This is a genomic window from Sphaerisporangium fuscum, from assembly GCF_018531465.1.
In the GTDB taxonomy this organism is placed as follows: domain Bacteria; phylum Actinomycetota; class Actinomycetes; order Streptosporangiales; family Streptosporangiaceae; genus Sphaerisporangium; species Sphaerisporangium fuscum.
In genome coordinates this window covers 57,352-167,818 of the sequence record NZ_JAHDTF010000017.1, presented here as the reverse complement: position 1 = coordinate 167,818, position 110,467 = coordinate 57,352, and the positions used below count along the sequence as shown (strand labels likewise).

The following is a 110,467-nucleotide window of genomic DNA, read 5'->3' as shown; positions in this document are numbered from 1 at the left end:
GGCGGCCTGCTGGGCCTCGTCGGAGAGCGTGCCGCAGAACGCCTCGTAGTCGATCAGCTCGGTGATCGTGGGGTTCTTGCCGCACAGCGGGCACTCGGGGTCCTTGCGGACCTTGACGTCGCGGTACTTCATCTCGAGCGCGTCGTAGATCATCAGGCGGCCGACCAGCGGCTCGCCGATGCCCGTGATCAGCTTGATGGCCTCGTTGACCTGGATCGAGCCGATGGACGCGCACAGGACACCGAGGACACCGCCCTCGGCGCAGGAGGGCACCATGCCCGGCGGCGGCGGCTCGGGGTACAGGCAGCGGTAGCAGGGGCCGTACTCCGACCAGAACACGCTGGCCTGGCCGTCGAAGCGGTAGATGGAACCCCAGATGTAGGGCTTGCCGAGCAGCACCGCCGCGTCGTTGACCATGTAGCGCGTGGCGAAGTTGTCGGTGCCGTCGACGATGAGGTCGTATCCGGCGAAGATGTCCATCACGTTGTCGGTCGTGAGGGCCACGTTGTGGATGACGACGTTGACGTAGGGGTTGATCTCGCGGACGCTCGCGGCGGCGCTCTCGGCCTTCAGCCGGCCGACATCCGACTGGCCGTGGATGATCTGCCGCTGAAGGTTGGACTCGTCGACGACGTCGAAGTCGATGATGCCGAGCGTGCCGACACCGGCTGCGGCAAGATACATCAGGGCCGGGGAACCGAGGCCGCCGGCGCCCACACAGAGCACCTTGGCGTTCTTCAGCCGCTTCTGCCCGGCCATCCCGACGTCGGGGATGATCAGGTGGCGAGAGTAGCGGCGCACCTCGTCAACGGTCAGCTCGTCGGCCGGCTCTACCAGCGGTGGCAACGACACAGTTCTACGCTCCCGTTTCGGGGGATCTTCAATTGGCGGCTCGCCCGTCAGCGTACGCGCCCCGCCGTCAGTCACAACCTAACCCGGTCGCCCCCGCATTCCCGAATCGGGTGATCTTACCTGACGGACGCGGCGCCCTCGGCGTCCTGAGCGCTCCATGCGCGCCGCGCGGCGTCCTGGAACAGGGCGCGCACGTGGCGGGCGACCAGTGCGGGGTACTCCATCTGGGCGACGTGCGCGGCGTGCGGGAGGAGCACGAGCCGCACGTCGGGGAAGGTGCGCCCGGCCCGCGCGGCCATGCGCGGGTCGACCAGCCGGTCGTGCCGCCCGTGGACCACGAGCGTGGGCGCCTCCACCTGGGCGGCCTGCCGCCAGAGGTTCTCCTCACCCCGGCGGAAGTATTCGTTCACCAGGGCGCGGGCGCAGCGCACCAGGGCTGACCCGGCGTGCGGCAGCCCGTCGCGGCGGCGCAGCTCGTCGACGGCGTCGCGCAGGCGCTCAGGATGGACCCGGCCCGTGTCGGCGTAGCACAGGGCCATGGTGGCGCGGATGCGCCGCTCGGCCGGCAGGGAGCGCAGCCGGGTGACCGCCCACTCGCCGATGCCGGGGGTGGCCGACATGGCGACGCGGGCCGGACCGTACCTCGGAAGCAGGTCGGGCAGGGCCGGCGAGACGAGCGTGAGCGAACGCACCAGGTGGGGGTGGGTGGCGGCGACCCGCACCGAGACGGCGCCGCCGAGGGAGTTGCCGAGCAGGTGCACGGGGCCGCCGAGGTGCTCGATCAGCGCCGTGACCGCGGCGGCGTGCGCGGCGATCGAATAGTCGCCGTTCGCGGGCGCCGGGGAGTAACCGGCCCCGGGCAGGTCGACGGCGTACCCTCTGACGTCGTCGCGCAGCTCGGCCATCAGGTCGGTCCAGTTGGTCGCGGACCCGGCGAGCCCGTGGACGTACACGGCCTTCTCTTCGGGCCCGGCGGGCGTGGACCGCACGTGGACGCTCACCTCGCCGAGGCCGACCAGCTCTCCGGGCCAGTGCGGTATCGGTTCCTCCACCCGTCTCTCCCCCTCCGGTTCACCTTCCGTTCCGAAGATAACCCGCCGTCGTCCACCTCAGGCCGATGCACGCGGGGCGGGCCACGCGGGACGGGGCACCCCCTAGGGGGTGGAGGGGCCGCTCGATCCTGGGAAATTTCGGACATATAAGGAAATATCGAACTGAAAGACATAAGGAGAGGTTAAGGAGCGACCAAAAGGCTGCGATCCCCGTTTGTCGTAAGGGAGCCCAGGAAAACAAGACAAGTGGGAAGACTCCCAACCGAGTCACCCCAGCATTTCGCTCAAACGGGGGAAATGCATCCGCTGGGCAACCCGATGCGTCAAGGGGGAAAACGCAATGCCCGACGTCAAGAAATACGCCGCGATGTTCACGGTGACCGCGGCACTCACCGGTGGCATGATCGGCCTCGGAGCCACCACCGCCACTTCGGCCAGCGCCTCGGCCGCCGTCACCGCCGACGGCTTCGGCTTCGGTGACCTGGGCGGCTTCGGCGGCTTCGACGGCGGCGGCTTCGGCGGCCAGCAGTGCCACCACGGCGACGACTTCGACGGCGGCCACCACCACGGCCACCACGGTGGCACGTGGGGCGACGACGACGATGACGACTGGGGCGGCGGCCACGGCAAGGGCTTCAAGAAGCACCGCCGGCACTGGAACAGCGGCGGCGGCCACCACCGCAACTGCTTCTTCAAGGTCGTCGAGGCCCGCTTCTTCCGGGCCATCATCAGCAACAACAACCACCACCGCGGCCACCACAACTGGTTCCGTGACGACAGGCGCCACCACTGGTTCCCGCAGCACCACGAGCACCACCACGGCAAGCACCACAACAACAAGTGGGACCGCTGATCAACAAATGACCCTGGGTGGTCTTCCCGGCCGGAGTTCCGGCGGGAAGTAGTGCGGACCGCCTGGTGACGACATCAAGGCCCCGGAGCGATTCCCGCTCCGGGGCCGTTCACCGCGTCCTCGGAATCATTCGGAAATGCGCCGAATTTTTCCGACGACATTCGCCGCCGTCCACAGCCGCCCCGCCTCACCTCTGCCGCGGCCATTTCCGAATTCACACCGACGAAAAGCAGCATCCCTCACGCGGTCTTGCGGGCGCGGCGCTTGGGCGCCTGCTTCTTGTCTTCCTTGTCGGCCTTCTCGTCCGCCCGGCCCCCGCCGCCGGACGCGGCCTTCTTCTTCTCGGCGCGGGCGGGCTCCTTGGCGCCGGCCCCCTCGCGCTCGCGCTTGGCCGCCTCGACGCTGGCCCGCAACGCGGCCATGAGGTCGACCGCCGGGCCCGCCTCCTCCGCCGCCTCGGGCCGCACGAGCTCCTTGCCCTCGATCTTGGCCTCGATCACCTGCTGCAGGGCCTCGCGGTAGGCGTCGTGGTACTCCGACGGGTCGAACTCCCCCGCCATCGTCTGGATGAGCGACTCCGCCATCTGCAACTCCTGCGGGCGGACCTCGACGTCCTCGTCCTTGAACGCGAACCCCGCCTCGCGGACCTCGTCCGGCCACAGCATGGTCTCCAGCACGAAGACGCCGTCACGCACCCGCAGCGCCGCGAGCGACTCCCGCTGGCGCAGCGCGACCTTCACCACGGCCACCTGCCCGGTGCGCTCGAGCGCGTCCCGCAGCAGGACGTACGGCTTCACCCCCGTGGCCTCGGGCTCCAGGTAGTACGACTTGTTGAACAGGATGGGGTCGATCTGGTCCGACGGCGTGAACTGCAGCACGTCGATGCGGCGCGAGGTGCTCAAGGGGAGATCGGCGAAATCCTCGTCGGTGAGCACGACCACCTCGCCGCCGGGCAGCTCATAGCCCTTGGCGATGTCGGAGTACGGCACCTCTTCACCGTCGATGCTGCACACCCGCTTGTACTTGATGCGCCCGGCGTCCTCGCGGTGCACCTGGTGGAACGACACGTCCTTCTGCTCGGTGGCGGAGTAGAGCTTCACCGGGATCGTGACGAGCCCGAACGAGATGGCACCCTTCCAGATGCTACGCATGACCTCTCCTCACCTAACCCCACTATCGAACTCACGTTCGTTAGCGGCAAGGGCGCAAAGCAGTATCCAAATGGGCAGATACCCAGTGTTGAATGCGGTATCCGGTCAAGCCACTTCCTGGTGTGATCGGGACGTCACGAGAGCACGGGAAAAGAAACCTCAGGGAAGTGGTGAGCGTGCCGCAGAAGGTCCGGGTCAGGGTCGACCACCGGGAACTGACGCTCAGCAACCTCGACAAGGTGCTGTATCCCGACGCCGGGTTCACCAAGGCCGAGGTGATCGACTACTACAGCCGCGTCGCCCCCGTCATGCTGCCGCACGTCCAGGGCAGGCCGATCACCGTCAAGAGGTACCCGGAAGGGGTCGACGGGGCGTTCTTCTTCGAGAAGAACCGGCCGCCGCACACCCCCAAGTGGGTCCGCACTGCCGTCCTGCCGGCCCCCGGCAGCACCAAGAACCGCGAGACCATCGAGTACGCGATCATCGATGACCTGCCCACGCTGGTGTACTTCGCCGGGCTGGCCGCCCTGGAGTTCCACGCGCCGATGTGGGGGGTCGACGACCAGGGCCGCCCACAGGAACCCGACATCATGGTCTTCGACCTCGACCCCGGCGCCCCGGCGACGATCGTCGAGTGCTGCCGGGTCGCGCTGCTGCTGCGCGCGGCACTGCAGGAGGACGGCCTCGAAGGCTGCCCGAAGACGAGCGGCAACAAGGGGATGCAGATCCACGTCCCCTTCGCCGGCCGGCCGGAAAACCCCTCCCAGTACGCCAAGGCCCTCGCCCAGCGGCTCGAGAAGGAACGGCCGGGCGAGATCGTCAGCCAGATGGCCAAGAAACTGCGCCCCGGCAAGGTCTTCATCGACTGGAGCCAGAACAACCCCGCCAAGACCACCGTCGCCCCGTATTCGCTGCGCGCCAACCGGATACCGACCGTCTCCACGCCGATCACCTGGGAGGAGGTCGAGGACTGCACCGGCCCGGAGCAGCTCGTGTTCACCGCCGACGAGGTGCTCGACCGGGTGCAGGAATTCGGCGATCTGATGGTGCCGCCGGAACAGAGCCGGAACGGGGACGGGCCTTAGTCTGGACGCATCGGGGTATGGTCCCGCGAGCCGAGCACCGCCGATGGAAGGACCGAAGATGTCGGAGATGGACGTGAGCCGCGAGGAGATCCCGGTCGACGCACTCGAACCTCTCGACGACGTGGCGGACGAACTCCAGACCGAGGTGCCGGAGGCGGACGCCATCGAGCAGCATCTCACCATTCGGAACGACCGGCGCGAATGGCCCCTGGAGATTCCCTACGACGCGGACCCCGCGGACGCGGCCGACCAGGAGCGCGTCGTCGAACTGGACGACGACGACTATCGCTGACCTGGTTACCCACGCGTAGGATGTGAAGCCCGAGACCGGATCATACGGGAGCGAGGGGCAGGCGAGCGCCTGACACATCCGATCGACCAACTCGTTCCCGAACGCGTCGGTGCCCGATCCCCGATCGCGGCGACGCGTCCACCGTCCCCAAGGAGAATCCCGTGACCGCTACCCCGGACGCCAAGCCCCGGGGCACCCGGCTGCCCCGGATGGCCCGTCGCCGACAGTTGCTCAACGCGGCGCAAGAGGTCTTCGTGGAGAACGGTTACCACGCGGCCGCGATGGACGAGATCGCCGAGCGGGCCGGAGTCAGCAAGCCCGTGCTCTACCAGCACTTCCCGGGCAAGCTCGAGCTCTACCTCGCACTGCTCGACCTCCACGTCGACGACATGGCCAACCGCTGCCGCGAGGCCCTCGCCTCCACCACCGACAACAAGCAGCGGGTGCAGGCGGCCATCGGAGCCTTCTTCGACTTCGTCTCCAGCCAGGGTGAGGCCTTCCGCCTGGTCTTCGAGTCCGACCTGCGCAACGTCGCGCCGGTGCGCCAGCGCATGGAGCGCTCGCTGCGCGAGAGCGCCGAGATGATCAGCCAGGTCATCCAGGAGGACACCGGCTGCTCCAGCGACGAAGCCCACCTGCTCGGCGTCGGCCTGGTCGGCATGGCCGAGGTCAGCGCCCGCTACTGGCTCGCCAGCCACGGTTCGATCCCCAAGGACGTCGCGACGCAGCTCATGGCCCGTCTCGCCTGGAGGGGCATCGGCGGCTTCCCCCGCACCACCTAGGTCTGTTGTTCGCTTGACGCGATCAATGGGGGCCACCGGGCCTCTGACGAGTCACGATGGAGCCGACAGTTCCCGCTGACGTCGAAAGGGAGCCCGATGGAAGTGAAGATCGGCGTGCGGTCGGTGCACCGCGAGATCATCGTCGAGACCGATCTGTCCGCCGACGAGGTCGAACAGGAGCTGCGCAACTCGCTCGCCGCCGATCGGGGAGTCTTCTCGATCACCGATAACAAGGGCAAGCGCGTCGTGGTCCCCGTGGCCGCCCTCGGTTTCGTCGAGATCGGCGAAGACGAGTCGCGCGTGGTCGGCTTCGGCGGCACTCTCTGAGCCCGGCGCTTTGGGGGGCCCTGCTCCCCAAAGCGCCCGGCCGCGAGCGTACAGCCCGGCATGTCGGGCTCGTCTGGAGAACAGCGCTAGATGCCGGTGCACTCCTCACGTGTGGCGAGCGAGCAGCCGCAGGGGCGGCGCGTCCTCCTGACTTCGTCACGTTTGTGATTGATCGCCGGACAGTCCGTGCTCCCTCTTCGTAGCACAGGCCGCGAGGTCCAGAGATTCGGTCCACATCGCATCAAGGAACTGCCGTAGCGGCGCGAGGCCCTCATGTCTCGCACGCTACAACCGCGAGGCCCCTTCGCGCCGCTCGATCACCGGACCGTATTAGATTGCCTCGCTCCGCTCGGCCGCTGGGGGCGCCTTTGAGGCGGCGGTCTTCGTCGTCGTCCGGGTTCGTTCCTCACCCGCCCTCCTCCTCAGACCACCGCCGCGCCCGTGCCTGATTGCCTCGCTCCGCTCGGCCGCTGGGGGCGCCCCTGAGGGGGCGGTCATGGGCCGGGGACCAGGCCGAGGGCCGCCATGCGCTTGCCGTGCTCCTCGGTGAGCCGGGCGAACAGCCGGCCGATCTCCACCAGGTCCTCGCCCGTGCCCGCCTCGGACGTCCCGGCCTCCTGGGGTGCCATCGAGACGAGCAGGAGGGCCAGTTCGGGGCGGGCCGCCGCGAGCCGGTGCCCCTGGCTGAGCGCCTCACCCACCATGCGCCGCGCCCACAGCGCGAGACGTCCCGAGAGCTTGGGGTTCTCGGCCAGCCCCGCCCGGACGCGCTCCACCACGAACTCCGACCGGCTCTCCTCGGCCAGCACCTCGTCGACGAGCTTGCGCGTCTCCGGATCCACGTGCCGGGCGGCCTCGCGGTAGAAGTCACCGGCGATGCCGGTGCCGACGTACGCCTTGACCAGGGCCTCCAGCCAGTCTCCGGGCCGCGTCTGGGCGTGCCAGTCGTCCAGGGCCGCCACGAACGGCGCCATCGCCTCCTCCGGGTCCACGCCGAGCCACGTCAGGCGGTCGCGCAGGAGACGGAAGTGGGCGTACTCGGCCGCGGCGAGATCGCTGAGCGCGGCGCGGTCGGTGAGCGAGGGGGCGAAGGCGGCGGCGTCCTCGGCGAGCCTGAGGAACGCGGTCAGCTCCGCGTAGGCGAGGACGCCGAGCAGGTCGACGACCCCGGCAGGGGAATCACTCATGGATGCAGCGTACGAGTTCCAGCCTCCCTCGCTCATCCCCCGGCCCCCGCCAGGCCGGCTCCGGGGCGCGCGACACGCGGGAGATGGGCGCAGGCCGCCGAAAACACGCGACTTCCATGCGGAACACGAAGAAATCGGCTCGGTGTTGTGGTATCGAGTACACTGCCCTGTAAGAGTGCGACCGCAGTATGTTATTCAGGGCGTTCCCGCCTGATAGCCCCCACGCGCGCGCAGCGCGCCGCGGCGGTCGCCGAGAAGAGATGAGGGTTGGCATATCCGCGCGGACCCGGCACGACGATCCTTCGGCCGCCGGTCCCGGAAGCCCGCCTTCGCAGGAGACCTAGGCAGGCCGAGCTGACCACGTTCCGAGACCTTGGAGTCATACCCGAGATCGCCGATGCCCTCGAGACCGAGGGCATCACCTCACCGTTCCCCATTCAGGAGATGGCCCTTCCGCTCGCGATCAGCGGGCAGGACGTCATCGGCCAGGCGCGCACCGGCACCGGCAAGACCTACGCCTTCGGCGTGGCCATGCTGCAGCGCGTCGGCAAGCCCCGCAAGAACCGCAAGAAGCCCCGCGGCCTCGTCGTCGTCCCGACGCGGGAGCTCGCCCTGCAGGTCACCGAGGACCTCGTGGTGGCCGGCGGCAAGCTGGGCTCGCGCATCCTCACCGTCTACGGCGGGCGGGCGTACGAGCCGCAGATCGAGGCGCTGAAGCAGGGCGTCGACGTGATCGTCGGCACGCCCGGGCGTCTGCTCGACCTGGTGAACCAGAAGCACCTCGACCTCGGTCAGGTGACCATGCTGGTCCTCGACGAGGCCGACCGCATGCTCGACCTGGGCTTCCTGCCCGACATCGAGCGCATCATCAAGCTGATCCCGACCGAGCGGCAGACCCTGCTGTTCTCGGCCACCCTGCCGGGCGAGATCGTCCAGCTCTCGCGCCGTTACCTGACGCGCCCGACCCACGTGCGCGCGGAGAACCCCGACGCCGGCGGCGACGACGTCTCCAAGACGGCGCAGTTCGTCTGGCGCACGCACCGCATGGACAAGATCGAGATCGTCGGCCGCCTGCTGCAGTGCGAGGGCCGCGGGCTCACGATGGTGTTCTGCGAGACCAAGCGCGCCTGCGACATGGTGTCCGAGCAGCTGAAGGAGCGCGGCTTCGCGGCCGCTGCCGTCCACGGCGACCTCGGCCAGGGCCAGCGCGAGCAGGCCCTGCGCGCGTTCCGCAACGGCAAGATCGACGTCCTGGTGGCCACGGATGTGGCGGCGCGCGGCATCGACATCGACGACGTGACCCACGTCGTCAACTACGACTGCCCGCAGGACGAGAAGACCTACGTCCACCGCATCGGCCGCACCGGCCGGGCGGGGCGCACGGGTGTCGCGGTGACCTTCGTCGAGTGGGAGGAGCTCACTCGCTGGAAGGTCATCAACAACGCCCTCGGCCTGGAGTTCGCCGAGCCGGTGGAGACCTACTCCACCTCTCCGCACATCTACGCAGACCTCGGCATCCCCGAGGGCACCAAGGGCGTGCTGCCGCGTGCCCAGCGGTCCCGCGCGGGTCTCGACGCCGAGCAGATCGAGGACCTCGGCGAGACCGGGCGGCACCGCTCGCGCCGTGAGCGTGAGCGTGAGCGTGACCGCGACCGCGACCGTGATCGCGACCGTGATCGCGAGGAGCGCCGCGAGCGTCCGGCCCGCAACCGCCAGCGCCGCCGCACCCGCGGCGGGCAGCTGATGGACGCGGCCACCGCGGCCGAGCAGGCGGAGCCGGTCGAGCAGCTCGCGCCGGCCGACCTCGACGTCGAGGGCGACATCCTCGCCCCCGAGCCCCCCGCCACCGCCACCCGCAGGCGTACGCGCGGCGCGGCGGCCGCGGCCGTGGAGGCCGAGCCCGCCGTCAGCGTCGAGCCCGCCGTCAGCGTCGAGCCCGCCGTCAGCGCCGAGCCCGCCGTCAGCGCCGAGCCGACCGCGACCGCCGAGCCTGACGTCGTTCCCGAGGTGCCGGCGCCGAGGCGCGCGCGCCGGGGCGCGAACAAGGCCGCGCTGTCCGAGGCGCTCGCCGAGGTGGCCCCTGTGACGTCGACGGACGGCGGCGCGGTCGCGCCCGCCGCCCAGGAGGCGCTGATCGGCGCCGACGAGTTCGAAGCGGCGGAGCCCTCCTCGCCCGCCGTGCCCGAGGCGCCCGCCGCCCGCCCCGAGCCGGAGCGGATAATCCCGTCCTCTCCGTTCTCGATCATCTTCCGCGCGCCCGACCTGGCGCCGGACGACGATTACGAGGATTACGTGGCTCCCTCCGCGGCCTCCGAGCGCGCACAGCGCCGGCGGCCGTCCCAGCAGCGGTCCAGGAGGGGCTGAGAAAGGCGGCGGTGAACGACCACGGCCCGAGCGCGTGGGGCGCCGGGCTGCCCTCAGGGCGGCCCGGCGCTCCGTGCGCCACGCCCCTGCCGTGGTGAGACGCCATCCGACCAGGTGAGAATGTGGAAAGCCGACTACGCTACCGCCGTAGCGCACTTGACGGTGTCGCAGACATCGATCTTCAGTATCGTGGTGCCACGTGAGTACGCCGCGCTTCCTGACCCTGCCCCCCGGTGTCCGTGAGGAGCAGATCGAGACGCCCGTGGGCACGTTCGCGGCGCTCGAGGCACTGCCGGTCAGCGGCGTCCCCGAGCGCCTGCCCGCGCTGCTGGTCCCCGGGTTCAGCGGCAGCAAGGAAGACTTCATCGCCGTCCTCCAGACGCTGGCCCAGTCGGGACGCCGCGTCGTCGCCATCGACATGCGCGGCCAGTACGAGACCAAGGGCCCCGACGACCCCTCGGCCTACACGTGCGAGGCGCTCGGCGACGACATCGACCACGTCGCGGCCGCCGTCGGCGACGGTGAGCCCGTCCACCTGGTGGGCCACTCCTTCGGCGGCCTGGTCACCCGCGAGGCGGTGATCGGCGGGGCCGCGAAGCTCGCGTCGTACACCCTGATGAGCTCCGGCCCGGCCGGCATCACGGGCCCGCGCGAGAAGGCCGCCCGCGGCCTGCTGAGTGAGCTGCCCGAGGTCGGCCTCGAACACCTGTGGACCCACCGCCTGGAGCCGGAGGCCATCGTCGCGGGCGTGCCCGACGACATCCTGGAGTTCCTGCGCAGGCGTCTTTTCGCCAACTCCCTCACCGGCCTGCTCGCCATGGCCGAGCAGGTGCTGTCGGCCCGCGACCGGGTCGACGACCTCAAGCAGGCCGGTGTGCCGACGCTGGTGCTGTACGGCGAGCACGACGACGGCTGGTCGCCCGCGAGCCAGGCCGAGATGGCGGCCCGCCTCGCGGCCGAGTGCGTCGTGGTGCCCGGCGCCCTGCACTCCCCGGCGGTCGAGGCCCCGGAGACCACGGCCCACGCCCTCACCCGCTTCTGGCACCAGGCCGAACACCGCCTGCTCCAGAGCAGCTGAACCCCGGCCCCTCCTGCCTCGGCCACCTGGGGGAGGGCATGTAATCATCTACCTACTATGACCGGGATCGGCGAGATCGTCGTTCAGCCCCCTCACACGGTCACCTGGCTGGTCCACATCGACCGGACGATGTGGGTGGGAGGGGTGCGGGGGCTGATGCTGCAGGCGTTGCACCCGCTCGCCATGCGCGGGGTGTGGCAGAACTCCACCTTCCAGGAGGATCCGTTCGGGCGCCTGCGCCGTACGGCCGACTTCGTCGGGCGGGTGACGTTCGGCAGCCCCGAGGAGGCCGACGAGATAGGCCGCCGCGTCCGGGGCATCCACCGGGCGTTGCGCATCCGCGACCCCGGCACCGGCGCGACGCACCGCGTGGACGACCCCGAGCTGCTGCTGTGGGTGCACTGCGCGGAGGTGTCGTCGTATCTCTCGGCGGCGAGACGGGCGGGGCTGCGGCTCACCGACGGCCAGGCCGACCGCTACCTACGTGAACAGCGCCGCAGCGCCACCTACGTCGGCCTGCACGAGGAGGACGTGCCGGGCTCGCTGGCCGAGATGCGCGACTACTTCGCCAGCATGCGGCCGCGGCTCGCGGTCACCCCCGAGGCGGTCGCCGCCGTGCGCTTCCTGCTGTGGCCGAAGCTGCCCGAGGACCTGCGCTTCCTCGCCCCCGGCAAACCGGCGTACTTCCCCTTCGGCGCCCTGTGCTACTACACCCTGCCCGCGTGGGCCCGCCGGATGTACGGCGTGCTGCCCGAGGTCCCGCAGGTGAGCGTGACCGCGGCGCTGCGCGTGTTCCGGCTCGCCATGAACACCCTGCCGGAGCCCGTGCACGACCACGCCTTCATGCCGGGCACCCGCGAGATGCTGGCCCGGTCGCGGCAGCGGCTCGGGGCAGCCGGCTACGACGTCGGCAAGGGGCTCAAGGGCCTGACCGACCCCCGCCGCTGGCCCTCCCCGACCGGCTGACAGGACGCCGGTAGACCAACGGCTCGTCGCCGGCCGGCGCGGCGGCGGTGAGCCGCTGGACCAGGTGGTGGTCCGGGGACAGGGAACAGGCGGGATCGGTACGGCCGGCGTGGCCGGTCAGCGCGTACGCCTGGCACCGGCACCCGCCGAAGTCGGTCTCCCGGCGGGGGCAGCCCGCGCAGGGCTCGTCCATCCACGCCGTCCCCCGGTAGGCGTTGAAGGCCGGCGAACGCTCCCAGATCCACCGAAGCCCGTCCTCGCGCACACTCGGGAAGGTGAGGCCGGGCAGGACGTACGCCCCCGGGCAGGGCAGCACGGCGCCGTCCGGCGCGACGGTCAGGGAGACCGCGCCCCACCCGCCCATGCACGGCTTCGGGATGCCCTCGAAGTAGTCGGGGACCACCCACACCAGCCGCACCCGGTCCTCCAGGCGCTCCCGCCAGGCTTTCACCTTCTCCTCCGCCCGGCTGAGCTGATCGCGGGTGGGCAGCAGCGCTCCCCGGTTGCGCAGCGCCCACCCGTAGAACTGGGTGTTGGCCAGCTCGACCCGCTCGGCGCCCCAGGAGACGGCGACGGCGATGATCTCGTGGATCGAGTCCAGGTTGTGCCGGTGGAGCACGACGTTGACCCCCAGGGGCAGGCCCGATTCCCGGACCAGCCCGGCCGCGCGCTCCTTGGCGGCGAACGACCGGGTTCCGGCCAGGCGGTCGGACGTCTCGGCCGTGGCGTCCTGCACCGACAACTGGACGCTGCGCAGGCCGGCGGCGGCAAGCTCCGCGAGGCGCGCACGGTGCAGGCCGGCCCCGCTGGTCACGAGCTGGGTGTAGATCCCGGCGCCGTCGGCCGCCGCGACGATCGCCGTCAGGTCGCGCCGCAGCAGCGGCTCGCCGCCCGACAGGTGGGCGTGCACGACGCCGAGCTCGGCCGCCTCCGCCATGACCCGCGCCCATTCCTCGGTGGCCAGCTCACGCGAGCGCGCGATCAGCTCCAGCGGGTTCGAGCAGTACGGGCAGCGCAGGGGACAGGCGTGGGTGAGCTCGGCCAGCATCGCCCAGGGAGCGGGGATCTCGGGCCGGATCACCGCAGCCAGCCCTCCTGCCGTACCCGATGGAGGAACTCGTGGACGTCGTCCGCGACCGGCGCACCCGGGTACTCGGCGCTCAGCTCCTCGATGATGCGCGAGACCGTACGGCTGCCGTCGCACAACCGGAGCACGGCGGCCGCGGCGCCCCGGAGGACGACGATCCGCTCGGGCATCAGCAGCAGGTCGGTGTCACGGACGGCGTCGTGGCGCAGTTCGAGTGCCCACCCCAGGGAGGGCCGCCAGTCCGCGGTCATCGGTAGGCCCCGTCGACCGCGTCCAGGAGCGACCACAGCACGTCGCACTTGTACGCCAGCGCGGCGACCGCCTCCTCCTGGGCGGACCGGTCGCGGCCCCAGTCGAGCACCAGCCGGAGCGCCTCGCCGCTGTCCTGCGCGCCCTGCGGGATCCGGGTCCGGAAGTACTTCAGCCCGGCGGGCTCGATCCAGTCGTAGTGACGCTCGAAGGCCTCGATCCGGGTACGCATCAGGTCGGGGGCGAACAGCTCGGTCAGCGAGGCGGCCACGGCCGCGAGCGGCGAGCCGAGGCGGCACAGGTTGACGTACCCGTCCACCGCGAGCCGGACGCCGGGCAGCACGCCCTCGCCGGAGAGCAGCAGGTCACGGCCGAGACCGGCGGCCTCGCCCAGGCGCAGCCAGCGCTCGATGCCTCCCTCGCCCGCCTGCGTGCCGTCGTGATCGTGGATGCGGCGGATCCACAGGCGGCGCAGTTCGCTGGAAGGGAGCTTGGCGAGGATCAGGGCGTCCTTGACCGGGATGTGCCGCTGGTAGTGGAAGCGGTTGAGGATCCAGCCCCGGATCTCCTCCCGGCGCAGCTCGCCGGCGTGCATCCGCAGGTTGAAGGGGTGACGGTGGTGGTAGCGGGCGGCGGGCACCTCGCGGAGCCGGGCCTCGAACTCCTCGGCCGTCCAGGCTTTCACAGGGACCTCCTCGCGCGGACCGGTCAAAGCTCGATCACCGTGCCCTCCGCGGCGACCTCGACGCCGAGCCGGGCCAGCGTCGCGTGCTGCGGGGCGTCCGGGCCGACCAGCGGGTTGGTGTTGTTGAGGTGGGTGTACAGCACGCGTCCGGGGAGCCGGGCGAGCCGTTCGGCGGTCGCCTCGATCGGGAGGTGGCCCATCTGCGTGGCCGTCCGCTCGGAGATGCCCGCGCGGCGGGGCTCCTCGTCGTCCCAGAACGTGCCGTCGACGATCACGCAGTCGGCGCCGGCCAGGGCGGTGTCGAGCTCGGAGGGCCAGACGCCCATCGCCGGCGCGTACACCAGGACCTTGCCGGTCACCCGGTCGGCGAGCCGGAGCGCCACCACCCAACCGCGACCGGCGTCCCCCACCTCCACCGGCACGGAGCCGAACCCCCTGCCCTCCTCGAAGCCCGGACCACTCCCCGCACCGGCCACGGAGTACGGACCGCTCCCCTCACTGGGCTCGGAACCAGGCCCCCTCCCGGCGCCCGCCTCGCAGCTCGGACCTCTCGCCGCGCCGGGCGTGGCGCCGGCGTACCTCGGGCGCTTCCCCGAAAGCGGGACGGCGTCCACCTCGACTCCGCCGCCGAGCGGGCGGGCGTCCGGCGACGATGGCAGGTCGTGCCAGGTCAGGCCGGTGTACGGCGCGAGCACCTCGCCGAGCCGCAGCCGGCCGGTGAGGGCCCCGCACACGGCCGGCGTGGCCCACAGCTCCAGCTTGTCCGCCTCGCGCAGGCGGGCGATCCCCAGCGTGTGGTCCAGCTCGGCGTCGGTGAGGATCACCCCGGCGAGCGGCGTCTCCCTGCGGCCGGGGCCCGGGAGCAACCAGTCACACGCCTCGATCTGGTCGCCGATGTCGGGGGTGGCGTTGACGACGTAGGACCGTGCCGTCTCCACCTGGACGGCCAGGGAGGCGTGCCGGCGCCGGCGGCCCGGGTGGGCGCGTGCCCCGGCGCATCCGGAGCACGCGCAGTTCCACTGCGGGACGCCGCCGCCCGCGGCGGTACCGAGAAGCTGCACACGCATCGCATACCTCGCTGTGCTTGATCGCCTCGCTCCGCTCGGCGGGCCCGTTCCTGTTCGCCTCGCTGCGCTCGGCGGCGAGGGGCGCTCCTCAGACCACCGCCGCGCCCGTACCCATGGCCTCGCTCCGCTCGGCAGGCGAGGGGCGCTCCTTGAGGCGGCGGGCTTCGTCGTCGTCCGGGCTCGTACCTCACCCTCCCTCCTCCTCAGACCACCGCCGCGCCCCTCGCGGGCGGCGTCACCTGTTGAGGAAGTAGGCCGACATCTCCATTGACGCCTCGACGATCTGGTAGTCGGGCTTGTGCCAGGTCTTCTCCTCGTCTCTGGGCTTCCTGCGCTTGCCGTGGATCCGCGGTGGCTGTCGCTTGCCCTGGTCCTTCGACTCCGCCATGAGCGGGCACCTGCCTTCCGTCGCTGGAGGGTTACACACGTTATGACGGGAGCCTCTGGCGATTGTCAAGAACTTTGCCCATAACACATCCGACCTATATCGCCCTATGCCGCAAAGTTGGCGAAGCCGGAACCAGACTGTCGGCTTGTCATCGGATGTCTGCCTCAGCCCTCCTGAGCGGCGAAGATGGCCTTGAAGCGTGCCGCACCCTCGCGTTCCAGCCAGGTGGCGAAGTCCATCAGGCCGGGGTGGAGTTCGCGCAGGGCGGGGATGTCGGCCTGCCATCCGCCGAAGGAGCGGGCTCGCCGTACGTTGCCGAGGTCCACCCCCTGCTCGGACAGAAGTTCTTCGGAGATCGGCCCCCGGGGAAGGGGCCGGTCGGCCGCCTGGCTGATGGCGTCCACGAGCCGCTCGACGGTGAGCTCGTCACCGGCGATCTCCAGGGCCTCGCCGACGTATCGTCCGGGGTCGGCGAAGGCGAGACCGGCGAAGGCGCCGATGTCGGTGACCGCGATGAGCTGCACCGTCGTACCCGGCTGCATCATGTTGATCAGCGGGGTCGGGCCGAGCACCCCGAACTGGGGACTGGCGTGGTTCTCCATGAACATCACCGGCCGCAGGATCGTCGCGGGCAGGCCGAGCCGCGCGATGTGCTGCTCGATCTCCCACTTGCTCTCCCAGTGGCTGATGCCGCTCCTCCGCTCGGCTCCGCCGACCGAGGCGTACACCAGGTGCCGCACGCCCGCGGCGTGGGCGGCGTCGGCGACGTTGACGCCGAGGCGCACCTCCCCCTCGGCGAAGTGGGGCGCGTCCTGGGCGGGCTGGACGCTGAAGACGCCGTACGCGCCCTCGGCCGCCGCGTCGAGGGAGGCCCGGTCGCCCATGTCCCCCTTGACGAGCTCGGCGCCGGCCTCGGCCAGGGCCCGCGCGGCCGGAGTGGACGGGTCGCGCACCAGAGCCCGGACGCGCCAGCCGTCCGCCAGGAGCCGCCGCGCCGTCGCGCCGCCCTGCTGACCGGTCGCACCGGTGACGAGCACGATCTTCTCCGTCGTCGCCATGTTCTCTCCCGCTGTTAGTGTGTGACGTCGGGACCGGAGCACCGCTCCCGACATGGGTGAAAGCGTTTCGGAGCACTGCTCCGAGATAATCGGAGCACCGCTCCGAATATACGGAGCAGTGCTCCGCCCTGTCAACGACGGGAGACGACCACGCATGACCGAAGCAGTGCGCGCGGACGCGCGACGCAACTACGAGCTACTGCTCTCCGTCGCCCGGGAGGCCTTCGCCGAGCACGGCACCGACGCCTCGCTCCGCGACGTCGCCCGGCGCGCGGGAGTGGGCATCGGCACGCTCTACCGGCACTTCCCGACCCGCGAGGCCCTGCTGGAGGCGCTGTTCCGCACCAGGTTCGACGACCTCCGGCTGCGGGCGGAAGATCTGCTCTCCTCGCAGTCCCCCCGCGAGGCGCTGGTCGCCTGGCTGAAGGAGCTCGCCATCGGCTCGACCACCTACCGCGGTCTGCCGGAGTCGGTGATGGCCGCCGTGCGGGACCCCGACTCGGAGCTGCACGCCTCCTGCATGAGGATGCGCGGCGCGGGAGCCGCGCTGCTCGACCGCGCGCAGCGGTCCGGTGACGTGCGCTCGGATGTGACCATCGAGGAGTTGATGGCCCTGGCCGCGGGCGTCGCGTGGGTGAGCTCGGAGTCCACCGGCGGCGCGGACCTCGTCGACCGGCTGATGATCCTGGTCACGACGGGCCTCGCCACCGCCTGAACGATCGACCGGCGGAGACGGGCGGCGGGGATCAGGAGGCGTCGGCCAGGCCGTCCCAGGGCTGCCGGGCCGCCCCCGCCGCCTGGCCCTCGGCACAGTGACGCCGGAAGTCGCACCACGAGCAGATGGGCCCCGGCCTCGCCGGGAACCGCTCGTCGACCTCGGGAGACACCCTCACCGGCCCCCCGGGCGCGGTCTCGGCGCGCCGGTCGCGGTAGAACTCGTCGGCCTCGGACGCCTCGAGCGCGACATCCTCGGCGCGTCCGATGTGACGGCGCAGCGACTCCTCGGTGTGCTCCCACTGCACGATCGAACCGGTCGGTACGTGGTGGAGCTCGACCCTGCGGCAGGACCGGTGCAGCACCCGCGAGGACGCCACGGCGTAGATCGCCAGGGCGAGCGAGGACCGCGCGTCGTCCTCGGTCAGCGGGCGCCGGCCGGTCTTGTAGTCGACGATCACCAGCTCGTCGCCCCGCCTGTCGATGCGGTCGACCCGGCCCGAGACCGCGATCACGGACGTGCGGGTGGCGACGGTGCGCTCGACGCCCACCGGCTCGGCGGCGGGGTCGAGGGTGCTGCTGTAGCCCATGACCATGGCCCGTGCCCGGTCACGCCACTCCAGCGACTGCTCCTGGTCGCGGAAGCCCTCGGTGATCCACCCCTTGGTGAGGAGGATGCCGGCCATGGCGGGCGTGCGGCGGTCGTACGGCTCACGCCACCACCCGGCCAGGGCGTTGTGCACCGAGGCGCCCACGCTGTTGTGGGCCCACGGCGGCCCCTTGGGCGGAGCCGGGCGGTCGAGGTAGGTGAAGCGGTAGCGCCGAGGGCAGTCGAGCCAGGTGTTCAACCGGGACGGCGTGCACGTGTAGAGCCGTCTGGGCATGCCTTCCAGACCGAGTTGCCCCACGCCGAACTCTCCCCTCGCCCCGGCGGGCGCCCGGCCCGCCGATCTCGTCCACCGGCCCTCATGATCGCCGTCGCCGGGGAACGGTCACCCGGCGACGGAGGTCACTCGTCGTCGAGGTTGAGCTTGATGCCCGAGACTCGGGTGCCGTCGGCCGGCAGGCCCTCGGCGGGAGCCTCGGAGGAGTCGCCGCCGCCGGTGAGCTTGCCGGTGAGCCAGTCGTCGAAGTGGGGCTCCTGCTCGCCGACCGTGGTCTCCTCGCCGTGGGCGGGCAGCACGCGCGTGTCGGTCGGCAGCGTGAAGAGCCGCTCGCCGATGGCGGTCAGCTGGTCGGCCAGCGCGGGGTACTCCCCGCCGAGCTTGCCCGGTCCGTCCGCCTGCAGCGTCTTGCCGGTGAAGACCGCGCCCAGCGCCTCGCAGTACAGCGAGCAGCCGCCCTGGGTGACACCGGGAGTGGCGATGACCTCCAGCTCGACGTCGGCGACGCCGAAGACGCCCTCGTCCTCCATGTCGATGTCGGGGTAGGTCTCCGACCAGGTCTCGCGCCAGAGCTGGCGGTCCTTGCGGTTGAGGGCGACGACCGCCTCGTCGCGCGCCGCCACCTCGATCGCGCCGCCCACGTGGTCGGGCAGGCCGTGGGTGCACACGACGGCGAGCACCTCGCGCTCACCGACCGCGGAAAGGATCGCCTCCGCGTCGCGCGCGGGGTCGATGACGATGACTTCCTCGTCGTCACCTACGATCCAGGTGTTGTTCTCGACCTTGTGCTCGGCGCCGTCGATCGTCACGACGCCCTCGGTCACCACTCGCTCGATACGCGCTGTCACGGCACGACCTTACCGAACACTTGAGCCGGTCCGCCGCTCCCACCGGAACAGTCTTCGGGCAGGAGCCCCCGGGACCCCCCACAATCCCACCAAGGCGGATGATAAGGGCGAACACGATCAATCGGGTGATCAGTAATATGCTTTCCGGTCGATGCGATGGAAAGCGACGTCTCGCACCCCTGACTCCCACATTCGCGCCGCTCTGGCCGCCGTCCTGGCGGTCGCCTGCGCGCTTCTCCTCGGCGCGAGCAGCGTGATGACGGGCGCCCCGGAACGGGCCGCCGCCGGTACCGCCCCGGCGGCCGGGCCGGCGCCGAGCCATCCGCTTCTCGCCCGGCCCAGACTGTCCGACCCCACCGAACCCGGGCCGAGGCAGCCCGTGGCCCAGGACCCGGTCGAGCAGGAGCACCCGGTAGGCGTCCCGCGCAAGGCGGGAGGGCGGTATTCGGTCGTCGAGGGCACCGACGCGCCCCCCGCGGGGAGCAGGGGGAAGGTGGTCCGCTACCTGGTGGAGGTCGAGAAGGGGCTTCCGTTCGACGGGGAGGAGTTCGCCGCCGCCGTCCACCACATCCTGAACGATCCGCGCAGCTGGGGAGGCGGCGGCCGGATGCGGTTCGAGCGCGTCGACCACGGCCCCGTACGGTTCCGGGTCGCCCTGTCCAGCCCGGCCATGACGATCGTGCAGTGCCTGCCCCTGCGGACCCTCGGCAAGCTCTCGTGCTGGAACGGGCACCGGTCGGTGATCAACGCCAGACGCTGGGCCACGGCGATCCCCGGATACCGGGGCGACTACACCTCCTACCACGCCTATGTGATCAATCACGAGGTCGGCCACGCGCTCGGCCACGACCACGAGCACTGCCCGGGCCACGGCAGGCGTGCCCCGGTGATGCTCCAGCAGACCAAGGGTCTGGACGGCTGCCGTCCCAACCCGTGGCCCTTCCCCGATCGGGAACCACCCGAGGACAAGCGCTGAGGGTCAGGCGGTGGGGAGCAGGCGGCGCAGGGCCCGGGCGGAGGCGGTGCCCGGGTCGGCGGTGATGAACACGACCTGCTGGTCGTCGTCGGGGACGGTGAGCACGTCGCAGTTCAGGCGCAGCCGGCCCGCTTCCGGGTGCGTGACGACCTTGGTCCGGTGGCCGGGGGCGTGCACCGGGTTTTCATCCCAGATTTGGACGAACTCCTCACTTCCGGCACGCAGTTCGGCCAGCAGGCGCCCGAGGGCCTCGTCGCGGGGGTAGCGGTCGGCGCCGCGGCGCAGCCGCGAGACCACGATGTGGCCGAACTCCTCGGCGCTGGAGCTCTCGTAGGCGCGGCCGGCGCCCAGGAACCGCCGGCGGGCGAGGTTCGGCCGCGTCCCGAGGTCGCCCAGCAGGGCCTCCGCGAGCGGGTTCCAGGCGATGACGTCGTAGGCGGCGTCGGTGACGATGGCCGCGGTGCCGGGGATGCGGCGCAGCAGCTCCGCCACGTGCGGACGCACCCGGCGCGCCGGGCCGGGCGGCGGCGTGGGGCTCGTGCCGGCCAGCTGGAACAGGTGGGTCCGCTCGGCAGGGGTGAGCCGGAGCGCGCCGGTGAGGGCGTCCAGGATCCGCGGTGACGGACGCGGGCCGCGAGCCTGTTCGAGACGGGCGTAGTAGTCGACCGACATGTGCGCCAGGTCGGCGACCTCCTCCCGGCGCAGTCCAGGGGTCCGCCGGCGCCGGTCGGCGGGCATGCCGACGTCCGAGGGACGCAGCGTCTCCCTCCGGTCGCGCAGGAAACGCGCCAGCTCCTGTCTCGCCACTGGTGCCTCCCTCCGGCTGCCAGGGATCGGTCGTCCCTGGATGGACCCACCCGGCCGCGGAATCGTCGACGTCATGAACGACTCCCGAGCACTGAACAATTCCACGGCGCTGGTCACCGGGGCCAACAAGGGCATCGGCAAGGAGATCGCGCGGCAACTCGCCGCGGCCGGCCTGACCGTCTACGTGGGCTCGCGCGACGCCGGGCGGGGCGAGAAGGCCGTCGAGGAGATCGGCGGGGACGCCCGGCCGCTGGTCCTCGACGTCGCCGACGGCAGGAGCGTCGCCCAGGCGGCCCGGCAGGTCGAGAGCCTGGACATCCTGGTCAACAACGCCGGCATCATGGTCGACGGCGGCACGGCGCCCGAGGCCGACGTCGAGAGCTTCCGCCGCACGTACGAGACGAACCTCTTCGGGGTCCTCGCCGTCACCAACGCGTTCCTGCCGGCCCTGCGCCGCTCCGCCGGCCCCCGCATCGTGAACGTCTCCAGCGGCACCGGATCGCTCACCTGGAGCGCCGACCCGGAGCGGGTGTTCGCCCTCTCGAACGGCTCCGGCGCGGCCTACCGATCGTCCAAGGCGGCTCTCAACGCGCTGACGCTCTTCTACGCCCAGGCGCTCGCCGCCGAGGGGTTCAAGGTGAACGCGCTGGCCCCCGGCCTGCGCAGGACCGACCTCAACGAACGCGCCGCCACCAGCGACGGGGACCCCGCCGAGGCCGCGGCCGGCGCCGTCCGGCTGGCCCTGCTCCCCGACGACGGCCCCACCGGCGGGTTCTTCTCCTGGGACGGGACCCCGGTGCCCTGGTGAGGCTACGGGGTGCCCTCCAGGCGGGGTGAGAAGGCGCCGAAGGGGAGGTCGAGCTCCTGGTCGTGCTCTCGGAGGTCGCGGAAGGACAGGTTGGTGAGCGCGACCAGGCAGCCGGACTCGGCCGGCCAGCCGACCACCCAGAGCCAGTTGCCCATCGCCTCGCCGACGTAGACCGCCCGGTCGGGCGAGCCCCCCTCCACCCACCACAACGCCGTCGGGTGCCCCAGGGTGTCGACCTTGGCGTTCGGCGGCCCGTCGTCGAACCCGGGACCGGGGTCGGGGCCGTCGAGCCCGGCGAAGGCGGCCCCGAGCCCCATGCCGGGCTCCTCGGCCACGATGACGAGGTCGGCGGGTCCCAGGGTCACCGAGGGGCCCGACAGGGCGACGACCCCCGCGCGGATGCCCGTACGCTCGTCGCCGGCGTCGCCGAAGCCGGTGACCAGCCATCCCGGCGGCAGCGGCCAGGGGACCCAGAAGGGCACCCGGGAGTCCTTGCGGATCACCTCGAGCGCCTGGTCGGAGGGGCGTCTGGGCTGGAAGGGCAGTACGGCGCCGTGCACGCCACAACGCCAAGCGCTGCTCCATGCGCTGGGTGGGCGCAGCGTGCCGAAACACCGAGGGCAGGTGGGCGCGGCTCTCACAGTTACCCACGGTGCTTCCGTCGACGCGGTCAAGTCAAGGGGCTGTCCGTTATCCCGGCGTAATCTTGGCATATGCGCGTGCGGTGCGTCGGCGGGATCGTGATCGACGGGGCGGGACGGCTGCTCCTGGTGCGCCGCGGGCGGCCGCCGGGCGAGGGCCTCTGGTCGCTGCCCGGTGGCCGGGTCGAGGCGGGCGAGTCCGACGCCGAGGCGCTGCGGCGGGAGCTGGCCGAGGAGACCGGTCTGGCGGTCACGGTGGGCGTCCTGGCCGGCAGCGTCGAGCGTCCGGGCCTCGACGGCGTGGTGTACGAGATCCACGACTACTTCGCGACACCCGCGCCCGGCACCCCGCGCGCCGGGGACGACGCCGCCGCCGTCGGCTGGTTCGCCCCCGGTGAGCTCCCCGGGCTGCCCCTCACCTCCGGGCTCCTCGCCGTCCTCGCCGGCTGGCGCGTCTTCGACGGCGGCGTGGTCAGCGGCTGAAGGTGGTGCGCCAGAGCGTGAGGTGGTCGGAGGTGTAGGTGGTCGAACGGCCGACGGCCACCACCCTGTCGCCGAGGACGGCGATCGCGCCGAGCCACTGGGCGCCCTCGCCCGTCATGCCGTCGCCGGTCAGCGTGTGACGCTGCCACTCGCGGCCGTCCGGGGACGTCCACACCGCGCTGTCGCCGGTCGTGGGCGGCCCGTAGGAGCCGACGGCGACCAGGCCGGACTTCGAGCCCGCCATGTCGAGCACGGTCGCCGCCGCGTCCGCCGGGAGCCAGGAGTACTGCCAGGTGACCCCGTCGTCGCCGGACACGGCCGCGAACGGCTGCTCGACCCCCTTGTCGGTGGTCGCGCCGCCCACCGCCACCACCTGGCCGTCGTGCACGGCAACCCTGCGCAGGGTGGCCGAGCGCGCGCCCTCCGGGATGACGCGCTTGCGGGCGGTCCAGTTGAGCCCGTCGCGCGACACCCACACGACGCCCGAGGTACGGCCGGTCGTGCCCGACCCGCCGACCGCTAGGTAGCCACCGGAGGTGGCGACGACGTCCTCGATGCGCACGTCCGCCCCTCCCGCCGGCAGGCTCTGCGGGGCGGCGCGCGAGAAGCGCTTGAGGTCCGTCGAGAACCACAGCGCGGCCACCACGCCGTCCGGGCCGCTGTCGTCGCCCGCGAGCAGGTACCCCTTCGGTCCCGCCGTGACCACACGCGGGACCACCGCGTACCTCCCGGACGCGCCGAGGGCGGGCGACTCGGGCGCCTCCCGCCAGGAGCGCCCGTCGGAGGAGACGGCGAGCAGCGGCTTGACGAACGCCGAGTCGGCCGTGGTGCTGCCCACCGCGAGCCATCCGTGCGGGCCGTGCGCCACGTCGTTGAACGCCTGCCTGCCCGGGCCGCCGAAGCCCGGCGAGCTCACCGCCTTCCAGCTGTCACCGTTGGCGCTGGTCCAGATGCCGGCGTCCCCCTTGACCGAGCCGACCGCCACGAAGGAGTTGCCGGCCCCGACCAGGGCGGTCGTCTCGCGCGCCGAACGGGTCAGCCCGCTGATCTCCGACAGCGGGACGGGCGTGGCGGGCCTGCCCTTGGCCGCCGTCATCAGCACCGGCAGGTTGTCCAGGCCTCCGGCCCGCTGGTCCCCGGCGGCGACCAGGGTGCCCTCGCCGGTGATGGCGAGGCCCCGCAGCGTGCCGGGGATCTGCCCGAGGTCGGTGCTCTCGGTCCAGCTCCTGCCGTCGCCGCTGGTGAAGACGGCGTACCGCTCCCAGCCGGACTCCGCCACCGCCGCGACCCCGGCCGAGGACGACGCCAGGCCCCGTACGCCCGTCGCCTCCCGCCCGAGGCCCCCGATCACCCCGCACTGGCGCCACTCGTCGCCGAGCTCGGAGCAGTAGACGCGCACGTCACCGGCGCCGGACTTCTGCAGGGTCGGCACCAGCAGGAACCCCTTGGCCGAGACCGCGAGCGCCCCGGGTTCGGGCCGTACGCCGGGCAGCGCGGCGGCGGTGCGCAGCCACGTGCGGCCGCCGTCCGGGGAGCGCAGGATGACCGAGGTGCTGTCCCCCTTGCCCGGGTCGGCGAGCGCCACGACGGCGTCGCCCTTGGCCACCACGGCGCGGATGGCCCTCACCTTGTCGGTGGTGCCGATCTCGCGGCCGTCCACCCGGCTCCAGCTCTGCCCGTCGGGCGACACCCACGCCACCGGGCCGTATCCACCGTCCGCCAGGGCGGTGGAGCCGACGGCCACGAAGCCGGTGGCCGTCCGCGCGAGGTCGGTGATCCGGTCGCCGCTCCAGAAGGCCGACAGGCGGGAGGGGTCGACGGCCGTCCAGGAACGCCCGTCGGTGCTGGTCCACATGCCCCGGGCCGAGCCGCCGGCCGTGCCGGGCGCCTCGGTCCCGGCGGCCAGCCAGTGGCCGTCGCCGCCGGTGACGCGGCCCGCCGAGCCGGCCGGCTGGTACCCGGACGGCCCGGTCACCCGTCCGAGCTCCCACGACTTCCCGCCGTCGGACGACACGAGGAACAGGGGGCGGGGGACGGGGCTGGTGGTGTCGCTGCCGACCGCCACGACGGTGGAGCCGACGGAGGTGACGGCGTTGAGCACCTGGCTGGAGCCGTTGCCGCTGATGCCGGGCGGGGCGGCGAAGGCCTGGTCCCCGGAGCCTTCGTCGCCGGCGGCGAGGCGGAGACCGGAGCCGACCGGGGAGTTCACCCAGTTGACGATCACGAGCCCGAGACCGGCCGCCGCGAGCAGCACCACGACGACGAAGATCGGCGTCAGCAGCCCGCGTCCGGGGCCGCGCCGCCCGGGGAGCCGCGGCCGGCGTGGTCTCGGGGCCGTCTGGTCGCGGTGGTGCCGGCCTCGGCCGCCGCGCGGACGGGGCGGGCCGGAGGCGACGAGGACGTCGGGGTGGGCGGGGCGTCCATCCGGAGGCCTGCCGATCCGCTCGTCCTCCGCCGGGATCTGGGGTTCCAGCCGGATGCCGGACACGCCTCCGCCGTCGCCCAGCGGCCGGGAGAGGTTGCCTGGCACGCCGTCGTCCACTGGCCGGGAGGGGGTGCCCAGCAGGTCGTCGCCGTCGCCCACCGGGCGGGGCGGAGTGCGCGGCGGCCCGGAGGCGACGAGTTTGTCCGGCCGGTCGACCAGCCGGCGCGGCGGCCACGGGGGGTCGTCCCGCGTGGGCTCCTCGGCAGGCGGCTGCGGAGGCTCGGGCGGCTCGCCCGAGGGGGTACGGCCGGCGCTGTGGCGGGGTTCGGCGCCCTGGCCGCCGTACGGGCGGGCGTAGGGGGGGCGCAGGCGCCCCGCGGAGGGCTGCCGTGGATGCGGCGCCGTGGGGTCGCCGGGGCCGATGGGGTCGTCGTCGTCCGGGGTGGGCGCGCCGAAGGGCGGCAGGGCCCACGGGGAGTCGGCGGGCAGCCCGCGACTGCCGGGCTCGGAGGGGCCGGGGGGCGAGTGGTGCAGCGTCGGAGGCGACGTGCGTGGCCCGCCCCGTCCGGCGGGGCGCGGGTCGAAGCCGGTCGAGTGTGAAGCGACCCCGGCGGGGAAGGCGGGCCGGACCGGTCCGGATTCCGATCCTGTCGGGGGCGATGCGGGGGTGTCGTCGTTCGCCGACCAGCCTGACGAGCGCGGGTCGTGGGGGCCCGAGGCCACGCTCAGCACCTCCTCGTCGACGGCCTAGCCAAGGCTGAAGGCCGTGATTCGGGACCGTTCCACCGAACTCCAGCGCGTCCATTGCATTGGCAACGGATCACACGTGATCGTACAGATACCCCGGCCACGCCGGGTGATCACACATCCAGACGGGGCAATGCCGATCGCCCTAGCCCTCGCCGCCAGCGCGCACCTCCCTGGGCCTGTTCCGACCCGCACCCTTCCAGGGCAACACGTGGAGTGCCCTCCTGGCGAGACCTCTCTAGTCAGATTTATCTAGAGACCGTCGGAATTGCCCGCTTCTGGGCGATAATTACGACCGCAACGGTGAAGAAACCGAGCTGCACGACAGTGCCCGCGAGCGACTGCCACGGCACCGCGCCCTGCTGGAGGGCGTTCCCCAGATCGCCGGAGGCGGCGGACGGCAGGAAGCTCACGATGTTGTTGGTGACGTGCAGCGCGATCGGCGCCTCCAGGCCGCCCGTGCGGACGGCCAGCCAGCCCATCAGGGCGCCGAAGCCGAAGACGTCGATGATCCCCCAGTCGGTGTAGGCGTGCAGCGAGGTGAAGGCCGCCGCGCCGAGCAGGATGCCCGGCCAGGGCGTCCTGAAGTAGGCGCCGAAGGCCTGGATGACCCAGCCCCGGAAGACGTACTCCTCCGCCGCCGCCTGGAACGGCACCAGCACCAGGATGGCGACCATGCCGGGCAGGAACCGGTCCCACCCCACCCAGCCGAACAGCTGCCCGACGCCCTGCCCCGTCACGGCCAGCGTGGCGATCATGGCGGCCTGCCCCAGGACGAGCGCCAGGACCGCCGGTACGAGGCAGATCAGCAGCCAGCCCCAGCGCACCCGTCCCAGCACCGACGAGAGGGTGCCCGGCGGGCGGCGCTGCACCAGCCAGGCCGTCCCGAACACCAGGGGCAGGACGGCGGCGATCGACAGGAGCATGACGGAGAGTTCGAAGACCGGGTTCCCGAACATCCGGCCGCTGCTCATGATCACGGGAATGCCCAGGAGGGCCGCGGCGATCGTCCCGCCGACGATCACGGCGACGCTGACCGCCACGAACGCGCCCGCGACTATGAGCGTCCCCACCAGAGGCCGCCACCAGCGGTTCACCGGGGTCCGCGCGAGGTGGTCGTACCGCAGGCCCGGCGGCGGCGGGACCACCTGGTACCTCGGCGCGGGAGGCGCCTGCCAGGGCTGGTACGGCGCCGGGGGCCGCGCCCACGGGGAGGCCTCTGGAGCGCCTCCCCCGCCCGCGACGTCCGGCTGCGGCCGGGCCCCGTGGTCGGGTTCGGGCTGGTTCGCCTGAGACGGATCGCGCATACAGGCCATTCTTCCCGCCTGACCTGGACGTTCCTCGCGCGGCTACCGCTGTACGACACAAGGGTCCTTTGCCGCTTCAGGCTAGGAGACACCAGAAAGCCGCATAGTTCCCCAAAAACACTCGCTGTACGTATTTCTTCATAGACACTTGCCCTGGAAACGGCCACCGTGCGTGGAAGTACCGAACAAGCACAGGAGCAGATGATGAGACGGCTGGGGCCCTTTCACACGCTGACCGCGGGGGTGGTCCTCGCCGCCGGGCTGGGCGTCGCGAGCTGGCAGACCGCGCCCCGCGCCGACACGCCCGCCAAGGCCGTCGGCATACGTGCCACCATGGCCGGCGACTCCCTCACCGCCGCCACCCCCACACCGGCCCCGGCCGCCGACCCCACCCCCAGGCGGGCCGACTACGCGGGCGTCGTCCAGGGCAACGGCGGGCTGCTCGCCCTGTCGATCAAGAACGGCAAGGCCGTCGCCTACTTCTGCGACGGCAGGCGCGAGTCCTGGCTCAAGGGCACCGCGGAGAACGGCACCGCCACGCTGACCGGCAAGAACGACGCGCTGCTCACCGCCGCGCTCACCGACACCAAGGCAAAGGGCAGGCTGCAGGTGGGCAAGGCCTCCTGGCGGTTCACCGCCAAGCTCGTCACCAAGCCGTCCGGCCTGTACCGCGCCACCGCTCAGGTGCGGGGAGCGAAGATCGTCGGAGGGTGGATCATCCTGCCCGACGGGCGGCAGGTCGGGCTCCTGAAGCTCGACGACTCGCCCTACCCCACCCCGGCCCTCACCCCCGGCTCCCCCCTCACCATCGACGGCGCCACGCTGCGCCCCCAGGACGCCGACGAGTTCATCGACGCATTCTGATGCCCGGGAGGCTTCCCATGACGATCTCCCAGTCCCGCAACCGCGGCAGGCGGAGGCGGAGCTCCGCGCCGTACCTCGTGCCGCTCCTGGCCGGCGGCCTGGTGGCCGTCGCCCTCGGCGTGTACGGCCGCGTACACCCGCCGGCCGGGTACGCCGTCGGGGTGGCCGGCTTCTCGGGGGCCCAGGCGATGAAGACCTGGCTCGCGACCGGCGCGTTACTGCTCGCCATCGTCCAGCTGATCTCGGCGCTCGCGATGTACGGCATGCTCTCCGACATCCGCGTGCCGGCCTGGATGAGCACCCTGCACCGCTGGTCGGGACGGGCGGCGTTCCTGCTGTCGGTGCCCGTGGCGTTCCACTGCCTGTACGCGCTCGGCGCGCACTACGACTCCACGCGGGTGCTCGTGCACTCGCTGCTCGGAACGTTCTTCTACGGCGTGTTCGTCGCCAAGATGCTCTCGCTGCCCAGGCGCGACCTGCCGTCCTGGACGCTCCCCCTGCTCGGCGGGCTGGCGTTCAGCGCCCTGGTCGGCCTGTGGCTGACCTCGGCGCTGTGGTTCTTCACGACGTTCGGCGTCACCACATGACCGGCCCGGTGCGGGTCAGGCCGGCGGCTCGAAGGTCTTGGTGCGGGTGAGCCCGGCGGCTCGGCCCTTGGCGGCGACGACCAGGGCCATCTTGCGGGAGGCCTCGTCGATCATCTCGTCGCCCAGCATGACCGCGCCACGCCTCTCGACCGTCGTGGCGTACTCGTAGGCGTCGAGGATCAGCTCCGCGTGGTCGTAGTCGTCCTGGGACGGCGAGTAGACCTCGTTGGCCGCCTCGATCTGCGTGGGATGGAGCACCCACTTGCCGTCGAAGCCGAGCGCCGCCGACCTGCGTGCCACCTTGGCGAACCCGTCGAGGTCCCTGATCTGGAGGTACGGCCCGTCGATCGCCTGCAGATCATGGCTCCTGGCGGCCATCAGGATGCGCATGAGGATGTAGTGGTAGGCGTCGCCCTCGGTGTACCCCGGCGGCTGCTGCCCCACGACCAGCGTCTTCATGTTGATCGAGGCCATGAAGTCGGCGGGGCCGAACACCAGCGTCTCCAGGCGCGGCGACGCGGCCGCGATGGCGTCGACCTCGACCAGCCCGCGGGCGTTCTCGATCTGCGCCTCGATGCCGATGCGGCCGACGGGCAGGCCCGTCGCCTTCTCGATCTGGGTGAGCAGCGTGTCGAGCCAGGCCACCTGGACGGCGCCCTCGACCTTCGGCAGCATCAGGCAGTCGAGGGCGTCCCCGGCCCCTTCGACGACCTCGATGACGTCGCGGTAGGTCCATGCCGTGGACAGGTCGTTCACGCGTACGACCCGGGTTTTACCGGCCCAGTCGCCGGTGCGCAGCGCCTCCACGACGTTCTTGCGCGCCTGCTCCTTGGCCGACGGCGCCACCGAGTCCTCCAGGTCGAGGAAGACCTCGTCGGCGGGCAGCCCCTGCGCCTTGTCGAGGAAACGCGGGTTGCTGCCGGGGACCGCTAGACACGAACGACGGGAGCGCATGCGCACACCGTAGCCCCTGGCCCGCCCGCACGCGCCCGCGGGCGGCCTGGACGTCCTTCAACCGGGCGTTCCGCGCGGACACGGCTGGGGGCGCGCGCACGGCGCCGCCGGTCGTAGATTGCTACCTGTGAGCCTCACGCTGATCGAAGAGGGCGCCAAGAAGTCGAGCGTCCTGTGGATCTCCCTGGCCGGCCGCGACCGGCTGGCCTGGCACATCTGGCACGACGGCGCGATCTACGTGGTGACCGGCGGCGAGGAGCAGTCGCTCCCCGGCCTGGCGGAGGCGTCCCGCGTACGGGTCACCCTGCGCAGCAAGGACAACGGCGCCCAGCTGATCTCGTTCGACGCGGACGTGGAGGTGGTCGACCAGTCGTCGGAGCCGGCCGCCCCGATCGTCTCCGCCCTGGCCAAGGACCGCCTGAACGCCGTGGACGCCGCGACCCTCCCCTCCCGCTGGGCCACCGGCTCCACCGTCATCCGCCTGACGCCCGCCGTCACGACCTCGGCCGACGAGAGCCGAGGCGCCTGAGGCCCGTCGTCCGCGCCCGAGCATGTCCGCGACGGCCGCCGGCAGCGCCACCCCGACCAGGGCGGCCGAGGTGAACACGCCGCCTCCGTTTCACAGGTCGGGGGGCAGTAATTCGTGGGTGACGGCGTCGAGGTCGGCCAGGCGGGGCGCGGGGGTCAGGCGGGCGGCGGTGGCGACGAGGATGAGCTCGGTGACGGCGATCTCGTGGGTGAGCGGGGCGATCGGACCGGCCGCCTCGCGGGGGAGGCGGATCAGGACCTCGGCCTGGTCGGCCACGGGGGACTCCCAGGCGTCGGTGACCAGGACGAGACGTGCGCCCCGGCTCCGGGCGGCGCGGACGAAACGGGCGGTGTCCGGCGAGTAGCGGCGGAAGTCGTAGGCGACGACCACATCGGCGGGCCCGAGGTCGAGCAGGACGCGGGCGCGGGCGGCGGGTGACTCCGGGACACCGCGCACGCCCGGACGCAGGCCCGCGAGCTGCCGGGTCAGGTAGTCGGCGGCGAGCTCGCTCAACGGGCCGCCGAGGGCCCAGACTCCCCCTGCCTCGGCGAGGCGGGCGGCGACGGCCGCGAGCAGCGGCTCGGTGACGGCGGCGAGGGTGCGGTCCAGCCCGGTGCGCAGTTCCTCGGCCGCCCGGTGGGTGTCCGGCGGCTGGGTGACGAACTCGCGCAGCCGCGACCGGTCCTGCTCGCGGGCGGTGGCGCGGACGGCCGCCTGGAAGTCGGCGAAGCCGGCGAACCCGAGCCGGTCGACGAGGCGCGAGGCTGTCGGCGGGCTGACCCCCGCCCGTTCGGCGAGGGCACGCAGCGAACCGAGCGCGGCGAACGGATAGTCGTCGAGCAGCACTCGCACGATGGCGCGCTCACCGGCCGGCAGGCCGGAATAGAGCTCGGTGAGGCGGGCCACCAGAGGATCGTGCTCCATATTGACGAATGTTACATCGATTCCGGGTTGACGTGTATGACGAAACGAATGTTATGGTCCCGGCATGAGCACCTGGCACGGCCTGATCGACAGCCCCTACCGGCACCGGCTCCCCGTCACCGAGACCACCCCCGTCGTCACCCTCCACGAGGGCAACACTCCGCTGCTGCGCTCGGAGCACCTGTCGTCGCGGACGGGCTGCGAGGTCTGGCTGAAGGTCGAGGGCGCCAACCCCACCGGGTCGTTCAAGGACCGCGGGATGACGATCGCGGTCAGCAGGGCCGCCGAGACCGGCGCCGAGATCGTCCTGTGCGCCTCGACCGGCAACACCAGCGCGTCGGCCGCCGCGTACGCCGCCAGGGCGGGGATGACCGCCGCCGTGGTGGTACCGAAGGGCGCGATCGCGCTCGGCAAGCTCGGCCAGGCCGTACGGTACGGCGCGAAGATCATCGAGATCGCGGGCACGTTCGACGACTGCATGCGCGTCGCCCGCGAACTGGCCGCGCAGCACCCCATCGCGCTCGTCAACTCCGTCGGCAACGAGCTACGGCTCGCCGGGCAGCGCACCGTCGCCTACGAGATCGTGGACGCCCTCGGCGACGCCCCGGACATCCACTGCCTGCCGGTGGGCAACGGCGGCAACATCACCGCCACCTGGGGTGGCTACAAGGTCTACGCCGCCGACGGCCTCGCCACCCGCGTGCCCCGCATGTGGGGCTTCCAGGCCGCCGGCGCGGCACCGCTCGTCCACGGGGCGCCGGTCGCCGCACCCCGGACGGCGGCCAGCGCCATCCGCGTCGGCGCCCCGGCGACCTGGGACGGCGCCGTCGCCGCCCGCGAGGAGTCCCACGGGCTGATCGCGGCGGTGACCGACGAGCAGATCTTCGACGCCTACCGCATGCTCGCCCGCCACGACGGCGTCTTCGCCGAACCCGCCTCCGCCGCCGGCGTCGCCGGCCTCCTCGACCAGCACCACCAGGGCAGGCTCGCCGCCGGGCAAACCGTCGTGATCACCCTCAGCGGCAACGGCCTCAAGGACCCCGACGCCTCCCTCCGCGACGGCTACACCTCGACCGAGACCTCGACGGCCACCAGGGAGGTGGAGCGAGCTCTTCAGCTCGTCTCCTGAGCCGGATCGGTCAGGCGGACGGGGTGCGGAAGTAGTGGCCCTTGTCGAGGTCGTCGATCAGGCCCGGCTGCGTCGGCCGCCACCCCAGCAGCTCGCGGGTCAGCGCGCTCGAGGCCGGAGCGTCGAGCCCGATGAAGCCGCCCAGCCAGCCGAAGTGCGCACCCGCCTCCTCCTCGGGGATCGAGACCACCGGCAGGTCCAGGTGGCGGCCGATCACCTCGGCGACGGCGCGGATCGGCACACCGTCCTCGGCCGTCCCGTGCAGCACCGACTCCGCCGGGGCCTTCTCCAGCGCGAGGCGGAACAGGTGCGCGGCGTCGAGCCGGTGGGCCGCGGGCCAGCGGTTGGACCCGTCGCCGACGTAACCCGACACGCCCTTGTCCCGGGCGATGCCGACCAGAGCGGCCATGAAGCCGTTGTCTCCTTCGCCGTGGACGGTCGGAGGCAGTCGCAGCACGGACGAGCGGACGCCGCGGGAGGCGAGGGCGAGGGTCGCCTGCGCGGTGCGCAGCCGAGCCCGTGGCGCCTCGCCGAGGTTCTCCGCGGCATGGTCGAGCCGCCCGTCCTGTTCGGTCGCCACCCGCCCCGGCGCGAGCCCGAGTATGCCGGACGCGATGACGAGCGGCCGATCAGAACCGGCAAGAGCCTCGCCGAACGTCTCGACGGCGCGACGGTCCGCGTCGGCGGCGTCCTGGAACCCTCCGGAGAAGGCGATGTCGTGCTTGAACGCGAGGTGGATCACACCGTCCGACGCCGCGGCGGCGTTCCGCAGGACGTCCAGATCGTCGATGGTGCCGCGGAGCACCTCCGCCCCGGCCGCGGTGAGGGCGGCGGCCGAGGCGTCCGAGCGCGCCAGTCCGATGACCTGGTGACCCGCGCCGATGAGCTCGGGGACGACGGCGGAACCGATCCAGCCGGACGCCCCGGTGACGAAAACGCGCATGAGAAACCCTTCCGTGAGCCGGCCTCCCCGGGCACAGGGGTACCCCGGGAGCCAGCTGATGTCAGCTACTGTCATCAGCTTAGCTCTGATGTCAGTCGCTGTCATCCACTACGATCAGGGGCATGGGTCGATGGGAGCCGAACGCACGCGGCCGACTCGAGCGTGCGGCGATGGAGCTCTACAGCGAGCGCGGGTTCGAACAGACGACTGTGGCGGAGATCGCCCAGCGTGCGGGCCTCACGGAGCGGACGTTCTTCCGGCACTTCGCCGACAAGCGCGAGGTGCTGTTCTGGGGCGCGGCCACACTGCAGGAGTCCCTCGTGAACGCCGTCGCCGACGCGCCTGGCTCCACGACGCCGATCGACACCATAGCCGCGGCCCTCGAGGCCGCCGGCGACCTGTTCGAGCAGCGCCGCGAGGGCGCCCGGCAGCGGCACGCCGTCATCACCGCGCACCCGGAGCTTCGGGAGCGGGAGCTGATCAAGCTCGCCTCCCTCGCCTCGGCGCTCGCCGAGGCCCTGCGCCGGCGCGGCGTCCCGGACCCCGCCGCGAGCCTGGCGGCCGAGGCGGGGATCGCCGTCTTCAGGATCGCGTTCGAACGCTGGGTCGGCGAAGCCGGCGAACCGGAACTACCGCAGATCATCCGAGAGTCATTCGACGAACTGAAGGCCGTGACCGCGGGCAGGTGATCGCTGCCGGGCAGGGGTCATGGGGGTCACCGGTCCGCGTGCGGCGACCGGACGGGCTCTGCCTCCGGCACGCTCAGGATCATGATCTCCGGGTGGCGGCGGAATGCGGGAAACTCCCACCCGTACAACACTTCCCTTGCTGAACACGGCCGCCCACCCGAACAGTGACTATCGAGACGGCAAGGGACACCACAAGGATCAACGTTCAGACCGCGACCAACTGGAGACCGCCAGGTCACGACGTAGCGCAGAAAAGCCCACCCCTACAACACCACCCTGGCTCGACACGGCCACCCCTCAGACAGCGCCCCACCAGAACGGCCAGGGACCAGGGGCAAGAACCGCTCGTTGGCTACCGCGACCTTCACACCACTCGTGGCCCCCGCCAAGCACATCAATGAGGCTTCTCCAACCTGACGGCGCAGATCATCAGAGGGTGCGGCCTGGCTTGACCTGCGGGATGACACATCGGCACGCCCACCCGGATGATCATCGCCTGGGCTGGCCCTACCAGCGGGGGCGATGTCCGGATATGGCCGGTTCGCTGGTGGGGAGGCGACCTACACTGCCCGGCATGTCCAGTGAACGGAACCGCGAGCTGGTGAAGCGGGCATAACGATCATTCCCGCCTCGGGACAATCACGTGATCGCGAGCTTCTTCACGGAGGACGCGGAATGGCTGGCCCCGCCCGGCAACGCGATCGCCGTAGCGCTCGGCGCGACGCACCGCATGGTGGGCAGAGACGCCATCGCCCACTTTCTCGCCATCGACTTCCCGCGCATGTTCGTCGCCGATGTGGCGGTGGATTTCCGCGGGTTCCACGCCGACGGCGATGTGGCCGTGGTGGTGGAGACCATGCAGGCCACGTTGGCAGGCGGCAACGCCTACCGCAACGACTACTGCTCCATCTTCCACCTGCGAGAAGGCTGATACACCGCGTGCGCGAGTACATGGACACGGCCAAGGGGCATCGCATGGTGTTCGGGGACGCCAGGCACGGCGAGGGAGCTGACGATCAGTGAGCCCTCTTCGTCCTCCCGCCCGGGACGGCCACAGCGGCTCGTTGTGGGGCTGGACACGGTTCACGGCCGAGGCCCGACGATCGTGTCGATGCTGGCCGGCGGCTTCGGGGTGATCCCACTACCTCACCGGCCTGGGAAGACCGTGTGGGCGAACTGGTCCCAGAAACGCCTCGGACTTCCCTGACGGGGACCGCTCCCCTCCCTTCCCGAGCAGGCCGCACCCCCACCGGTCCCGTAGGGCACCGTCCGGGTGGGCGGCCACGTCTCAGCAGGGAACCGTGGAACGGGTGGGCATCCATACCTTTCGGCGCCACGATTCCCGGCAAAGCCGCTTGCTTCCCGCGAGAGAGCACGACGAACACGAATACGAGGTACGCCATGGGCGCTCTTCTCGACGCGGCACTGGTTCGCCTGCTCGAGGGGGTCAACCTGATGGTCTTTCACAGCACCAGAGGGCGTTTCCTGCCGTACCGCTTCGGGGGGCTACCCGCGCTGGCTCTCACGGTGATCGGGCGGCGGACGCCGGAGCTGTGCACCGTCTGGGTCACATATATCCCGGACGGCGACACCTACGTCCTTCTCATGGACGGTCACGCGGCCGAGCAGCCCGTCTGGGTGGGAGACCTGTTCGATTCGGAACCTACCGACATCGTCACCGTGGAGATCGATCATGACCGGTCGTTCGAGGTCGAGGTCTCACGCCTGGACAGCGAGGAGCAGCGGGCCGAGACACTGAGACGTCTTCTCGCCCGCCTCCCCCTCGTCGAACGCTTCGAAGTGAGAAGGCACCGCCTGACCCCAGTGTTCAGGTTGACGGAGATCTCCCCGGGACGCCCGAACCGGCTCGGTTCAGACGGCTGAGGGTTCCGGGCTGCTCGCCGGTTCCGGTGCAGGGGTGTCGGGGGCGCGGCCGGCGGCCGCTGTGGCCGTCTGGGCCAGGAGCGCGCCGGCCAGGACGATGCCGCCGCCGATCATCTGCGCCACCCCGAGCCGCTCCCCCAGCAGCACCCAGGCGATGAGCGCCCCCGCGACGACCTCCAGGGACGACACGGTGGCTCCGACGGCGGCCGACAGGCGGCGTACGGCGATCACGCCGGTGATGTACGCCAGCACGGTGGCGACGCCGACCAGCCAGAACGCGGCCAGGGCCACCGGGATCGTACGGCCGCCGACGTTGACGGCGGTGCCGAAGACGTCCCAGGGGATCTCCCACGGCCGGCAGATCGCGGCGAGCACCACCGCGGCCCCGGCGAGGCCCCAGGCGATCAGCCCGAGCGGGTCGATGTCGTCGCCGAAGCCGTCGCTCATCAGGAAGTACCCGGCGCAGCAGGACGAGGCGATGAGCCCGAGCACCAGCCCGAGGCCGTCCAGCGCCATCCCCTGCCACACCTCGACGACGACGGCGAGCCCGACCAGCACGATCAGCGCGCCCAGGTACGCCGAGCGCGGCAGCCGCAGCCGCCTGACGAACCGCACCCACAGCACGACCAGCACCGGCGAGGTGTACTCCAGCAGGAGCACCACTCCGACCGGCAGCCGGGTGATGGCGACGAAGAACAGCGCCTGGACGGCGGCGACGGCGATCAGGCCGTACGCGGCGAAGAACCCGATCTTGTTCTTCGGGACGCGCAGGGCCTTCGGCCGGAAGACGGCCAGGATCGTCACCAGGAGCACGGCGGCGCCCGCCATCCGTACCCACACGGCCTGCAGGGGGGTCAGCCCGCCCGCTCCGACGATCTTCGCCATCGGTCCGGAGAATCCGAAGCACAACGACGACACGACCGCGATCGCCAGCGCCGAGCCTCTCATACGCCACCATCCTGTAATTAGCGTTAAGCGATTTTGATCCTGTCATACGGCTTTCGACCTCTTCAAGGCGCGACCGTACGTTGAGACGGCTTTTAAGGGGGCCGGGCGCGAGTCACCAGCGCTGACCTCGTAATCTGCGGTAGTGAGGATCTTCGTCGCCCGGCTCGCCGGAACCCCGGTGTTCGATCCCGCCGGGGACCAGATCGGGCGGGTCCGGGACGTCGTGGTGGCCCTGCGCCCCAACGACGCCCCTCGCGTGCACGGCCTCGTCGTCGAAGTGCAGCCGCGCCGCCGGGTGTTCCTGCCCATCACCCGCGTCCGCAACATCGAGGCCGACGCGGTGATCTTCACCGGCACGATCAACCTGCGCCGCTTCGAGAAGCACGCCACCGAGTCCCTCGCCATCGGGGAGCTGCTCGACCTGAGGGTCGAGGTCGACGGCGAGAAGGTCACCGTGCTGGACCTCGCCATGGAGCAGACCAGGACCGGCGAATGGCTCGTCACCAAGGTCGCCGTGCGGCGCGCCGGCGTCGGCCGGGGGCTGCGGCGCCGCCGCGGCGAGACGCTCGTGGTCGACTGGCAGGACGTGACCGGTTTCGGTGTCGTCCAGGGGGACCAGGACGCGGCCAACCTCCTGGCCGCCTTCGAGGAGACGCGCCCCGCCGATCTCGCCAACGCCCTGCGCCACCTGCCCGCCAAGCGGCGGTCGGAGGTGGCCGCGGCCCTGGACGACGAGCGGCTCGCCGACGTGCTGGAGGAACTGCCCGAACGCGACCAGATCGGCATCCTGAGCCGCCTGGACGCCGAGCGGGCGTCGGACGTGCTCGCGGCCATGGACCCCGACGACGCCGCCGACCTGCTCCAGGACCTCCCGCCCACGCAGGCGGAGGCGCTGCTCCGCCGCATGGAGCCGCGCGAGGCCGCGCCGGTGCGGCGCCTGCTGACCTACGCGGAGAACACCGCCGGCGGCATGATGACCAGCGAGCCCGTGGTGCTCCCACCCCACGCGACGGTCGCCGAGGCGCTCGCCGAGATCCGCCGCCAGGACCGTACCCCCGCCGTGGCCGCCCAGGTGTACGTCACCCGGCCACCGATCGAGACGCCGACGGGCAAATATCTCGGGGTGGCGCACTTCCAGCGGTTGCTGCGCGACCCGCCGTCCTCGCTGCTCGGCGGGACGATCGACAGCAGCGTCGACCCGATCCGTCCCGAACTGCCGCTGCCCGCGGTGACCTCCTATTTCGCCACCTACAACCTCGTGGCGGCCCCCGTGGTGGACGAACTGGGGCGGCTGGTGGGCGCGGTCACGGTGGACGACGTGCTCGACCACCTGCTGCCTCCTGACTGGCGCGAGCGTGACGAGCAGCTCCCCGGCAACGGCGCCCCGGACGCGGATCGCCACACCGCCCGCGGCCCCGTGCCGGACGCACAGCAGGACACCGGCCCGCGTGCGGAGCCGCACCACACGCCTTCGGGCACGGAGGCGGATCGCCGGAGTGACCGGTGATGGTCAACCGGCTGGACCAGCCCCGCGAGCTCCGCCGCACCATCCGCCCCCACTACGACCCGGAGGCGTTCGGACGGCTGTCGGAACGGATCGCCCGCTTCCTCGGCACGGCCCGGTTCCTCGTCTATCTGACGGTGTTCATCACGGTCTGGGTCACGTGGAACCTCTGGGTCCCCTCGAAGCTGGCCTTCGATCCCTACCCGTTCATCTTCCTCACGCTGATCCTGTCGATCCAGGCGTCGTACGCCGCCCCGCTGATCCTGCTGGCGCAGAACCGCCAGGCCGACCGCGACCGGGTGCAGAGCGAGCAGGACCGCCTGGCGGGCGAGCGCAACCAGGCCGAGGTCGAGTACCTCACCAGGGAGATCGCCGGACTACGGCTCGCCCTGGGCGAGCTGGCGACGCGCGACTACATCAGAGGCGAGCTGGAGCACCTGCTGGAGGAGATCCGCGAACCCTCCGGTGAAGGGGACGTCTCCGGGCGTCCCCACGCGGATATGGGAGAGGAGCCCCATGCCTGAATGCCCGAGGCGCTACAGCGGAGGCTCCGGCAGGAGCTTGGCGAGGATGGCCGAGCACTGCCGCAGTTCCTCCTCGTCGAGCAGGTCGAGGAAGCGTCCCCGGACGGCCCGCAGGTAGGTGGGCGTGGCCTCGGCGAGCCGGTCCTCGCCGGCCTTGGTCAGCACCGCGAACAGGCCGCGGGCGTCGCTGGTGCAGGCCTCCCGCTGGACGAGCCGGTCGCGCTGGAGGCGGTCGATGAGGCGGGTCAGCCCGCTGCGCGACAGCAGCACCCGGTCGGCCAGGTCGTTCATGCGCAGCCGCCGCCCGGGGGCCTCCGACAGCTGCAGCAGCACGTCGTACGCCGCCGGGGCGAGATCGTGGCTGCTCAGCAGCTCGGTTTCGAGGCTCCGGGTTATCCGCACCTGAGCCCGCTGCAACATGCGCCAGACGATGAGCTGCTGCGGCGTGATCTCCGCCGTCATGGACGTCACGCGGTCATCCTAGAAGGTTGCATACCGCCACACACCTCCCCATTAGCAGCTCTTGGTGTCCAGACCAGGGCCGGGATTCGTAGGATCGGCGCTGGGTTCGTAGCATGGATCCATGGCACCCACCCCAGAACAGGTGACGGCCGCCCTCGCGACGGTCAACGACCCCGAGATCCGCCGGCCGATCACCGACCTTGACATGGTCAAGAGCGTCGATATCTCCCCCGACGGGGTGGTTCGGGTCGGCGTCTACTTGACCGTCGCGGGCTGCCCCATGCGCGACACCATCACCCGCGACGTCACCGCGGCCGTCTCCAAGGTCGAGGGCGTCACCGGTGTCCGGGTCGAGCTCGACGTCATGAGCGCCGAGCAGCGCAAGGCCCTGCAGACCAGGCTCCGCGGCAACCGCGGGCCCGAGAAGGAGATCCCGTTCGCCAAGCCGGGCTCGCTGACCCGCGTCTTCGCGGTCGCAAGTGGCAAGGGCGGGGTCGGCAAGTCGTCGGTCACCGTCAACCTGGCCGCGGCGATGGCCTCCTCCGGCCTGAAGGTGGGCGTGGTCGACGCCGACATCTACGGCCACTCCGTGCCCCGCATGCTCGGGGTGAGCGAGCGTCCCACCAAGGTCGAAGACATGATCATGCCGCCGGTCGCGCATGACATCAAGGTGATCTCGGTGGGCATGTTCAAGCCCCCGGGCAATGACCCGGTGGTGTGGCGCGGCCCCATGCTCGACCGCGCGCTGCACCAGTTCCTCGCCGACGTCTACTGGGGCGACCTCGACGTCCTCCTCATGGACCTCCCGCCGGGCACCGGCGACATCGCCATCTCGGTCGCCCAGCGCATGCCGGGCGCCGAGATCCTGGTCGTGACCACCCCGCAGCAGGCCGCCGCCGAGGTGGCCGAGCGTGCCGGGTCCATCGCCACCCAGACCCACCAGCAGATCGCCGGCGTCATCGAGAACATGGCGTGGCTGCCCTGCCCCCACTGCGACGAGCGCATCGCGGTCTTCGGCGAGGGCGGCGGCCAGGCGGTCGCCGACGGCCTGACCCGCGTGCTCGGCGCCCGCGTCCCGCTGCTCGGCCAGGTCCCGATCGACCTGCGCCTGCGCGAGGGCGGCGACAACGGCAAGCCGCTGGTGCTCACCGACCCCGACTCGCCCGCCGCGAGCGAGCTGCGCCGCATCGCGGCCGGTCTGAGCAAGAAGTCCGGCAGCATCAAGGGCCTGCAGCTCGGCCTCTCCCCGGCCGGTCGCTGAGCCTCGGCCTGTTTTCCGCACGAGCCCGAATCTCCCTGGTCGGACGCTATACACGATCGTCGGTAGGGCGATGTGCGGAAAATGGGCCTCGGGGAGCCCGTTCCACGCAAAGGGGGCCGATCCGTCGGGATCGGCCCCCTTTCGCATGCTTCTGACGTCAGGTCGCCTCGTGGTCGTACGGCGGGATCTCGCCGTAGCCGAGCTCGTCGTGCGCCGGCGTGAGAGGGTCGCTGTAGGAGGAGTGGTCCGGTTCGACGGCCGGGCGGTTCCAGTCGTCTTCCAGATCCTGCAGCAGATGCTTCCTGACGAAGTTCTTGGGGTGCAGGTCGGCCGGGTCGAAGTTGCGGAACTCCGGGCCGAGGTTCTCCTGGAGGTCGTTCCTGGCGTTGTTGGCCATCTGCCGGAGCTGCCGCAGCGTCTTGCCTGCCTGCGCGGCCGCCTGGGGCAGCTTCTCGGGACCGAACACCAGCAGCGCGATCACCACGAGTGCCAAGACCTCAGGCCAGCCGAGTCCGAACACGTGATCTCCTACGCTCTCTACGCCGATGCCCGCCGCGGGCCATGTGCGACCGGCGACCTGGCTACTCCCAGACTAATGCCCAGCTTCGACAAAGGGGACAGGCGGCGGGGCGCGGGTTCGATCAAGACGGCTGCGGCGTCGGGACCGCGACCGCGTCGACGATCACCGTCGTGGTTCGCTCCTGGCTGCCGCGCCGGTACTTGATGACGACCTTGTCACCGGGGGCCTTGCTCCGGATCGTGACGATCAGCTCCGACTGCTGGCTCACAGGTGAGCCGTCGAGCTCGAGGATGACGTCCCCGGGCTTCAGGCCCGCCTTGTCGGCCGGACCGCCGGGGACCACCGGCTGCAGCCCCTGCTGCGTCGTGCTGGCGATGCGGACGCCCTCGCCCTGGTAGTCGGGGTCGAGGCTGACGCCGATGCGGGACTTCTTGGCCGAGCCGGTCGTGATGAGCTCCTCGGCGATCCGGCGGACGTGGTTGACCGGGATCGAGAAGCCCAGGCCGATGCTGCCGCTCTGGCCGCCGAAGGAGGCGTTGCCGAGCGTCGCGATGGCGGAGTTGACGCCGATCACCTCGCCCGCGGCGTTCACGAGCGGGCCGCCGGAGTTGCCGGGGTTGATGGCCGCGTCGGTCTGGATCGCGTTGATGAACGACGACTCGGTGCCGCTCTCGCCGCCCGCGGTCACCGGACGGTTGAGCGAGCTCACGATGCCGGTGGTCACGGTGCCGGTGAGCCCGAGGGGCGAACCGATCGCGATCACGGGGTCGCCGACCACGACCTTGTCGGAGTCACCGAGGTTGATCTCGGGGACGCCGAAGTTCGCGTCGGGCTTGACGACCGCGATGTCGGAGCTCGGGTCACGCCCGACGATCTTGGCGGGAGTGGTCTTCTTGTTGTTGAAGGTCACCTTGATGTTGCCGGTGGCCGCACCCGCGGCGACCACGTGGTTGTTCGTGACGATGTAACCACCCTTGATCACGAACCCGGAGCCGGTGCCCGCCTCGCTGTTGCCGCGCACGTCGAGCGACACCACGCTGGGCAGGACCTTCGCCGCGACCCCCGCCACCGAGTCGGGGGCGCGGTTGACGATCCTGCCGGACGGCGTGCCGAGGTTGTAGGAGGGGTCCACGCCGGACCCCGACCGGGTGAGCAGGTAGGTGCCGATGCTGCCGGCTGCCGAGGCGACCAGGGCGATGACGACCGCGAGGACGGCGAGCACGCCGGTCCTCGGCAGCCGTGACGCGCCAGGAGCGCCCGGGACGCCCGCGTCGTACCGGGGAGGGGGCGGGGGCGCCCAGCCGGGCCCCATGCCGAGGGCGTTGCGCGGCGGGGGCGGGCCGTAGGGGCCGCCCGGGGTCGGCGGGAGCGGTCCACCGGCGGGGTTGCCCCAGCCGGAGGAGGCCTCACCGGACGGCGGCTGCTGGGCGTAGGACTGCTCTCGCGCCCACGGGATGGGGCCGGTGCTCTCGGGGCTGAAAGGATCGTGCCCGGGAGCGGCGAAGCGGGCGGTGTCGCCCTGCGGGGAGCGCGCCGTGTCGGCCGCCGGGAAACGCCCCGTGTCGCCCCCAGAGGGCTCCGAGGCCGCCGCGAAGGGGTTGGGCCCGGTGAAGGCGTCGGGACCGGAGACGGCCGCGTCTGCGGGCCAGGTGTCGGACGCCGGCAGGAACTCGGGCCGGACCCGCATGCCGCTGGAGGGGCCCGAGGACTCCGACGCCGCCCCCTCCTGGGACTGCTGGGAGGGAGTCGCCCCGTCCCCGCCGTCGAAGGTACGTCTCTCGTCGGTCATCGAAGGCTCACTCCCGAGGCCAGTCAACGTGGGCTACGCCAGATTCTCGCTCCGACCGCATACGAGCGCCGTAAGCCGCACCCGCGGGGTCCATCCGATCGTATGCCCGGTGCGGGGCGGACGGCACGGACGACAGTGAGCCCACGGGTGCGATGACCAGCCTCGGCACGGCGAGGACGGACGACCTGCCCGCCCTGCCTGGGCCCGTTCTCCGCACATCGCCCTCGACCGCCGACAGCGTCCGACGGCGGAGTTCGGGCTCGTGCGGAAAACAGGCCTGGACGCTCTGACGGTGACCGGCCCGGCGCTCAGGGCTGCCGGGCGGGCGAGCCGGCGCGGCCGGGGGCGACCTCCTCAGCCGGGCTGGTGGTGGCCGTACGGTGCTGGTTGGCGAACATCTCTACCGGCGGGGCGGTCGGCCTGTCGCCGCCGCCCACCATGAACAGTGTGCCGAGGGCGACCGCCGCCGACGCGACGCCGACCGCGACGTACCCCACCCTGCGCCCGCCTGAGCGTCCCGGCCCGGTGAACCCGCCGCGCCTGCGCGGCCTGTTGTCGACCGGAGCGCTGGTCAGCGAATAAGTCGGGTTCGGAAAGGGCCGGACCCGCGGTGGAACCGGACCGCCCGGCTCCGCCATGCGCAGCAGGGACATCGTGAGGTCCGCCGGGACGGCCGGTGGATCGAGTGACCGAAGCCGGCTCTTCAGCGCCCGGATGGCGTCGAGCTCGGCACGGCAGTCCGCGCAGAACGTCAGATGCGTCAGCGCGCGTTCCCGCTCGGCGTGGCCGAGCTCTCCGTCGACGAGCGCCGAGGCCCGCTCTCCGAGATGGCTCATGCTCCCTCCCTGGTTACGGTCGGGGGGAGTTCGTCGCGACGGGGCGCACGGTGCTCGAGCGCCTCCCGCAACTGGCTACGACCGCGATGGATTCGGCTGCGGACGGTGCCCAGCTTCACGCCGAGCGTCGCCGCGATCTCCTCATAGGACAGGCCCTCGATGTCGCACAGGACCACCGCCGCGCGGAACTCCGGCTGCAGGGAGTCGAGCGCGGCCTGGATGTCGGGCTCCATCTGGGCATCGTCGAACACCTGCGCCGGGGACGGCTCGCGGCCGCGCAGCCGCTCGGCGGCGTCGTCGGCGAGCCCCTCGAACCTGATGCGCTGCCTGCGCCGCGCCATGTCGAGGAACAGGTTGGTGGTGATGCGATGCAACCAGCCTTCGAAAGTGCCCGGCGTGTAGCTCGAAAGCGACCTGAACACCCGGACGAAGACCTCCTGGGTGAGGTCTTCGGCGTCATGGACGTTGCCCGTCAGCCGGTAGGCCAGACGGTAGACGCGCGCCGAATGCTCGCGAACGACCTCCTCCCAGGTCGGAGGCGTCCAACCTCCATCGGGCAGCCGGGGGTCTCCCCCCGGAAACGCACTGTCGGGAGTATCGGTCTGGTGGTGTTCGTCCACCAGGACTCCTCTCTCCGGGACCACCGCTACAGCCATAGTGCCTGGTTTCGTCCCTTCCTGCGTACCCAGAGGCCGATGAGGCCGGACTGTGTCGTTGAACAAAGGTCGTTCAAAGCGTGCAACGTACCCGTTGTGGCGTGAGTTCCCGTTCGGCCCCGACTCCCCTAGGCTGCGACCATTACGTGCGTACGGCTCAAGCGGGGAGGAGAGGCCGATGGCCCCGACGCCGACGAATCCGGTGGAGGCCACGCTGGCCTACGCGGAGGATTTCCATCCCGAGGACGAGGTGCTGCGCGCCGCGAGGCGGCGCGGCCTCGAGGTGGGGGCCGACCCGGTCCTGCCCGGGGCCGGCGCGGCGCTGTGCTTCCTCGCCACGGCGATCAGCGCCAGGGCGGTGGTCGAGGTCGGCACCGGGTGCGGGGTGTCCGGGCTGTGGCTGCTGCGCGGCATGCGCCCGGACGGTACTCTGACCAGCGTCGACGTCGAGCCCGAGCACCAGCGGATGGCCCGCCAGACGTTCGCCGAGGCGGGATTCTCCGGCAGCAAGATCCGCCTCATCGGCGGGCGCGCCCTCGACGTGCTCCCCCGCCTGGCCGACGGCGGCTACGACATGGTCTTCTGCGACGCCGCCGAGCAGGAGTACGGCGACTACCTGGCCGAGGCGGTGCGCCTGCTGCGGCTCGGGGGCATCGTGGTGTTCGACAACGCCATGGGCCACAACCGGGTGGCCGACCCGGCGCAGCGCGACCCCGGCACCGTGGCGATCCGCGAGCTGGGCAAGCTCGTCAGGTCCGACGAACGGCTGCGCGCCCTGCTGCTCCCCTTGGGTGACGGCCTGCTCGCCGCCATCAAGATCGCCACTTGAAATCAGTGAGAAGTATCACAAACCCGGACATATCCCCAATGTGACGTGCCGGCCCCCGGCAGAACACGCGCCCGCCGCCCTCATCGAGGGACGGCGGGCGCTCGCGTACGTCAGGAAGAGAGCCACTCCAGCAGGAGGCGGGCGCCGAAGCCCGTGGCGCCCTTGGTGAAGATGCCGTCGTCGGCGGTGCTGCGCGACACCCCCGCGATGTCGAGGTGGGCCCAGCGCCGCCCCCCGGTGAACTCGCGCAGGAACAGCGCCGCCGTGATCGCGCCCCCGCCGTAGGTGCCCTCGGCGTCGATGTTGGACAGGTCGGCGACCGGGGAATCCAGGGCCGGCCGGTAGTCGTCGATCAGCGGCATCCGCCACAGCGGGTCGCCCGACGCCTCACCCGCCTCGACGAGCTCCTTGGCGAGGTCGTCGGTGGAGGAGAACACCGCGCCGATGTCGCGCCCCAGGGCGACGCCGATGGCCCCGGTCAGCGTGGCCAGGTCGACGATGGTGTCGGGGTCGAGGACGTCGTCGGCGTAGGCCAGCGCGTCGGCGAGCACCAACCGCCCCTCGGCGTCGGTGTTGAGCACCTCGACCGTGCGGCCGCCGTAGTGGGTGATCACGTCGCCCGGCCGCTGCGCCGAGCCCGACGGCATGTTCTCGGCGGCGGCGACCAGCCCCGTGACCCGGGTGCGGACGCCGAGGTCGCGCAGCGCGCCCAGCACGGCGATGACCACCGCGCCGCCCGCCATGTCGGTCTTCATGAACTTCATGCCGTCGGTCGGCTTGAGGGACAGGCCGCCGCTGTCGAAGGTGATGCCCTTGCCGACCAGCACGACATGGGTGCCGTCGGGGTCGGCCGGCTCGTACGAGAGCTGGATCAGCCGAGGGGGGCTCACCGACCCCTGCCCGACGGCGAGGATGCCCCCGAAGCCGCCCGCGGCGAGATCGTCGGGCGTCCACACCTTGGACCGCAGCCCCGAGCGCTCCGCCACCTCGACGGCGCGGGCGGCCAGCCACTCGGGGTTCTTCTCCGACGACGGCATGTTCGCCAGGTCGCGGACCAGGCCGACGGCCCGCGCCGCCACCTCGGCCCGCTCGATCGCCGGGCGGGCCTCCTCGGGGCCCAGCAGGCGGATCTCCTCCACGGCCTTCACGCCGCCGGACCCGATCTTCATGGTGTAGGACGCCAGCAGCGCGCCCTCGGCCAGCGCCGCCCAGCCCCGCGCCCCGGCGTCCTCGGGGAGCCTGAGGTCGATCGAGCGCCGCCCCCTGGCCCGCCGGGCCACCACCGCGCCGGCCCTGCGCAGCGCTCGCGGGGAGGCGTCGCCCACGCCGTACAGCAGGACGCGGCGCACCGCGTCACCGTGGGCCACGGGCACCTCGACGACCTCGCCGGCCTCACCCTTGGCCTCGTGGTGGGCCAGCAGCGCGGGCACCGGCAGGTGGAGCTCCACGTCGGCGGTGAGGTCGGCGCCGAACGGGACGGCGAGCAGGTCCGCTTCCTGCGCTGACGGGTCATACAGTCGAAGTGCGGTCTCGATCGGCATGGTGGTCCTCCCCTGCGTCGATGTGCGACAGCCCCGGCGTGGGGCTCACGGCCCGGCCGCCGGGGCCGTCAAGTCGCCTGTGTCGGTGGGTTGTGTCAGGGGTATGTCAGCCGACGACGTTCTTCAGAGCGTCGCCAAGGGCTCTGGCCTCATCTGGTGAGAGTTCGACGACGAGCCGGCCGCCACCCTCGAGAGGGACCCGCATGACAATGCCCCGTCCTTCCTTGGTGACCTCCAGCGGACCGTCGCCAGTCCGCGGCTTCATCGCCGCCATGCGTGTATCCCTTCCTGCCTCGGCCTTCGCGATGCCCGGACGCGCCTTGCCGCATCCGCTCGCCCGCCGCTTTCACGTCTTCTGTGACGTCCCATTATCCCGCCTCGCGAGCACTCATGGGTAACGATCTCCTCCCAGAATGCGTTGTCCCGGGCCCTTGCGCCGACCAAACTGGTCTATGTGAACGCCCGCGCCGCGCTTTTCGACCTCTACGGAGACCACCTGCGCACTCGTGGCGGGCGGGCCTCGGTGGCGGCGCTGGTGAGGCTGCTCGCGCCCCTCGACATCGCCGCGCCCGCCGTGCGCACCGCGATCTCCCGCATGGTCCGGCAGGAGTGGCTGGCGCCCGTCCGCCTGCCGCAGGGGCCGGGCTACGCGATGACGCCCAAATGCGCCCGGCGCCTGGACGAGACCGTCGCCCGCGTCTACCGCTCCGGCTCGGTCCCCTGGTCCGGGCGATGGCAGGTGCTGGTCTTCCAGCCGGTTCGCGAGCGTGCCAGGCGTGAACGGCTGCGCGCCGACCTGTCGTTCCTCGGGTACGCCTCCCTGTCGGAGACGACGTGGATCGGCCCGCGCCCTTCGGGCGAGCTCGCGGCGCTGCTCGACGACCAGCAGGTGCGTGCCGACGTGTTCGAGAGCACCCTCGACGGTGACCCGCGCGAGCTGGTGGCCCGCGCCTGGGATCTCTCGGCCATCGCACGCGCCTACGAAGAGTGGATGGAGCAGGCCGTCGACCTGGTCGGCGGGCTCGCCCGCGACGCCCCCGACCACCAGATCTTCGCCACCCGTAGCAGACTGGTCCACGGGTGGCGCAACTTCCTGTTCCGCGATCCGGGCCTGCCCCCGGAGCTGCTTCCGCCGGCCTGGCCCGGTGAGAAGGCCCGTGTCTACTTCGAGCAGGAGGCCGCCCGGCTGCTGCCCGCGGCGGCCGCCTTCGTCGACCGCAACCTGGACAAGGGAGTCCATTGATGGATGAGCGAGCCAACCCCACCACCACCGCGGCGTCCTCCACCGCGGACGAGCACGGCCACGACGGCGTGCTGTACTCCGTCGAGGACGGCGTCGCCACCGTCACGCTGAACCGGCCGGACGCGATGAACTCCCTGACGATCACGATGAAGGCGGCCCTGCTGGAGGCGCTGGAGCGCGCCCGCGACGACGACAGGGTGCGGGCGGTGCTGCTGACCGGTGCCGGGCGCGGCTTCTGCGCCGGGCAGGACCTGCGGGAACACGCCACCAACCTGGAGGCGGGCGTCGGCCTCGACAACACCGTCCGGGCCCACTACAACCCGATCATCCTGACGATCACGGGCATGGGCAAGCCGGTCGTGGCCGCCGTCAACGGCATCGCCGCCGGCGCCGGGGCCTCCCTGGCCTTCGCCTGCGACTTCCGCGTCGTCTCCGAGGCCGCCAAGTTCGCGATGGCCTTCAGCGGCATCGGCCTCGCGCCCGACTCCGGCGCCTCGTGGACCCTTCCCCGGCTGGTCGGCCCCGCCAGAGCCCGCGAGTTGCTGCTGCTCGGCGAGCCGGTCGACGCCGCCAAGGCCCTCGAGCTCGGCATCGCCACCACCGTCGTCCCGGCCGACCGCCTCACGCAGGCCGCCCGCGACCTCGCCGTACGGCTGGCGCAGGGCCCGACTCTGGCGTACGGCGCGATCAAGCAGGCACTCGACTTCTCCGCGGCGCACCCCCTGGAGGACTCCCTGGAGGTGGAGGCCGACCTGCAGGACTTCTGCGCGAAGACCGACGACCACCGCGAGGCCACCAAGGCGTTCCTCGCCAAGCAGCGGCCCGTCTTCGAGGGCCGCTGACGCTCAGCGAGAGGGGTCGCGCACCCAGCAGGCGGCGACGTGGTCGTTCACCAGGCCGATCGCCTGCATCATGGCGTACGCCGTGGTGGGGCCGACGAACCGGAAGCCCTGGCGCTTGAGCTCCTTGGCCAGGGCCTTCGACCCGGGGGTCGTCGCCGGCACGTCGGCGAGCGTCCGGGGCACGGGCGAGTCCGGGTCGGCGTACCGCCAGACCAGCTCCGAAAGGCCGCCGGTCAGGGCCGCCGCGGCGCGGGCGTTGGCGATCGTCGACTCGATCTTGGCGCGGTTGCGGATGATGCCGGCGTCGGCGAGCAGCCGCTCGACGTCGGCCTCGCCGAAGGCCGCGACGGCCTCGATGGAGAAGCCGGCGAAGGCCTTGCGGAAGTTCTCCCGCTTGCGCAGGATCGTCAGCCACGACAGGCCCGACTGGAACGCCTCCAGACTCAGCCTCTCGAACACGAGATCATCGCCGTGCACCGGCCGCCCCCACTCGTCGTCGTGGTAGGCGATGTAGTCGGCGGCGGTGGTCACCCACCCGCAGCGGACAAGCTCAGACGTCACGGAGACAGAGGCTACAAGCTCCTCCGGACAGGAGGGCGGAACGGGGGCCGTCCTCAGCCCTACGGCTCCGGGCGCTCGCCGGGCGCGTCGGCGGGCTTCTCGAACGCGTCGCGCTCCTTGGCCGGGGGCTCGAACGGATCGTGCTCATCGCCCGGCGACTCCGCGGGGTCGTCGGCCCGGACCGCCTCGAACTGGCCGGTGGCCTTGATGGCCGCCTCGAACGGGTCCTCGCCCGCGCCGACGGCAGGCAGCGGGCCGGTGGCGGCGGCGTCGAAAAGCCCAGGGGTCTTGGGGGCGGGCGGGGTGACCGGGGCGAAGGCGTCGAAAGCGCCCTCCGGTGAGTCGCCCGGGCCGGTCTCCGGCTCGGCCACGACCGGCTCGGCCGCCACGGGCTGGGACGGCGCCGGCTGGGACGGCGGGGCCTCGTTCGCGACCGGCGCCCACGACGGGCGCGGATACGCCTGGCGGGCCTGCAGGCGTCCGGCGAGCAGCTCGGCGACGCGCTGCTCCAGCACCGCGATGTGGGTGTCACGCTCACCGATCGCGGTCGCCGCCCGCTGCAGCGTCTCGTCGACGCTCTGGGTGTGGTAGCCCACGAGGCTGACCGGCAGGTGCAGCGCCATGAAGTCGGCGGCCGTCAGCTGCCCCGGCGCCGGAAGGTCGAGGGGCGGCACGTCGGGGGCGAACTCCGCGAGCTCCCCGCCACGCCCCTGTGAGACCATGACCACGCAGTACAGCACGGCGAGCGCGGCGACGGCGAGTATGACCAGCACATACGAATCGTGCCACATGACCGCGTTTGAGCGCTCATTGTTGAGCTTGCGCACGGTCCTCACGCAGGTGCGGCGCTCCGGAGAGGGCGGCCCGCGCGGTGTGAAACCATCGACGCATGACCCCTGTGCTCGTGATCGGACCCGATCGGCCGCTCGACGCCTCCTGGGCCGAGGCGCGCTCGGCCGCCGAGGTCGAGAGGCTCGCGCGCGAGGGGCGCACCGTGGCCGTCACCCTGGAGGGGGACCAGACCGCGCAGATCGCGACGGCGGCGGTCTTCGCCTGGCTCGGAGCCCGCGTCTTCCGCACGGCCTACGAGGACCAGGTGCGGCTCGCGGTCGACATGGCCGAGTCGATCGCCGGCCGGCGCCCGCCGGCGCTAACCCGCCGCGGCCTCGCCTAGCTCGTCGGCGAGCGGGGTCAGCGGACGGGCCGGCTTCTCCAGGTGGTCGATGGCCTCCTCGACCGTGGTGGTCCAGGAGATGGCGTCGAAGACGTTCGGGCGGGTGAACCCCGCCTCGTACATGTTGTCCACCAGCAGCCGCAGCGGGGCGTAGAGGCCCCACGGGTCCAGGATGACCAGTGGCTTGTCGTGCAGCCCGAGCGTGCGCGAGGTCCAGATCTCGAAGAGCTCCTCCAGCGTGCCGATGCCGCCGGGCAGCACCAGGAAGGCGTCCGACCGGGCGTCCATGATGCCCTTGCGTTCCCGCATGTCCCCGGTGATGATCAGCTCGTCGGAGTCGGTGTCGGCGATCTCGAGGTCGACCAGGGCCTGCGGCATGACGCCGACCGTGCGGCCGCCGGCCTCGCGGGCGGCACGGGTGACGGCGCCCATGCAGGACACGACGGCGCCGCCGCTGACGAGCGTGTGGCCGCGACGGGCCAGCTCGGTGCCGACGTCGGCCGCCAGGTCGAGGTACTTCCGTTCGATCTTCTGACTCGACGCGCAGAACACACAAATCGCCATAGCCACGACGGCCACCCTACACAGCCCGCCCTTGCGGCGGCCCGCGTCAGGCTCCCCGCACGGCGAGCTGGCGCTCCTTGTCGGCGTCCACGATGACCCGCACCGCCTCCTCGACGTCATCGGTCACCTGCAGCAGGTCGACGTCGCCGGGGGAGATCTTGCCCGTGCTGACGAGGGTGTCGCGGATCCAGTCGAGCAGGCCGCCCCAGAACTCCGTGCCGAGCAGGATCACCGGGAACGAGGTGACCTTGCGCGTCTGCACCAGCGTCAGCGCCTCGAACAGCTCGTCGAGCGTCCCGAACCCGCCGGGCAGGGCGACGAACCCGCAGGCGTACTTCACGAACATCGTCTTGCGGACGAAGAAGTAGCGGAACTCGATGCCGAGGTCGACGAAGTCGTTCAGCTTCTGCTCGAACGGCAGCTCGATGCCGAGGCCCACCGAGATGCCGCCCGCCTCCCTGGCTCCCTTGTTCGCCGCCTCCATGCAGCCGGGGCCGCCACCGGTGACCACGGCGTACCCGGCCATGGCGAGGGCGCGGCCGAGACGCTCGCCCAGCTCGTAGTCGGGGGTGTCGCGGGGGGTGCGCGCGGAGCCGAAGACCGTCACCGCGGGCGGGAGCTCGGCGAGCTGCCCGAACCCCTCCACGAACTCGGCCTGGATGCGCAGCACCCTCCAGGGGTCCATGTGCAGCCAGTCGGTCGAGTCGCGCCGGTCGAGGAGCCGCTCGTCGAAGGTGGAATCGGGCAGGAACTTCCCCCGGACGAGAGACTGACCCTGGCGGCGTTCCTCACGCGATGCTTTGTTCATGCCGATCACGCTAACCGCCCCGGAGGGCGCGTAAGCCCCATCGTCGGGAGCGTCTCACCCAGGAGCCAAAGAATCTTGAAAAATCTGCTCGGAGCAGCGGAACCGTTTGTTCGCGAGGCTGCGTCTAAGAGCCGAGGGTGCTGCTCGGGACTGAAAGTGGCTTTCCCCGCCAAATGGCCGGCGAGGAAAGCCACTTTCTTTTGTACGGCCGTCCAGGTGCGAAACCGCGGCCGGTTCCTCCGCTCGTTCAGAGCGAGGGCGTGCGGAGCCAGGAGAGCATCCGCTGCTCGCACTCGACGATCTTGCTGAGTGAGGCGTACTCCCCCTGCTGGTGGGCGAGGTTCGGGTCGCCGGGCCCGTAGTTGACGGCCGGCACGCCGAGCTCGGAGAACCGCGAGACGTCCGTCCAGCCGAGCTTGGCCCGGGGCGTCCCGCCGATGGCCCGCGCGAACGCCGACGCCACCGGATGGGTGAGGCCGGGCCGGGCGCCGGCGACGCCGTCGGTGAACCGCACCTCGTACCCGTCGAACACCTCGCGCACGTGGTCCTGCGCCTGCTCCAGCGAACGGTCGGGCGCGAAGCGGTAATTGACCGTGATCACGCACTCGTCGGGGATGACGTTGCCCGCCACACCCCCGGAAACGCCGACGGCGTTCAGCCCCTCGTGGTAGGCGAGGCCGTCGACCACCGGCTCGCGCGCCTGGTAGGCGGTGAGCCTGTCGAGGATCGGCGCGGCGGCGTGGATGGCGTTCACCCCGAACCACGACCGCGCGCTGTGCGACCGTTTGCCCCTGGTGACGATGTCGGCGCGCAGGGTGCCCTGGCAGCCGCCCTCGATCTCGCCGTCGGTGGGCTCCATCAGCACGGCGAAGTCGCCTTCGAGCAGCTCCGGGCGGGTGCGGGCCAGCCGGGCCAGCCCGTTGCGCTCGGCCTCGACCTCCTCGCAGTCGTAGAAGACGTACGTCACGTCGCGGGCGGGCTCGGGCACGTAGGCGGCCAGCTTGAGCGCCACGGCGACGCCGCTCTTCATGTCGGAGGTGCCGCAGCCGTACAGCAGGTCGCCCTCGACCCGGGAGGGGAGGTTCCCCGCGAGCGGCACGGTGTCGATGTGGCCCGCGATGACCACCCGCTCGGCACGGCCGAGCCCCGTGCGCGCGACGACCGCGTCGCCGTCGCGCACGACGGTGAGGTGCGGCAGTGGCGCCAGCGCCGCCTCGACGGCGTCGGCCAGAGCCTTCTCGTCGCCGCTGACCGATTCGATGTCGACGATCGCCGCCGTCAGGTCGCGGACGTCGGCGGCGAGGTCGATCCGGGGCGCCATGTCAGGCATTGACGCCGTGCTGACGCAGGACGTCGTTCAGCGCCGCCTTGTCGTGCCGCTGGCCCTCCTCCAGCCGCTTGAGCACCAGGACGCACGGGAGCCCGAACGTGCCACCCGGGAACTCCTTGCTGCGGGTGCCGCCGACCGCGACGCAGTAGTCGGGGATACGGCCGCGGCTGATCTCCTCGCCGGTCTCCACGTCGATCACAGGGATGGAGGCCGAAAGGATCGTGCCGGCGCCGACCACGGCGCCCTTGCCGACCCGGGCGCCCTCGACGATCATCGAGCGGCTGCCGATCAGGGCGTCGTCCTCGACCACGACCGGGACGGCGTTCGGCGGCTCCAGGACGCCACCGATGCCGACACCGCCTGAAAGGTGGACGTTACTGCCAATCTGCGCACAGGAGCCGACCGTGGCCCAGGTGTCGACCATGGTGCCGCTGTCGACGTAGGCGCCGATGTTGGTGAAGGACGGCATGAGTACGACCCCGGGCGCGAGGTAGGAACCCCAGCGGGCGATGGCGCCGGGAACCACGCGGACGCCTTCGAGAGAGGTCTTCAAAGGAATGCGGTCGTTGTGGTGGAAGTCACCCACCTGGCCCCTCACCATGCCCAGGACACGGAAGCTGAGCAGGATGGCGCGCTTGGCCCGCTCGTCCACGACCACCTCGTCGGTGGAGTGGTCGACGAACGCGACACGGGCCTTGCCGGTGTCGAGCATGTCGACGGCACCGACGATCACGCCGCGCGCCTCGGCGTCGTCGGGCGACAGCTCGGCGCGGCGCTCCCACAGCTCATCGACGGCGGCAGGCAACGGGCTTTCGAAGGTCTGGCTCATGCAAGGGGAGCTTAGTGCCGCACGGAGACCTCGGATGGGCCGGTAGGTTCTTGTCCGTGGCCCGGCGATTCTCACGAACGGTTCTGACGATCATCGCAATCGTCGCCGTACTCTGCGCCGCCATCTTCTACGGCGTCTACCACCTGCTCAACAAGGCCCGGCCGTACGCCCTGGGCGAGCACTGCCAGGTGAGGACCTCCCTCGGCACGCTCGACCTCGAGATCGAGCAGGCCCAGGTCGCGGCCACGATCGCGGCGGTCGCCACCCGCCGCAAGCTGCCCGAGCGCGCCCTCGAGATCGCCTACATCACGGCGATCCAGGAGTCGAAGCTGCTGAACCTCCCGTTCGGCGACCGCGACTCGGTGGGGGTGTTCCAGCAGCGTCCCTCCCAGGGCTGGGGCACGGTGAAGCAGCTGCAGGACCCCGTGTACGCCTCGCAGAAGTTCTTCGCGGCGCTGGTGAAGGTCAGGCACTACCAGAAGATGCCGCTGCACGAGGCCGCCCAGGCGGTCCAGCGGTCGGCGGACGGCTCGGCGTACGCCCAGCACGAGCCCGACGCCAAGATCCTCGCGCCCGCGTTCACCGGGCGTGTCCCGAAGGCCGTCCACTGCTGGTACCCGCCCCCCGGTAAGCCGGTCGCCGACCAGCCCGCCAAGGCCCGCAAGGAGCTGGCCCGCGCCCTCGGCCCGGCGGTCTCCGGGAGTTCCACGGCGAGCCCGGGTGACCGGAGCGGCGGGACGAAGCGGGACACCGCCGACCCCACCGGCGGGACGAAGACCGGCGCGGCCGACCCGGCGGCCCGTACGACGGCGGGCACCGGCGGCACCACCGCGAGTCCGGCCGGCCGGCCCACCGCGACCACGAGCGACGTGGCCGACAAGAGCGGCCGGGCGGCGCAGGGCGGCCGCGAGCGCATCAGCGTCTCCACCGAGCGCCGCGGCTGGCAGATCGCCTCCTGGTCGGTCGCGCACGCCCAGAAGTACGGCCTGCGCGAGGTCCGCTACGGCGGCGTGAAGTGGAGGTCCGCCTCGGGTCACGACGGCTGGCTCCCCGACTCCACCGCCGCCACCACCCAGGTCGACCTCGCCTGACGGCCCTCGGCGGTCAGAGCATGCGTTCGACGTAGATGGAGCCCGGGGAGAGGGGCTGGGCGTAGGCGGCGGTCCAGGGCTCGCCTTGGGCGCGCTGGAAGCTGAGCAGGCGGCCGTCGTCGGCACGGTAGTCGGCGAAGTCGATCAGACCGCGCTCGCCGTAGCCGGTCGTGCCCTCGGAGCGGTAGGCGGCGGTGCCCCGTTCGATGGGGTAGAACTCGACCCCCTCCATGATCAGCATGCTCTTGGCGGGGACCATGCCCTGGGTGGGCACCGGTGTCCACAGGTAGACCTCGAGGTGCGGAGGGTCGTCGGGCGTGGCGCCCTCGCGCTCCTGCACCGAGAGCCACTGGTAGAGGCGCGAGCCCCCCTCTTCGAGGAGGTATTCGGTCCAGTGGTCGCCCTGCGACGACAGGTGGAGCGCGCCGAGCACGCGGGAGCGTACCCCCTGCCGGTCGATGGTGTCCCCCACCTTGATCGTGCGGGGGTCGAGGTTCTCGGGGTCGAGGACCACGGGACGTGCGAGGGCAGGGTGCGGCGACATCGGCTCGGGTGCCGGCTCAGGGGGCCGGGGAGCCGGGCGAGCCGCTTTCTCGGATCGTCGGGTACCGAGGAACACGCCCAGCACGACGACGAGGATGGCTATGCCGGCCGCGAGCACGACCATAACGGTCATGCCGCGGGATCCTACTGGAGCCGGGCCACCGCCGCATTGATCCGCTCATCGGTCGCCGTCACGGCGATACGGATATGTGACCCACCGGCGGATCCGTAGAAATCGCCCGGCGCGACCAGAATCCCGAGATCGGCCAGTTCACGGACCTGATCCCAGCAACCACGGTCGTTCGTCGCCCACAGGTAGAGCCCCGCGGACGAGTGGTCGACCCGCCAGCCCGCCTTCTCCAGAGCCGGCCGCAGCCGGGCGCGCCGCGAGGCGTACAGGTCGCGCTGCGCGTCGGCGTGCTCGTCATCGTCGAGGACGGCCGCCATCGCCGCCTGGACGGGCGCGGGCATGATCATGCCGGCGTGCTTGCGGACCTCCAGCAGCCGCTTCACCAGCGCCGGGTCGCCGGTGACGAACCCCGCGCGGTACCCCGCGAAGTTGGACCTCTTGGACAGCGAGTGGACGGCCAGCAGGCCCTCGTGGGAGCCCTCGCACACGTCCGGGTGCAGGATCGAGACCGGCTCCTCCTCCCAGCCCAGCTCGATGTAGCACTCGTCGGAGGCCACGACGGCCCCGCGCTCGCGCGCCCAGGCGACGACCTTGCGCAGGTGCTCGGCGGGCAGCACGCGGCCGGTGGGGTTGGAAGGGGAGTTCACCCAGACGAGCGGCACGCGCTCCGGGCCGAGCCCGAGCAGGCCGTCGGAGGCGTAGGCCTCGGCCCCGGCGATACGGGCCCCCACGTCGTAGGTGGGATAGGCCAGGGCGGGGATGACCACGCGGTCGCCGGCACCCACCCCGAGCAGGGTGGGCAGCCAGGCGACGAGCTCCTTTGAGCCGATCGTCGGCAGGATGTCGGCCTGGTCGACGGTGACGCCGTGCCGGCGGGCGAGCCAGCCGGCGGCGGCGCGGCGGAGCCGTTCGGTGCCGTGCGTGAGGGGGTAGCCGGGGCTGTCGGCCGCGCCCGCCAGCGCCTCGCGCGCCACGGCGGGTACGGGATCGACGGGCGTGCCGATCGAGAGGTCGACGATGCCGTCGGGGTGGGCGAGCGCCCGCTCCTTGTGCGGCACCAGACGGTCCCAAGGGAAGTCAGGCAGCCCGATCACCGATGTACCCCCTAAGTCCTTACGCGATCATGAATGCCGATGTCCGGACATGGCACCGCCGGTACCGCGACCGACAGGTCACGGTACCCCGGTGGCACCTCATGACCACGGACCGGGCTTTGAGGTCAGTGTTCCTCGGCCTGCGGCGGCAGCGCGGCCACGATCGGGTGGTCCTTGTTGATCTTCCCGACCTTGGACGCACCACCGGGCGAGCCGAGCTCGTCGAAGAACTCCACATTCACCTTGTAGAAGTCCTTCCACTGGTCGGGCGTGTCGTCCTCGTAGAAGATCGCCTCGACCGGGCAGACGGGCTCGCACGCGCCGCAGTCCACACACTCGTCTGGGTGGATGTAGAGCATGCGGTTGCCCTCGTAGATGCAATCGACGGGGCACTCTTCAATGCACGCCTTGTCCAGGACATCCACGCAAGGCTGCGCGATGACGTAGGTCACCTCGGACTCCTTCTTCTCCGCGCCTTCGCACGACTCGACCGCGGGTTGCTAGACCTAGTATTGCCGTGCCAGGGACATCTCTGAAACGGGAGGGGGGGAAAGCGGATGACAGCGCAGTTTGGCGGAAGGCTGGTCGTGGCCGTCTCCCCCGCCGACGTGGGCCGCAGGGTCACCGTACGCCGCCGCGACACCGGGGGGTTCCGCGACGCCGTCGGGGTGCTGGAGTCGTGGAGCGAGGGCCTGCTGAAGGTCCGCAAACGCGACGGCACCCTGGTCGAGATAGCCGAGCACACCGTCGTCGCGGCCAAGGTCGTCCCCGAACGCTGACCGGCCCGCCGGGCCGCCGGGCCGCTCCCCCTGCTTCGTGCGGCACGGACCCCTGCGCCCGGAGTGGCGTACCCCTGTCGGGATACCGCAATGCTCCCCCAAACCTCCGCGTGCCTCCTCGACGTGCGCGAATGTGACGTTGAGTATTCGTATCGTGACCTCACGTGCCGTAGCCGCAGTGCTGATGACGCTCGCCACAGCCGTGGCCGCGTGCTCCTCGCCCAAGACCGAAGAAAAGAAGCGGCCCCCCGCGAACCCCAGGGCCGCCAGCCTCGCCGAGGGCTTCGGCACGATGGACCGCCTGGTGGAGGCCGCCAGGCACGAGGGCTCCCTGAACGTCATCGGGATCCCCCGCGACTGGGTCAACTACGGGGCGATCATGGACCGCTTCTCGGGCGAGTACGGCGTGCGTGTCAACGCGGTCGAGCCGGGGGCGAACAGCCAGCGCGAGATCGAGGCGGCGAAGGCCGCCAAACCCGGCGAGGCGCCCGACGTGTTCGACCTCGGCATGGACGTGGCGATCGCCAACGCCGAGAAGTTCGCGCCGTACCGGGTGACCGCCTGGCAGGACATCCCCGACGACGTCAAGGACCCCAAGGCGCGCTGGTACGCCGGGTACGGCGGCTACATGTCGATCGGCTACGACCCGCGGAAGGTGCCGGCGCCGGCGACCTTCACCGACCTGCTCAAGCCCGGCTACGCCGTGGCCCTCCCGGGCGACCCCCTGCAGACGGCCGCCGCGTTCAACGGGGTCATGGCGGCGTCGCTGCAGGCGGGCCGACCCGACGCCGGCCGGGGCCTGGCGTTGTTCGCCCGCCTGAAGAAGGAGGGCCGCCTCAGCCTCCCCTCGCGGGCCAACACGCTGGTCGACTGGGACTACGTGAACGCCGCCAAGGCCGCGGAGACCGCGGGGGACGACAAGCCGGCATGGAAGGTCGTGATCCCCTCGAACGCCGTGCTCGCGTCCTACTACGTGCAGGCGATCAACAAGAAGGCCCCGCACCCGGCCGCCGCCCGGCTGTGGCAGGAGTTCCTCGCCGGCGACGAGGCGCAGAACCTCTTCCTCAAGGGGTTCGCCCGCCCGGCCCGCATGGAGGCCCTGGAGATGCGGGGCAAGCTCGACAAGAAGGCCGCCGGCAAGCTCCCCGCCGTCTCGGGCACCCCGGTCATCCTCACTGTCCCGCAGGCGGACGCGGCCAAGACCTACCTCAGGGCCAACTGGACGAAAACGATGGGTTGAGACGTTCCGTACGCCGTACGAACTCAGACGGATGTGTCGCCCGGACACGAAAGGCCTAGACCCGTTTTCCGCACATCGCCCATGATCGACCTGGTTCAATCACTGGAACGACCGGGGAGATTCGGGCTCGTGCGGAAAACAGGCCTAGAGTGTCTTTACCTACGGACACGGGGAAGCGATGTCTGAGAATGCGAGCGGATGGCCTTGCGGTACGACACACCGAGTTTGACGCGGTGGAACGCTCGCGCCTATGACAGCTCGTTCGGCTACGTCTCGGCGCAGGGAGAGCCGCTGATCGAGCTCCTGGATCCCTGCCCCGGAGAGCGCATCCTCGACCTCGGCTGCGGCACGGGGGTCCTCACGGCCGAGATCGCGGCCAGGGGTGCCGTCGTGACCGGCCTGGACGGCTCGCCCACCATGGTCGAGGCCGCGCGGGTCCAGCACCCCGGCCTGACCTTCGTGATCGGCGACGCCGCCGGCTTCTCGGTCACCGAGCCGTACGACGCGGTCTTCTCCAACGCGGCACTGCACTGGATGGCCCGCGACCCCGACGCCGTGATCCGCTGCGTGCGGGCCGCGCTGGCGCCCGGCGGCCGGTTCGTGGCCGAGCTGGGCGGCGCCGGCAACTGCGCGGCGCTGACCTCGGCGATGCTCACGGCCTGGCGCGAGTACGGACTGCCGGAGCCCGAGCTGCCCTGGTACTTCCCGACCCCCGCGGAGTACGCCCTGCGGCTGGAGAAGGGGGGCTTCACGGTGCGGCTGCTCGAATACTTCGACCGCCCCACCCCGCTCGACGACTGTCCCGGCGGCGCGGCCGACTGGGTGCGCATGTTCGCGGGCTCCCTGCTCGACGGGGTGCCGCCCGCGGTCGTGGAGCCGCTGCTACGCCGGGTCAACGAGCTCGCCGCCCCTGCTCTACGCCGCGAATCGGGGTGGGTGGCCGACTACGTCAGGCTGCGATTCGCCGCTGTACGGGCCTAACGGCCGTCTAGGGCCGAGCGATTTGCCAGACTATGGTCTGGTCAATGGAATCACCGGAGAGGGAACGGGATGAACTTCTGTCTGAGTGATCTCGTGCCTCCGCTTCGCTGGAGTGACGCGACGGGGTTCTCGCAGCTCCGCGAGGCACCCGGACTGCCGGACGCCTGGTGGCGGGCCATGCCCATCAGCCGGGTGTTCGCCGTGCTCGATCCTGAGGCGCTCGGCGAGCTCCTCACGGAACTGGCACTCGACCACTGGCCGGCGGCCGCCGTGGGCGACATCCTGCCCGCGCTGCACGTCATGGATCCCGACGAGGCCGACGACCCGCAGGTCTCGATCGCGCTGGACCGCGTGGGCTCGTGGTTCGGCCTCCTGTCGCTGACCGGCCGCGAGCTCGCCGACCAGCCGTTCATCCGGGCCCGCCCGGTCCTGACGGCGCTGTTCACGGCGGTCTTCGTACGGCTGTCGTCCGGCGAGCACGACGAGGAGCACGAGGCGAGCGCTCCACTCCCGATGGAGAACGCGCCCGAGCCTCTCCCGATCGAGAAGGCGGCCGCCCCTTTCCCGGTCGAGCCTCTCCCCTTGGAGAAGGCGGCCGGCCCCTTCCCGGTCGAGCCCCTCGCCGTCGAGAAGCCGGCCGCCGGGGTATTCGGCGACCTGCCCGTCCCGCAGCCGGACCCGTTCGCGGGGAAGCCGCCGCTGCCGAAGCGACGCCCGACGGCCGCCGCCGCCGCTGCCGCCGCCGAGCAGAGCGACCCGCTCGGCCTCGCCGCGGCCCGCATGGCGGAGGCCGTGCTGGAGCAGCGCACCGCCAAGAGCCCCTTCGACGCCGGCCGTGCCGAGCCCACGGGGCCCCGCACGTCGATGTTCACCCCGCCCCCGCGCCCCGAGCGTCCCCAGCCCCCCGAAGGGCTTCCCTTCGGCTCCGAGGTTCCCTCCTTCGGGCGCGAGTCCTCCCCATTCGGCCCGCCGACCGCGGCTCCGCGGCCGTTCATCCCCGAGCCCGAGGGCTTCACGGACCCGGCCGCCATGGGCGCCGAGCCCGCCATGGGCGGTGACGGCGGGTACGACGATCTCGACGCCGCCGCGCACCTGGAGGCGCCCGAAGGCGTCCCCCTGCTGGCGGCCCCGGTGGGGACCAGCACCGACGACCTCGGCGGCGTCCGCGCCGACGGGGACCTCGCCGCGCTCATCGACGAGGCGTTCGCCGACCTCGACGACAAGACCTGGGCGGTCGCCCAGAACCACCTCTTCACCGACGCCCCGGCCGCCCCCGAAGAGCTCGCGAAACTGTTCGCGGTCACACCGGATGAGATCCTCGCCCTGGAGGAGGAGCTGCGGGCCCGGGTCGCCGCCTGGCTGGAGAGCGACGAGGCCGCCCCGTACACCCAGCACCTCGAGAAGCTCTCCGGGGCGCTCGGCATCGCCGCGCCGAAGTCGCGGCTGATGGCCGCCGCCGACTGGCACACCAGGCAGCTGCGCTCGCTCGACGTCCCCGCCTGGCAGTTCGTGCTGGCCACGCTGCCCGGCTACACCGTCCAGGACGACTGGCTGGTCGCGGGCGACATCGCCGAGCTGCGTGAGCAGACCTGCGGGCTGATACTCAACGCCGACCGGCCGCCCACGGTCGCCCGGGCCCTGGAGCTGGTGTCCACCCTGGGCATCCATCCCGAGGTCGCCAAGGAGTGGCTCGAGAACGTCCCGCAGCTGCGCATCCAGAGCACCAAGAAGGCCGCCGTCTCCGCCGACGCGGCCGACCGGCCGGCCGACCCTCTCGGCCCGCCGTCGGGGCCGACGACGGGCCCGCTGAAGGACGTGGCCATGACCCGCAGGTGCTTCCGGCAACCGGACGGGCTGTGGTGGCTGCGGATCGACGTCACGCCCGACCATCTCGGCGGAGCCGAGTGCCGGGTGCCGAGCGGCTTCGCCGCCTACCTCGGGATGTCCCCCGGTGACGACCGCACGGTGACGAGCGCGGCCGGGGACATCACGCTCAGCTGGCAGGCCAGGCCCGTCATCGACTCGCTGGGACAGCTGCTCCACGAGATGGGCGCCCAGCCGGGCTCCCACCTGTTCCTGACCGTCGCCGAGGACGACACGCTCCTGCGGGCGCGGCTGGTGCCCGCGGCGGCCGGCGAGACCGACAAGAACACCCTCGCCCTGCGCCTGGCCGGCTACACCACCGGCGGCCAGGCCGAATCCCTGGAGGAGACGATCCGCGTGCTCGCCACCCGCATCGGCATGACCGGCCCGGTGGGCCTGCCCGAGCTGATGAACCGGCTGCGCGAGCGCGGCGACCGCGACCTGCTGTCCCTGATGGTCTGACGGGAGCACAGTGCCCCGGCTCGCGATCGCCCCCCAGGTGCCCGTGGACATCGGCGCGCTGGCCCCACCGGCGCGCAGGGACACGGTGATCGCCATGCGCCGGTTCCTGCACGGCGCCGAGTCCGCCCCGCATCCGGAACGGGTGCGCAACACCCGCGACCCCCGGGTCGCCACGCTGCGCCTGGCCGAGGGGTATCGCGGGGTCGTGGTGCGGCAGCGCGAGCTGTACTGGATGCTCACCGTCCTGCCCGACGCCGAGGCCTGGTCGTACGCCCAGCGGTACCGCTTCACCGTCAACACCGCCATCGGGGTCGCGGAGGTGTGGGACGCCGAGGCGCTGGAACTGGTCGAGCCCGCGCTGCGCCGGTCGGCCGGCTCCACCGAATGGCGCCTGTTCGGGCACGTCAGCGACGCCGACCTGCTCGCGCTCGGCATCGACCCGCAACTGCTCCCCCTCGTCAAGCTGATCACCACCGATGTGGGCCTGGACGCGCTCGAACCGCTGCTCCCGCGCAGCCAGTTCGTCCCGCTGTCCGTCCTCGGGCGGGGCGGGTCGCCGGCCGACGCGTGGCGGGCGCTCGACGAGCAGGTGGCCGTGCCGGTGAGCTCTGTGGACGTCACCGACCTGGACGCGGCGCTGCAGCGGTCTCCCGACCTGGCGGCGTTCGTCCCCGATGCCAGCGTGTTCGACCGGATCCTCGGCACGCCCCGCTGGTGCACGTTCCTCTTCCCCGTCCAGCACCGCCTCGCCCACCGCGACGTCTACGAGGGGCCGGTCCTCGTCACCGGCGGGGCGGGCACGGGCAAGACGGTGGTGGCGATGCACCGCGCCGCCCACCTCGCCCGCGCGGGCGCCGGGAAGGTGCTGCTCGTGACCTTCTCCCAGGCGGTGGCGGCCGACGTGGCGGCCAACCTCGATCTGCTGGTCGACGACGATGAGGTGCGCGGGCGCATCGAGGTCGGCAACGTCGAGCGCCTGGCCCACCGCATCGTCGCCGAGGCCGAGGGCCGTCCCCCCCTCCTGGTCGGCAGCTCCGACCTCGCCACGCTCTGGCAGGAGGCCTCGGAGATCTCCGGCGAGCTGCACAGCCCGGCGTTCCTGCTGCGCGAGTGGGAGCAGGTCATCCTGGCGCAGAACCTCTGCACCGTCCAGGAGTACCTCGCCGCCCGCCGTCCGGGCCGCGGCGTCGAGCTCGGCGACGACGAGCGCACGGCCGTCTGGAAGGCCATCGAGCACGTGACCGGACGGCTGCGCGCCACCGGCAGGCGCACCCTGCTCCAGCTCGCCGCCGAGGCCTGCACACTGCTGGGGCGCACGACGGGAGACCTGCTCGGCGACGACGCGCCGGCACGCGAGCCGTACCGGCACATCCTGGTCGACGAGGCGCAGGACCTCCACCCCGCGCAGTGGCGGCTGCTGCGGGCCGCCGTGCCGTACGACGAGAACGACCTGTTCGTCGTGGGCGACCCCCACCAGCGCATCTTCGACACCCGGGTGTCGCTCAGCACGCTGGGCATCAAGGCCGAGACCCACCAGCTGTCGATCTCCCACCGGCTGCCGCAGGAGATCCTGACGTGGGCGGTGCGGCTGCGGGGCGGCGGGCCGGTCGACGGGCTGGTCGACGGCATCACCGAGCTGGTCGGGTTCCGCTCGGCGCTGCCCGGCGGCCGTCCCACCGTGCGGGAGTACACCGGCCACGAGGCCGAGCTGGCGGGCCTGGTGGCGCAGGTCAGGGAGTGGGCCGGCGAAGGCGTCCTCCCCGACGACATGGCCGTCGCCGCGCGCACCGGCGAGCTGGTCAAGGACGCCAAGGCGGCGCTCGCCGAGGCCGAGCTGGGCGTCCGCGTGACGACGTTGCACGGGCTGAAGGGCCGGGAGTTCCGCCGGGTCGCGATCATCGGGGTGTCCGACGGGGTCGTGCCGTCGCCCGACTCGCTCACCCCGGCGGACGAAGATCCCACGGCGCGTGCCCACGATCTGCAACGGGAGCGCGGCCTGCTCTACATGGCCTGCACCCGGGCCGCGGAGCAGCTGTATGTGTCCTATTCCGGGCGCGCAAGTCCCTTTCTGCCACCGTGACCCAATAACCTGAACGTGCGGATAGGACCCACGTCTCACCCCGCCCCACGCCCCATGCCGGTTGGACCCTGATGAATCTGAGCCTTAGCGACATCGTGCCTCCTCTGCGCTGGACAGCACCGGCCCAGGTCGAGCCGATCGCGAGCGACACCCGACTCCCCGACGCCTGGTGGCAGGCCCTGCCCCTGGACCGCGCCTGCCTCCTCGTCGGGACCGCTCAGGTGGCGGCACGGCTCGCCGACCTCGCCATGGCCTGCTGGGGGCACCTCGCGATCGGCGACATCCTGCCCCTGCTGCGGATCACCGAGCCGGAGAAGTGCCTGCGCACGCCAGAGTCGCGTGAGGCCGTCCACACGATGTTCGCCGAGGTGCTGTCGCGGCTGATCGCCTCCGAGACACAGGGCGAGCACGACTCCACGGCGGCGCCGGCCCCTCCGGCCACGCCCGATCGCCCGATCGCCGAGCTGATCGACGACATCTTCGCCTCGCTCGACGACCGCCAGCGGGCCATCGCCCGCGACCGTGTGTACGCCGAGCGCCGGGTCACCCTCGACGAGCTGGCGCAGCGCTTCTCGGTGACGCGCGAGCGGATCCGGCAGATCGAACGCGACCTGCGCGACCACGTGCAGGCCCGGCTCGCCGCCCCCGAGCAGGCGCCGATCGCCGCCCACCTCGCCTGGCTGCGCGGGCGGCTCGGCTCGGCCGTACCCGCTGACGACCTGGCGGCGGCCGTGCCCTGGCACCGCACCGAGCTCGCGACGCTCGGCGTGCCTGCCTGGCGGTTCATCCGGACCCTCCTGACCGGATACGAGCAGGTGGACGCCTGGCTGGTGACCGGCGGCGCCGACGAGCTGAAGGAGAAGACCCGGCAGCTGTTCACCGACGGGCCGGTGAAGCTGGCGGAGGCCGTCACCATGGTCGCCCAGCTGGGCATCCGCGAGGACGTCGCCGAGCGCTGGCTGGCCTCGGTGCCGCAGCTGCGGATCCTGGAGGGCCACGTCGTGCCCTGGCCGCGCAGCGTGAACGAGAAGGCCGAGGCGGTGCTGGCGGTCGCCGAGGCGCCGCTCAGCCCCGAGGAGATCCAGACCCGCATCGGCGAGGACTACAGCCTCGTCGGCATCCGCAACCAGCTCACCTCGGACGACCGCTTCCTGCGGGTCGACCGCAACCGGTACGGGCTGACGCGCTGGGGCGGCGAGGAGTACATCGGCATCCGCGAGATGATCGTCCGCGAGATCGAGCGAGCCGGCGGCGAGGCCTCGGTGAACACGGTCGTCAACAACCTGACCGCGCGGTACGAGGTCAGCGAGAGCTCCGTGCGCGCCTACGCCGGCGGGCCGGGGTTCGAGCGCACGCAGCGGGGCTGGATCCGCGTGGCCGCGGCCGAGCAGGCCGAGCCGTACCAGCCGCGGCGCGACGTCTCCATGACCCGCCGCTCGTTCCGCAGCCGCGACGGACGCTGGTGGCACCGCGTCGACGTCAACGCCGAGCACCTGCGGGGCTCGGGGTCGCCGCTGCCCACCGGGTTCGCCGCGCACCTCGGCATGGCGCCCGGCGGCTCGCTCACCACCTCAACCCCCTCGGGCGACGTGGTGATCAGCTGGCACAACCAGCCGACGATGGGGTCCATCAGGGCGGTGCTGGCCGACTACAACGCCGGTGAGGGCGACTCGCTGTTCATCACCGTGTCGGACGGCGGCGAGCTGCTCACCCGCTACCTTCCGCAGGCCGCCCCCGGGCTCCCGCCGATCAACATGGCGCTGCACCTCATCGGGTACACCGCCCCGGTGGCCTCCGAGGCCGAGGCGCTGCGCCTCATCGGCGCCCGCATCGGCCTGCCCGACGGCGCCTCCCGCGACGAGGTCCTCGTCCGCCTGCGCGAGCGCGGCGACCGCGACATCCTCGCCTTCCTCGACCTCGAGGTGGCGTGACACGGCGGGTGTCCGGAGCTGAAGGGGCCGGGGGCGTGGCTTAAGCTCGTGGCATGTTGCGGCTGTATGACACCCGGTCCAGGCAGCTCGAGAGCATCGTCCCGTCGACGGCGGGCGTCCTGCGGATGTACACCTGCGGGCCGACCGTCTACCGGTTCGCGCATGTGGGCAACCTCCGGTCGTACCTGCTGGCCGACCTGATCCGGCGGGTCCTGGAGCAGCACCGGGTGCGGTCGGTGGTGTGTCAGAACATCACGGACGTGGGCCATCTGGTCGACGACGAGGAGATCGACCCCACCGGCGAGGACAAGGTGCTCCAGCAGGCGCGCCGTGAGGGGCGCTCGGCCGTCGACATCGCCCGCTTCTACGAGGACGCCTTCCGCCGCGACACCGCGGCCCTCAACATGCGCAGGCCCGAGTACACCCCTCGCGCGACCGAGACGATCGACCTGATGATCGAGCTGATCGCCAAGCTGATCGAAAAGGGCCACGCCTACGCCGTGGACGACGGCTCGGTGTTCTTCGACGCCCGCAGCTTCCCCTCCTACGGCGAGATCTCCGGAAACCGCCTGGACGCGCTCAAGCCGGGCCACCGGGTCGAAGGGGTCGACCCTCGCAAGCGTTTCCACGCCGACTGGGCCCTGTGGAAGGGCTCCGGCCGCGAGATGACCTGGGACGCCCCCTGGGGGCGCGGCTTCCCCGGCTGGCACATCGAGTGCTCGGCCATGTCGCAGCGCTTCCTCGGCGAGCACATCGACGTCCACACCGGCGGCAAGGACCTGCGCTTCCCCCACCACGAGGACGAGCGCGCCCAGTCCAACTCCTCCGTCGGCCACGACGTCGTCAGGCACTGGGTGCACGGCGAGCACATCCTGTTCGACGGGCGCAAGATGGCCAAGTCCACGGGCAACGTCGTGCTGCTGTCCGATGTCGAGGAGGCCGGGCTCGACCCGCTCGCCGTACGGCTGGCGCTGCTCGAACATCGCTACCGCCAGCAGATGAACCTCACCTGGGACACCCTGCACGCCGCCGACCGCACCCTGCGCCGCTGGCGGCAGCGCGTCGCCGAGTGGGCCGAATCGCCCAGCCGGCCGATCGACCCCGGCTACGCGGGCCGTGCCCAGGCCGCGTTCGACGACGACCTCGACACGCCCACCGCGCTGCGCGTGCTGCGCGAGCTCGAACGTGACGAGTCGGTGGCACCGGGCTCGCGTTTCGAGACGTTCCTGCACCTCGACCACGTGCTCGGCCTCGACCTGTCGATCGACATCGGCAAGCCCCCCGCCGTCGCGGTGCTCCCGCCGGGCGCGGCCGAGCTCCTGGACGCCCGCGCCAAGGCCCGTGAGAGCAAGGACTGGCCCGCCTCCGACCGCCTCCGCGACGAGCTCGCCGCCCTGGGCGTCAAGGTCGTCGACACCCCCCAGGGCCAGACCTGGTCGTGACGCGTCACCCCCCGCCGTTCGCACGGCGACGGGGAAGCCGGACGGTGAGGAGCTTGGCACGCGGGGCGACGCGCTCGGCCAGGGAGAACAGCGCCTCGGTGCGGGAGCGGTCGGCGTCCAGGTGGGTGAAGAGGTTGACCCCCAGGTAGAACGTGATCGAGGCGTAGGCGAGCTCTCGGGGCGGCAGGAGCTTGGCCAGCGGAGAGCCGCCGATGACCCGTTCCAGCGTCTGCTCGACGAACTCGATCCACGGCTCGGACCGCTTGACGATCTCCTCCCGTAGCTCGGGGCGGGCGATGCTGGCGCCCACCAGTTCGGAGAACAGCGTTATGTGGCCGCCTTCGATGTCGGCCCGGTAGATCTCGGTCGCCACCGCCACGAGCTCCTCCAGCGTGGAGGCCCGGCCGGCGGCCGCCTGGTAGGCCGCCATCCGCTGCTCGGACGAGCGGTCGAGGGCGGCGAGCAGAAGCTGGTCGACCCCTCCGAAGTGGTAGAACACCAGCGCCGAGTTGACCTCCGCGGCCTTGGCGATCGTGCGGGCGCTGGTCCCGGCGTATCCCTCGGTGCGCAGCGTGAGCGCCGCCGCCTCGATGAGCCGTTCCCGCGTCTCCGCGCCGGCCTGCTTCGTCATGCCCGCTCCTCTTGCGTCGCCCTCTCACTAATCGTACGGTTTAATCACTTGATTAAACCGTACGATTAAGGAGCTCGGCATGGAGGCCGACGAGAGACACCGGAACCGGTCACGGCGAATCCTGGTGGGCGTCCTCGCCGCCCTGTTCGGCGCGATCCTGGCCTACAAGGTGCTGGAAGCAGGGCATTTGGAGCAGACGGCGGCGTTCTACGTGGGAATCCCCGCCGTCATCGCCATCAGCGTCGCCGTGACCGTGCGCCCGCGGTCGGTCACCGGTCTGATCATGGCGGCGATCACCATCGGACTCGCCCTCGCCGGGCCGCTGCTCGGCGAGGGCATCGTCTGCCTGCTCTTCGCCGCGCCGCTGTTCTACCTCATCGGCCTGTTCGTCGGCCTGGCCGTCGACTGGGGCCGCCGGTACGACCACCGGCGCCGGGCGAGCCTGATCATCGCACCGCTGCTGCTGCTCGGCGTGAGTGAGGGCACCACCGACGCCACTTCCCTGCCGCGCTGGCAGGAGGTCAGCGCGAGCCGCCCGGTGGGGACGGCGGACGTCGCGCGGGCCCTCGGCGCGCCGCCCGCGTTCGCCCCGTTCACCTCACCGCTCCTGCGCATGGGATTCCCCCGGCCGCTCGTGTCACGCGGCGAAGGCCTCCAGGTGGGCGCGATCCGCGAGATCACCTTCACCCCGCGCCGTTCCCTCGGCATCGGCGCCAGGCCCGAGCCCCGCTCGATGACTCTGCGCGTGGTCGGCAGCTCGCCCGGGCGGGTGGTGTTCCGGGTCGTGCGGGACACCACGCTGGCGCGCTGGCTCGACCTGCGCGAGGCCGAGTTCACCTGGACCGGCGGCCGGCTCACCGTCGCCCTGCGCTACAACAGGACCTTCGACCCCGCCTGGTACTTCGGCCCCGTGCAGCGCCTGGTCGGCGAGCAGGCCGCGGCGTACCTCGCGGAGACGTTCACCCGGTGAACGCGATGAGCCCGGCCGTCATCCGGGCGGTGGCGATCATGGGGCCGGTGGCCGTGCTGCTGGTGGCGGCCCGCGTGCGGCCTCCCGGCGAATCCCGTGTCGCCGCCGCCATCCTCGCCACCGCCTGGAACCTGCTGACCCTCTGCGCGGTCAACGCCGTCGCCCTGGGAACAGGCTGGTGGGGGTTCCACGCCGAAGGGGCCGTCGTCGGCGGCGTGCCGGCCGATCTGCTGCTCGGATGGGCGCTGCTGTGGGGCGCGGTCCCCGCACTCGCCGCCCCGCGGGCGCCCATCGTGCTCACCGCCGCCCTGCTCGCCTGGCTCGACCTGGCCCTCATGCCGCTCGCCGGGCCCGTCGTCGTACTCGGGCCGCGATGGCTCACCGGGGAGGCGGCGGCGATCGTCCTCGGCCTGGTGCCGGGTCTGCTGCTCGCGCGGTGGACCGAGGAGCGGCGCCGGCCGGCCGCCAGGGCCACCTTCCAGGTCGCCTTGGCGAGCGGGCTCGGCCTGGCGCTCCCGATCGCCCTCACGGGCGTCTGGCGGCATCCCACCTGGGTGCTCGCCCTTTCGGCGCAAGCGCTGGCGGTGCCGACGGTGCTCGGGCTGGCCGCCGTGCGGGAGTTCGCCGTCGCGGGAGGCGGCACGCCGCTGCCGTACGACCCGCCGGTCCGGCTGGTGACCGGTGGCCCGTACGCCTACGTGCGCAACCCCATGCAGGTGTCCATGACGGCCGGCTACCTCGTCCTGGCCACGCTGGACGTCGCCTTCCTCGCGGCGGCCGCGGTCGCCTTCGCCTACGGGGCGGGGCTCGCGGCCTGGCACGAGGGCGAGCAACTCGAACGGCGGCACGGCGCCGCGTGGCGGGCGTACCGGCGCGAGGTACGCGCGTGGCTGCCGCGTCCGCGACCCGCCGCCATGCCACCCGCGTCGATCTACGTCGCCGCGTCCTGCGGGCAGTGTTCGCAGGTGGGAGCGTGGATCGTCCGGCGCGCCCCGGTGGCGCTGCGCGTGGTGCCCGCCGAGACCCACCCGCGAGGGTTGCGGCGCGTCACCTACGAACGCGACGACGGCGTCCGGGCCGAGGGGGTGGCCGCGCTGGCCCAGGCGCTGACCCATATCCACCTCGGCTGGGCGCTGGTCGGCTGGCTGCTCCTGCTGCCCGGCGTGCGGTGGTTCGTCCAGCTGTGTCTGGACGCCCTCGGGGCCGGGCCGCGGGTGCTGCCGGAGGGGGTCAGGTCGTGAGGACGCGGGACTCCCCGACGGCCAGGTCCCACAGGTCGGCACGGTCGCGGCCGGCGGCGATCCAGGCGGCGCGGGCCTCCTGGACGGGGGCCATCAGCGGCTCGCCCGACAGCACGAACGTCCCCCAGTGCATGGTCGCCATCCGCCGGGCGCCCACGTCGAGGCAGGCCTGGACGGCCTCGGCGGGGTCCACGTGCGTGACGTGCATGAACCAGCGCGGGTCGTACGCCCCCACGGGCATCAGCGCGAGGTCGATGCCCGGGTAGCGGTCCCCGATGAGCTTGAAGCGCTCCCCGTAGGCGGTGTCGCCGGCGAAGTAGACGCGCTGGTGGGGTGAGGTGAGCACCCAGCCGCCCCACAGGGACCTGCAGGTGTCGAAGAGCGTCCGGCGGCTCCAGTGGTGGGCGGGCACGAAGTCGAAGGTCACCTCGCCGATGCGGGCGCTCTCCCACCAGTCGAGCTCGGTGACGTTGGTGAACCCGCGGCGGGTGAACCACTTCCCGAGGTTGGCGGGCACGAAGAACGGCGTGTGCTTCGGCAGGCGGCGAATGGTCGGCGCGTCAAGATGGTCGTAGTGGTTGTGACTGATCACCACGGCGTCCACGGGGGGAAGGTCGGTCCACGCCACTCCGGGCGGGGTCAGCCGCTGCCGCACCCCGGGGATCTTGCGAGACCAGACCGGGTCCGTCAGCACCGTCAGGCCGCCGATGCGCAGCACGTACGTCGCGTGCCCCACCCAGGTGACGCCGGTCTCCTTCGAGGTCACCGGGGGAAGTCCGGCCCGCAGCACCGGGATCTGGTCGACGTCGCCGATGTCGGGACGCAGGCCGCCGTGCCAGGTGACGCTCACGATCTCCCGGAAGTCGGGCAGCGGGCAGGTCAGACGATCCTTGAAGTTGGACGGCCAGTGTCGCCGTCGGGGCGGAGCGGTCGGAGGCGTCTCAGGCGAGGTGGGGGATATCTCAGGGCTGACGGTTTGCGACATGTGACCCTCCTGTTTCGTCTCCGATTGGGGGGCGGGTTGTTCCACATGGGGATCGATCGCCACTCTGCTTCTCTTGCTCCCCCGTGAGCGAAAAACATGCCTCACCCGTGGGAGGTATCTGTCACTTCCTCCGTAGATGCCCGGTCAGTGCTCGTCTTTTTCCAGGGTGCACTTCGTTACAGGGAGGGGTACCCACTGGGGCGTCCTACTCCAGGCCTCGCCTGCCCCAGCGGGAGGGATGCCGGGGATAGCCGCCGTCCTCCAGGTCGGCGAGCCGCTCGAAGACGTTCCACGAGGCGGGGTGCCCGCACACCGCGAACGACACCACGACCGCCAGGACGTAAAGGACCAGCATGGGCAGGCCTATGCAGAAGGCGTACTGGGTGGCGTGCCGGTCCTCGTGCCTCAGCAGGGCCCCGGTGAGGTAGCCCTCGTCGTGGGCGGTCAGCACGACGTTCCCGACGGTGAAGGCCCCGGCGACCGGGAAGCGGATGCGGTACCCGTGGGCGTACAGCAGGCCCTGCTCGCCGCGCCGGACCCGCGCCCGGCCGGCGACCGCGATGAGCAGGCCGAGCGGCGTCGACAGGTTGACGTAGTTGAGCACCTGCCTGACCCGGTGCCGCCGCCGCATGCCTCGATTGTGACCGAACGCCGCCGGGCGGCGGTAGCGGCCGGTCAGGGTGCCAGGTGGCGGTAGCGGCCCTCGTGGTAGATCAGCGGGGGACCGTCGTTCGGTATGTCGGCCGAGACGACCTCGCCGAGGATGACCGAATGGTCTCCGCCGTCGTAGACGTTGACCGTGCGGCATTCGAGCGTCGCGATGGCGGTGTCGAACAGCGCGTGGCCGAGGGTGCCGCGGCGGTGTGACCAGCGGTCGAGCTGCCCTTCGAGGGTGCGCCCGCGCGTGGCGAAGGCCCGGGAGGCCTCCTCGCCGTCGTCGCCGAGCACCGAGACGCCCCAGACCCCAGCCTCCAGCACCGCGTCGTGGAACCTCGCGATCTTCTCGACGCACACCAGCACCAGCAGTGGGTCCAGGGAGACCGAGGCGAAGGAGTTGACCGTCATGGCGTGGTCGACGCCGCCGGCCACCGTCGTCACGATGGCGATACCCGTCGCGAAACGGCCCGCCACCTTACGGAAGACCGCCTGATCTACCTCACTGTGGCCGGATCTTTGGTGCACGCGGGCCAGCTTATGCGGACATACCACCCGAGATGTTCATCGGGCGGTCCTTACCGGGCGGTCCTTGGTGCACCAACCAGGAACTCGTGGACGGAATGAGCAGGACGGCGGCCACCAGCGCCAGGGCCCCGCCCCCGAGATACCAGTAACCGGGGGCGTCGGCCGCCACGACGAGATCGCCTTCGGGACGCTTCATCGAGAACATCATCGCGACCAGCATCCACCCGAGACCCGGGACGAACGCGCCGAGCTTGCTGCCCATGAGCCTGCCGGCGCCGTACAGCAGACCGAACAGCACGGCGGACAGGACGATCGGGATGGGCGGCACGTAATCGCCCAGAGGCCAGGAATGTTCGAGGCCGGACACCACGCCGTACGCGACCCCGAGGACGAAGAGCACACCGTAGGCAGCGCCGGTCACCACGGCCTCGGCACCTTGGCGAGTTACGGCCTCGACCTGCTCTTCCTCCATGGTTCGCAAGGCTAGCCGATCCCCTGGGGGACACCCCGCACGGCCACCCGCCCCCCTCTGATCACATATCGCCCAATCAGTGCCAATACGGCCACAAGGCTGTCCACTGAGGCGGACCTTGACGCAGGGGGAGGCGAACTTGACGTCAGTCGTCGACGGCCTGGTAGAGGGTGGTCCAGAAGTCGTGGATGACCCGCATCGAATCCGGGGTGGACGCCCCGACCTGGGTGAGCAGGATGCCGGTGATCTGGTTGACCGGGTCGGCGTAGGTCGCCGAGCCGCTTCCGCCGTCCCAGCCGAACTGGCCGATGGGGGCGTAGTCGCCGCGGTAGGTGCGCACCGCCATCCCGAAACCCCAGCCACCGTGCTGCCCCTGGCCGAACGAGATGTGCACGCTGTCGCGGGCCAGGGCGTTCCGGGCGGCGTTCTGCTCGGGGGTGAGGCTGTTGGTGGTCATCAGCTCGACGGCGGGCCGGGACAGGATCCGTTCGCTGCCGTGCTTGCCATGGTTGAGCAGCATCCGGAAGTAGGCGTGGTAGTCGTCTGCGGTGGAGACCAGCCCGCCGCCGCCGCCCTGGAACGCCGGAGGCCTGCTCCACCGGCCTTCCTCGGCCTCGTCCCACACGTGGAACTCTCCGGTCTGCGGGTCGGGGGCGTAGAGGGTCGGCAGCCGGTCGATCTTGTCGGCGGGCACGTGGAAGCCGGTGTCCTTCATCCCCAGCGGGTCGAAGATGCGTTCGCGCAGGAACGTCTCGAACGACTGGCCGGTGACCCTGGCGACCAGCACGCCGAGCAGATCATTGCTGATGTGGTACTGCCAGCGCTCTCCCGGCTGGTGCATCAGCGGAAGCGCGCCAAGGCGGCGCATCCACTCGTCCGGCTCGGGCACCGGCGTGGGCAGATTCGGCGTGAGCCCCTGCTCGAAGACCGCGTTCATGATCGGAGTGCCCAGCGACGTGAAATCCAGGCCGAGCCCGAACGTGGAGGTCAGCAGGTCCCGTACGGTGATCGGCCGCCGCGCCGGCACGGTGTCGTCCAACGGGCCGTCGATCCGCTTGAGCACCTGCCGGTCGGCCAGTTCCGGCAGCCACTGCTGCACCAGGTCGTCCAGCCGCACCCGGCACTCATCCAGCAGGACCATCGCCGCCGCGACCGTGACCGGCTTGGAGGTGGAGGCCATCCGGAAGATCGTGTCCCGGCGCATCGGCGCACCGCCGTCATGACGCATCGTCCCGAGCGCCTCGACGTGTGTCTCCTCCCCCCGGCTGAACAGGGCGACGAGCCCAGGGATCTTCCCCGACTCGACATGCCGCGCCAGCACCTCACGCAACCTGCGCAGCCCTGCTTCAGAAAAGCCGCTGTTGCCGTTTCCCATCATGAATCTCCTTGCATGCGGTGTTCGATCTTGCGAGACCCGTCCCGGTGAGGCGCTCGTGGCCTGGGCGGGCCGGGAGCCGAGCCTGGCGGAATGCCCGGCCGGCTTCCCATCGACGTTCGGGAATCTCTGAACGTCTGCGACACTACATTGCGTTCATAAATCAGTCAACAAGCAAACTGGGGACGTTTTCCCTGTACTATCGGCTAGGCATGCTCCGCATTGCAATGACATTGATGCTGAACGCAATAGGTGATCAAGGCCGTCGATTGCAATGAGCTACGGGCGAATGCATACTGTGGAGCGGGTGCGCCGGTTCGGAGCCCCGCGCGTCGACCGACAGGAGACCAGCACCGATGCCCGGAGGCAGACTCACCGACGAGGACCGCCGGCACATCGCCGCGGGACTGGCCGAGGGACTCGGATACGCGGAGATCGGCCGGCGCCTGGAGCGGCCCGCTTCGACCATCATGCGCGAGGTCACCCGCAACGGCGGACCCGACGACTACCAAGCCGACCGGGCGCAGCAGGCCACACGACACCGTGCGCGCCGCCACAAGCAGGCCCGGCCTCCCGCCCCTCCGATCCCCGACACCGGGCACGGGCGCGACCCCCAAGCGGTCAAGGACTTCACCGAGTCCTTCACCGACCTCCTCATCCAACAAGGTCTGCCCCGCATGGAGGCCAGGCTGCTCGCCTGCCTCTACACCACCGACTCCGGCGCCCTCACCGCCGCCGACCTGGTCCAGCGGCTTCGCGTCAGCCCGGCGTCGATCTCGCACGCCGTCGCCTTCCTCGAACAGCAGGGAATGCTCAGCCGCGAACGCGTCCCCGGCGCACGACGCGAACGCTACATCGCCGACGACGAGATCTGGCTCCGGTCCATGCTGGCGTCCCTGCAGATGAACGACGCCCTGGCGGCCGCGTCACAACGCGGAGCCGAGATCCTCGGGCCCACGACCCCGGCCGGCGCCCGCTTCCGGTCCTCCGCCGAACTCCTTCTCCTCATGAGCCAGGCCCTCCGGCAGGTCATGGAGCAGTGGCAGCAGAACCAGGCCACCCGGAACGCCGACCACACGAGACGGTGACATCGCCGGCTGGCGGCAATGAGAACGGCCCTCTACCGCGGTCGCGGTAGAGGGCCGTTCCTGGTGGTCAGGCGGGGGTTTCGGCGGTGGCGGTGAGGACGGCGCGACCGAGGGTGTGACCGGTCATGGTGAAGCCGAGAAGGGCCGGCGTGGCGTCGGCCGGAACGCCGATGGACTCGACGTCGAGGGCGTGCACCACGACGAAGTAGCGGTGCGGGCCGTGCCCGGGCGGCGGGGCGGCGCCGATGTAGCGGGCGGCGCGGGCGTCGTTGGGCAGCTGGAAGGCGCCCTCGGGCAGGCCTGATCCGGTGTCGTCGCCGGCGCCTTCGGGCAGTTCGGTGACGGTGGCGGGGATGTCGGCCACCGCCCAGTGCCAGAACCCGGACCCGGTGGGCGCGTCGGGGTCGTAGACGGTGACGGCGTAGCTCTTGGTGCCTTCCGGGGCGCCGCTCCAGGACAACTGCGGGGAGACGTCCTTGCCGCCGGGCACGCCGGAGGAGAACTGCTCGGGCGCCCAGGCGGCGCCGTCGCTGATGGTGGTGCTGGTGACGGAGAAGGAGGCCACCTCGGGAAGGCGGGCAAAGGGGTCATTCGCGCTCATCGCGGCGTTCCTTTCGGGTCGTGCCGTGGGTGGCGGTGACGCGGCAGACGGCACGCAGGGAGGCATCGCCATCGCCCGTCATCACTCGAAATCGACGATAGCACGAATAATCGATTTTCTACGGGATCATCTAGACTGTGGACATGACCCAGACGGACCACACCTCGACCTCGCCGGGCAAGCAGATGCTCTCCGAGCAGGTCTACGCCCACCTGCGGGACGCGATCATGCGTGGGAAGTACGCCCCCGGAGACGCCCTCAAACCGCAGGAGCTCGCCAAGGAACAGGGCGTGAGCCTGGCCGTGGTGCGCGAGGCGCTCGTACGGGTGGTCGGCGAGGGTCTGGCCGACCGGCTGCCCAACCGAGGCTTCGCCGTCCCGTCCTTCTCCGACCGTCGCTGGCAGGAGATCGCCGAGGCGCGCCGGACCATCGAACCGGTCGTGCTGCGCATGTCCATCGAGCGCGGCGACGTCGACTGGGAGGCCCGCGTACGCGCCGCCCACCACCGTCTGGCCCGTACCCCGCCGTACACGCCGGAAGATGGCGAGCACTACAGCGAAGCCTGGTCCAAAGCCCACCGGGTCTTCCACCGGACGCTCCTGGAGGGGTGCGGCAACCCCGTCCTGCTGGAGACCTTCGACCGGTTGTGGACCGCCAGCGAGCTGGCCCGCCGCTGGTCGGCGCGCCGCACTCCCGAGCGGGACGGCATCAGCGAACACCGCAGGCTGGAAGAGGCGGCGCTGGCCCGCGACGCCGACACCGCGGCCGAGGTACTGACCCGGCACCTCGCCCAGACCGCGGCCGCACTCAACCAGAACCCCGTGAAGCAGGCCTGACAGCCTCGCCGACCCGGCCCGGGGCCGTTCAGTCCCTTCGCCTTGGCGTGCACGTAGCCGGACCAGGCCCGCGGCGGAGGCGTGGCCTGCCGGTGCCGGCAACGTGGGTGAGCGGCGAAGGGCGGCGGGAGACCGTCGCCGCCCCTCGTCAGGACGCCGCCTCGTCCGTCACTGGTTCGTGGTCAGGCGTCCCAGGTGACCGGGAGGCTCTTGACCCCGTAGATGTCCGCGGTCTCCGGACGCAGGGCGACCTCTTCGGCCGGTACGGCCAGGCGCAGCGTGGGGAAGCGGTTGATCAGCGCGGGGAAGGCGACCCGCATCTCGACGCGGGCCAGCTGCTGGCCCAGGCACTGGTGGATCCCGTGGCTGAAGGCCAGGTGCCCGCCCTCCTGCCGGTGGAGGTCGAGCACGTGGGGATCGGTGAAGCGCTCAGGGTCGCGGTTGGCGGTGTTGAGGGACAGGATGACCGTCGTGCCGGCCGTGATGGTCTGGCCGCCCAGCTCGACGTCCTCCAGCGCCGTCCGCATGAACGTCTTGGCGACGCTCAGGTATCGCAGCAGTTCCTCCACGGCCGTGTCGATGAGTGCGGGGTCGGCGCGCAGCGCGGCCAGCTGCGCGGGATTCTGCAGCAGCGCGAAGGTGCCCAGCGCCAGCATGTTCGCGGTGGTGTCGAACCCGGCCGACAGCAGGATCAGGGCCATCCCCCGCAGTTCCTCATCGGTCAGATCGCTGTCGGTGAGATCGCTGAGCAGGTCGTCGGTGGGGTTGGCGCGCTTGGCCGCCACCAGCTCCGCGAGGTACTGCTGGGTCGCGGTGTAGGCCGCGATCAGTTCTTCGTCGCCGACCTCCCCGCCGAGGAACTTGTCGATGTGCTCCTGGAAGGAGCCCCGGTCCTCGTACGGCACGCCCAGCAGCTCACAGATCACGATGGCGGGGATGGGCTTGGCGAACGCGGTCACCAGGTCCGCCGACGGCCCGGCCTTCTCCATGGCGTCCAGGTGCTCGGCGGTGATCTGCTCGACGCGCTCGGTGAGCAGCCGCATCCGCCGGACGGTGAACTTGCCCACCAGCGGTTTGCGGTAGCGGCTGTGCTGGGGCTCGTCCATGAGGAGGAACTCGCCGGGCGGCGCCGGGGGGACCTCGATGTCGCCGTAGTCGATCAGCGGGTGGTGGCGCATGAGCTCCTTGCGTGAGCTGAACCGGGAGTCCGCCAGGATCGCCCGGACCAGGTCATAGCCGGTGACCAGCCAGCCCTGGTGGCCGTCGGGGAAGGGGAAACGGCTGATCGGGCCGTGCCCGCGAGCGTCGATCAGCTCTGCGGGCGGGTCGAAGGGACAGCCGGGCTGACGCGTGGTCGGCAGCGGCGTGACGGTGTGGACGGATGCGTTCATAGCCTGCACTTTCGAGATATTACGTGTTTTACGCTGCCGAAAGCTACGTTGCATTCAGATGACTGTCAACCCACTAAAGGCGCTCGCCCTGGTACAAACGGCAAATCGATGCAATGACGCTGAGGCCGAATGCAACGACGCTTTGCACTGAATGGCGGTGAAAGCAATGGAATGGACCCTCAAGCGCACCTCGGCCAGAGGACATCCGGATCACGGTCGACGTGATGGGGGAAATCCAGCGGCGGGCGTGCACGCCGGCCTACCAGGCGGGTTCGTCGATGCGCGGACGCCGCAGCAGGAACTCGGCCTTGCCCATACACTTCACGCCGCCATCCCGGCCCGGCCGCGAGACTCCTCAGCCGGGTTCGCCCCCGGCGGGTCTTCTTCCTGCTCGGCCCGTGTGCGCGCATGTGGACCGGCCGTGCCGAGGTCAGCGAGCCCGGTACGGGCGCGGGCCGCGCAGTCTTCGGCGCGGCCCGCGCCGCTGTCGGCGGCGGCGTGACCCCCACCGGCCGCAAGGCCCTCACGCGGGCCCGGTTCTTGTCTTTGGGTGCCGTTCGCGGCCCTGAGGCCCCGGTCGCAGAACCGCTCATGGCGTCCACCATCGCGGGCCGCGCTGACATCGGGCCGTCGCCGTGCTGACACGGCCGCTGACGCGACACTGCGTCAGACCTAGGGTCCTGCCCGGTGCAGGGCGGCGCCGGATTCGCGTACATCGCCCCCGGCGCCGGCCTGGGAGCACTACGGACGGCGGGGCATGCCGGTGCTCAGTCGGTGATGCCCGCGAAGAAGTCGTCCTCGCGGTCGTAGGGCTCGCCGATGCCTCCGTCCTCCACCGGGAGGCCCTTGCCCGCCGGGCCGCGCACCCCGGCCTTGAGGATGAAGTGCTCGATGCCGATGCCCTGCTCGCCGATGCTCTCGGACATCTTGAACCAGGGGGCGTCCAGGTCGATCTGGGAGCGGTGGGCCCTCATCGCGTCCAGCTTGGCCCCGGCGTACGCGCGGCCGTCGATCTCGGTGGTGATCACGTCGTCGGCGACGCCGAACGGCAGGTCGTCGACGTTCTCGGGAGTGAAGAAGTCGAAGTCGGTGTCGCGCATGGCCTCGGCGACCCGCCGCATCGCGGACTTCGGCATCGTCGTGAAGTAGAACTTGAGGATCCGCCAGGGCTCACCCTCGCCGAAGGAGGGGTCGGCCGCCAGCTCGAAGGCGCGCCACGCGACGCGGTGGGCCTGGATGTGGTCGGGGTGGCCGTAGAAGCCGTTCTCGTCGTAGGTGACGAGCACCTGCGGGCGCACCTCGCGGATGATCTTCACGAGCTCACCGGCCGCCTCGTCGAGGTCGGCCTGCCAGAAGCACCGGGGATCGTCGTTGCTGGGGACGCCCATCATGCCGGAGTCGCGCCAGCGGCCGGCACCGCCGAGGAACCGGTGGTCGTCGACGCCAAGGGCCTTGCAGGCGGCCTCGAGCTCGCCGACGCGGTGCTCACCGAGCCGGTTCTCCTTGTCGGCGGCCAGATGGGCGAGGTCGGGCACGACGATCTCACCCTCCTCACCGAGCGTGCAGGTCACGAGGGTGACGTGGGCGCCTTCGGCGGCGTATTTGGCCATCGTGGCGCCCGTGCTGCTCGTTTCGTCATCAGGGTGGGCGTGCACGAGCAGCAGACGGCGATCAGTCATGCGGCCGAGCCTATCCCCCACTCCCGACAAAACCGCCCACCCGATCTCCGCACGGCTCCCCCTGGGGTCCCCTCCACAACCGCCGATCGGTTGTCCACAGGCCGGGGGCGAGCGGCGTGCCGGCGCGGGGTGGCCTGGCAGGATGAGGGCCATGAGTGAGAGCTTCCCGCGCCTTTACGCAAGGACCCGCCGATTCACCCTCGGAGTGCCCCGCGGCTTCACGATCGCCCCCGGCGGTGACCGCGTCATCTTCCTGCGCAGCCGCTCAGGCACCGACCCGGTGACCTGCCTGTGGGAGCTCGATCTCGCGGCGGGCGCCGAGCGCCTGGTGGTCGACCCCACCGCTCTCGGCGCCGCCGACGAAGACCTGCCCGCCGAGGAGCGGGCGCGGCGTGAGCGCGCGAGGGAGCAGGCGGGCGGCGTCGTGGCCTATTCCACCGACGCCGCGGTGGCCTCGGCCGCCTTCGCCCTGTCCGGCGGGCTCTACCTCGCCGACCTGAAGTCCGGCGCGGTGCGCCGGGTCGACACCCCTGGTCCCGTGGTCGACCCGCGCCTGTCCCCCGACGGCTCGCGCGTCGCGTACGTCACGGGCGGAGCCCTCCACGTGCACCACGTCCCCACGGGCGACGACCTCGCGCTCGCGACCCCGGAGGCCGAGGGCGTGACCTACGGCCTGGCGGAGTTCATCGCGGCCGAGGAGCTCGACCGCATGCGCGGCTACTGGTGGTCGCCCGACGGCACGGCGCTGCTGGTCGAGCGTGCCGACGAGTCCCCGGTGCAGACCTGGCACATCGCCGACCCGGCCAACCCCTCCAAGCCCCCCACCTCGATCGCCTATCCCTCGGCCGGCACTCCCAACGCCGTCGTCGAGCTGCTGGTGCTCGGCCTCGACGGCTCCCGCACCGCCGTCCCGTTCGACGACGAATATCTCGTGACCGCCTCCTGGGACCGCCACGGCCCGCTGATCGTCACGATGCCCCGCGACCAGAAGGCCCTTCGCGTCCTCGCGGTCGACCCGGCCACCGGCGCCGCCGAGCTCGTCCGTGAGGACACCGACGCCGCCTGGGTCGACGTGATCCTCGGGGTGCCCGCGCGTCTTTCCGACGGCACCCTGGTGTGGGTCGCCGATTCCGAGGGCGGGCGCCGCCTGGTGGTCGGCGACGCCCCGGTCACCCCGCCGACCCTGCAGGTCCGCGAGGTGCTCGGTGTCGACGGCGACATCGTGCTGTTCCGCGCGAGCGGCGAGCCGACCGAGGTCCACCTGTGGACATGGTCGGCCGGCACCATCACCCCGGTCACTAGCGAGCCCGGCGTCCACAGCGGCCAGCTGACCAACGGCACTCTGCTGATCATCAGCCAGACCCTCGACAGCCCCGCCACCACCGTGCAGGTGCGCAGCGGCGACCGGCGGCTGTATATCGACTCGCTCGCCGAGCGTCCCAAGATCGAACCACGCGTCTCCCTGATCCGCACGGGAGAGCGGGAGCTGTCCACCGCCGTGCTCCTGCCGAGCGGGCACGTGCCCGGCTCCAAGCGGCTGCCCGTCCTGATGGATCCGTACGGCGGGCCGCATGCCCAGCGGGTGCTCGCCAGCGGCCGCATGTTCCTCGAGTCGCAGTGGTTCGCCGACCAGGGCTTCGCCGTCATCGTGGCCGACGGCCGCGGCACGCCGGGCAGGGGTCCGGCGTTCGAGCGCGAGGTGCTGCACGACATGGCGAGCCCGGTGCTGGAAGACCAGATCGACGCTCTGCACGGTGTCGCGCAGCTCTACCCCGACGACCTCGATCTGTCCCGGGTCGCCATCAAGGGCTGGTCGTTCGGCGGCTTCCTCGCGGCCCTGGCCGTCCTGCGCCGGCCCGACGTCTTCCGCTCCGCCATCGCGGGAGCTCCGGTGACCGACTGGCGGTTGTACGACACCGCTTACACCGAGCGCTACCTCGGTCACCCCGACGAGCATCCCGACGTCTACGACCGCTCCTCGCTGACGGCCGACGCCGAGAAGCTGGAGACGCCGCTGCTGCTCATCCACGGCCTCGCCGACGACAACGTCGTGGCGGCCCACACACTCAGGCTGTCCTCGGCGCTTCTCGCCGCGAACCGTCCTCACACCTTCCTTCCGCTGTCCGGCGTCACCCACATGACCCCTCAGGAAGTGGTCGCCGAGAACCTCCTGCTCCTCCAGGTCAAGTTCCTCAAGCAGACCCTGAAGGTCGTCTGACCTGCACCCCGACGCCCGGTCGCCACAGCGCGACCGGGCGGCCGGAGTCCGGGCACGGTTCAGCGGGAGGTGCCGTGCCAGCTCGACCACAGGGCGGCGTAGGCGCCGCCCGCGGCGACCAGCTCCTCGTGTGAGCCGAGTTCGCTGATGCGGCCGTCCTCCACGACCGCCACCCGGTCGGCGTCGTGCGCGGTGTAGAGCCGGTGGGCGATGGCGATGACGGTGCGTCCTTCAAGGACGGCCGCCAGCGACCGTTCCAGGTGGCGGGCGGCGCGCGGGTCGATCAGCGAGGTCGCCTCGTCGAGCACCAGCGTGTGCGGGTCGGCGAGCACCAGCCGCGCGAGTGCGATCTGCTGGGCCTGGGCGGGCGACAGTGCGAGCCCGCCGGAGCCGACCAGGGTGTCGAGGCCGTCGGGCAGCGTCTCGACCCACTCCCAGGCGTCGACGGCCCTGAGGGCCTCCCCGACCTCGGTGTCGTCGGCCTCCGGCCGGGCGATGAGCACGTTGTCGCGCAGCGTGCCGCGGAACACGTGGTGCTCCTGGGTGACGAGGGCGACGTGCCCGCGCAGTTCGTCCAGCGGCAGCTCCACCAGCGACACGCCGCCGACCGTGACCGATCCGCTGCGCGGCCCGTGGATGCCGGCGAGCAGGCGGCCCAGGGTCGACTTGCCCGCTCCCGAAGGCCCCACCATCGCGAGCCGCTCTCCCGGCGCCACCTCCAGCGAGACGCCGTGCAGCACGTCGTGTCCCTCGCGGTAGGAGTACCTCACGTCGTCGGCGACCATCGCCTCGCCCTCGGGCCGCTCCTCACCCGCGTCGCGGTCGTCGGGCACGTTCGCCACGCCGAGCAGCCGGGCCATCGACGCCCCGCCGACCTGAAGCTCGTCCACCCACGACAGCAGCCGGTCGAGCGGGTCGATGAGCTGCTGGACGTACAACGTGGCGGCGGTCACCTGGGCCAGCGACACCCAGCCGTTGAGGTAGAACATCCCCCCGGCGAGCAGGGTCGCCACGATGGGGATCACGTAGCCGAACTCCACCGCCGGGAACCAGACCGTGCGCAGGCCGAGGGTGTAGCGCTCGGCGGCCCACGAGCGGGCGATGTCGGTGTCGGTGCGCTCGTGACGGCGGCGCTGCAGGCCGTACGCCTCGACGGTGCGGGCGCCCTCGACGGTCTCGCTCAGTCCCTCGGTCATCTCCGCGTAGGCGGCGTTCTCGCGCAGGTAGCCGTCCCTGGCACGCTTGAGGTACCAGCGCGTGGAGTACCACAACAGGGGCACCGCGACGAGGGACGGCAACAGCAGCAGCGGCCCGACGAGGGCCAGCGCGCCCAGCACGAACGCCCCCGCGACGAGCGCGATCAGCGTCTCGGGCACGGCGTGCCGCACCGTCCGCGACAGCGCGTCGACGTCGCGCGAGGTGCGCGTGATCAGGTCACCGGACCCCGCTCGCTCGACGGTCGAAAGCGGCAGCCCGAGGACCCGGTCGACGAACTCCTCGCGCAGCTCGGCGAGCACCTTCTCGCCCAGTTTGGCGGAGGCGTAGACGGCGTACCGGATCAGGACGGCCTGCACGGCGACGAACCCGGCGATCATGAGGGCGATCGTGTCGACGGCGACGCCTGTGCCGTCGCGCACGCTCTCGACCAGGTCCCCCAGCAGGCGCGGCGCGACGAGCCCGGCGACGGCGGCCAGGCCGTGCAGGGTGAGCGCGAGGGCGAGGGTGCCGGGGTACTTCAGCACGAGCCGCCGGGCGTACGCCCGCACCTGCGCCTGGTCGGCGACGGGCAGGATCCGCCGCTGCCCTCCCCCGGACGTCGCCTTCCCGTTCGCAGGTGGGGGTGTCGCTTCGGCGGGCGCGGAGCCTTGGCCCGCACGTTCCGGCTTCCGGTGCGTGGGCGCGGGTGCCCCGTGCCCTGCCGAGGGGTGCTCGACCGTTCGCTGGTCGTCGGTCACGGTCAGTCCTCCGCTCGGGTGACGGTCGCGGTGTAGGCGCGGTCGCCGGCGAGGAGGGCTCGATGAGTGCCCTCGGCGCGCACCCTGCCGTCCTCCATGAAGATCACGTGGTCGGCCCGGTCGAGCACGAGCGGGCTGGTCGTGCACACCAGGGTGGTGCGTCCGAGGCGCGCCTTGCCGAGCCGCTCGGCGATACGCGCCTCGGTGTGGGCGTCGACGGCGCTGGTCGGCTCGACCAGGATGAGCACTTCGGGGTCGGCGAGCAGCGCCCGTACGAGCCGGAGCCGCTGCTGCTGGCCGCCCGAGAACTCCCTGCCGGACTCGGCGATGTGGGACTCCAGCCCGTCGGCCAGGGCGTCGACGATGTCCTCGGCGCAGGCGGTGTGCAGGGCCTGCCGCAGATCGTCGTCGGCCGCCGAGCCGCCGACGTCGAGCTGGTCGCGCAGGCGGCCGCTGAACAGCTTGGCGGCGTTGTCGGCGACCAGGACGCGGCGCCTGACCTCGGCCAGCGGCAGTTCGGCGAGCGGGACGCCTCCGTAGGTGACGTCGGCGGCCTGGTAGCGTCCGAGCCGGTCGGCGACGGCGATCGCGTCCTCGGGGACGGCGCAGGCCAGGGCGGTGTACAACCCCTGCCGCAGGACGACGCCCGACGCCGCGTCGGCCAGGTCGCCGCCGGCGGTGGCGACCGTGCCCGTGTCGGCGACCTCGGGGTTCAGCGACAGGATGCGCACGACCCTGCGGGCCGCCACGTGCCCCTTGGTGATCTTGTCGGCGGCCTCGGTCAGCGTGCGCAGCGGGCCGACGAGGAACAGCGCGTACCCGTAGAAGGCGACCAGCTGGCCGACGGTGATCGTGCCGTCGATCGCGTAGTGGGCGCCCTGCCAGGTGACGAACGCGATCAGCAGACCTGGCAGCAGAAGCTGTGCGCCTTCGAGCGCCGCGTCCATCGACGCGACCCGGACGCCCGCCGTCCGCACCCGCTGCGACTCCTCGCGGTAGCGGTCGGCGAAGACCTGCTCGCCGCCGATGCCGCGCAGCACGCGCAGGCCCGCGACGATGTCGGAGGCGCGGGTCGCGAGGTCGCCCTGGAGGTCGCGCTGCTGGTGCTGCCTGCGGTGCAGCGGCCGAAGGAGCGGGGTGACGGCGAGGGCCATCAGGGGCACGCCGAGCAGGACGATCAGGCCGAGCCGCGGCGACGTCGTGATCAGGATGATCGTCACCGTGCCGATGGCGACCAGCGCCCCGGTGCCGCGCAGCAGGATGTCCATGGCGTTGCCGATCTGGGCGATGTCGGAGTTCCCGACACTGATCACCTCGCCGGTGGACAGCAGCTTCGGCAGTGTCGCGCCGAGGCGGGTGGCCTGCCGTGCGGTGACCTGCACGGTGCGGTAGGCCGCGCACAGCCAGTTGAAGACGGCCATGCGGTGCCGCATGACGCCGCCGACGGCCGTGACCACTCCGAGCCCCAGCAAGGCCGCCGACCAGCGCAGAAGTTCGCCGGCGTCGTGGTTGGTGAGGCTGTCGACCGCCTTGCCGAGGGCGGAGGGCACCAGCGCCTGCCCGAGCCACCAGAGCACGGCGTACGCGATGCCGAGCAGCAGCGGCCCGGACTGCCCGCGCGCGGTCCACCACAGGTACCGGAACGGGCTGCGGGCATCGGGAACGCCGGGATCGGCGAGTGGCAGGGAGCGCATAGCCCTTTCAGGCTGGCAAACGGGAGAGGACGCGGCAATCGGTTTTTCGGCGGCCCGGCGGCACGACCAGCGAAAACTCACCTGCACGACCGTTTCGCACAAAACTTTTCACATCCTGGAGGCCGTCAACCAAGGTTGACATCGCCATGGCTGTCAACTTTAATTGACGCCATGAGCGACACAGCACAGTTGGCCTCCGACGCCGGCAGTCGCGATCCGGCCGTCGGCCTGCGGGCCGTACGGGCGCTTCGGACGCTCGTCGAGCGACTGGAGGCTCTCCAGGTGGACAACGCACGCGAACAGGGCTGGTCATGGCAGGAGATCGCGGTCCTGCTCGGCGTGACACGGCAGGCGGTGCACAAGAAGTACGCGGGCGGCCGCGGATTGCTGAGACGGGAGAAGTAGGAATGTTCGAACGGTTTCACCAGGACGCTCGCCAGACGGTCGTACGTGCCCAGGAAGAGGCACGCCTGCTCGCCCACGACTACATCGGGACCGAGCATCTCCTGCTCAGCCTGACCCGGGCGCCCGAGGCGACCGCCGGGCGGGTCCTGCTGCGGTACGGCCTCGACCACGACCGGGTGAGCACGCAGCTTGGGCGGCTGCTCGCCGCGCGACCGGCGGACGACCTCGACGCCGGGGCACTGGAGACGATCGGCATCGACCTCAGCGCCGTCAAGGAGAAGGTCGAGGCCGTGTTCGGACCGGGAGCCCTCGACCGCGACCCCCACGCCCGGCGCGGCCGTCCATGGCGCCTGGGAGGCCACATCCCCTTCACCGGGCGGGCGAAGAAGGTGCTGGAACTCTCCCTGCGCGAGTCCCTGCGCCTCGGGCACAAGTACATCGGCGACGGCCACATCCTCCTCGGCCTGCTGAGGGAGGGTGAGGGCCTGGCCGCCCGCATCATCGCCGACGCGGGCGTCCACTTCGACACTCTCCGGGAGGAGATCCGCGTCGAACTCGGCTGAACTCCCACCGGCCACCACCGAGAACCCGGGGGACGGCGGTCTGGGAGGGAGCCGGCCCAGATCACGCGACGTACGGCGGCGCCGACTCCGTCGCCCCCGGCAGGTCTGCAGGTGATCTGGGCAGTCGTCGCCCTTGGTAGGTGGTCTGGAGGTGTCGCGGGAAGGTCACCGCGGGGAGCCGGGGCTTTTGGTTTCGGCTCGGGCGCTTTCATCGGACCCAAGTATCGGTGTCCCGATGTTCTGCTTCAGATGCTCTGGTTTTCGCCGGTGCCGTCACGGCTCAGAGGGGGTGAAACCGGTTCGCTACGAGGCTTGTTATATTTGTTTTCCAGGAGATTTTCAGCGGGGCTTTGAATTCGGGATCGTTTCAGTCCCAAGTGGTGCCGGCGGTGCGGGAGCGACCGTCCCAGGTGGTGCCGACGGTGCGCGAGAAGGAGTCCCAGGTGGTGCCGGCGGTGCGCGAGAAGGAGTCCCAGGTGGTGCCGGCGGTGCGGGCGGTGGTGTTCATTTCCGTCTCTTTTCTGGAGGGCTTTTCATTTCGTCCTTGCACAATCAACTGTGCGGCACCGCGAGCCCTCGAACCAGAGAAATGGACGGCAGCAAGCTGCCCGCCCGTGACCGCTTCCTGCCACCCCCGGGCGCATCTTGCCGCCGTCCCGCATCACCGCAGGTCACAGCGGTGGTTCACTCCACCGTCAGGACGACTTTCCCCCTGCCGTGGCCCGTCTCGATCTCCCTGTGGGCGTCCGCCGCGCGCTCCAGCGGGTAGGTGCGGCGGACCAGGAACCGGAAGCGGCCGTCGGCGTACAGGGCGGCGTACCTGGCGAGCCGTTCGGCGGTGCGCTCGCCTTGCGTGGTCTTGATGCCGAGTTCCGCCGCCCGGCCGTGCTCGACGAGGGTCAGGATCCTGGCTCGGTCCTTGACCAGCTCGAACGACACCTCCAGCGCCTCGCCGCCGGCGACGTCCAGCGCGGCGTCGATCCCGCCGGGGGCCAGTTCCCGTACGCGGCCGGCGAGCCCCTCGCCGTACGCGACCGGGATCGCGCCGAGCGAGCGGAGGTACTCGTGGTTCTCCTCGCGCCCGGTCCCGATCACGGTCGCGCCGCGCATCCGGGCGATCTGGACGGCGGCGGTGCCGACGGCGCCGGAGGCCCCGTGGACGAGCAGCGTCTCGCCCTCCCGCACTTCGAGCCCGTCGAGCGCCAGCTCCGCCGTCTGCACGCCGGCCGTGAGCCCGCCCGCGACCTCCCAGGGCACGTTCGGTGGCTTCGGCGCGACCTGGGCGGCGCCGACCACGATGTACTCGGCGTAGGCGTTCAGCGTCGAGAAGCCCAGCACCTCGGCGCCGGGGGCCACGCCGGTGACGCCTTCGCCCACCTGGTCCACGACTCCGGCGAACTCGTTCCCGGGGATCCTCGGCAGGCCGCCGGTCACCCCGGGCGGCACCCAGCCGGCCCTCACGGCGGTGTCGAACGGCTGGACGCCCGCCGCCCGGACGCGGACGCGCACCTGGCCGGGGCCCACCTCCGGGACGTCCATGTCCGTCAATGTCAGCACTTCGGGCCCACCAGGGGACGCGAAAGCGGCGGCCTTCATCATGATCGGCTCCTCTCGTCCCCCTAACCCTGCAACCTCAACCATGGTTGAGGTCAACTTCGATCAACGGCTCAGCAGGGCCGCGGTGACGTCGATGCGGTTGGTCCACACGCCACCGGTGTAACCGTCGGGGATGCGGCGAGGGAAGCGGGCGTGTCGAAGCCCTCGGAGAACTCCCCCGAGCCCGCGACGAGGATGACCCGAGTGCCGTGGTCGCGCATCCGGGCGACGAACCTGTGCGGCCACCCCCACAGCCAGGGGGCGTACTTCTCCGGAATGTGCAGCTCACGGTGGTCGCAGGCGGCGGGGACCAGACCCGTCCACCCTTCGGCGAGATAGCGGATCAGGCAGTCCTTCAGAATGGCCGCTTCCCCAGGATGTTGCTGACGTGCGTCTTCACCGTGCGTTCCGCCAGCCCCAGGGCACGGGCGATCTCCTGGTTGGCCATGCCGCGGGCGACCAGGGCGAGGATCTCGCTCGCTCTCCTGGTCAGCGCCTCGATCCGGGACGACCGCGGCGCACCGCCGGCGGACGGAGCCTCCCGCGGCCAAAGGATCTCGGTGACCGACGAGCTCAACGCCGTCACCCCGCTGTGGGCCCCCAGGACCGCCGCCGCGAGCTCCGCGCCGCCGGCGTCCTTCAGGACGAACCCGTCCGCTCCGGCGGCCAGCGCGCGGTGGACGTCCGCCGCCCGGCCGACCGTGGTCAGCATCAGCACCCGGGTGCCGAGCCGCGGATGCCGCGCCCTGAGCGACCGCAGCGTCTCGACGCCGTCCGCGCCGGGGAGGTACAGGTCGAGCAGGATGACGTCGGCGGGCTCCTCCAGCCGGTCGGCGAAGTCGAGGAGCGCGGGACCGTCCGGCAGCTGCGCGATCACCTCGATCTCGGGACGCGCTCCTAGGATGAGCGCGAGGCCCTCCCGTACCAACGCCTGGTCGTCGACGACGATGAGCCGGATCACCCGCCCGATGGTATGCCGGGGCGGCCGGGTGACGACGAGGAGCTGGGCGAACGTGCCGGTCAACCCCCTGGACGAACGCGAGCGGCCGGACGCGAGGATCCTGACCGCCCTGCGCTCCGCTCTCAGCGTGAAGGCCGGATGGCAGCAGGCCGTCGATCTCGGACTGGTGGCCCTGCTCGTCGCGCTGTTCGCCGCCGGAGGGACGTCGGTCTCCCCTGTGCTCGCCGCCGGGCAGATCGTCCCGCTCGCCTGGCGGCGGCGCGCCCCGGCGGCGGTGCTCGCCGTGGTCGGCCTGTGCACCGTGGCGCACATGCTGTCGGGCATGTCGCGGACCGTGGGGTACACACCGGCGGTCCTGGCGATCTATTCCGCGGCCATGAGCGGCGCGAAGGCGGTGCGCTGGGGACTGTGCGGGGTCACCGTCGCGGCGGTGTCCGCGGCGAGCGTGCCCGGCCGCGGGACGGTCGAGAGCCTGGTCGCGGCCGTGGTGGTGTTCACCCTCGCCTGGCTGGCCGGGGTCGAGCGCGGGCGCCACCTGCGGGAACGTACGGCCATGGCGGCGGAGGCGGCCCGGCTCCGGCTGGAACGGCGTATCGCCGGCGAGGCGGCCAAGGCGGCCGAGGGGCGCGAGCTGCTGGCGCGCCGGCTGCACGACACGCTCGCCCACACGCTGACGGTCATGCTGGTCCAGGTCGAGGCCGTCCGGTCGACGGCAAGGCTGGGCCCCGCGGACGGCGAACGACTGGACAGGGTGCTGGGCGCGGGACGTGACGCGCTCACCGAGGTGCGCAGGGCCATCGCCGACCTGGACGCCGCCGGCAGCGCGGCGTCGGCGGACGAACTCGCGCGGCGGCTCGGCGAACTGCGGGCCGCCGGGTTGCACATGCGGGCCGACCTCGCCGGCACCCTCGCCCGGGACCTCGCCGTCCTCCCGGGCCCGGTCCTGCAGGTGGCGAACCGGCTGGTCGGAGAGGCCGCCACCAACGCGCTGCGGCACAACGGCCCCGGCACGAAGCTGCGGGTTCAGGTGGAGGAAGGCCCCGGCGTTCTCACCGTCAGGGTGGCCGGCGGCCTGAGATCGGGACCGGCGGGTGAGCCGGGGTACGGGCTGCGCAGCCTCGCCCGGGACGTGCGGGCGTGCGGCGGCGAACTGCTCCACGGAGCGGAGGAAGACGGGGAGTGGGTCGTCACGGCGACATTCCCCAGGATTCTCGAAATCGTCGCGGCGGACGCGGAGGGCGGTGGGCCGGCTCAAGCGGCCGGCGGCTTTTCCTCGCTTTGAGAACGGGCCGCGGGTTTGCAGGTATTCGGTGGGGCGGAGCTTAGCGGGATACGATCGCGCTTTTCTTTTTCAGTCCCAGGTGGTGCCGGCGGCGCGGGAGCGACCGTCCCAGGTGGTGCCGGCGGTGCGCGAGAAGGAGTCCCAGGTGGTGCCGGCGGTGCGGGCGGTGGTGTTCATTTCCGTCTCTTTTCTGGAGGGCTTTTCATTTCGTCCTTGCACAATCAACTGTGCGGCACCGCGAGCCCTCGAACCAGAGAAATGGACGGCAGCAAGCTGCCCGCCGCTGACCACTTGCTGCCACGTTCGTCCGCGCCCTGCCGGAACGTGGCGTCGCCGCAGGTCAGGGGCTGTCGTCGTGCACGCCGTGACGTGCGATGAGGTCGGGCGCGGCGGCGGCGATGCGCTGCCGCATGGGACGCCGGCGCAGGGCGTCGAGCGCCTCGTCGACCAGGCGGCTCAACGGGAACGACAGCTCGGCCTCGAACTCGGCCGCCGCCGCCGCGGTGGCCTCGAATTCGGCGTCGAGCACCGGCAGCAGCGCCTCGGCCTTCGGCGTGAGCCGCACGATCCGCCGGCGGGCGTCCTCGTCGCCGGGAGTGAGCACGACCAGCCCCTGCTTGACCATCTGGGCCACCGTCTGGCTGGCCGCCGAGTGGGTCACCCCGATCGCGCCGGCCACCTCGCGGATGGAACAGGGACCGGACGCCGCCAGAACGCGGACGACCGGCGTGAACCGCGGGCGGAACCCCTCGAGCCCGAGGTCGGCGTAGACGGCCGCGACGTCACCGTCCAGAAGCTCGAGCAGGTGGCGCAGGCGGGTGCCGAGAAGATCTGGTCCAGACGCGGGGCGAGACATGCGCATAATCTAACAGCACTGTTACATCCGATCGGAAGGGGCCCTGCGCATGACCGGGCTGTACCCGCCCATCGAGCCGTACGACCACGGGATGCTGGACGTCGGCGACGGGAACCACGTCTACTGGGAGACCTGCGGCAACCCCGACGGCAAGCCCGCCCTGGTCGTGCACGGCGGCCCCGGCTCCGGCCGCGGCACAGGGGCCCGCCGGTTCTTCGACCCGGACCGCTACCGGATCGTCCTGTTCGACCAGCGCGGATGCGGGCGCAGCACCCCGCACGCGAGCGACCCGGCCACGGACATGAGCACCAACACCACCGCCCACCTGATGGCCGACATGGAGTTGCTCCGCGAGCACCTAGGCATCGACCGCTGGCTGCTCTGCGGAGGCTCGTGGGGGTCCACGCTGATCCTCGCCTACGCCGAACGGCATCCAGAGCGGGTGTCGGAGATCGTCGTCAACGGCGTCACCACCACGCGCCGCTCCGAGATCGACTGGCTTTACCGGGGGGTCGGACGGTACTTCCCCGAGCAGTGGGAGCGGTTCCGGGAAGGCGTCCCGGAGCCCGACCGCGACGGCGATCTCGTCGCCGCCTACGCGGGTCTGATGGAGGACCCCGATCCGGCGGTACGGGAGAAGGCGGCCATCGACTGGTGTACCTGGGAGGACGCCGTGATCTCACTGGAGCCGAACGGGAAGCCGAACGCCTACAGCGACCGGCCGCCGGCGGCGCTGCTGGCGTTCGTCCGGATCTGCGCGCACTACTTCGCCCACGGCGCCTGGCTGGAGGAAGGCGTTCTCCTGCGCGACGCGGGACGCCTGGCGGGGATCCCCGGCGTGCTCGTGCACGGCCGGCTCGACCTCAGCAGTCCTCTGGACACCGCCTGGCACCTGTCCCGTGCCTGGGAGGACGCCGAACTCGTCGTCGTGGACGACTCCGGCCACACGGGCAGCGACGCGATGCGCGGGGAGGTGCGCCGCGCGCTGGATCGCTTCGCGGGGCGGTGATCGAGAGGGGGGATGGCGAACGCCTCGGCGCGAGCCTGATATTTCTGAATTTCAGCCGCTTCGCCGTTCTCCGTGTATCCGGAGGGCCGGGAGGGTTCTACCGTGTCGCCGCCGGGGAGTCGTTTCACTTCGACCCGGCCGGGCGAGATTCTTCTGATTCCGCTGGAACTCGATTACGGGGTTTTCTTTTCAGTCCCAGGTGGTGCCGGCGGCGCGGGAGTGACCGTCCCAGGTGGTGCCCGCGGTGCGCGAGAAGGAGTCCCAGGTGGTGCCGGCGGTGCGGGCGGTGGCGTTCATTTCCGTCTCTTTTCTGGAGGGCTTTTCATTTCGTCCTTGCACAATCAACTGTGCGGCACCGCGAGCCCTCGAACCAGAGAAATGGACGGCAGCAAGCTGCCCACCGCTGACCACTTGCTGCCATCCCGCCCGTCGGCGCCGCTCAGGGCAGCAACAGGACACGCCCGCGCTGCGACCGCTCCTCCAGCAACCGGTGCGCGGCGGCCGCCTCGGTGAGCGGGAGCCGCGCATGGACGGCGGTGCGCACCCGACCGGCCGCGAAGAACTCGGCGACCTCGGTCATCTCCCGGCGCGCCTGTTCCGGCCGGGCCGCCCGCCAGGCGAGCAGGGAGAACCCGACGAGGGAATTGAGCCTCAGCACGCTGGTGACGGGCACGGCGCTGAGCTCCCCGCCCGCCGCCCCGTACACCACGACCCGCCCGAACGGGGCGAGGAGGCCGAAGGCGCGCAGCAGGGTGGGGCCGCCCACGGAGTCGACCACGACGTCCACGCCCTCCGGCGCCGCCTCGCGCACCTGGTCGGGCCAGTCGTCGTCGGTGTAGTCGACGGCGACGTCGGCGCCGAGGTCCCGGACGAAGTCGAGCTTGGCCGGCGACCCGGCCGTGGCGATGACCCGCCCGGCGCCGAGGATCTTGGCGAACTGCACGGCCAGGTGCCCGATCCCCCCGGCCGCCGCGTCGACCAGCACCGTCTCCCCCGCCGCGAGCCCGCCGGTGCGCAGCACCCGCAACGCCACGGGACCGCCCATGGGCAGCATGCTGGCATCACCGTCGTCGAGCCCTTCGGGCACCTCGGCCAGCCAGTCGGCGTCCGCCACCACGTAGTCGGCGAAGGCGTCCTCGGAGATCAGCGCCGCGACGCGCCGTCCCACCAGCCCGGCGTCGGTGCCGGGCCCGGCCGCCTCGACGGTGCCCACGACGTCGCCGGTGAGGGACCCGGGCAGGGGACGCTGGTAGGGGGTGCCGTTCCCCGGACCGCGGCGGAACATCGTGTCGACGAAGTTCGCCCCGATGACCTCGACGCGGATGAGCACCTGGCCCTCGCCGGGGACGGGGACGTCCGCCTCCTCCAGGGTGAGAACATCGGGGGTGCCGTACTGGTAGTACCTGATGCGGCGCATGACGCAGCTCCCGTTCCGAGATTAAGTGGACCAACGGTCAAGTTAGACCGTACTGGACCGATGGTCCAGATGTCCATCAGAAGGAGGACCCCGATGACCGGCGGCCGTCCCGAACGCGCCGACGCCGCGCGCAACCGGCGGGCCATCCTGCTCGCGACCGAGGACCTGCTCACCCGTCACCGGCCGGACCAGATCTCGATGGAACAGGTCGCCGCCGCGGCGGGCGTCGGCAAGGGGACGGTGTTCCACCGCTTCGGCAACCGCATGGGCCTGATGGTCGCGGTGATGCAGGAGCGCGCGTTCGCCCTGAACGAGGCCGTACGGAACGGGCCGCCGCCCCTCGGCCCCGGCGCGCCGCCCCGCGAGCGGCTGCTGGCGTTCATCGACGCCGTCATGGACGTCATCGGGCGCAACAAGGGCCTGCTGGCCGCGCTCGGCCAGGCCGTGACCAGCACTTCCCCGCAGGAGGACGCCGGAGAGGACGACCACCCGGTCTACGGACTCTGGCACGGCCACGTCAGCGGCCTGATCGCCGAGATACGCCCCGATCTGGACTCCGAGGTCCTGGCGCACCTCATGCTCGCCGGCCTGCACAGCCGGCCGATCCTGCGCCTGCTGGAGCGCGGGGAGACCGAACGCCTGGCCGGCTCGCTGCGTGCCGTCGCCACCGCCCTGCTCGACTCCCCGCCCGCGTCGTGAACGCGTTCCCGCGAAAGGACGTGCGCGGGCGTCGCGAGGGCGTGCGGGGAGGAACCCGGATGCTCCGGGAGATGCGGGTGGTGGCGGGGGCGATCCGCGGCGGCCGGCCGGAGGCCTGAGATTCTCAACCGATTGCGTTAACGGAATCGGGAGGGGACGGGTAATTCGTCCGGTCGCGGAGAGGGAATCATTTGCCCGACGGGGCAGGGGTTCGACTTCGGTAGTGGCGGGATTCGGCTTCTGGAGCGGCGGGGAAGTCTATTCGAATAAGGCCTGCTTTCACACCTCACTTCGGTTCGGCTGCTTTTCTCGTTTCAGTCCCAGGTGGTGCCGGCGGCGCGGGAGTGACCGTCCCAGGTGGTGCCCGCGGTGCGCGAGAAGGAGTCCCAGGTGGTGCCGGCGGTGCGGGCGGTGGCGTTCATTTCCGTCTCTTTTCTGGAGGGCTTTTCATTTCGTCCTTGCACAATCAACTGTGCGGCACCGCGAGCCCTCGAACCAGAGAAATGAACGGCAGCAAGCTGCCCACCGCTGACCACTTGCTGCCATCCCCGGAGGAGCACACTTCGGCGGACGTGAAAGACCAGGTAAGAGCCTTGATCAGGCGGGCCGGCCGGCCTCCAGGACCCTCCGCGCGAGGGCGTCCCGGTTGCCCGCCTCGGCTTCCAGGGCCTCGCGCTCGGCGACGACGCGACGGTCGTAGTCCGCGCGGGCCGCGGCGATCTGGTTCTGGTGATCCTCCGTCCACGTCACCAGCGCCTGGATGGTGTGGTGCAGCGTCACCCCCATCGGCGTGAGGGCGTAGTCGACGCGGGGCGGCACGGTCGGATGCACCGTACGGCTCACCAGGCCGTCCCGCTCCAGGTGACGGAGGGTCTGGGTGAGCATGCGCTGGCTGACGCCGTCGATCCGGCGGCGCAGCTCGGTGAAGCGCAGGGTGCGCCGGTCCAGCAGGGCGATCACCAGCAGGGACCACTTGTCGGCGATGCGGTCGAGGATCTGCCGCACCTCGCAGTCCTCACGGGTGTCCCACTGGAAAGCGTCGTAGTCGCCCCCGGTATCGCAGCAGTAACCGGGTGACTTTGAAGTGCCGTCTTCCATGGGCATCGATGCTGCCTCACGATGCTGACGGTTACAAGAAGGAACCGGCAGGCATTTCGGGAACCGATGCCGGTCCTGCGCTTTTCCGAGAGGAGTCGGCTCATGTCCACAGCGAGCGCCCGTATGGATCGGCGCGCCCTGGGCCTGTTGTACGTGTTGTGCGGAGCGATCTTCCTGGAGGGGATCGACGTGGCGATGCTGAACGTGGCGTTGCCGTCGATCCGGGCCGACCTGGGCCTCTCCACCGGGACGCTGAGCGGCGTGGTGAGCGCGTACGTGCTCGGCTACGGCGGATTCATGCTGCTGGGCGGGCGCGCGGCGGACCTGCTGGGGGCCCGGCGCATGTTCCTGCTGTGGCTGGGGATCTTCCTGCTCTTCTCCGGTCTCGGCGGATTCGCCACTGAGGGCTGGATGCTGCTGGTCGCCAGGTTCGTCACCGGAGTCGCCGCGGCCTTCATGGCGCCGGCCGGCCTGGCCCTGGTCACCGGCGCCTTCCCCGAAGGCCCGCAGCGCACCAAGGCGCTCGGCGTCTACGCCGGGACGGCGGCGGGCGGCTTCTCGCTCGGCCTGGTCGCCGGCGGGCTGCTGGCCTCGCTGGGGTGGAGGTGGGTGTTCTTCGCCCCGGTCATCCTGTCGGCCCTGATCCTGGTGGCCGCCACCGTCCTCATCAAGGGCTCACGCGCCCCCGAGCGTCCGGCGGGCCGTTTCGACCTGGCCGGTACGGTGACCCTCACCGGCGCCATGCTGCTCCTGGTCTACGGGGTGGTCCGCCTGGAGCACCTGGACGGCGACCTCCTCGTCACCTTCGGCGCGTTCGCCGGAGGGCTGGCGCTGCTGGCCGCCTTCATCGTGATCGAACGACGGGTGCGCGACCCTCTGGTACGGCTGGGCATCCTGCGCTCCGGGCCCCTCGTGCGGGCGAACCTGGGCGCGCTGCTGTTCGTCGGCTCCTTCGCCGGCTTCCAGTTCCTCGTCACCCTGTACCTGCAGGAACTGCGCGGCTGGAGCACCCTGCAGACCGGTCTGGCGATGCTGCTGATCGGCATCGACACCGTCCTCGCGCCGACCCTCACCCCACGGCTGGTGAACCGTTTCGGCAACGTCCGGGTGCTGTTCGGCGGGCTCCTGTCCGCGGCCCTGGCCTACGCGCTGTTCCTGCCCGTCGGCCTGGACTGGACGTACGCCGTGATGCTCCCCTCGATGCTGCTGCTGGGCCTCGCCTTCTCCCTGGCCTACGGCCCGCTCACCATGGCGGCGACCGACGGCGTCGACGAGGCCGAGCACGGCCTGGCCGGCGGTCTGCTCTACACGGCGATGCAGTTCGGCACCGCGCTCGGCCTGTCGGCGGTGACGGCGGTCAACGTGGCCGCGCTGGCCGGCGACTCCCCCGCCGACGGGCTGTCCGCCATCCGGTCCGCCCTGGTCGTCCCGCTCGCCGCCACGATCCTCGGCGCGGTCGTCACCGCCTGGGGGTTGCGCACCCGTGGCACGGCCCAGCCCGTGCCCTCTGTCCCCGACCAGTCCCTCGCCTGAGAGAGAACCATGTCCGTACACGTCAGCGAATTCACCGCCGTCCAGGACCAGTTCGACGCCTACATCGGCGACATCGTCTACGCCACCATGACCACCGTCGACAAGCGGGGACGGCCGCGCGCCCGGGTGCTGATCCCGGTGTGGGAGATCGTCGAGGGCCGTCCCCTGGGCTGGCTCGCCACCTACAGGACCCCGGTCAAGGCGGCGCACCTGGCCGGCAATCCGCACACGACGTTCTCGTACTGGAGCCCCCGGCAGAACGCGGTCAGCGTCGACACCGTCGCCGAATGGGTCGACGACCTCGAGGTCAGGCGGCACGTCTGGGATCTCTACCGCAGGACCAGCCCGAAGGGGGCCGGATACGATCTCGGCCGCTTCTGGCCCGGTGGCCCCACCGACCCCGAACTGCACGTGCTGCGCCTGACGCCGTGGCGCGTCCAGGTCATCAGGGGCACGGACCTGCACAGCAAGATCTGGAAGTCCCCCGACGCCGCCTAGTGGCGCCGCAGACCCGCCTGCTCGTCGAGGTGGGCGGTGATGGCGCCGGTGAACAGGGCCGGGTTCTCGAACGGCAGGCCGTGGCCGCCGGGGAGGACGACGTGGGCGGCGTGCGGGATCAGGCGGGCCAGCTCCTGCTGGTGGTGCGGCGGGACGACGCGGTCGTCCGCGCTGGTGAGGAGCAAGGTGGGGGTGGTGACCCGCCCGGCCAGGGTGGTGATGTCGGCGGTCATGTCGGCCCGGGTCTGGCGCAGGAACCCGTCCTCGGCGCCGGCCAGCATCGCGCTGAATCCCGCCGCCGCCTCGGCGAAGTCGCCGGCCGACCGGGAGCGCAGGGTGTCCTCGCCCATGGCGGTGACCTGCAGCAGGCGCGCGAGGAGTTCCCGGTCGACGCTCACCAGCCGCGTCCACAGGTCGAACTGGAACTCCATCCACGGATCCGCCTTCGCCCAGCCGGCGTGGGCCGCCAGGGACAGGACCCGCTCGGGACTCGTCCCGGCCACGGCGGTGGCGACCAGTGCTCCCAGGGAGTGGCCGACAAGGTGGAAGCGGTCGAGGCCGGCGTGGGTGGCCGCGCCGAGCACCTGGGCGACCAGGTCCTCCACGTGGATGGGCCCGGGCGGGGCCACGGTGGCGCCGGAGCCGGTCAGGTCGGGGGCGACCACGGTGAAACGGTCGGCGACGGCCTCGATGAGGGGCCCCCAGTTCGTCTCGCCGGTCGCTCCGGTGCCGTGCACGAGGACCAGGCCCGGTCCGGTGCCGGTGAGCAGATAGTTGACGGTGCTGGTGCCGGCGGTGACGGGTACGTCGACGGTGGGCATGGGTGATGGGTCTCCTTCGGGTTTCTTCTCAGGCGGTGAGGGGCTGCTCGGCACGGGCCGCGGCCGGTCGCCGTACGGTCAGCAGGCGGGCGACGACCAGGGCGCCCAGCAGGGACAGCGCCGCCAGCAGCCACAGGGCGAGGTGAAGGGCGTCGGTGTAGGCGGCGGTCGCGACGTCCACGGCGTGCGGCGCCTGCCCTCCGAGCAGCACGGATGCTTCCCGCATGTCCCCTTGCACCAGGGCGGAGGTCGCGGCCGGGGCGGCGTCCGGGCCGTACCGGCCGGCGAGGCGCGCCTGGGTCACCGCCGACAGCAGCGCGCCCAGCAGCGCGATGGCGACCACCTCGCCGGTGATGCGGAAGGTGTTGAACAGGCCCGCGGCCATCCCGGCCTGCCCGGACGGGACGGCGGAGATCGCGGCGCCGTCCATGACGGCCAGCGAGATCCCGAAGCCCGTGCCGATCAGCAGCAGCGGTACGGCGCGCGAGGCGGCCCCGGCGCCACCGGGCACCAGTGCCAGCAGGGCCGTACCGGCGGCGACCAGCAGCAGGGTCGTCACGAGCGTGCCGCGCTGCGACAGCCGCGTGGCGAGGGCGCCGATGATCGGCGGCATCACCAGGGCGGGGCCGGTGAGCAGCATCAACGTCAGCCCGGCCTGCCCGGCGGTGTAGCCGGAGGTGGCCATGAGGTACGGCGGCAGCACGATGGTCAGGGCGACGAACCCGAAGGCCAGCAGGACCGGCATCGAGGAGATCGCCATGAAGCGCGCCTGCCTAAGCAGCGAAAGGTCCACCAGCGGGTGGGGGTGACGCCGTTCGATCACACCGAACGCGGCCAGCAGCACGGCGCAGGCCGCGAACCCGCCGAGCACCGCCGGGTGGGTCCAGCCGAGCGGCGGTCCTTCGACCACTCCCAGGGTGAACCCGGTCAGGGCCAGGGTGAAGGTCACCGCGCCGCCCCAGTCCATCGCGCCGCCGGACGGTCGCCGCGATTCGGCGAGCAGCGGTGAGGCCAGCAGGCTCGGCAGCAGCGCGACGGCGGCCAGGCCGAAGAAGGCCCGCCAGCCGAGCGAGGTGACCAGCAGTCCCGCCGTCACCGGCCCGAACGCCAGGCCCAGCCCGAGCGTCGTGCCGAACACCGCGAACGCCCTGTCGCGCGCCGCGCCGGCCGGGAACGCCTGCGCGAGCAACGCACTGCCGCCGGTCGCCGCCGCCGCGGCGCCGACGCCGGCCAGCGCGCGAGCCGCGACGAGGACGGTGACGGCGGAGGCCAGCGCGGCGAGCAGCATGGCCGCGCCGAACAGGGCCAGGCCGCCGGCGAACACCCGCCGTCGTCCGACGCGGTCGGCGAGCGACCCGGTGCTCGCCATGAACGCCGCGAAGGTCAGGAAGAAGGCGTTCACCGTCCACTGCGCGGCCGCCAGCCCGGTGTGCAGGGTCGCCCCGATGGCGGGGAGGGCCTCGGCGGTGCCCGTGGCGGTGACCGGGACGACGAGCATGGCCGCGCTGACCACCCACAGAGTGGTGGAACCTTTCGAGCCCATAAGAGGATTCATCTCCTGATGACCATCAATGCTTTGATGCAAGGCAAAGCCTGTACCGATCGAGCGCGTCACGTCAAGCCGGGACTGGTAGTGTTCGAGGCAGCATCAGAGTTCTGACGGTCGTCCGTGCGGGAGGTGCGCGTGGGAGCCGACGAGCGGATCCAGGAGGCGGTCGCCTGGCGCCCCGGCATGAGCATCAAACGGGCCGAGCAGGCGCTGATCGCCAAGAAGTCGCAGGTCCTACGGCCATTCGAGCTGACCGTGCCGCAGTACGCCGCGATGTACGCCCTCTCCCTCGCACCGGGGATCTCCGGCGCCAAGCTGGCCCGCTACTGCGCCGTCACGCCGCAGAGCATGACGACGGTGCTGAAGACGCTGGAGTCACGCGGCCTGATCGAGCGCACCCCCTCACCCGACCACGCCCAGGTGCTGGTCACCCGCCTCACCCCCACCGGGCATGACCTGCTGAGCAAGGCCGACGCCGAGGCGGTCGCCGTCGAACGACGCCTGGTGCGGGCGTTCACGCCGGAGGAGGTCGAGCTGCTTCACACCCTCCTCGACCGCGCCATCACCGTGCTCACCGACCCCTCGGCCGAGTGAGCGCCCGCTGGAGAGATCAGCCCTCGGCCGCCGCGGCGAGCCTCTTGAACTCGTCCCAGCGCACACGCGGGCGCGGCAAACCGCGCCGGCGCAGGTAACTTCTGGTGGCCCGGCGGGCATCGCGCAGCGTACGGACGACGTCGCCCGGGCCGCCCGATCCGGCCGGTTCGACGACCTTGCCCGGGACGAGCACCCAGCGGCCGCCCTCGGGGCGGAGCTCGCCGCGGACCAGCGCGTTGCGCATGTTCGCCAGGCGGTCATCGTGGCGGTGCACCAGCAGGGCGGCCGGACCGGCGGCGACCTCGCAGTCCGGCGGCACGTCCACCGCGAAGCCACCCCCCGTCGGCTCCGGCCGTGTCCGTAGCAGCACCGGAGCCCCCGACGGATCCCGCGCGCCGAGCACCGCGCTCGGGAACCGCGCGAGAAGCGCGGCGCCGGGCAGGTCGTCCCCGGCGACACTCCCGCCTTCTCCCTCGGCCGGCGCCAGCGGCGGTCTCACGATCACCTGTGCCGGGGTCACCGTGATGAGCAGCCGCATGTAGTACCAGTCCATGAGCCAGCGGGCGGGCGGGGCGACGTACTTCCGGCTGTCCGGCTGCCGCTCGAACAGCATGGTCCAGTAGTCCTCCAGGCCCGCGGCGCTCGTGACGATCTCCTCCGGGCAGACCGCGGTGCCACCGATGAACACCTGCGGCGCGCCGTCCAGACCGCTGCCCGTCGGATCGGAGAAGAGCAGCGCCACCCGCCCGTCCCGTCGGACGTTGAGAGCCTTCTGCGCGAACGCCAGTGACGTGGTCACCAGCAGGGTGCCGTCGGCCCGCCGCCGCACGGCGGTGGGCCAGGGCAACGGCCCGCCGTCACGACCGAGAGTGGCGAACTCACACGTCCGGTACGCGTCGATCGTGGCCGCGAGCTCCGGGTCCAGGACTGTCACACCCGGCGACAGTAGTCGATGTCGGCTCCCCGTAGGGCATGTCGATAAATGTCAGGCTGAAGTCGCACCCGAGTTAGGCTCGCGCCGGCAGGGACAGTCGCCTCGTGCAGGCGAGCCGGCCGGCCGCCTTGAGGTCGTCGAAGATCAACTGATCCACCGGCGAGACCTTGTCACGATCGGCGTAGGCGAGCCAGACCACCTCTTCGATCTCGCTGCTGGCCGTGAGCGTGCCGTCGTATCGGCGTCGCTCCCGCCCGCCTCCCGCTTGCCACCGGGAATGTAGTAGGCGTCCTTGCCCCGGGATCGGGTGCTGAGGATCCTGCCGCCCTCCAGCCGCACCCACGCGACCTTGTCGATCACCACAGACAACGCTCTTGCCTCCGACTCCCGAAGCATCCGACCGTTCGGGACTTTACCGGTGAACAGGACGACGAGAGAGCACCGGAGCTCGACGAGCCACACGCCACCGAACGGTCGACACGCCTACACCTACCGGATCACCCGGTACGCCAGGTGGGTGACGAGGCTGGTGCCCGAGGGGGTGCCGAGGGGTTCCAAGGTGATGTCTCCGACGTTGTCGAGCAGCCGCTCGCCTCTGCCGAGGATCACGGGCGCGACGTGCAGGCGCAGCTCGTCGATGAGCCCTGCCGCAAGGTACTGGTTCACCGTCTCGGCACCCCCGGCGACGGCGACGTCACGGTCGCCGGCGGCCTCGCGCGCCTCGGCCATCGCCGCCTCGATCCCGTCGGTGACGAAGGTGAACGTCGTGCCGCCCTTCATCGTCAACTGCTCGCGTGCATGGTGGGTGAGGACGAAGACCGGCCCGTGGTACGGCGGCTCGTCGCCCCACCACCCGTTCCAGTCCAGGTCCCAGGCGCCGCGGCCGGGACCGAACATGTTGCGGCCCATGATGAAGGCCCCGGCCGCGGTGATGCCCTCGATCACCTCGGCATGCTGCTCGGGCTCATCGAACATCCACCGGTGCAGGCGATCGCCCACACCCTCGCCGAACGGCTTCTCCAGACTCTGGTGCGGTCCCGCCACGAAGCCGTCGAGGGACATCGCCATGTCACACGTGACCTTGCTCATCTGACTACCTCCTGCGTCTCCGGCGCTGCCTTCAGAAGGAGGTCGGAGCCGTCCACCCGTTCTCTACATGCCGGCCGGAAACTTCTTCAGGACGCGGCCCCTCCCGATCGTCAGAGTGGTGTCGGCGCTTCAGAGACCGGCGGTGACGCGGCTGCTGCCGGCGTCCCTGGCGGGAAGGTACCAGCACGCCCACACTGTCTTGCCCGGCCCCTCGGCGGGGCGCGTCACGCCGTTCTCGTGGGCGAGAGCGGCGACGATGTTCAGACCGCGCCCGTGGACGGCTTCGAGGGCGAGGTTGAGCGGGCGGGGCTGCTCAGGGCCATGGTCGGTGACCCTGACGCACAGCTTGTCGCCCCCGCACCACAACGACAGCCGGATCGGCGGCTCCCCGTACGTGACCGCGTTCGCCAGCAACTCCCCGACGACGAGCACCACGTCGTCGGCCAGCCGGCTCAGACGCCAGTTGCCGAGGACGTCGCCGACCAGCCGACGGGCCTTCCCGATCATCGCCAGATCGTCGGGCAGGTCCCAGCTGACAGCTCGCGGAGAATGCAGGTCTGCATATCGCTTTCCTGCTCCGGACGCCAAGAAGGAGGGCCACGATGCCTACCGCCCACAGCCCGAGCGTGCGTGGACGTCAATTGATCAATGAGCTGAAACGACTGAGGGAGGGCGCCCAACTGACCCAAGCCGAGGTCGCCGAGCACCTTGACTGGCATCCGACCAAGGTCTTCCGCATCGAGACCGGGCGTACCACCCCACACCCCAACGACGTTCGCGCCCTGCTCGATCTGTTCGGGGTAACCGACCAAGGAGAACGCGACGGTCTTCTGCAACTTACTCGGAACGCACGCAAACGCGGATGGTGGTATGCCTATCGCGACATTCTCCCTAGCCAGTACCAGGTGTATATCGGGCTTGAGTCGGAGGCCACCTCGATCCGCAGCTTCGAGCTCGCAGCCGTCAACGGTCTCCTGCAGACGGAGGACTACGCACGCGCCTTGATGGCCAGCGGACCGCAAGAACTCGATACCGAGGAGATCGAACGCCGTGTCGAAGTCCGGATGACCCGGCAGAAGATCCTTGGAAAGTCGGATCGGCCGCAGCTGTGGGTGATCCTCGACGAAGCGGTGCTACGACGACCTGTCGGCGGACCTGATGTCCTGCGCGCCCAGCTGAGCTGCTTACTTGAGGCATCCGAGCAGGCGAAGACGACCATCCAGGTGATCCCCTTCAAGGTGGGCGGTCATCCTGGCATGATCGGCCCCTTCACCTTGCTGAATTTCCCCGAGCCGAGCGACCTGGACATCGTCTACATGGAGACGATCGCTGGAAACCTCTATGTAGAGGAGTCGGACGAGGTCGGCCATTATGCAACGGCATTTGACCACCTGCGAGCCGAGGCCCTTAGTGTCCGGGAAACGCGGGATATGCTCAATGCGGTGATGCATGAGCTCGAATGACAAGCACGAGGAGGCTCGGATTGCCTGAGCAAGGCTTACCTGCCGCCGTCTGGCGTAAGAGCACGCGCAGTCAGCAAAATGGCGCGTGTGTCGAGGCCGCCTTCTTGAGCACAGCGGTCGCTGTCCGTGACTCCAAGGACCCCCACGGCCCCCAATTGATCCTGACCAAGGACCAATGGCGTGCCTTCGTCCAAGAACTGAAGCAGGGCAGCTTTCGAGCCGACTCCGGCCGTTGACCGGCCCAGCGAGGAACCAGTTCCTTGTAGGGGATCGAACAGGGCCAGATCGGGGAGCGCGAGGGGATTGCCCCTCGCCTGGGGGTCGAAGGGGGCGTGAGCCCCCTGGGAAACACAGCCCCGAGCGGAGCGAGGGACCTTACGGTGTGAGGCGCATTTCCAGTAGCTGCCCCGGCCAGTCGCCGACCTTGAAGGGGTCCGTTCGGGTGAAGCCCTGGGATTCGTAGTACTTGACCAGGCGGCCGTCGTCGCCGGCGTAGCAGTCGACCCGCAGCAGCGGCAGGCCCTGTTCGACCGCTTCCTCCCTGGCCCGGCGCAGGAGCGCGGAGCCCACTCCCCTCCCGGCGAAGGCCTGGTCGATCACGAGCACCCGGACGTACAACTCGGGCTCGGCGGCCGGGGGCACGTACGGCATGGCCGATCCGACCACCAGGCACCCGGCAGGACGGCCGTCTACCTCGGCGATTCGCATCCCACCGGACGAGGCCTGGTCGGTGACCAGCTCGATCCGCTCGGGGAGCTGCGAGAAGGGCACGCTCCCCCACTGCCCTGTACGCCCCTGCCCGACCAGCCACGCCACGGCACTGTCGAACATCTTCAGTACGGCCGGCACATCCCGGACATCACCAATACGGATCTTCACGCCATGGATCCTATTTCGGTGCATGCGAAGGGATCGAAGGACTCGGGCCATATACCACCCGGCCCACAAGGAGCCGGGTGGTATATGGCTTACAACTAGCAGGAGGGGGCGCGAGCCCTTTGGGAAGAACAGTCCCGGACGAATACGGCGAGAGCCGCACCCCAAGGGGTACGGCTCTCGCCAGGGCCGGGAGTGTTACTTCGCGGCCTTCAGGTAGTCGCGGTTCATGCGGGCGATCACGTCCAGGGAGATGCCCTTGGGGCAGACCGCGGTGCACTCGCCGGTGTTGGTGCAGCCGCCGAAGCCCTCGGCGTCCATCTGCTCGACCATGGCCACCGCGCGGCCGTCCCGCTCGGGCTGTCCCTGCGGGAGGAGGCCCAGGTGGGTGATCTTGGCGGCGGTGAACAGCGACGCCGACCCGTTCGGGCAGGCCGCGACGCAGGCGCCGCAGCCGATGCAGGTGGCGGCGTCGAACGCGTCGTCGGCGTCCTCCTTCTTCACCGGGACGCTGTGGGCGTCCGGCGCCGAGCCCGCGGGCACGGAGATGAAGCCGCCGGCCTGGATGATGCGGTCGAAGGCGCTGCGGTCGACGACCAGGTCCTTGACCACGGGGAACGGCGCGGCCCGCCACGGCTCGATGGTGATCGTGGCGCCGTCCTCGAAGTGCCGCATGTGCAGCTGGCAGGTCGTGGTGGCGCGCTGCTCGCCGTGCGCCACGCCGTTGATGACCATGCCGCACATGCCGCAGATGCCCTCGCGGCAGTCGTGGTCGAAGGCGACCGGGTCGTCGCCCTCCAGGATGAGCCGCTCGTTCAGGACGTCGAGCATCTCGAGGAAGGACATGTCGGGCGAGACGTCCTTGACCTCGTACGTCACCATCCGCCCGCTGTCGGAAGGCCCGTTCTGCCGCCAGACCTTCAGGGTGAGGTTCACTTGTAGCTCCGCTGGGTCATCTTGACGTACTCGTACTCGAGCTCTTCCTTGTGCAGCACCGGCGTGCCGTCGGGGTTGTGCTCCCAGGCGGCGACGTAGGCGAAGTTGTCGTCGTCGCGCAGCGCCTCGCCGTCCTCGGTCTGCGACTCGGCCCGGAAGTGGCCGCCGCACGACTCGGTGCGGTGCAGCGCGTCCAGGCACATCAGCTCGGCCAGGTCGAAGAAGTCGGCGACGCGGCCGGCCCGCTCCAGGGCCTGGTTGAGGCCCTCCTCGTCACCGGGGACCTTGACGTTGTTCCAGAACTCCTCGCGGAGTTCGGGGATGCGCTCCAGGGCCTTGCGCAGGCCCTCCTCGGTGCGCTCCATGCCGCAGTAGTCCCACATGAGCTTGCCCAGCTCACGGTGGTAGGAGTCGGCGGTGCGGGTGCCGTTGACCGACAGCAGGCGGCCGATCTTGCCGGTGACCTGCCCGATCGCCTCGTCGACGTCCGCCTGGTCGACCTCGCCGAACGGCCCGGCGGCCAGGTAGTCGCCGACCGTGGTCGGCAGCACGAAGTACCCGTCGGCCAGGCCCTGCATCAGCGCGGACGCGCCGAGGCGGTTGGCGCCGTGGTCGGAGAAGTTGGCCTCGCCGATCACGAACAGGCCGGGGATGGTCGACTGCAGGTCGTAGTCGACCCACAACCCGCCCATCGTGTAGTGGACGGCCGGGTAGATGCGCATCGGCCGGGTGTAGGGGTCCTCGCCGGTGATGCGCTCGTACATCTCGAAGAGGTTGCCGTACTTCTTCTCGACGGCCTCCTTGCCGAGCCGCGCGATGGCGTCGGCGAAGTCGAGGTAGACGCCGAGCCCGCCGGGGCCGACGCCGCGTCCCTCGTCGCAGACGTTCTTGGCGGCGCGGGAGGCGATGTCACGCGGCACCAGGTTGCCGAACGCCGGGTAGATCCGCTCGAGGTAGTAGTCGCGCTCGTCCTCGGGGATGTCGCCGGGCGCGCGGTCGTCGCCCTTCTTCAGCGGCACCCACACGCGGCCGTCGTTGCGCAGCGACTCCGACATCAGGGTCAGCTTCGACTGGTAGTCGCCGCTGACGGGGATGCAGGTCGGGTGGATCTGCGTGTAGCACGGGTTGCCGAAGTACGCCCCGCGCTTGTGCGCCCGCCAGATGGCCGTGGTGTTGCAGCCCTTGGCGTTGGTCGACAGGAAGAACACGTTGCCGTACCCGCCGGTCGCCAGGACGACGGCGTCGGCGAGGTGCGTCTCGATCTCGCCGCTCACCAGGTCGCGGACGATGACGCCGCGCGCCCGCCCGTCGCTGACGACCAGGTCGAGCATCTCGTGGCGGGTGTGCATCTCGACGGTGCCGGCCGCGATCTGCCGCTCCAGGGCCTGGTAGGCGCCGAGCAGGAGCTGCTGGCCCGTCTGGCCACGGGCGTAGAAGGTACGCGAGACCTGCGCGCCGCCGAAGGAGCGGGTGTCGAGCAGGCCGCCGTACTCACGGGCGAAGGGGACGCCCTGGGCGACCGCCTGGTCGATGATGTTCACGCTGACCTGGGCGAGCCGGTAGACGTTCGACTCGCGGGCGCGGAAGTCGCCGCCCTTGACGGTGTCGTAGAACAGCCGGTAGATCGAGTCGCCGTCGCCGCGGTAGTTCTTGGCCGCGTTGATGCCGCCCTGGGCGGCGATGGAGTGCGCGCGCCGGGGCGAGTCCTGGTAGCAGAACGACTTGACCTTGTAGCCGAGCTCGCCGAGGGTGGCGGCGGCGGAGCCTCCGGCGAGGCCGGTGCCGACGACGATGACGGTGAGCTTGCGCTTGTTTGCCGGATTGACCAGCTTGGCGGAGAAACGGCGCTTGTCCCAGCGGTCCTCGATGGGGCCCTCGGGCGCCTTGGTGTCGCGGATCGGGTCGCCGACGGTGTAGTTCACTTGATTGCTCCGATCATGATCGCGACGGGAGCGGCCAGGAAGCCGATGACGAGCACGACGGAGAAGACCGCCGCGGCGGCCTGCAGGGTGTGCCGCCGGCGCCCGTTGGTGAGGCCGAGGGTCTGGAACGCGCTCCACAGCCCGTGGCGCAGGTGGAGGCCGATCATGGCCATGGCGAGGACGTAGAACGCGGTCACCCACCAGCGCGACGGCTGGAAGCCCGCCACCATGCGGTCGAACGCCGTGGCGTCGTAGCCCTTGGGGTTGACCGCCCCGAAGGTCATGTCGAGCAGGTGCCAGATGACGAAGAGGAAGATCGTGATGCCGCCGTACCGCATGATGTGGGTGGCGTAGCCGCCGGCCTGCGACTTGCGCTTGGCGGCGTACTTCACCGGCCGCGCCTGGGCGGCCCGGCGGGCGAGCGACACCGCGGACCAGATGTGCAGCACCACCGCGGCGAACAACACGATCTCGGTGATGGTGAGCACGGTGCGGCGGGGCACCGCGGGCTCGCCGACGGTGCGCAGCCACTCGGCGTAGTCGTTGAAGGAGTCGCCGCCGAGGAAGATCTTCAGGTTGCCCAGCATGTGAAGGATCAGGAAGATCACCAGCGCTGCGCCGGTGACCGCCATGACGGCCTTCTTGCCGTTGGACGACCGGAACAGGCTCGGGAACCCCTGCCGTCTGCCGCGCGTTGGCGTCTTGGTGGGCACGGCTCGCGGCGTCACCACCGCGGTGGCCCTGCCACGGTCAATCGTCGATGTCACAGCTTTCGACGTTAGGTAAGGGTGACGTAAGCGTCCAAGTCATGATGGGCGTCGTTCCCATAGCCAGAGGCTATGCCCCATGGCTCGGCGCGGACTCGCGGCTTTCGCGAGGGCCACGGTGCGAGCAATCTCACACACCCGACCCCACGAGGGGCTGTTTCCGGCGGCCCCGTACCCTTTGAGACGTGCAGCTACAGCAACTCGCTTCCTTCGTGGCTGTGGCGGAGACCTCACACTTCACGCACGCGGCGGAACGGATGCGGCTCGCCCAGCCGTCGCTCAGCAAGCAGATCAAGGCTCTGGAGACGGAGCTGGGCGCGCCGCTGTTCAGCCGGGCGCGCGGCAACGTCACGCTGACCCCGGCCGGGGAGGCGCTGCTCCCCCTGGCGCGCCGGATGCTGGCGGACGCCGACACGGCCCGCCGCGAGGTGGCCGAGCTCGCGGGCCTGCGCCGCGGCAGGGTTCGGCTCGGCGCGACCCCTTCCCTGTGCGCCGGCCTGATGGCCGAGGCGCTGGCGCGCTACCACCGCGACTATCCCGGCATCGACCTGCTGGTCGAGGAGGGCGGCTCCCGCGACCTGGTGCGCGACCTCGCGCGGGGCCAGCTCGACCTGGCGCTGATCATCCTGCCCCTGCAGAGCAACGATCCGTCCCTCGTGACCGAGGAGATCCTCAAGGAGAACCTCGTGGTCGCCTGCCCGGCGCAGACCCGGGGCCGCAAGCCGTACGTGCGCATCGCCGACCTGCGCGGGCGGTCGCTGGTGATGTTCCGCCGGGGGTACGACCTGCGCGAGGCGACGTTGAGCGCCTGCCGGCAGGCGGGCTTCGAGCCGCGCTTCGCGGTGGAGGGCGGGGAGATGGACGCGGTGCTCCGCTTCGTGGAGGTGGGGCTGGGGGTGGCGGTGGTGCCGTCGATGGTGCTCGATGGACGGCCGGGGCTGGCGGGCATCCCGCTGGCCCCGCCCGGGCTGCGGCGCACCATCGCGCTCGCCCACCGCAAGGACGTCGAGCCCATCCGGGCGGCTCAGGCGTTCCGCGCTACGCTGCTCTCGTATCTGACCGAGGCCGAGGAGGAGGGATCGCTGCCGCAGGGCGTCGAACTGGTGCGTCTGCCCGCCACGTGACCAGCCGTTCCATCCCCAGCAAGCGCCTCTTTGACATGCTTCACACCTATAAGGATCCATTCTGTAGAGCCATGCGTCCGGCCGACTTTCGCTATATCGTGCATGGCGACAGGCAAGGTCAACCATCACTTCACAAGAGGCACCAGTGACCGCGCTCCCGCCCGGCATGCCGGCGGCGCCGACCGAGATGCAGACGATCCTCCTCATCGAGGACGACGCGGGTGACGCGTTTCTGGTCGAAGAGCTGCTGGCCGGAACGGCCACGCCTCCGAAGATCATTTGGGCCCGCAGCCTCGCCGAGAGCCGCGAACGGCTGACCGACGAGGTCCAGTGCGTCGTGGTCGACCTCTCCCTTCCGGACGCCACCGGGCTCGACGCCCTGCATCAGGTCATCGCGATGGCGCCCGATACCGCCGTTCTCGTGCTGACCGGCCTCGACGACGCCCACGTCGGCGTCGAGGCCGTCGCGGTCGGCGCCCAGGACTACCTTGTCAAGCAGGACGTCGACGAGCGTCTGCTCGCCCGCGCCATCAGCTACGCCATCGAACGCAAGCGCGCCGACCTCGCCCAGCGCAAGCTGGTCGACGCCCAGCGGCTCAGCCACGAGAACGCCCGCCTGGAGCACGGCCTGCTG

The 110,467-nt window shown here is 71.3% G+C and carries 113 protein-coding genes (2 of these 113 running past the window's edge); 51 read left to right on the top strand and 62 right to left on the bottom strand.

Features of this window, described 5'->3' with window-relative positions; translation table 11 throughout:
• Positions 1-852: the 5' portion of an adenylyltransferase/sulfurtransferase MoeZ gene (moeZ, locus tag KIK05_RS22195; protein WP_214412699.1), read on the bottom strand. Its footprint begins 327 nt before the window's first position; only the first 852 of its 1,179 coding nucleotides appear in the window; it begins with the start codon at positions 850-852; the stop codon falls past the left edge of the window.
• Between the two features lie 116 nt (positions 853-968).
• Complete coding sequence (locus KIK05_RS22190) at positions 969-1,904, bottom strand: alpha/beta fold hydrolase (RefSeq protein WP_214412698.1); 936 nt, start codon at positions 1,902-1,904, stop codon at positions 969-971.
• 340 nt (positions 1,905-2,244) lie between these two features.
• On the opposite strand from KIK05_RS22190, the gene KIK05_RS22185 reads away from it, so the two are divergent.
• A complete protein-coding gene (locus KIK05_RS22185) occupies positions 2,245-2,757 on the top strand; it encodes a hypothetical protein (protein ID WP_214412697.1) in 513 nt (170 codons plus the stop codon).
• Positions 2,758-2,996: 239 nt separating this feature from the next.
• On the opposite strand, the gene ku is transcribed toward KIK05_RS22185, so the two are convergent.
• Positions 2,997-3,908, bottom strand: coding sequence for a non-homologous end joining protein Ku (ku, locus tag KIK05_RS22180; protein ID WP_214412696.1), 912 nt, complete (start codon positions 3,906-3,908; stop codon positions 2,997-2,999).
• Positions 3,909-4,084: 176 nt separating this feature from the next.
• On the opposite strand from ku, the gene ligD reads away from it, so the two are divergent.
• From ligD to KIK05_RS22160, 4 genes are all read left to right on the top strand, one after another.
• Positions 4,085-4,993, top strand: coding sequence for a non-homologous end-joining DNA ligase (gene ligD, locus KIK05_RS22175; protein WP_214412695.1), 909 nt, complete (start codon positions 4,085-4,087; stop codon positions 4,991-4,993).
• Between the two features lie 58 nt (positions 4,994-5,051).
• Positions 5,052-5,285, top strand: coding sequence for an Rv3202a family protein (locus KIK05_RS22170; RefSeq protein WP_250563209.1), 234 nt, complete (start codon positions 5,052-5,054; stop codon positions 5,283-5,285).
• A gap of 161 nt (positions 5,286-5,446) precedes the next feature.
• Positions 5,447-6,067 carry a TetR/AcrR family transcriptional regulator gene (locus KIK05_RS22165; RefSeq protein WP_214412694.1) on the top strand — a complete coding sequence of 207 codons (621 nt, stop codon included), beginning with the start codon at positions 5,447-5,449 and terminating at the stop codon, positions 6,065-6,067.
• 96 nt (positions 6,068-6,163) lie between these two features.
• The gene (locus KIK05_RS22160) at positions 6,164-6,394 is read left to right on the top strand and encodes a DUF3107 domain-containing protein (RefSeq protein WP_214412693.1); all 231 of its coding nucleotides are present in this window, start codon (positions 6,164-6,166) and stop codon (positions 6,392-6,394) included.
• A gap of 494 nt (positions 6,395-6,888) precedes the next feature.
• Here the strand turns inward: KIK05_RS22160 and KIK05_RS22155 are convergent, their stop codons facing one another.
• The gene (locus KIK05_RS22155; RefSeq protein ID WP_214412692.1) at positions 6,889-7,581 is read right to left on the bottom strand and encodes a ferritin-like fold-containing protein; all 693 of its coding nucleotides are present in this window, start codon (positions 7,579-7,581) and stop codon (positions 6,889-6,891) included.
• A 444-nt stretch (positions 7,582-8,025) separates the two neighbouring features.
• On the opposite strand from KIK05_RS22155, the gene KIK05_RS22150 reads away from it, so the two are divergent.
• The 3 genes from KIK05_RS22150 (at position 8,026) to KIK05_RS22140 (ending at position 11,989) form a co-directional block, all read left to right on the top strand.
• Positions 8,026-9,945 carry a DEAD/DEAH box helicase gene (locus KIK05_RS22150; protein ID WP_214412691.1) on the top strand — a complete coding sequence of 640 codons (1,920 nt, stop codon included), beginning with the start codon at positions 8,026-8,028 and terminating at the stop codon, positions 9,943-9,945.
• Between the two features lie 199 nt (positions 9,946-10,144).
• Positions 10,145-11,023 carry an alpha/beta fold hydrolase gene (locus KIK05_RS22145; protein ID WP_214412690.1) on the top strand — a complete coding sequence of 293 codons (879 nt, stop codon included), beginning with the start codon at positions 10,145-10,147 and terminating at the stop codon, positions 11,021-11,023.
• Between the two features lie 57 nt (positions 11,024-11,080).
• The gene (locus KIK05_RS22140; protein ID WP_214412689.1) at positions 11,081-11,989 is read left to right on the top strand and encodes an oxygenase MpaB family protein; all 909 of its coding nucleotides are present in this window, start codon (positions 11,081-11,083) and stop codon (positions 11,987-11,989) included.
• Here KIK05_RS22140 and pqqE read toward each other — a convergent pair.
• The 6 genes from pqqE to KIK05_RS22110 form a co-directional block, all read right to left on the bottom strand.
• A complete protein-coding gene (gene pqqE / locus KIK05_RS22135; protein WP_214412688.1) occupies positions 11,943-13,070 on the bottom strand; it encodes a pyrroloquinoline quinone biosynthesis protein PqqE in 1,128 nt (375 codons plus the stop codon). The two genes, KIK05_RS22140 and pqqE, sit on opposite strands and share 47 nt — an antisense overlap.
• Complete coding sequence (gene pqqD, locus KIK05_RS22130) at positions 13,067-13,327, bottom strand: pyrroloquinoline quinone biosynthesis peptide chaperone PqqD (protein ID WP_214412687.1); 261 nt, start codon at positions 13,325-13,327, stop codon at positions 13,067-13,069. Before pqqD ends, pqqE begins: the two co-directional genes overlap by 4 nt.
• On the bottom strand, positions 13,324-14,010 hold the full coding sequence (gene pqqC, locus KIK05_RS22125) for a pyrroloquinoline-quinone synthase PqqC (protein ID WP_214412686.1): 687 nt from the start codon (positions 14,008-14,010) through the stop codon (positions 13,324-13,326). The genes pqqD and pqqC overlap by 4 nt, the downstream gene beginning before the upstream one ends.
• A 23-nt stretch (positions 14,011-14,033) precedes the next feature.
• The gene (locus KIK05_RS22120; protein ID WP_214412685.1) at positions 14,034-15,077 is read right to left on the bottom strand and encodes an MBL fold metallo-hydrolase; all 1,044 of its coding nucleotides are present in this window, start codon (positions 15,075-15,077) and stop codon (positions 14,034-14,036) included.
• Between the two features lie 235 nt (positions 15,078-15,312).
• The gene (locus KIK05_RS22115) at positions 15,313-15,465 is read right to left on the bottom strand and encodes a hypothetical protein (RefSeq protein WP_214412684.1); all 153 of its coding nucleotides are present in this window, start codon (positions 15,463-15,465) and stop codon (positions 15,313-15,315) included.
• Between the two features lie 164 nt (positions 15,466-15,629).
• A complete protein-coding gene (locus KIK05_RS22110; protein ID WP_214412683.1) occupies positions 15,630-16,523 on the bottom strand; it encodes an NmrA/HSCARG family protein in 894 nt (297 codons plus the stop codon).
• Positions 16,524-16,677: 154 nt separating this feature from the next.
• Here KIK05_RS22110 and KIK05_RS22105 point away from each other — a divergent pair, with 154 nt between their 5' ends.
• Positions 16,678-17,238, top strand: coding sequence for a TetR/AcrR family transcriptional regulator (locus KIK05_RS22105; protein ID WP_214412682.1), 561 nt, complete (start codon positions 16,678-16,680; stop codon positions 17,236-17,238).
• Between the two features lie 31 nt (positions 17,239-17,269).
• Here KIK05_RS22105 and KIK05_RS22100 read toward each other — a convergent pair whose 3' ends face one another.
• Entirely contained in the window at positions 17,270-18,145 is an 876-nt protein-coding gene (locus tag KIK05_RS22100) for a RecB family exonuclease (RefSeq protein ID WP_308250054.1), read from the bottom strand.
• Positions 18,146-18,246: 101 nt separating this feature from the next.
• Positions 18,247-18,969: an MBL fold metallo-hydrolase gene (locus KIK05_RS22095; protein WP_214412681.1), complete on the bottom strand. Its 723-nt coding sequence runs from the start codon at positions 18,967-18,969 to the stop codon at positions 18,247-18,249.
• A 151-nt stretch (positions 18,970-19,120) separates the two neighbouring features.
• On the opposite strand from KIK05_RS22095, the gene KIK05_RS22090 reads away from it, so the two are divergent.
• On the top strand, positions 19,121-19,945 hold the full coding sequence (locus tag KIK05_RS22090; RefSeq protein ID WP_250563207.1) for a DUF3152 domain-containing protein: 825 nt from the start codon (positions 19,121-19,123) through the stop codon (positions 19,943-19,945).
• A gap of 3 nt (positions 19,946-19,948) precedes the next feature.
• On the opposite strand, the gene KIK05_RS22085 is transcribed toward KIK05_RS22090, so the two are convergent.
• Positions 19,949-20,752 carry a helix-turn-helix transcriptional regulator gene (locus tag KIK05_RS22085; protein WP_214412680.1) on the bottom strand — a complete coding sequence of 268 codons (804 nt, stop codon included), beginning with the start codon at positions 20,750-20,752 and terminating at the stop codon, positions 19,949-19,951.
• Between the two features lie 73 nt (positions 20,753-20,825).
• Here KIK05_RS22085 and KIK05_RS22080 point away from each other — a divergent pair, with 73 nt between their 5' ends.
• A complete protein-coding gene (locus KIK05_RS22080) occupies positions 20,826-21,560 on the top strand; it encodes an SDR family oxidoreductase (RefSeq protein ID WP_214412679.1) in 735 nt (244 codons plus the stop codon).
• Between the two features lie 2 nt (positions 21,561-21,562).
• Here KIK05_RS22080 and KIK05_RS22075 read toward each other — a convergent pair whose 3' ends face one another.
• The gene (locus KIK05_RS22075; RefSeq protein ID WP_214412678.1) at positions 21,563-22,201 is read right to left on the bottom strand and encodes a DUF6758 family protein; all 639 of its coding nucleotides are present in this window, start codon (positions 22,199-22,201) and stop codon (positions 21,563-21,565) included.
• 72 nt (positions 22,202-22,273) lie between these two features.
• Between KIK05_RS22075 and KIK05_RS22070 the strand changes: the two genes are divergently transcribed.
• Positions 22,274-22,684 (top strand): NUDIX hydrolase, encoded by a 411-nt coding sequence (locus KIK05_RS22070; protein ID WP_214412677.1) that lies wholly within the window; start codon positions 22,274-22,276, stop codon positions 22,682-22,684.
• On the opposite strand, the gene KIK05_RS22065 is transcribed toward KIK05_RS22070, so the two are convergent.
• Positions 22,674-25,832, bottom strand: a complete 3,159-nt coding sequence (locus KIK05_RS22065) for a hypothetical protein (protein WP_214412676.1) — start codon at positions 25,830-25,832, stop codon at positions 22,674-22,676. The genes KIK05_RS22070 and KIK05_RS22065 overlap by 11 nt on opposite strands.
• Positions 25,833-26,104: 272 nt before the next feature.
• The gene (locus KIK05_RS22060; RefSeq protein WP_214412675.1) at positions 26,105-27,163 is read right to left on the bottom strand and encodes a CPBP family intramembrane glutamic endopeptidase; all 1,059 of its coding nucleotides are present in this window, start codon (positions 27,161-27,163) and stop codon (positions 26,105-26,107) included.
• Between the two features lie 204 nt (positions 27,164-27,367).
• On the opposite strand from KIK05_RS22060, the gene KIK05_RS22055 reads away from it, so the two are divergent.
• Entirely contained in the window at positions 27,368-28,027 is a 660-nt protein-coding gene (locus KIK05_RS22055; RefSeq protein WP_214412674.1) for a hypothetical protein, read from the top strand.
• 17 nt (positions 28,028-28,044) lie between these two features.
• On the top strand, positions 28,045-28,614 hold the full coding sequence (locus KIK05_RS22050) for a DUF6529 family protein (protein WP_214412673.1): 570 nt from the start codon (positions 28,045-28,047) through the stop codon (positions 28,612-28,614).
• Between the two features lie 15 nt (positions 28,615-28,629).
• Here KIK05_RS22050 and KIK05_RS22045 read toward each other — a convergent pair whose 3' ends face one another.
• Positions 28,630-29,568, bottom strand: a complete 939-nt coding sequence (locus KIK05_RS22045) for an HpcH/HpaI aldolase/citrate lyase family protein (protein ID WP_214412672.1) — start codon at positions 29,566-29,568, stop codon at positions 28,630-28,632.
• Positions 29,569-29,695: 127 nt separating this feature from the next.
• Between KIK05_RS22045 and KIK05_RS22040 the strand changes: the two genes are divergently transcribed.
• Complete coding sequence (locus KIK05_RS22040) at positions 29,696-30,097, top strand: hypothetical protein (protein WP_214412671.1); 402 nt, start codon at positions 29,696-29,698, stop codon at positions 30,095-30,097.
• A 90-nt stretch (positions 30,098-30,187) separates the two neighbouring features.
• Here the strand turns inward: KIK05_RS22040 and KIK05_RS22035 are convergent, their stop codons facing one another.
• Positions 30,188-31,021 carry a MurR/RpiR family transcriptional regulator gene (locus tag KIK05_RS22035; protein WP_214412670.1) on the bottom strand — a complete coding sequence of 278 codons (834 nt, stop codon included), beginning with the start codon at positions 31,019-31,021 and terminating at the stop codon, positions 30,188-30,190.
• 64 nt (positions 31,022-31,085) lie between these two features.
• Here KIK05_RS22035 and thrC point away from each other — a divergent pair, with 64 nt between their 5' ends.
• A complete protein-coding gene (thrC, locus tag KIK05_RS22030) occupies positions 31,086-32,150 on the top strand; it encodes a threonine synthase (RefSeq protein WP_214412669.1) in 1,065 nt (354 codons plus the stop codon).
• Between the two features lie 10 nt (positions 32,151-32,160).
• On the opposite strand, the gene KIK05_RS22025 is transcribed toward thrC, so the two are convergent.
• Entirely contained in the window at positions 32,161-33,093 is a 933-nt protein-coding gene (locus tag KIK05_RS22025; protein WP_214412668.1) for an SDR family oxidoreductase, read from the bottom strand.
• Between the two features lie 170 nt (positions 33,094-33,263).
• Here KIK05_RS22025 and KIK05_RS22020 point away from each other — a divergent pair, with 170 nt between their 5' ends.
• The 3 genes from KIK05_RS22020 to KIK05_RS22010 all read left to right on the top strand — a co-directional run bounded on the left by KIK05_RS22020 (position 33,264) and on the right by KIK05_RS22010 (position 35,666).
• Entirely contained in the window at positions 33,264-33,782 is a 519-nt protein-coding gene (locus KIK05_RS22020) for a TetR family transcriptional regulator (RefSeq protein ID WP_250563206.1), read from the top strand.
• Between the two features lie 643 nt (positions 33,783-34,425).
• Positions 34,426-34,713: a nuclear transport factor 2 family protein gene (locus KIK05_RS22015; protein WP_214412666.1), complete on the top strand. Its 288-nt coding sequence runs from the start codon at positions 34,426-34,428 to the stop codon at positions 34,711-34,713.
• 470 nt (positions 34,714-35,183) lie between these two features.
• Entirely contained in the window at positions 35,184-35,666 is a 483-nt protein-coding gene (locus tag KIK05_RS22010; protein WP_214412665.1) for a nitroreductase/quinone reductase family protein, read from the top strand.
• On the opposite strand, the gene KIK05_RS22005 is transcribed toward KIK05_RS22010, so the two are convergent.
• Positions 35,655-36,614 carry an EamA family transporter gene (locus tag KIK05_RS22005; RefSeq protein WP_214412664.1) on the bottom strand — a complete coding sequence of 320 codons (960 nt, stop codon included), beginning with the start codon at positions 36,612-36,614 and terminating at the stop codon, positions 35,655-35,657. The genes KIK05_RS22010 and KIK05_RS22005 overlap by 12 nt on opposite strands.
• Before the next feature lie 142 nt (positions 36,615-36,756).
• Here KIK05_RS22005 and KIK05_RS22000 point away from each other — a divergent pair, with 142 nt between their 5' ends.
• Both KIK05_RS22000 and KIK05_RS21995 read left to right on the top strand, forming a co-directional pair.
• Positions 36,757-38,121 carry a magnesium transporter MgtE N-terminal domain-containing protein gene (locus KIK05_RS22000; RefSeq protein ID WP_308250053.1) on the top strand — a complete coding sequence of 455 codons (1,365 nt, stop codon included), beginning with the start codon at positions 36,757-36,759 and terminating at the stop codon, positions 38,119-38,121.
• Positions 38,121-38,642, top strand: a complete 522-nt coding sequence (locus KIK05_RS21995; RefSeq protein WP_214412663.1) for a DUF1003 domain-containing protein — start codon at positions 38,121-38,123, stop codon at positions 38,640-38,642. Before KIK05_RS22000 ends, KIK05_RS21995 begins: the two co-directional genes overlap by 1 nt.
• A gap of 12 nt (positions 38,643-38,654) precedes the next feature.
• Here KIK05_RS21995 and KIK05_RS21990 read toward each other — a convergent pair whose 3' ends face one another.
• Complete coding sequence (locus KIK05_RS21990) at positions 38,655-39,104, bottom strand: MarR family winged helix-turn-helix transcriptional regulator (protein WP_214412765.1); 450 nt, start codon at positions 39,102-39,104, stop codon at positions 38,655-38,657.
• Positions 39,105-39,225: 121 nt separating this feature from the next.
• Between KIK05_RS21990 and KIK05_RS21985 the strand changes: the two genes are divergently transcribed.
• On the top strand, positions 39,226-40,365 hold the full coding sequence (locus tag KIK05_RS21985; protein WP_214412662.1) for an Mrp/NBP35 family ATP-binding protein: 1,140 nt from the start codon (positions 39,226-39,228) through the stop codon (positions 40,363-40,365).
• Between the two features lie 157 nt (positions 40,366-40,522).
• Here KIK05_RS21985 and KIK05_RS21980 read toward each other — a convergent pair whose 3' ends face one another.
• From KIK05_RS21980 to sigE, 4 genes are all read right to left on the bottom strand, one after another.
• Positions 40,523-40,885 (bottom strand): sec-independent translocase, encoded by a 363-nt coding sequence (locus tag KIK05_RS21980; protein WP_214412661.1) that lies wholly within the window; start codon positions 40,883-40,885, stop codon positions 40,523-40,525.
• A 121-nt stretch (positions 40,886-41,006) separates the two neighbouring features.
• Positions 41,007-42,674 (bottom strand): S1C family serine protease, encoded by a 1,668-nt coding sequence (locus tag KIK05_RS21975; protein ID WP_214412660.1) that lies wholly within the window; start codon positions 42,672-42,674, stop codon positions 41,007-41,009.
• A 308-nt stretch (positions 42,675-42,982) separates the two neighbouring features.
• Positions 42,983-43,510, bottom strand: a complete 528-nt coding sequence (locus tag KIK05_RS21970) for an anti-sigma factor family protein (RefSeq protein WP_214412659.1) — start codon at positions 43,508-43,510, stop codon at positions 42,983-42,985.
• Complete coding sequence (gene sigE, locus KIK05_RS21965; protein ID WP_214412658.1) at positions 43,507-44,166, bottom strand: RNA polymerase sigma factor SigE; 660 nt, start codon at positions 44,164-44,166, stop codon at positions 43,507-43,509. Before sigE ends, KIK05_RS21970 begins: the two co-directional genes overlap by 4 nt.
• 178 nt (positions 44,167-44,344) lie before the next feature.
• Here sigE and KIK05_RS21960 point away from each other — a divergent pair, with 178 nt between their 5' ends.
• The gene (locus KIK05_RS21960) at positions 44,345-44,995 is read left to right on the top strand and encodes an O-methyltransferase (protein WP_214412657.1); all 651 of its coding nucleotides are present in this window, start codon (positions 44,345-44,347) and stop codon (positions 44,993-44,995) included.
• A gap of 110 nt (positions 44,996-45,105) precedes the next feature.
• Here the strand turns inward: KIK05_RS21960 and KIK05_RS21955 are convergent, their stop codons facing one another.
• Positions 45,106-46,536, bottom strand: a complete 1,431-nt coding sequence (locus tag KIK05_RS21955; protein ID WP_214412656.1) for a leucyl aminopeptidase — start codon at positions 46,534-46,536, stop codon at positions 45,106-45,108.
• Positions 46,537-46,642: 106 nt separating this feature from the next.
• The gene (locus tag KIK05_RS21950; protein ID WP_114033903.1) at positions 46,643-46,810 is read right to left on the bottom strand and encodes a DUF3117 domain-containing protein; all 168 of its coding nucleotides are present in this window, start codon (positions 46,808-46,810) and stop codon (positions 46,643-46,645) included.
• A 180-nt stretch (positions 46,811-46,990) separates the two neighbouring features.
• On the opposite strand from KIK05_RS21950, the gene KIK05_RS21945 reads away from it, so the two are divergent.
• Both KIK05_RS21945 and KIK05_RS21940 read left to right on the top strand, forming a co-directional pair.
• A complete protein-coding gene (locus tag KIK05_RS21945) occupies positions 46,991-47,779 on the top strand; it encodes a PaaX family transcriptional regulator (protein ID WP_214412655.1) in 789 nt (262 codons plus the stop codon).
• Positions 47,779-48,621: an enoyl-CoA hydratase-related protein gene (locus tag KIK05_RS21940; protein WP_214412654.1), complete on the top strand. Its 843-nt coding sequence runs from the start codon at positions 47,779-47,781 to the stop codon at positions 48,619-48,621. Before KIK05_RS21945 ends, KIK05_RS21940 begins: the two co-directional genes overlap by 1 nt.
• Positions 48,622-48,624: 3 nt before the next feature.
• Here KIK05_RS21940 and KIK05_RS21935 read toward each other — a convergent pair whose 3' ends face one another.
• A complete protein-coding gene (locus tag KIK05_RS21935) occupies positions 48,625-49,182 on the bottom strand; it encodes a DNA-3-methyladenine glycosylase I (RefSeq protein WP_214412653.1) in 558 nt (185 codons plus the stop codon).
• A gap of 59 nt (positions 49,183-49,241) precedes the next feature.
• Positions 49,242-49,955, bottom strand: a complete 714-nt coding sequence (locus tag KIK05_RS21930) for a hypothetical protein (protein WP_214412652.1) — start codon at positions 49,953-49,955, stop codon at positions 49,242-49,244.
• Between the two features lie 116 nt (positions 49,956-50,071).
• On the opposite strand from KIK05_RS21930, the gene KIK05_RS21925 reads away from it, so the two are divergent.
• Positions 50,072-50,356: a hypothetical protein gene (locus KIK05_RS21925; protein ID WP_214412651.1), complete on the top strand. Its 285-nt coding sequence runs from the start codon at positions 50,072-50,074 to the stop codon at positions 50,354-50,356.
• On the opposite strand, the gene KIK05_RS21920 is transcribed toward KIK05_RS21925, so the two are convergent.
• From KIK05_RS21920 to KIK05_RS21905, 4 genes are all read right to left on the bottom strand, one after another.
• The gene (locus KIK05_RS21920; protein ID WP_214412764.1) at positions 50,333-50,920 is read right to left on the bottom strand and encodes an LOG family protein; all 588 of its coding nucleotides are present in this window, start codon (positions 50,918-50,920) and stop codon (positions 50,333-50,335) included. The genes KIK05_RS21925 and KIK05_RS21920 overlap by 24 nt on opposite strands.
• Positions 50,921-50,966: 46 nt before the next feature.
• Positions 50,967-51,728: an LOG family protein gene (locus KIK05_RS21915; RefSeq protein ID WP_214412650.1), complete on the bottom strand. Its 762-nt coding sequence runs from the start codon at positions 51,726-51,728 to the stop codon at positions 50,967-50,969.
• 247 nt (positions 51,729-51,975) lie between these two features.
• Entirely contained in the window at positions 51,976-53,049 is a 1,074-nt protein-coding gene (gene dapE, locus KIK05_RS21910) for a succinyl-diaminopimelate desuccinylase (protein WP_214412763.1), read from the bottom strand.
• A 1-nt stretch (position 53,050) separates the two neighbouring features.
• The gene (locus tag KIK05_RS21905) at positions 53,051-53,887 is read right to left on the bottom strand and encodes a 2,3,4,5-tetrahydropyridine-2,6-dicarboxylate N-succinyltransferase (protein ID WP_214412649.1); all 837 of its coding nucleotides are present in this window, start codon (positions 53,885-53,887) and stop codon (positions 53,051-53,053) included.
• Positions 53,888-53,943: 56 nt separating this feature from the next.
• On the opposite strand from KIK05_RS21905, the gene KIK05_RS21900 reads away from it, so the two are divergent.
• Positions 53,944-54,978, top strand: coding sequence for a hypothetical protein (locus KIK05_RS21900; RefSeq protein ID WP_214412648.1), 1,035 nt, complete (start codon positions 53,944-53,946; stop codon positions 54,976-54,978).
• Positions 54,979-54,991: 13 nt separating this feature from the next.
• On the opposite strand, the gene KIK05_RS21895 is transcribed toward KIK05_RS21900, so the two are convergent.
• The 3 genes from KIK05_RS21895 to fdxA all read right to left on the bottom strand — a co-directional run bounded on the left by KIK05_RS21895 (position 54,992) and on the right by fdxA (position 57,197).
• Positions 54,992-55,654 carry a DUF4178 domain-containing protein gene (locus tag KIK05_RS21895; protein WP_214412647.1) on the bottom strand — a complete coding sequence of 221 codons (663 nt, stop codon included), beginning with the start codon at positions 55,652-55,654 and terminating at the stop codon, positions 54,992-54,994.
• 11 nt (positions 55,655-55,665) lie between these two features.
• Positions 55,666-56,745 (bottom strand): succinyldiaminopimelate transaminase, encoded by a 1,080-nt coding sequence (gene dapC, locus KIK05_RS21890; protein ID WP_214412646.1) that lies wholly within the window; start codon positions 56,743-56,745, stop codon positions 55,666-55,668.
• A gap of 125 nt (positions 56,746-56,870) precedes the next feature.
• Positions 56,871-57,197 carry a ferredoxin gene (gene fdxA, locus KIK05_RS21885; protein WP_214412645.1) on the bottom strand — a complete coding sequence of 109 codons (327 nt, stop codon included), beginning with the start codon at positions 57,195-57,197 and terminating at the stop codon, positions 56,871-56,873.
• Positions 57,198-57,302: 105 nt separating this feature from the next.
• Between fdxA and KIK05_RS21880 the strand changes: the two genes are divergently transcribed.
• The 7 genes from KIK05_RS21880 (at position 57,303) to cysS (ending at position 67,523) form a co-directional block, all read left to right on the top strand.
• Positions 57,303-57,524, top strand: coding sequence for a putative acetyltransferase (locus tag KIK05_RS21880; RefSeq protein ID WP_214412644.1), 222 nt, complete (start codon positions 57,303-57,305; stop codon positions 57,522-57,524).
• A 184-nt stretch (positions 57,525-57,708) separates the two neighbouring features.
• Complete coding sequence (locus KIK05_RS21875) at positions 57,709-58,764, top strand: ABC transporter substrate-binding protein (RefSeq protein WP_214412643.1); 1,056 nt, start codon at positions 57,709-57,711, stop codon at positions 58,762-58,764.
• 225 nt (positions 58,765-58,989) lie between these two features.
• Positions 58,990-59,745 carry a class I SAM-dependent methyltransferase gene (locus tag KIK05_RS21870; protein ID WP_250563205.1) on the top strand — a complete coding sequence of 252 codons (756 nt, stop codon included), beginning with the start codon at positions 58,990-58,992 and terminating at the stop codon, positions 59,743-59,745.
• A gap of 69 nt (positions 59,746-59,814) precedes the next feature.
• On the top strand, positions 59,815-62,070 hold the full coding sequence (locus KIK05_RS21865; protein ID WP_214412641.1) for a hypothetical protein: 2,256 nt from the start codon (positions 59,815-59,817) through the stop codon (positions 62,068-62,070).
• A gap of 10 nt (positions 62,071-62,080) precedes the next feature.
• On the top strand, positions 62,081-64,150 hold the full coding sequence (locus KIK05_RS21860; RefSeq protein ID WP_214412640.1) for a UvrD-helicase domain-containing protein: 2,070 nt from the start codon (positions 62,081-62,083) through the stop codon (positions 64,148-64,150).
• Positions 64,151-64,221: 71 nt separating this feature from the next.
• Positions 64,222-66,081, top strand: coding sequence for a sigma factor-like helix-turn-helix DNA-binding protein (locus KIK05_RS21855; protein WP_214412639.1), 1,860 nt, complete (start codon positions 64,222-64,224; stop codon positions 66,079-66,081).
• A 53-nt stretch (positions 66,082-66,134) separates the two neighbouring features.
• Positions 66,135-67,523: a cysteine--tRNA ligase gene (gene cysS, locus KIK05_RS21850; protein WP_214412638.1), complete on the top strand. Its 1,389-nt coding sequence runs from the start codon at positions 66,135-66,137 to the stop codon at positions 67,521-67,523.
• A 4-nt stretch (positions 67,524-67,527) separates the two neighbouring features.
• Here cysS and KIK05_RS21845 read toward each other — a convergent pair whose 3' ends face one another.
• Complete coding sequence (locus KIK05_RS21845) at positions 67,528-68,154, bottom strand: TetR/AcrR family transcriptional regulator (protein WP_214412637.1); 627 nt, start codon at positions 68,152-68,154, stop codon at positions 67,528-67,530.
• Between the two features lie 79 nt (positions 68,155-68,233).
• On the opposite strand from KIK05_RS21845, the gene KIK05_RS21840 reads away from it, so the two are divergent.
• Together KIK05_RS21840 and KIK05_RS21835 are read left to right on the top strand one after the other, a co-directional pair.
• Positions 68,234-69,124 carry a hypothetical protein gene (locus KIK05_RS21840; protein WP_214412636.1) on the top strand — a complete coding sequence of 297 codons (891 nt, stop codon included), beginning with the start codon at positions 68,234-68,236 and terminating at the stop codon, positions 69,122-69,124.
• Between the two features lie 5 nt (positions 69,125-69,129).
• Complete coding sequence (locus KIK05_RS21835) at positions 69,130-70,365, top strand: methyltransferase (protein ID WP_250563234.1); 1,236 nt, start codon at positions 69,130-69,132, stop codon at positions 70,363-70,365.
• Here KIK05_RS21835 and KIK05_RS21830 read toward each other — a convergent pair.
• The 5 genes from KIK05_RS21830 to KIK05_RS21810 all read right to left on the bottom strand — a co-directional run bounded on the left by KIK05_RS21830 (position 70,355) and on the right by KIK05_RS21810 (position 74,379).
• Positions 70,355-71,350 (bottom strand): MBL fold metallo-hydrolase, encoded by a 996-nt coding sequence (locus KIK05_RS21830; protein WP_214412634.1) that lies wholly within the window; start codon positions 71,348-71,350, stop codon positions 70,355-70,357. The genes KIK05_RS21835 and KIK05_RS21830 overlap by 11 nt on opposite strands.
• Before the next feature lie 205 nt (positions 71,351-71,555).
• Positions 71,556-71,981 (bottom strand): hypothetical protein, encoded by a 426-nt coding sequence (locus tag KIK05_RS21825; RefSeq protein ID WP_214412633.1) that lies wholly within the window; start codon positions 71,979-71,981, stop codon positions 71,556-71,558.
• A 44-nt stretch (positions 71,982-72,025) separates the two neighbouring features.
• Positions 72,026-72,532, bottom strand: coding sequence for a flavin reductase family protein (locus KIK05_RS21820; protein WP_214412632.1), 507 nt, complete (start codon positions 72,530-72,532; stop codon positions 72,026-72,028).
• Positions 72,533-72,542: 10 nt separating this feature from the next.
• Positions 72,543-73,004 (bottom strand): DUF6113 family protein, encoded by a 462-nt coding sequence (locus KIK05_RS21815; RefSeq protein WP_214412631.1) that lies wholly within the window; start codon positions 73,002-73,004, stop codon positions 72,543-72,545.
• Positions 73,005-73,149: 145 nt separating this feature from the next.
• Entirely contained in the window at positions 73,150-74,379 is a 1,230-nt protein-coding gene (locus tag KIK05_RS21810; protein ID WP_372455605.1) for a serine hydrolase domain-containing protein, read from the bottom strand.
• Between the two features lie 356 nt (positions 74,380-74,735).
• On the opposite strand from KIK05_RS21810, the gene KIK05_RS21805 reads away from it, so the two are divergent.
• A complete protein-coding gene (locus KIK05_RS21805; protein WP_214412629.1) occupies positions 74,736-75,467 on the top strand; it encodes a GbsR/MarR family transcriptional regulator in 732 nt (243 codons plus the stop codon).
• A 67-nt stretch (positions 75,468-75,534) separates the two neighbouring features.
• Here the strand turns inward: KIK05_RS21805 and KIK05_RS21800 are convergent, their stop codons facing one another.
• The gene (locus tag KIK05_RS21800; RefSeq protein ID WP_214412628.1) at positions 75,535-76,068 is read right to left on the bottom strand and encodes a YbhB/YbcL family Raf kinase inhibitor-like protein; all 534 of its coding nucleotides are present in this window, start codon (positions 76,066-76,068) and stop codon (positions 75,535-75,537) included.
• A gap of 143 nt (positions 76,069-76,211) precedes the next feature.
• Between KIK05_RS21800 and KIK05_RS21795 the strand changes: the two genes are divergently transcribed.
• Positions 76,212-76,904, top strand: a complete 693-nt coding sequence (locus KIK05_RS21795) for a GntR family transcriptional regulator (protein ID WP_214412627.1) — start codon at positions 76,212-76,214, stop codon at positions 76,902-76,904.
• 182 nt (positions 76,905-77,086) lie between these two features.
• On the opposite strand, the gene KIK05_RS21790 is transcribed toward KIK05_RS21795, so the two are convergent.
• On the bottom strand, positions 77,087-78,295 hold the full coding sequence (locus KIK05_RS21790; RefSeq protein ID WP_214412626.1) for a cytochrome P450: 1,209 nt from the start codon (positions 78,293-78,295) through the stop codon (positions 77,087-77,089).
• Positions 78,296-79,062: 767 nt separating this feature from the next.
• On the bottom strand, positions 79,063-79,974 hold the full coding sequence (gene mshB / locus KIK05_RS21785) for an N-acetyl-1-D-myo-inositol-2-amino-2-deoxy-alpha-D-glucopyranoside deacetylase (protein ID WP_214412625.1): 912 nt from the start codon (positions 79,972-79,974) through the stop codon (positions 79,063-79,065).
• Between the two features lie 151 nt (positions 79,975-80,125).
• Here mshB and KIK05_RS21780 point away from each other — a divergent pair, with 151 nt between their 5' ends.
• Positions 80,126-82,192 (top strand): S9 family peptidase, encoded by a 2,067-nt coding sequence (locus KIK05_RS21780; RefSeq protein WP_214412624.1) that lies wholly within the window; start codon positions 80,126-80,128, stop codon positions 82,190-82,192.
• Positions 82,193-82,251: 59 nt separating this feature from the next.
• Here KIK05_RS21780 and KIK05_RS21775 read toward each other — a convergent pair whose 3' ends face one another.
• Entirely contained in the window at positions 82,252-83,958 is a 1,707-nt protein-coding gene (locus KIK05_RS21775; protein WP_308250061.1) for an ABC transporter ATP-binding protein, read from the bottom strand.
• Positions 83,959-84,149: 191 nt separating this feature from the next.
• Positions 84,150-85,841, bottom strand: coding sequence for an ABC transporter ATP-binding protein (locus KIK05_RS21770; RefSeq protein ID WP_214412623.1), 1,692 nt, complete (start codon positions 85,839-85,841; stop codon positions 84,150-84,152).
• A 171-nt stretch (positions 85,842-86,012) separates the two neighbouring features.
• Between KIK05_RS21770 and KIK05_RS21765 the strand changes: the two genes are divergently transcribed.
• Complete coding sequence (locus KIK05_RS21765) at positions 86,013-86,246, top strand: RNA polymerase subunit sigma-70 (RefSeq protein ID WP_214412622.1); 234 nt, start codon at positions 86,013-86,015, stop codon at positions 86,244-86,246.
• Between the two features lie 2 nt (positions 86,247-86,248).
• Positions 86,249-86,809, top strand: a complete 561-nt coding sequence (locus tag KIK05_RS48220; RefSeq protein WP_284681385.1) for a Clp protease N-terminal domain-containing protein — start codon at positions 86,249-86,251, stop codon at positions 86,807-86,809.
• 367 nt (positions 86,810-87,176) lie between these two features.
• Here KIK05_RS48220 and KIK05_RS21755 read toward each other — a convergent pair whose 3' ends face one another.
• From KIK05_RS21755 to KIK05_RS21745, 3 genes are all read right to left on the bottom strand, one after another.
• Positions 87,177-87,317, bottom strand: a complete 141-nt coding sequence (locus tag KIK05_RS21755) for a hypothetical protein (protein ID WP_214412621.1) — start codon at positions 87,315-87,317, stop codon at positions 87,177-87,179.
• A gap of 176 nt (positions 87,318-87,493) precedes the next feature.
• A complete protein-coding gene (locus KIK05_RS21750) occupies positions 87,494-88,348 on the bottom strand; it encodes an NADP-dependent oxidoreductase (protein ID WP_443729127.1) in 855 nt (284 codons plus the stop codon).
• A 412-nt stretch (positions 88,349-88,760) separates the two neighbouring features.
• Positions 88,761-89,366, bottom strand: coding sequence for a response regulator (locus tag KIK05_RS21745; RefSeq protein ID WP_214412620.1), 606 nt, complete (start codon positions 89,364-89,366; stop codon positions 88,761-88,763).
• Between the two features lie 52 nt (positions 89,367-89,418).
• On the opposite strand from KIK05_RS21745, the gene KIK05_RS48950 reads away from it, so the two are divergent.
• On the top strand, positions 89,419-90,648 hold the full coding sequence (locus KIK05_RS48950) for a sensor histidine kinase (RefSeq protein WP_214412619.1): 1,230 nt from the start codon (positions 89,419-89,421) through the stop codon (positions 90,646-90,648).
• 340 nt (positions 90,649-90,988) lie between these two features.
• Here the strand turns inward: KIK05_RS48950 and KIK05_RS21735 are convergent, their stop codons facing one another.
• Complete coding sequence (locus KIK05_RS21735) at positions 90,989-91,504, bottom strand: MarR family winged helix-turn-helix transcriptional regulator (protein WP_214412618.1); 516 nt, start codon at positions 91,502-91,504, stop codon at positions 90,989-90,991.
• A gap of 49 nt (positions 91,505-91,553) precedes the next feature.
• Here KIK05_RS21735 and pip point away from each other — a divergent pair, with 49 nt between their 5' ends.
• Positions 91,554-92,513, top strand: coding sequence for a prolyl aminopeptidase (gene pip / locus KIK05_RS21730; RefSeq protein WP_214412617.1), 960 nt, complete (start codon positions 91,554-91,556; stop codon positions 92,511-92,513).
• A gap of 439 nt (positions 92,514-92,952) precedes the next feature.
• Here pip and KIK05_RS21725 read toward each other — a convergent pair whose 3' ends face one another.
• Positions 92,953-93,930 carry a quinone oxidoreductase family protein gene (locus tag KIK05_RS21725; RefSeq protein ID WP_214412616.1) on the bottom strand — a complete coding sequence of 326 codons (978 nt, stop codon included), beginning with the start codon at positions 93,928-93,930 and terminating at the stop codon, positions 92,953-92,955.
• A gap of 93 nt (positions 93,931-94,023) precedes the next feature.
• Between KIK05_RS21725 and KIK05_RS21720 the strand changes: the two genes are divergently transcribed.
• On the top strand, positions 94,024-94,629 hold the full coding sequence (locus KIK05_RS21720; RefSeq protein ID WP_214412615.1) for a TetR/AcrR family transcriptional regulator: 606 nt from the start codon (positions 94,024-94,026) through the stop codon (positions 94,627-94,629).
• Between the two features lie 597 nt (positions 94,630-95,226).
• Here KIK05_RS21720 and KIK05_RS21715 read toward each other — a convergent pair.
• Positions 95,227-95,727 carry a winged helix-turn-helix transcriptional regulator gene (locus KIK05_RS21715; RefSeq protein ID WP_214412614.1) on the bottom strand — a complete coding sequence of 167 codons (501 nt, stop codon included), beginning with the start codon at positions 95,725-95,727 and terminating at the stop codon, positions 95,227-95,229.
• A 102-nt stretch (positions 95,728-95,829) separates the two neighbouring features.
• Here KIK05_RS21715 and KIK05_RS21710 point away from each other — a divergent pair, with 102 nt between their 5' ends.
• Together KIK05_RS21710 and KIK05_RS21705 are read left to right on the top strand one after the other, a co-directional pair.
• Positions 95,830-97,260 carry an MFS transporter gene (locus KIK05_RS21710; protein WP_250563204.1) on the top strand — a complete coding sequence of 477 codons (1,431 nt, stop codon included), beginning with the start codon at positions 95,830-95,832 and terminating at the stop codon, positions 97,258-97,260.
• Positions 97,261-97,269: 9 nt separating this feature from the next.
• Positions 97,270-97,758: a pyridoxamine 5'-phosphate oxidase family protein gene (locus KIK05_RS21705; protein WP_214412613.1), complete on the top strand. Its 489-nt coding sequence runs from the start codon at positions 97,270-97,272 to the stop codon at positions 97,756-97,758.
• On the opposite strand, the gene KIK05_RS21700 is transcribed toward KIK05_RS21705, so the two are convergent.
• The gene (locus KIK05_RS21700; RefSeq protein ID WP_214412612.1) at positions 97,755-98,579 is read right to left on the bottom strand and encodes an alpha/beta fold hydrolase; all 825 of its coding nucleotides are present in this window, start codon (positions 98,577-98,579) and stop codon (positions 97,755-97,757) included. The genes KIK05_RS21705 and KIK05_RS21700 overlap by 4 nt on opposite strands.
• A 28-nt stretch (positions 98,580-98,607) precedes the next feature.
• Positions 98,608-100,122, bottom strand: coding sequence for an MFS transporter (locus KIK05_RS21695; protein WP_214412611.1), 1,515 nt, complete (start codon positions 100,120-100,122; stop codon positions 98,608-98,610).
• A 141-nt stretch (positions 100,123-100,263) separates the two neighbouring features.
• Between KIK05_RS21695 and KIK05_RS21690 the strand changes: the two genes are divergently transcribed.
• A complete protein-coding gene (locus KIK05_RS21690; RefSeq protein ID WP_308250052.1) occupies positions 100,264-100,722 on the top strand; it encodes a MarR family winged helix-turn-helix transcriptional regulator in 459 nt (152 codons plus the stop codon).
• A gap of 16 nt (positions 100,723-100,738) precedes the next feature.
• Here the strand turns inward: KIK05_RS21690 and KIK05_RS21685 are convergent, their stop codons facing one another.
• The 3 genes from KIK05_RS21685 to KIK05_RS21675 form a co-directional block, all read right to left on the bottom strand.
• The gene (locus tag KIK05_RS21685) at positions 100,739-101,656 is read right to left on the bottom strand and encodes a pyridoxamine 5'-phosphate oxidase family protein (protein ID WP_214412610.1); all 918 of its coding nucleotides are present in this window, start codon (positions 101,654-101,656) and stop codon (positions 100,739-100,741) included.
• A gap of 489 nt (positions 101,657-102,145) precedes the next feature.
• A complete protein-coding gene (locus tag KIK05_RS21680) occupies positions 102,146-102,745 on the bottom strand; it encodes a dihydrofolate reductase family protein (protein WP_214412609.1) in 600 nt (199 codons plus the stop codon).
• Between the two features lie 129 nt (positions 102,746-102,874).
• Positions 102,875-103,333, bottom strand: coding sequence for an ATP-binding protein (locus KIK05_RS21675; RefSeq protein ID WP_372455604.1), 459 nt, complete (start codon positions 103,331-103,333; stop codon positions 102,875-102,877).
• A gap of 14 nt (positions 103,334-103,347) precedes the next feature.
• Between KIK05_RS21675 and KIK05_RS21670 the strand changes: the two genes are divergently transcribed.
• Both KIK05_RS21670 and KIK05_RS21665 read left to right on the top strand, forming a co-directional pair.
• Complete coding sequence (locus KIK05_RS21670; RefSeq protein WP_214412607.1) at positions 103,348-104,208, top strand: helix-turn-helix domain-containing protein; 861 nt, start codon at positions 103,348-103,350, stop codon at positions 104,206-104,208.
• Positions 104,205-104,444: a DUF397 domain-containing protein gene (locus KIK05_RS21665; protein WP_214412606.1), complete on the top strand. Its 240-nt coding sequence runs from the start codon at positions 104,205-104,207 to the stop codon at positions 104,442-104,444. Before KIK05_RS21670 ends, KIK05_RS21665 begins: the two co-directional genes overlap by 4 nt.
• Positions 104,445-104,583: 139 nt before the next feature.
• On the opposite strand, the gene KIK05_RS21660 is transcribed toward KIK05_RS21665, so the two are convergent.
• From KIK05_RS21660 to KIK05_RS21645, 4 genes are all read right to left on the bottom strand, one after another.
• On the bottom strand, positions 104,584-105,087 hold the full coding sequence (locus KIK05_RS21660; protein ID WP_214412605.1) for a GNAT family N-acetyltransferase: 504 nt from the start codon (positions 105,085-105,087) through the stop codon (positions 104,584-104,586).
• Positions 105,088-105,282: 195 nt separating this feature from the next.
• The gene (locus KIK05_RS21655) at positions 105,283-106,020 is read right to left on the bottom strand and encodes a succinate dehydrogenase/fumarate reductase iron-sulfur subunit (RefSeq protein ID WP_214412604.1); all 738 of its coding nucleotides are present in this window, start codon (positions 106,018-106,020) and stop codon (positions 105,283-105,285) included.
• On the bottom strand, positions 106,017-107,942 hold the full coding sequence (locus KIK05_RS21650; protein WP_214412603.1) for a fumarate reductase/succinate dehydrogenase flavoprotein subunit: 1,926 nt from the start codon (positions 107,940-107,942) through the stop codon (positions 106,017-106,019). Before KIK05_RS21650 ends, KIK05_RS21655 begins: the two co-directional genes overlap by 4 nt.
• Positions 107,939-108,709: a succinate dehydrogenase cytochrome b subunit gene (locus KIK05_RS21645; RefSeq protein WP_214412602.1), complete on the bottom strand. Its 771-nt coding sequence runs from the start codon at positions 108,707-108,709 to the stop codon at positions 107,939-107,941. The genes KIK05_RS21650 and KIK05_RS21645 overlap by 4 nt, the downstream gene beginning before the upstream one ends.
• A gap of 185 nt (positions 108,710-108,894) precedes the next feature.
• Here KIK05_RS21645 and KIK05_RS21640 point away from each other — a divergent pair, with 185 nt between their 5' ends.
• The gene (locus tag KIK05_RS21640; RefSeq protein WP_214412601.1) at positions 108,895-109,833 is read left to right on the top strand and encodes a LysR family transcriptional regulator; all 939 of its coding nucleotides are present in this window, start codon (positions 108,895-108,897) and stop codon (positions 109,831-109,833) included.
• Between the two features lie 145 nt (positions 109,834-109,978).
• Positions 109,979-110,467, top strand: the beginning of a protein-coding gene (locus KIK05_RS21635; RefSeq protein WP_308250051.1) for a PP2C family protein-serine/threonine phosphatase. 708 nt of this gene lie beyond the right edge of the window; 489 of the gene's 1,197 nt are visible here — the first part of the coding sequence; it begins with the start codon at positions 109,979-109,981; its stop codon lies beyond the right edge, outside the window.

Coding starts and splice junctions, on each gene's coding strand:
- KIK05_RS22185 (WP_214412697.1), top strand. CDS start 2,245: ATGCCCGACGTCAAGAAATACGCCGCGATGTTCACGGTGACCGCGGCA.
- ku (WP_214412696.1), bottom strand. CDS start 3,908: ATGCGTAGCATCTGGAAGGGTGCCATCTCGTTCGGGCTCGTCACGATC.
- KIK05_RS22170 (WP_250563209.1), top strand. CDS start 5,052: ATGTCGGAGATGGACGTGAGCCGCGAGGAGATCCCGGTCGACGCACTC.
- KIK05_RS22160 (WP_214412693.1), top strand. CDS start 6,164: ATGGAAGTGAAGATCGGCGTGCGGTCGGTGCACCGCGAGATCATCGTC.
- KIK05_RS22155 (WP_214412692.1), bottom strand. CDS start 7,581: ATGAGTGATTCCCCTGCCGGGGTCGTCGACCTGCTCGGCGTCCTCGCC.
- KIK05_RS22150 (WP_214412691.1), top strand. CDS start 8,026: ATGGCCCTTCCGCTCGCGATCAGCGGGCAGGACGTCATCGGCCAGGCG.
- KIK05_RS22140 (WP_214412689.1), top strand. CDS start 11,081: ATGACCGGGATCGGCGAGATCGTCGTTCAGCCCCCTCACACGGTCACC.
- pqqD (WP_214412687.1), bottom strand. CDS start 13,327: ATGACCGCGGACTGGCGGCCCTCCCTGGGGTGGGCACTCGAACTGCGC.
- KIK05_RS22120 (WP_214412685.1), bottom strand. CDS start 15,077: ATGCGTGTGCAGCTTCTCGGTACCGCCGCGGGCGGCGGCGTCCCGCAG.
- KIK05_RS22115 (WP_214412684.1), bottom strand. CDS start 15,465: ATGGCGGAGTCGAAGGACCAGGGCAAGCGACAGCCACCGCGGATCCAC.
- KIK05_RS22110 (WP_214412683.1), bottom strand. CDS start 16,523: ATGGCGACGACGGAGAAGATCGTGCTCGTCACCGGTGCGACCGGTCAG.
- KIK05_RS22105 (WP_214412682.1), top strand. CDS start 16,678: ATGACCGAAGCAGTGCGCGCGGACGCGCGACGCAACTACGAGCTACTG.
- KIK05_RS22090 (WP_250563207.1), top strand. CDS start 19,121: ATGCGATGGAAAGCGACGTCTCGCACCCCTGACTCCCACATTCGCGCC.
- KIK05_RS22080 (WP_214412679.1), top strand. CDS start 20,826: ATGAACGACTCCCGAGCACTGAACAATTCCACGGCGCTGGTCACCGGG.
- KIK05_RS22070 (WP_214412677.1), top strand. CDS start 22,274: ATGCGCGTGCGGTGCGTCGGCGGGATCGTGATCGACGGGGCGGGACGG.
- KIK05_RS22060 (WP_214412675.1), bottom strand. CDS start 27,163: ATGCGCGATCCGTCTCAGGCGAACCAGCCCGAACCCGACCACGGGGCC.
- KIK05_RS22055 (WP_214412674.1), top strand. CDS start 27,368: ATGAGACGGCTGGGGCCCTTTCACACGCTGACCGCGGGGGTGGTCCTC.
- KIK05_RS22050 (WP_214412673.1), top strand. CDS start 28,045: ATGACGATCTCCCAGTCCCGCAACCGCGGCAGGCGGAGGCGGAGCTCC.
- KIK05_RS22045 (WP_214412672.1), bottom strand. CDS start 29,568: ATGCGCTCCCGTCGTTCGTGTCTAGCGGTCCCCGGCAGCAACCCGCGT.
- KIK05_RS22035 (WP_214412670.1), bottom strand. CDS start 31,021: ATGGAGCACGATCCTCTGGTGGCCCGCCTCACCGAGCTCTATTCCGGC.
- thrC (WP_214412669.1), top strand. CDS start 31,086: ATGAGCACCTGGCACGGCCTGATCGACAGCCCCTACCGGCACCGGCTC.
- KIK05_RS22025 (WP_214412668.1), bottom strand. CDS start 33,093: ATGCGCGTTTTCGTCACCGGGGCGTCCGGCTGGATCGGTTCCGCCGTC.
- KIK05_RS22020 (WP_250563206.1), top strand. CDS start 33,264: ATGGAGCTCTACAGCGAGCGCGGGTTCGAACAGACGACTGTGGCGGAG.
- KIK05_RS22010 (WP_214412665.1), top strand. CDS start 35,184: ATGGGCGCTCTTCTCGACGCGGCACTGGTTCGCCTGCTCGAGGGGGTC.
- KIK05_RS22005 (WP_214412664.1), bottom strand. CDS start 36,614: ATGAGAGGCTCGGCGCTGGCGATCGCGGTCGTGTCGTCGTTGTGCTTC.
- KIK05_RS21995 (WP_214412663.1), top strand. CDS start 38,121: ATGGTCAACCGGCTGGACCAGCCCCGCGAGCTCCGCCGCACCATCCGC.
- KIK05_RS21990 (WP_214412765.1), bottom strand. CDS start 39,104: ATGACGGCGGAGATCACGCCGCAGCAGCTCATCGTCTGGCGCATGTTG.
- KIK05_RS21985 (WP_214412662.1), top strand. CDS start 39,226: ATGGCACCCACCCCAGAACAGGTGACGGCCGCCCTCGCGACGGTCAAC.
- KIK05_RS21975 (WP_214412660.1), bottom strand. CDS start 42,674: ATGACCGACGAGAGACGTACCTTCGACGGCGGGGACGGGGCGACTCCC.
- KIK05_RS21970 (WP_214412659.1), bottom strand. CDS start 43,510: ATGAGCCATCTCGGAGAGCGGGCCTCGGCGCTCGTCGACGGAGAGCTC.
- sigE (WP_214412658.1), bottom strand. CDS start 44,166: ATGGCTGTAGCGGTGGTCCCGGAGAGAGGAGTCCTGGTGGACGAACAC.
- KIK05_RS21960 (WP_214412657.1), top strand. CDS start 44,345: ATGGCCCCGACGCCGACGAATCCGGTGGAGGCCACGCTGGCCTACGCG.
- KIK05_RS21955 (WP_214412656.1), bottom strand. CDS start 46,536: ATGCCGATCGAGACCGCACTTCGACTGTATGACCCGTCAGCGCAGGAA.
- KIK05_RS21950 (WP_114033903.1), bottom strand. CDS start 46,810: ATGGCGGCGATGAAGCCGCGGACTGGCGACGGTCCGCTGGAGGTCACC.
- KIK05_RS21940 (WP_214412654.1), top strand. CDS start 47,779: ATGGATGAGCGAGCCAACCCCACCACCACCGCGGCGTCCTCCACCGCG.
- KIK05_RS21925 (WP_214412651.1), top strand. CDS start 50,072: ATGACCCCTGTGCTCGTGATCGGACCCGATCGGCCGCTCGACGCCTCC.
- KIK05_RS21920 (WP_214412764.1), bottom strand. CDS start 50,920: ATGGCGATTTGTGTGTTCTGCGCGTCGAGTCAGAAGATCGAACGGAAG.
- KIK05_RS21915 (WP_214412650.1), bottom strand. CDS start 51,728: ATGAACAAAGCATCGCGTGAGGAACGCCGCCAGGGTCAGTCTCTCGTC.
- dapE (WP_214412763.1), bottom strand. CDS start 53,049: ATGGCGCCCCGGATCGACCTCGCCGCCGACGTCCGCGACCTGACGGCG.
- KIK05_RS21905 (WP_214412649.1), bottom strand. CDS start 53,887: ATGAGCCAGACCTTCGAAAGCCCGTTGCCTGCCGCCGTCGATGAGCTG.
- KIK05_RS21895 (WP_214412647.1), bottom strand. CDS start 55,654: ATGACCGTTATGGTCGTGCTCGCGGCCGGCATAGCCATCCTCGTCGTC.
- KIK05_RS21880 (WP_214412644.1), top strand. CDS start 57,303: ATGACAGCGCAGTTTGGCGGAAGGCTGGTCGTGGCCGTCTCCCCCGCC.
- KIK05_RS21875 (WP_214412643.1), top strand. CDS start 57,709: ATGACGCTCGCCACAGCCGTGGCCGCGTGCTCCTCGCCCAAGACCGAA.
- KIK05_RS21865 (WP_214412641.1), top strand. CDS start 59,815: ATGAACTTCTGTCTGAGTGATCTCGTGCCTCCGCTTCGCTGGAGTGAC.
- KIK05_RS21855 (WP_214412639.1), top strand. CDS start 64,222: ATGAATCTGAGCCTTAGCGACATCGTGCCTCCTCTGCGCTGGACAGCA.
- cysS (WP_214412638.1), top strand. CDS start 66,135: ATGTTGCGGCTGTATGACACCCGGTCCAGGCAGCTCGAGAGCATCGTC.
- KIK05_RS21845 (WP_214412637.1), bottom strand. CDS start 68,154: ATGACGAAGCAGGCCGGCGCGGAGACGCGGGAACGGCTCATCGAGGCG.
- KIK05_RS21840 (WP_214412636.1), top strand. CDS start 68,234: ATGGAGGCCGACGAGAGACACCGGAACCGGTCACGGCGAATCCTGGTG.
- KIK05_RS21835 (WP_250563234.1), top strand. CDS start 69,130: ATGAGCCCGGCCGTCATCCGGGCGGTGGCGATCATGGGGCCGGTGGCC.
- KIK05_RS21830 (WP_214412634.1), bottom strand. CDS start 71,350: ATGTCGCAAACCGTCAGCCCTGAGATATCCCCCACCTCGCCTGAGACG.
- KIK05_RS21825 (WP_214412633.1), bottom strand. CDS start 71,981: ATGCGGCGGCGGCACCGGGTCAGGCAGGTGCTCAACTACGTCAACCTG.
- KIK05_RS21815 (WP_214412631.1), bottom strand. CDS start 73,004: ATGGAGGAAGAGCAGGTCGAGGCCGTAACTCGCCAAGGTGCCGAGGCC.
- KIK05_RS21810 (WP_372455605.1), bottom strand. CDS start 74,379: ATGGGAAACGGCAACAGCGGCTTTTCTGAAGCAGGGCTGCGCAGGTTG.
- KIK05_RS21805 (WP_214412629.1), top strand. CDS start 74,736: ATGCCCGGAGGCAGACTCACCGACGAGGACCGCCGGCACATCGCCGCG.
- KIK05_RS21800 (WP_214412628.1), bottom strand. CDS start 76,068: ATGAGCGCGAATGACCCCTTTGCCCGCCTTCCCGAGGTGGCCTCCTTC.
- KIK05_RS21795 (WP_214412627.1), top strand. CDS start 76,212: ATGACCCAGACGGACCACACCTCGACCTCGCCGGGCAAGCAGATGCTC.
- KIK05_RS21790 (WP_214412626.1), bottom strand. CDS start 78,295: ATGAACGCATCCGTCCACACCGTCACGCCGCTGCCGACCACGCGTCAG.
- mshB (WP_214412625.1), bottom strand. CDS start 79,974: ATGACTGATCGCCGTCTGCTGCTCGTGCACGCCCACCCTGATGACGAA.
- KIK05_RS21780 (WP_214412624.1), top strand. CDS start 80,126: ATGAGTGAGAGCTTCCCGCGCCTTTACGCAAGGACCCGCCGATTCACC.
- KIK05_RS21770 (WP_214412623.1), bottom strand. CDS start 85,841: ATGCGCTCCCTGCCACTCGCCGATCCCGGCGTTCCCGATGCCCGCAGC.
- KIK05_RS21765 (WP_214412622.1), top strand. CDS start 86,013: ATGAGCGACACAGCACAGTTGGCCTCCGACGCCGGCAGTCGCGATCCG.
- KIK05_RS48220 (WP_284681385.1), top strand. CDS start 86,249: ATGTTCGAACGGTTTCACCAGGACGCTCGCCAGACGGTCGTACGTGCC.
- KIK05_RS21755 (WP_214412621.1), bottom strand. CDS start 87,317: ATGAACACCACCGCCCGCACCGCCGGCACCACCTGGGACTCCTTCTCG.
- KIK05_RS21750 (WP_443729127.1), bottom strand. CDS start 88,348: ATGGACGTCCCGGAGGTGGGCCCCGGCCAGGTGCGCGTCCGCGTCCGG.
- KIK05_RS21735 (WP_214412618.1), bottom strand. CDS start 91,504: ATGTCTCGCCCCGCGTCTGGACCAGATCTTCTCGGCACCCGCCTGCGC.
- pip (WP_214412617.1), top strand. CDS start 91,554: ATGACCGGGCTGTACCCGCCCATCGAGCCGTACGACCACGGGATGCTG.
- KIK05_RS21725 (WP_214412616.1), bottom strand. CDS start 93,930: ATGCGCCGCATCAGGTACTACCAGTACGGCACCCCCGATGTTCTCACC.
- KIK05_RS21720 (WP_214412615.1), top strand. CDS start 94,024: ATGACCGGCGGCCGTCCCGAACGCGCCGACGCCGCGCGCAACCGGCGG.
- KIK05_RS21715 (WP_214412614.1), bottom strand. CDS start 95,727: ATGGAAGACGGCACTTCAAAGTCACCCGGTTACTGCTGCGATACCGGG.
- KIK05_RS21710 (WP_250563204.1), top strand. CDS start 95,830: ATGTCCACAGCGAGCGCCCGTATGGATCGGCGCGCCCTGGGCCTGTTG.
- KIK05_RS21705 (WP_214412613.1), top strand. CDS start 97,270: ATGTCCGTACACGTCAGCGAATTCACCGCCGTCCAGGACCAGTTCGAC.
- KIK05_RS21700 (WP_214412612.1), bottom strand. CDS start 98,579: ATGCCCACCGTCGACGTACCCGTCACCGCCGGCACCAGCACCGTCAAC.
- KIK05_RS21695 (WP_214412611.1), bottom strand. CDS start 100,122: ATGGGCTCGAAAGGTTCCACCACTCTGTGGGTGGTCAGCGCGGCCATG.
- KIK05_RS21680 (WP_214412609.1), bottom strand. CDS start 102,745: ATGAGCAAGGTCACGTGTGACATGGCGATGTCCCTCGACGGCTTCGTG.
- KIK05_RS21670 (WP_214412607.1), top strand. CDS start 103,348: ATGCCTACCGCCCACAGCCCGAGCGTGCGTGGACGTCAATTGATCAAT.
- KIK05_RS21665 (WP_214412606.1), top strand. CDS start 104,205: ATGACAAGCACGAGGAGGCTCGGATTGCCTGAGCAAGGCTTACCTGCC.